The sequence below is a fragment of the Amycolatopsis sp. WAC 04197 genome, from assembly GCF_003947475.1.
Lineage (GTDB): Bacteria > Actinomycetota > Actinomycetes > Mycobacteriales > Pseudonocardiaceae > Amycolatopsis > Amycolatopsis japonica.
In genome coordinates this window covers 1-111,337 of sequence record NZ_QHJK01000016.1, presented here as the reverse complement: position 1 = coordinate 111,337, position 111,337 = coordinate 1, and the positions used below count along the sequence as shown (strand labels likewise).

General features: G+C 69.6%; 112 protein-coding genes and 1 tRNA gene (1 of these 113 cut by a window edge). 74 read left to right on the top strand and 39 right to left on the bottom strand.

All coding sequences use genetic code 11. The features are described from left to right. From crtI to DMC64_RS40585, 3 genes are all read right to left on the bottom strand, one after another. A protein-coding gene (gene crtI / locus DMC64_RS40595; protein ID WP_125737843.1) for a phytoene desaturase family protein crosses the window boundary here: on the bottom strand, positions 1–164 show its beginning. 1,312 nt of this gene lie to the left of the window's left edge; only the first 164 of its 1,476 coding nucleotides appear in the window; it begins with the start codon at positions 162–164; its stop codon lies off the left edge, out of view. Beyond that, positions 164–1,255 carry a polyprenyl synthetase family protein gene (locus DMC64_RS40590; RefSeq protein WP_016332689.1) on the bottom strand — a complete coding sequence of 364 codons (1,092 nt, stop codon included), beginning with the start codon at positions 1,253–1,255 and terminating at the stop codon, positions 164–166. Before DMC64_RS40590 ends, crtI begins: the two co-directional genes overlap by 1 nt. Positions 1,256–1,377: 122 nt before the next feature. Then, the gene (locus DMC64_RS40585) at positions 1,378–1,926 is read right to left on the bottom strand and encodes a CGNR zinc finger domain-containing protein (protein WP_125737842.1); all 549 of its coding nucleotides are present in this window, start codon (positions 1,924–1,926) and stop codon (positions 1,378–1,380) included. Positions 1,927–1,973: 47 nt separating this feature from the next. On the opposite strand from DMC64_RS40585, the gene DMC64_RS40580 reads away from it, so the two are divergent. Together DMC64_RS40580 and DMC64_RS40575 are read left to right on the top strand one after the other, a co-directional pair. Further along, complete coding sequence (locus DMC64_RS40580) at positions 1,974–2,642, top strand: AzlC family ABC transporter permease (RefSeq protein ID WP_125737841.1); 669 nt, start codon at positions 1,974–1,976, stop codon at positions 2,640–2,642. After that, positions 2,639–2,944 (top strand): AzlD domain-containing protein, encoded by a 306-nt coding sequence (locus DMC64_RS40575; RefSeq protein ID WP_037343224.1) that lies wholly within the window; start codon positions 2,639–2,641, stop codon positions 2,942–2,944. The genes DMC64_RS40580 and DMC64_RS40575 overlap by 4 nt, the downstream gene beginning before the upstream one ends. Here the strand turns inward: DMC64_RS40575 and merB are convergent. Continuing rightward, on the bottom strand, positions 2,941–3,618 hold the full coding sequence (merB, locus tag DMC64_RS40570; RefSeq protein WP_125737840.1) for an organomercurial lyase: 678 nt from the start codon (positions 3,616–3,618) through the stop codon (positions 2,941–2,943). The genes DMC64_RS40575 and merB overlap by 4 nt on opposite strands. Before the next feature lie 120 nt (positions 3,619–3,738). Here merB and DMC64_RS40565 point away from each other — a divergent pair, with 120 nt between their 5' ends. From DMC64_RS40565 to DMC64_RS40555, 3 genes are all read left to right on the top strand, one after another. After that, positions 3,739–4,623, top strand: coding sequence for a methylenetetrahydrofolate reductase (locus DMC64_RS40565; RefSeq protein WP_037343226.1), 885 nt, complete (start codon positions 3,739–3,741; stop codon positions 4,621–4,623). Between the two features lie 42 nt (positions 4,624–4,665). Further along, entirely contained in the window at positions 4,666–6,351 is a 1,686-nt protein-coding gene (locus tag DMC64_RS40560; protein ID WP_199755258.1) for a DUF885 domain-containing protein, read from the top strand. 295 nt (positions 6,352–6,646) lie between these two features. Continuing rightward, a complete protein-coding gene (locus DMC64_RS40555) occupies positions 6,647–7,528 on the top strand; it encodes a DMT family transporter (protein WP_125737838.1) in 882 nt (293 codons plus the stop codon). Here DMC64_RS40555 and DMC64_RS40550 read toward each other — a convergent pair. Together DMC64_RS40550 and DMC64_RS40545 are read right to left on the bottom strand one after the other, a co-directional pair. Next, entirely contained in the window at positions 7,525–8,088 is a 564-nt protein-coding gene (locus DMC64_RS40550; RefSeq protein ID WP_016332697.1) for an N-acetyltransferase, read from the bottom strand. The two genes, DMC64_RS40555 and DMC64_RS40550, sit on opposite strands and share 4 nt — an antisense overlap. Then, the gene (locus DMC64_RS40545) at positions 8,085–8,606 is read right to left on the bottom strand and encodes a YbaK/EbsC family protein (protein WP_125737837.1); all 522 of its coding nucleotides are present in this window, start codon (positions 8,604–8,606) and stop codon (positions 8,085–8,087) included. The genes DMC64_RS40550 and DMC64_RS40545 overlap by 4 nt, the downstream gene beginning before the upstream one ends. A gap of 221 nt (positions 8,607–8,827) precedes the next feature. Here DMC64_RS40545 and DMC64_RS40540 point away from each other — a divergent pair, with 221 nt between their 5' ends. The 4 genes from DMC64_RS40540 to DMC64_RS40525 all read left to right on the top strand — a co-directional run bounded on the left by DMC64_RS40540 (position 8,828) and on the right by DMC64_RS40525 (position 12,025). Beyond that, entirely contained in the window at positions 8,828–9,310 is a 483-nt protein-coding gene (locus DMC64_RS40540) for an SAV_6107 family HEPN domain-containing protein (RefSeq protein ID WP_125737836.1), read from the top strand. Positions 9,311–9,334: 24 nt separating this feature from the next. Continuing rightward, on the top strand, positions 9,335–10,099 hold the full coding sequence (locus tag DMC64_RS40535; RefSeq protein WP_125737835.1) for a maleylpyruvate isomerase family mycothiol-dependent enzyme: 765 nt from the start codon (positions 9,335–9,337) through the stop codon (positions 10,097–10,099). 61 nt (positions 10,100–10,160) lie between these two features. After that, positions 10,161–10,844, top strand: a complete 684-nt coding sequence (locus DMC64_RS40530; RefSeq protein ID WP_125737834.1) for a VOC family protein — start codon at positions 10,161–10,163, stop codon at positions 10,842–10,844. 95 nt (positions 10,845–10,939) lie between these two features. Further along, the gene (locus DMC64_RS40525) at positions 10,940–12,025 is read left to right on the top strand and encodes a GNAT family N-acetyltransferase (protein WP_125737833.1); all 1,086 of its coding nucleotides are present in this window, start codon (positions 10,940–10,942) and stop codon (positions 12,023–12,025) included. A gap of 64 nt (positions 12,026–12,089) precedes the next feature. Here the strand turns inward: DMC64_RS40525 and def are convergent, their stop codons facing one another. Next, positions 12,090–12,590, bottom strand: coding sequence for a peptide deformylase (gene def / locus DMC64_RS40520; protein ID WP_037343240.1), 501 nt, complete (start codon positions 12,588–12,590; stop codon positions 12,090–12,092). Positions 12,591–12,627: 37 nt separating this feature from the next. After that, positions 12,628–17,250 (bottom strand): ATP-dependent helicase, encoded by a 4,623-nt coding sequence (locus tag DMC64_RS40515; protein ID WP_199755262.1) that lies wholly within the window; start codon positions 17,248–17,250, stop codon positions 12,628–12,630. A gap of 173 nt (positions 17,251–17,423) precedes the next feature. Between DMC64_RS40515 and DMC64_RS40510 the strand changes: the two genes are divergently transcribed. The 7 genes from DMC64_RS40510 (at position 17,424) to DMC64_RS40480 (ending at position 23,505) form a co-directional block, all read left to right on the top strand. Then, a complete protein-coding gene (locus tag DMC64_RS40510) occupies positions 17,424–19,334 on the top strand; it encodes an Hsp70 family protein (protein WP_125737832.1) in 1,911 nt (636 codons plus the stop codon). Positions 19,335–19,430: 96 nt separating this feature from the next. After that, positions 19,431–19,625: a DUF3046 domain-containing protein gene (locus DMC64_RS40505; protein ID WP_016332706.1), complete on the top strand. Its 195-nt coding sequence runs from the start codon at positions 19,431–19,433 to the stop codon at positions 19,623–19,625. A gap of 207 nt (positions 19,626–19,832) precedes the next feature. Continuing rightward, positions 19,833–20,873, top strand: a complete 1,041-nt coding sequence (gene recA, locus DMC64_RS40500) for a recombinase RecA (RefSeq protein ID WP_005164741.1) — start codon at positions 19,833–19,835, stop codon at positions 20,871–20,873. Between the two features lie 79 nt (positions 20,874–20,952). Beyond that, positions 20,953–21,480, top strand: coding sequence for a regulatory protein RecX (locus DMC64_RS40495; RefSeq protein WP_125737904.1), 528 nt, complete (start codon positions 20,953–20,955; stop codon positions 21,478–21,480). Between the two features lie 382 nt (positions 21,481–21,862). After that, the gene (locus DMC64_RS40490) at positions 21,863–22,486 is read left to right on the top strand and encodes a glyoxalase (protein ID WP_125737831.1); all 624 of its coding nucleotides are present in this window, start codon (positions 21,863–21,865) and stop codon (positions 22,484–22,486) included. 50 nt (positions 22,487–22,536) lie between these two features. Continuing rightward, positions 22,537–22,977, top strand: a complete 441-nt coding sequence (locus tag DMC64_RS40485) for an iron chaperone (protein WP_125737830.1) — start codon at positions 22,537–22,539, stop codon at positions 22,975–22,977. Between the two features lie 90 nt (positions 22,978–23,067). Then, complete coding sequence (locus tag DMC64_RS40480) at positions 23,068–23,505, top strand: GNAT family N-acetyltransferase (RefSeq protein WP_125737829.1); 438 nt, start codon at positions 23,068–23,070, stop codon at positions 23,503–23,505. Positions 23,506–23,550: 45 nt separating this feature from the next. Here DMC64_RS40480 and eda read toward each other — a convergent pair whose 3' ends face one another. Continuing rightward, positions 23,551–24,171, bottom strand: a complete 621-nt coding sequence (gene eda, locus DMC64_RS40475) for a bifunctional 4-hydroxy-2-oxoglutarate aldolase/2-dehydro-3-deoxy-phosphogluconate aldolase (protein WP_016332712.1) — start codon at positions 24,169–24,171, stop codon at positions 23,551–23,553. After that, a complete protein-coding gene (gene edd, locus DMC64_RS40470; protein ID WP_125737828.1) occupies positions 24,168–26,057 on the bottom strand; it encodes a phosphogluconate dehydratase in 1,890 nt (629 codons plus the stop codon). Before edd ends, eda begins: the two co-directional genes overlap by 4 nt. 264 nt (positions 26,058–26,321) lie before the next feature. On the opposite strand from edd, the gene DMC64_RS40465 reads away from it, so the two are divergent. The 5 genes from DMC64_RS40465 (at position 26,322) to DMC64_RS40445 (ending at position 30,552) form a co-directional block, all read left to right on the top strand. Beyond that, complete coding sequence (locus tag DMC64_RS40465) at positions 26,322–26,609, top strand: hypothetical protein (RefSeq protein ID WP_005164726.1); 288 nt, start codon at positions 26,322–26,324, stop codon at positions 26,607–26,609. Then, positions 26,606–27,436 carry a hypothetical protein gene (locus tag DMC64_RS40460; protein ID WP_125688312.1) on the top strand — a complete coding sequence of 277 codons (831 nt, stop codon included), beginning with the start codon at positions 26,606–26,608 and terminating at the stop codon, positions 27,434–27,436. The genes DMC64_RS40465 and DMC64_RS40460 overlap by 4 nt, the downstream gene beginning before the upstream one ends. Before the next feature lie 51 nt (positions 27,437–27,487). Further along, positions 27,488–29,404, top strand: coding sequence for a fumarate reductase/succinate dehydrogenase flavoprotein subunit (locus DMC64_RS40455; RefSeq protein ID WP_037343482.1), 1,917 nt, complete (start codon positions 27,488–27,490; stop codon positions 29,402–29,404). Next, on the top strand, positions 29,401–30,153 hold the full coding sequence (locus DMC64_RS40450; RefSeq protein ID WP_005164720.1) for a succinate dehydrogenase/fumarate reductase iron-sulfur subunit: 753 nt from the start codon (positions 29,401–29,403) through the stop codon (positions 30,151–30,153). The genes DMC64_RS40455 and DMC64_RS40450 overlap by 4 nt, the downstream gene beginning before the upstream one ends. Positions 30,154–30,480: 327 nt before the next feature. Further along, positions 30,481–30,552 (top strand) — tRNA-Glu (locus DMC64_RS40445). Positions 30,553–30,699: 147 nt separating this feature from the next. Here DMC64_RS40445 and DMC64_RS40440 read toward each other — a convergent pair. Further along, complete coding sequence (locus DMC64_RS40440) at positions 30,700–31,143, bottom strand: class I SAM-dependent methyltransferase (protein WP_125737827.1); 444 nt, start codon at positions 31,141–31,143, stop codon at positions 30,700–30,702. A gap of 776 nt (positions 31,144–31,919) precedes the next feature. Here DMC64_RS40440 and DMC64_RS40435 point away from each other — a divergent pair. Next, positions 31,920–32,246, top strand: coding sequence for a hypothetical protein (locus tag DMC64_RS40435; RefSeq protein WP_125737826.1), 327 nt, complete (start codon positions 31,920–31,922; stop codon positions 32,244–32,246). A gap of 106 nt (positions 32,247–32,352) precedes the next feature. Here the strand turns inward: DMC64_RS40435 and DMC64_RS40430 are convergent, their stop codons facing one another. The 4 genes from DMC64_RS40430 to DMC64_RS40415 all read right to left on the bottom strand — a co-directional run bounded on the left by DMC64_RS40430 (position 32,353) and on the right by DMC64_RS40415 (position 35,653). Then, positions 32,353–33,222, bottom strand: coding sequence for an amino acid ABC transporter permease (locus DMC64_RS40430; protein ID WP_125737825.1), 870 nt, complete (start codon positions 33,220–33,222; stop codon positions 32,353–32,355). Beyond that, positions 33,219–33,866 carry an amino acid ABC transporter permease gene (locus DMC64_RS40425; RefSeq protein ID WP_037343260.1) on the bottom strand — a complete coding sequence of 216 codons (648 nt, stop codon included), beginning with the start codon at positions 33,864–33,866 and terminating at the stop codon, positions 33,219–33,221. Before DMC64_RS40425 ends, DMC64_RS40430 begins: the two co-directional genes overlap by 4 nt. A gap of 84 nt (positions 33,867–33,950) precedes the next feature. Further along, entirely contained in the window at positions 33,951–34,868 is a 918-nt protein-coding gene (locus tag DMC64_RS40420) for a glutamate ABC transporter substrate-binding protein (RefSeq protein WP_037343263.1), read from the bottom strand. Between the two features lie 56 nt (positions 34,869–34,924). Continuing rightward, positions 34,925–35,653, bottom strand: a complete 729-nt coding sequence (locus tag DMC64_RS40415) for an amino acid ABC transporter ATP-binding protein (RefSeq protein ID WP_007029281.1) — start codon at positions 35,651–35,653, stop codon at positions 34,925–34,927. Positions 35,654–36,047: 394 nt separating this feature from the next. Between DMC64_RS40415 and DMC64_RS40410 the strand changes: the two genes are divergently transcribed. Both DMC64_RS40410 and DMC64_RS40405 read left to right on the top strand, forming a co-directional pair. Continuing rightward, a complete protein-coding gene (locus DMC64_RS40410) occupies positions 36,048–36,737 on the top strand; it encodes a response regulator transcription factor (RefSeq protein ID WP_038516335.1) in 690 nt (229 codons plus the stop codon). Positions 36,738–36,741: 4 nt separating this feature from the next. After that, a complete protein-coding gene (locus DMC64_RS40405) occupies positions 36,742–38,142 on the top strand; it encodes a HAMP domain-containing sensor histidine kinase (RefSeq protein ID WP_125737823.1) in 1,401 nt (466 codons plus the stop codon). Here DMC64_RS40405 and DMC64_RS40400 read toward each other — a convergent pair. After that, positions 38,128–39,042, bottom strand: a complete 915-nt coding sequence (locus DMC64_RS40400; RefSeq protein ID WP_125737822.1) for a TAXI family TRAP transporter solute-binding subunit — start codon at positions 39,040–39,042, stop codon at positions 38,128–38,130. The two genes, DMC64_RS40405 and DMC64_RS40400, sit on opposite strands and share 15 nt — an antisense overlap. Positions 39,043–39,058: 16 nt before the next feature. On the opposite strand from DMC64_RS40400, the gene miaB reads away from it, so the two are divergent. Then, positions 39,059–40,573: a tRNA (N6-isopentenyl adenosine(37)-C2)-methylthiotransferase MiaB gene (gene miaB, locus DMC64_RS40395; RefSeq protein ID WP_199755261.1), complete on the top strand. Its 1,515-nt coding sequence runs from the start codon at positions 39,059–39,061 to the stop codon at positions 40,571–40,573. Then, complete coding sequence (locus DMC64_RS40390; RefSeq protein WP_125737820.1) at positions 40,570–41,031, top strand: hypothetical protein; 462 nt, start codon at positions 40,570–40,572, stop codon at positions 41,029–41,031. Before miaB ends, DMC64_RS40390 begins: the two co-directional genes overlap by 4 nt. On the opposite strand, the gene DMC64_RS40385 is transcribed toward DMC64_RS40390, so the two are convergent. Both DMC64_RS40385 and DMC64_RS40380 read right to left on the bottom strand, forming a co-directional pair. After that, complete coding sequence (locus DMC64_RS40385; RefSeq protein ID WP_125737819.1) at positions 41,028–41,474, bottom strand: hypothetical protein; 447 nt, start codon at positions 41,472–41,474, stop codon at positions 41,028–41,030. The genes DMC64_RS40390 and DMC64_RS40385 overlap by 4 nt on opposite strands. A 168-nt stretch (positions 41,475–41,642) precedes the next feature. Then, entirely contained in the window at positions 41,643–42,956 is a 1,314-nt protein-coding gene (locus tag DMC64_RS40380) for a DUF349 domain-containing protein (RefSeq protein WP_037343278.1), read from the bottom strand. 235 nt (positions 42,957–43,191) lie between these two features. Here DMC64_RS40380 and DMC64_RS40375 point away from each other — a divergent pair, with 235 nt between their 5' ends. Genes DMC64_RS40375 through dapF form a run of 3 tightly spaced genes read left to right on the top strand, consistent with a single transcriptional unit; the run spans position 43,192 to position 45,612 of the window. Beyond that, a complete protein-coding gene (locus tag DMC64_RS40375) occupies positions 43,192–43,878 on the top strand; it encodes a class III extradiol dioxygenase subunit B-like domain-containing protein (protein WP_125737818.1) in 687 nt (228 codons plus the stop codon). Then, positions 43,875–44,777, top strand: a complete 903-nt coding sequence (gene miaA, locus DMC64_RS40370) for a tRNA (adenosine(37)-N6)-dimethylallyltransferase MiaA (RefSeq protein ID WP_199755257.1) — start codon at positions 43,875–43,877, stop codon at positions 44,775–44,777. Before DMC64_RS40375 ends, miaA begins: the two co-directional genes overlap by 4 nt. Positions 44,778–44,787: 10 nt before the next feature. Continuing rightward, entirely contained in the window at positions 44,788–45,612 is an 825-nt protein-coding gene (gene dapF, locus DMC64_RS40365) for a diaminopimelate epimerase (protein ID WP_125737817.1), read from the top strand. Here dapF and DMC64_RS40360 read toward each other — a convergent pair. Continuing rightward, on the bottom strand, positions 45,609–46,853 hold the full coding sequence (locus DMC64_RS40360; protein WP_125737816.1) for an MFS transporter: 1,245 nt from the start codon (positions 46,851–46,853) through the stop codon (positions 45,609–45,611). The genes dapF and DMC64_RS40360 overlap by 4 nt on opposite strands. 61 nt (positions 46,854–46,914) lie before the next feature. Between DMC64_RS40360 and DMC64_RS40355 the strand changes: the two genes are divergently transcribed. The 3 genes from DMC64_RS40355 to DMC64_RS40345 all read left to right on the top strand — a co-directional run bounded on the left by DMC64_RS40355 (position 46,915) and on the right by DMC64_RS40345 (position 50,091). Then, positions 46,915–47,412, top strand: a complete 498-nt coding sequence (locus tag DMC64_RS40355; protein WP_037343284.1) for a transcriptional regulator — start codon at positions 46,915–46,917, stop codon at positions 47,410–47,412. Positions 47,413–47,455: 43 nt separating this feature from the next. After that, positions 47,456–48,889, top strand: coding sequence for a GTPase HflX (gene hflX, locus DMC64_RS40350; protein ID WP_125737815.1), 1,434 nt, complete (start codon positions 47,456–47,458; stop codon positions 48,887–48,889). A gap of 188 nt (positions 48,890–49,077) precedes the next feature. Then, positions 49,078–50,091: a hypothetical protein gene (locus tag DMC64_RS40345; protein WP_125737814.1), complete on the top strand. Its 1,014-nt coding sequence runs from the start codon at positions 49,078–49,080 to the stop codon at positions 50,089–50,091. Positions 50,092–50,174: 83 nt separating this feature from the next. On the opposite strand, the gene lexA is transcribed toward DMC64_RS40345, so the two are convergent. After that, entirely contained in the window at positions 50,175–50,891 is a 717-nt protein-coding gene (lexA, locus tag DMC64_RS40340) for a transcriptional repressor LexA (protein WP_037343289.1), read from the bottom strand. A 318-nt stretch (positions 50,892–51,209) separates the two neighbouring features. On the opposite strand from lexA, the gene DMC64_RS43455 reads away from it, so the two are divergent. From DMC64_RS43455 to DMC64_RS40320, 4 genes are all read left to right on the top strand, one after another. Continuing rightward, the gene (locus DMC64_RS43455; RefSeq protein WP_233629995.1) at positions 51,210–51,704 is read left to right on the top strand and encodes a LysM peptidoglycan-binding domain-containing protein; all 495 of its coding nucleotides are present in this window, start codon (positions 51,210–51,212) and stop codon (positions 51,702–51,704) included. Between the two features lie 301 nt (positions 51,705–52,005). After that, positions 52,006–52,494, top strand: coding sequence for a transcriptional regulator NrdR (gene nrdR, locus DMC64_RS40330; protein WP_034311932.1), 489 nt, complete (start codon positions 52,006–52,008; stop codon positions 52,492–52,494). Between the two features lie 34 nt (positions 52,495–52,528). After that, positions 52,529–55,345 (top strand): vitamin B12-dependent ribonucleotide reductase, encoded by a 2,817-nt coding sequence (locus tag DMC64_RS40325; RefSeq protein ID WP_037343291.1) that lies wholly within the window; start codon positions 52,529–52,531, stop codon positions 55,343–55,345. 80 nt (positions 55,346–55,425) lie between these two features. Then, the gene (locus tag DMC64_RS40320; protein WP_125737813.1) at positions 55,426–56,076 is read left to right on the top strand and encodes a hypothetical protein; all 651 of its coding nucleotides are present in this window, start codon (positions 55,426–55,428) and stop codon (positions 56,074–56,076) included. On the opposite strand, the gene DMC64_RS40315 is transcribed toward DMC64_RS40320, so the two are convergent. The 3 genes from DMC64_RS40315 to DMC64_RS40305 are packed head-to-tail and all read right to left on the bottom strand — an operon-like array spanning position 56,064 to position 58,127. Next, positions 56,064–56,420 carry a DoxX family protein gene (locus DMC64_RS40315; RefSeq protein WP_125737812.1) on the bottom strand — a complete coding sequence of 119 codons (357 nt, stop codon included), beginning with the start codon at positions 56,418–56,420 and terminating at the stop codon, positions 56,064–56,066. The genes DMC64_RS40320 and DMC64_RS40315 overlap by 13 nt on opposite strands. Before the next feature lie 39 nt (positions 56,421–56,459). After that, complete coding sequence (locus DMC64_RS40310) at positions 56,460–57,509, bottom strand: DUF2293 domain-containing protein (RefSeq protein ID WP_125737811.1); 1,050 nt, start codon at positions 57,507–57,509, stop codon at positions 56,460–56,462. Positions 57,510–57,527: 18 nt separating this feature from the next. Continuing rightward, positions 57,528–58,127, bottom strand: a complete 600-nt coding sequence (locus DMC64_RS40305) for an ABATE domain-containing protein (RefSeq protein ID WP_073846776.1) — start codon at positions 58,125–58,127, stop codon at positions 57,528–57,530. A gap of 55 nt (positions 58,128–58,182) precedes the next feature. Here DMC64_RS40305 and DMC64_RS40300 point away from each other — a divergent pair, with 55 nt between their 5' ends. Continuing rightward, positions 58,183–58,581 carry an SRPBCC domain-containing protein gene (locus DMC64_RS40300; protein ID WP_037343302.1) on the top strand — a complete coding sequence of 133 codons (399 nt, stop codon included), beginning with the start codon at positions 58,183–58,185 and terminating at the stop codon, positions 58,579–58,581. Here DMC64_RS40300 and DMC64_RS40295 read toward each other — a convergent pair whose 3' ends face one another. Next, complete coding sequence (locus tag DMC64_RS40295; RefSeq protein WP_125737810.1) at positions 58,582–59,166, bottom strand: TetR/AcrR family transcriptional regulator; 585 nt, start codon at positions 59,164–59,166, stop codon at positions 58,582–58,584. It lies immediately after the preceding gene. Positions 59,167–59,260: 94 nt separating this feature from the next. Here DMC64_RS40295 and DMC64_RS40290 point away from each other — a divergent pair, with 94 nt between their 5' ends. Together DMC64_RS40290 and DMC64_RS40285 are read left to right on the top strand one after the other, a co-directional pair. Further along, the gene (locus tag DMC64_RS40290) at positions 59,261–59,908 is read left to right on the top strand and encodes an FMN-dependent NADH-azoreductase (RefSeq protein WP_125737809.1); all 648 of its coding nucleotides are present in this window, start codon (positions 59,261–59,263) and stop codon (positions 59,906–59,908) included. Beyond that, complete coding sequence (locus tag DMC64_RS40285; RefSeq protein WP_037343307.1) at positions 59,908–60,222, top strand: multidrug efflux SMR transporter; 315 nt, start codon at positions 59,908–59,910, stop codon at positions 60,220–60,222. The genes DMC64_RS40290 and DMC64_RS40285 overlap by 1 nt, the downstream gene beginning before the upstream one ends. Positions 60,223–60,287: 65 nt before the next feature. Here the strand turns inward: DMC64_RS40285 and DMC64_RS40280 are convergent, their stop codons facing one another. Then, on the bottom strand, positions 60,288–62,294 hold the full coding sequence (locus tag DMC64_RS40280; protein ID WP_125737808.1) for a prolyl oligopeptidase family protein: 2,007 nt from the start codon (positions 62,292–62,294) through the stop codon (positions 60,288–60,290). Positions 62,295–62,379: 85 nt separating this feature from the next. Between DMC64_RS40280 and DMC64_RS40275 the strand changes: the two genes are divergently transcribed. Genes DMC64_RS40275 through DMC64_RS40265 form a run of 3 tightly spaced genes read left to right on the top strand, consistent with a single transcriptional unit; the run spans position 62,380 to position 64,258 of the window. Then, positions 62,380–63,300: a neutral zinc metallopeptidase gene (locus DMC64_RS40275; RefSeq protein ID WP_125737807.1), complete on the top strand. Its 921-nt coding sequence runs from the start codon at positions 62,380–62,382 to the stop codon at positions 63,298–63,300. Continuing rightward, positions 63,297–63,779, top strand: coding sequence for a hypothetical protein (locus tag DMC64_RS40270; RefSeq protein WP_125737806.1), 483 nt, complete (start codon positions 63,297–63,299; stop codon positions 63,777–63,779). The genes DMC64_RS40275 and DMC64_RS40270 overlap by 4 nt, the downstream gene beginning before the upstream one ends. 47 nt (positions 63,780–63,826) lie before the next feature. Further along, entirely contained in the window at positions 63,827–64,258 is a 432-nt protein-coding gene (locus DMC64_RS40265; protein WP_037343317.1) for a CBS domain-containing protein, read from the top strand. A gap of 79 nt (positions 64,259–64,337) precedes the next feature. Here the strand turns inward: DMC64_RS40265 and DMC64_RS40260 are convergent, their stop codons facing one another. Beyond that, entirely contained in the window at positions 64,338–65,903 is a 1,566-nt protein-coding gene (locus DMC64_RS40260) for a DUF4139 domain-containing protein (protein ID WP_125737805.1), read from the bottom strand. An 83-nt stretch (positions 65,904–65,986) separates the two neighbouring features. On the opposite strand from DMC64_RS40260, the gene DMC64_RS40255 reads away from it, so the two are divergent. From DMC64_RS40255 to DMC64_RS40245, 3 genes are all read left to right on the top strand, one after another. Beyond that, complete coding sequence (locus DMC64_RS40255) at positions 65,987–67,798, top strand: Xaa-Pro dipeptidyl-peptidase (protein ID WP_125737804.1); 1,812 nt, start codon at positions 65,987–65,989, stop codon at positions 67,796–67,798. A gap of 157 nt (positions 67,799–67,955) precedes the next feature. Further along, positions 67,956–68,810 carry a M23 family metallopeptidase gene (locus DMC64_RS40250; protein ID WP_125737803.1) on the top strand — a complete coding sequence of 285 codons (855 nt, stop codon included), beginning with the start codon at positions 67,956–67,958 and terminating at the stop codon, positions 68,808–68,810. 149 nt (positions 68,811–68,959) lie between these two features. Beyond that, positions 68,960–70,024, top strand: coding sequence for a DUF4192 domain-containing protein (locus DMC64_RS40245; RefSeq protein ID WP_125737802.1), 1,065 nt, complete (start codon positions 68,960–68,962; stop codon positions 70,022–70,024). Here DMC64_RS40245 and galE read toward each other — a convergent pair. The 3 genes from galE to DMC64_RS40230 form a co-directional block, all read right to left on the bottom strand. Continuing rightward, complete coding sequence (galE, locus tag DMC64_RS40240; protein ID WP_125737901.1) at positions 69,999–70,952, bottom strand: UDP-glucose 4-epimerase GalE; 954 nt, start codon at positions 70,950–70,952, stop codon at positions 69,999–70,001. The two genes, DMC64_RS40245 and galE, sit on opposite strands and share 26 nt — an antisense overlap. A gap of 117 nt (positions 70,953–71,069) precedes the next feature. Next, a complete protein-coding gene (gene galK, locus DMC64_RS40235) occupies positions 71,070–72,251 on the bottom strand; it encodes a galactokinase (protein ID WP_125737801.1) in 1,182 nt (393 codons plus the stop codon). After that, positions 72,248–72,967, bottom strand: coding sequence for a metal-dependent transcriptional regulator (locus tag DMC64_RS40230; protein WP_016332755.1), 720 nt, complete (start codon positions 72,965–72,967; stop codon positions 72,248–72,250). The genes galK and DMC64_RS40230 overlap by 4 nt, the downstream gene beginning before the upstream one ends. A 108-nt stretch (positions 72,968–73,075) precedes the next feature. On the opposite strand from DMC64_RS40230, the gene DMC64_RS40225 reads away from it, so the two are divergent. The 3 genes from DMC64_RS40225 to DMC64_RS40215 are packed head-to-tail and all read left to right on the top strand — an operon-like array spanning position 73,076 to position 77,840. Further along, positions 73,076–73,924, top strand: a complete 849-nt coding sequence (locus DMC64_RS40225; RefSeq protein WP_125737800.1) for a sulfurtransferase — start codon at positions 73,076–73,078, stop codon at positions 73,922–73,924. Between the two features lie 47 nt (positions 73,925–73,971). Continuing rightward, positions 73,972–75,144 (top strand): acetoin utilization protein AcuC, encoded by a 1,173-nt coding sequence (locus DMC64_RS40220; RefSeq protein WP_125737799.1) that lies wholly within the window; start codon positions 73,972–73,974, stop codon positions 75,142–75,144. Positions 75,145–75,146: 2 nt separating this feature from the next. Continuing rightward, a complete protein-coding gene (locus tag DMC64_RS40215; RefSeq protein ID WP_125737798.1) occupies positions 75,147–77,840 on the top strand; it encodes a bifunctional GNAT family N-acetyltransferase/acetate--CoA ligase family protein in 2,694 nt (897 codons plus the stop codon). Here the strand turns inward: DMC64_RS40215 and DMC64_RS40210 are convergent. Beyond that, positions 77,824–78,261, bottom strand: a complete 438-nt coding sequence (locus tag DMC64_RS40210) for an SgcJ/EcaC family oxidoreductase (protein WP_125737797.1) — start codon at positions 78,259–78,261, stop codon at positions 77,824–77,826. The two genes, DMC64_RS40215 and DMC64_RS40210, sit on opposite strands and share 17 nt — an antisense overlap. A 63-nt stretch (positions 78,262–78,324) precedes the next feature. On the opposite strand from DMC64_RS40210, the gene DMC64_RS40205 reads away from it, so the two are divergent. Further along, a complete protein-coding gene (locus tag DMC64_RS40205) occupies positions 78,325–78,930 on the top strand; it encodes a TetR/AcrR family transcriptional regulator (protein ID WP_125737796.1) in 606 nt (201 codons plus the stop codon). On the opposite strand, the gene DMC64_RS40200 is transcribed toward DMC64_RS40205, so the two are convergent. The 4 genes from DMC64_RS40200 to DMC64_RS40185 form a co-directional block, all read right to left on the bottom strand. Continuing rightward, the gene (locus DMC64_RS40200) at positions 78,882–79,979 is read right to left on the bottom strand and encodes an alpha/beta hydrolase (protein ID WP_125737795.1); all 1,098 of its coding nucleotides are present in this window, start codon (positions 79,977–79,979) and stop codon (positions 78,882–78,884) included. The two genes, DMC64_RS40205 and DMC64_RS40200, sit on opposite strands and share 49 nt — an antisense overlap. A gap of 127 nt (positions 79,980–80,106) precedes the next feature. Further along, positions 80,107–81,618 (bottom strand): long-chain-fatty-acid--CoA ligase, encoded by a 1,512-nt coding sequence (locus DMC64_RS40195; RefSeq protein WP_125737794.1) that lies wholly within the window; start codon positions 81,616–81,618, stop codon positions 80,107–80,109. After that, positions 81,615–82,688 (bottom strand): acyl-CoA dehydrogenase family protein, encoded by a 1,074-nt coding sequence (locus DMC64_RS40190; protein WP_125737793.1) that lies wholly within the window; start codon positions 82,686–82,688, stop codon positions 81,615–81,617. Before DMC64_RS40190 ends, DMC64_RS40195 begins: the two co-directional genes overlap by 4 nt. Positions 82,689–82,697: 9 nt before the next feature. Further along, entirely contained in the window at positions 82,698–83,879 is a 1,182-nt protein-coding gene (locus tag DMC64_RS40185) for an acyl-CoA dehydrogenase family protein (RefSeq protein WP_125737792.1), read from the bottom strand. A gap of 103 nt (positions 83,880–83,982) precedes the next feature. Here DMC64_RS40185 and DMC64_RS40180 point away from each other — a divergent pair, with 103 nt between their 5' ends. From DMC64_RS40180 to DMC64_RS40120, 13 genes are all read left to right on the top strand, one after another. Further along, entirely contained in the window at positions 83,983–84,174 is a 192-nt protein-coding gene (locus tag DMC64_RS40180; RefSeq protein ID WP_125737791.1) for a ferredoxin, read from the top strand. Between the two features lie 71 nt (positions 84,175–84,245). Further along, the gene (locus DMC64_RS40175) at positions 84,246–85,130 is read left to right on the top strand and encodes a 3-oxoacyl-ACP reductase (protein WP_125737790.1); all 885 of its coding nucleotides are present in this window, start codon (positions 84,246–84,248) and stop codon (positions 85,128–85,130) included. A gap of 16 nt (positions 85,131–85,146) precedes the next feature. Then, the gene (locus tag DMC64_RS40170) at positions 85,147–85,908 is read left to right on the top strand and encodes a glucose 1-dehydrogenase (protein ID WP_125737789.1); all 762 of its coding nucleotides are present in this window, start codon (positions 85,147–85,149) and stop codon (positions 85,906–85,908) included. A 91-nt stretch (positions 85,909–85,999) separates the two neighbouring features. Further along, positions 86,000–86,785, top strand: coding sequence for an ABC transporter permease (locus DMC64_RS40165; protein WP_125675589.1), 786 nt, complete (start codon positions 86,000–86,002; stop codon positions 86,783–86,785). 1 nt (position 86,786) lies between these two features. Next, positions 86,787–87,635, top strand: coding sequence for an ABC transporter permease (locus DMC64_RS40160; protein WP_016332769.1), 849 nt, complete (start codon positions 86,787–86,789; stop codon positions 87,633–87,635). Between the two features lie 8 nt (positions 87,636–87,643). Next, complete coding sequence (locus DMC64_RS40155; RefSeq protein WP_125737900.1) at positions 87,644–88,966, top strand: MCE family protein; 1,323 nt, start codon at positions 87,644–87,646, stop codon at positions 88,964–88,966. Positions 88,967–89,204: 238 nt separating this feature from the next. Further along, entirely contained in the window at positions 89,205–90,242 is a 1,038-nt protein-coding gene (locus DMC64_RS40150; RefSeq protein ID WP_125737788.1) for an MCE family protein, read from the top strand. Beyond that, positions 90,239–91,270, top strand: coding sequence for an MCE family protein (locus tag DMC64_RS40145; protein ID WP_037343494.1), 1,032 nt, complete (start codon positions 90,239–90,241; stop codon positions 91,268–91,270). Before DMC64_RS40150 ends, DMC64_RS40145 begins: the two co-directional genes overlap by 4 nt. Next, positions 91,267–92,448: an MCE family protein gene (locus DMC64_RS40140; RefSeq protein WP_125737786.1), complete on the top strand. Its 1,182-nt coding sequence runs from the start codon at positions 91,267–91,269 to the stop codon at positions 92,446–92,448. The genes DMC64_RS40145 and DMC64_RS40140 overlap by 4 nt, the downstream gene beginning before the upstream one ends. After that, positions 92,445–93,647, top strand: coding sequence for an MCE family protein (locus tag DMC64_RS40135; RefSeq protein ID WP_073846792.1), 1,203 nt, complete (start codon positions 92,445–92,447; stop codon positions 93,645–93,647). Before DMC64_RS40140 ends, DMC64_RS40135 begins: the two co-directional genes overlap by 4 nt. Then, positions 93,644–94,879 carry an MCE family protein gene (locus DMC64_RS40130; RefSeq protein ID WP_199755255.1) on the top strand — a complete coding sequence of 412 codons (1,236 nt, stop codon included), beginning with the start codon at positions 93,644–93,646 and terminating at the stop codon, positions 94,877–94,879. The genes DMC64_RS40135 and DMC64_RS40130 overlap by 4 nt, the downstream gene beginning before the upstream one ends. Continuing rightward, the gene (locus DMC64_RS40125; RefSeq protein WP_125737785.1) at positions 94,879–95,367 is read left to right on the top strand and encodes a hypothetical protein; all 489 of its coding nucleotides are present in this window, start codon (positions 94,879–94,881) and stop codon (positions 95,365–95,367) included. The genes DMC64_RS40130 and DMC64_RS40125 overlap by 1 nt, the downstream gene beginning before the upstream one ends. After that, entirely contained in the window at positions 95,364–95,858 is a 495-nt protein-coding gene (locus DMC64_RS40120) for a hypothetical protein (RefSeq protein ID WP_125737784.1), read from the top strand. The genes DMC64_RS40125 and DMC64_RS40120 overlap by 4 nt, the downstream gene beginning before the upstream one ends. Here the strand turns inward: DMC64_RS40120 and DMC64_RS40115 are convergent, their stop codons facing one another. After that, complete coding sequence (locus DMC64_RS40115) at positions 95,859–96,362, bottom strand: hypothetical protein (protein WP_125737783.1); 504 nt, start codon at positions 96,360–96,362, stop codon at positions 95,859–95,861. Positions 96,363–96,537: 175 nt separating this feature from the next. Here DMC64_RS40115 and DMC64_RS40110 point away from each other — a divergent pair, with 175 nt between their 5' ends. From DMC64_RS40110 to DMC64_RS40100, 3 genes are all read left to right on the top strand, one after another. Continuing rightward, complete coding sequence (locus DMC64_RS40110; RefSeq protein WP_125737782.1) at positions 96,538–97,782, top strand: aminotransferase class I/II-fold pyridoxal phosphate-dependent enzyme; 1,245 nt, start codon at positions 96,538–96,540, stop codon at positions 97,780–97,782. Between the two features lie 87 nt (positions 97,783–97,869). Then, positions 97,870–98,817, top strand: a complete 948-nt coding sequence (locus DMC64_RS40105; RefSeq protein WP_125737781.1) for a ferritin-like domain-containing protein — start codon at positions 97,870–97,872, stop codon at positions 98,815–98,817. Between the two features lie 65 nt (positions 98,818–98,882). Then, on the top strand, positions 98,883–99,980 hold the full coding sequence (locus tag DMC64_RS40100; RefSeq protein ID WP_125737780.1) for an NAD(P)/FAD-dependent oxidoreductase: 1,098 nt from the start codon (positions 98,883–98,885) through the stop codon (positions 99,978–99,980). An 85-nt stretch (positions 99,981–100,065) separates the two neighbouring features. Here DMC64_RS40100 and DMC64_RS40095 read toward each other — a convergent pair whose 3' ends face one another. Further along, positions 100,066–101,856 carry a long-chain fatty acid--CoA ligase gene (locus DMC64_RS40095; protein WP_125737779.1) on the bottom strand — a complete coding sequence of 597 codons (1,791 nt, stop codon included), beginning with the start codon at positions 101,854–101,856 and terminating at the stop codon, positions 100,066–100,068. Between the two features lie 125 nt (positions 101,857–101,981). On the opposite strand from DMC64_RS40095, the gene DMC64_RS40090 reads away from it, so the two are divergent. The 7 genes from DMC64_RS40090 to DMC64_RS40060 are packed head-to-tail and all read left to right on the top strand — an operon-like array spanning position 101,982 to position 107,082. Beyond that, complete coding sequence (locus DMC64_RS40090; RefSeq protein WP_037343371.1) at positions 101,982–102,392, top strand: hypothetical protein; 411 nt, start codon at positions 101,982–101,984, stop codon at positions 102,390–102,392. A gap of 8 nt (positions 102,393–102,400) precedes the next feature. Then, the gene (locus DMC64_RS40085) at positions 102,401–103,189 is read left to right on the top strand and encodes a metallophosphoesterase (RefSeq protein WP_125737778.1); all 789 of its coding nucleotides are present in this window, start codon (positions 102,401–102,403) and stop codon (positions 103,187–103,189) included. 26 nt (positions 103,190–103,215) lie between these two features. Next, entirely contained in the window at positions 103,216–103,656 is a 441-nt protein-coding gene (locus tag DMC64_RS40080) for an SRPBCC family protein (protein WP_037343373.1), read from the top strand. 14 nt (positions 103,657–103,670) lie between these two features. Then, the gene (locus DMC64_RS40075) at positions 103,671–104,813 is read left to right on the top strand and encodes an ArsA family ATPase (RefSeq protein WP_125737777.1); all 1,143 of its coding nucleotides are present in this window, start codon (positions 103,671–103,673) and stop codon (positions 104,811–104,813) included. Then, entirely contained in the window at positions 104,810–105,229 is a 420-nt protein-coding gene (locus tag DMC64_RS40070; RefSeq protein WP_125737776.1) for a hypothetical protein, read from the top strand. Before DMC64_RS40075 ends, DMC64_RS40070 begins: the two co-directional genes overlap by 4 nt. A gap of 16 nt (positions 105,230–105,245) precedes the next feature. Beyond that, positions 105,246–106,205 (top strand): ROK family protein, encoded by a 960-nt coding sequence (locus DMC64_RS40065; protein WP_037343376.1) that lies wholly within the window; start codon positions 105,246–105,248, stop codon positions 106,203–106,205. Between the two features lie 4 nt (positions 106,206–106,209). Beyond that, on the top strand, positions 106,210–107,082 hold the full coding sequence (locus DMC64_RS40060) for an NUDIX domain-containing protein (RefSeq protein WP_125737775.1): 873 nt from the start codon (positions 106,210–106,212) through the stop codon (positions 107,080–107,082). A 20-nt stretch (positions 107,083–107,102) separates the two neighbouring features. Here the strand turns inward: DMC64_RS40060 and DMC64_RS40055 are convergent, their stop codons facing one another. The 3 genes from DMC64_RS40055 to DMC64_RS40045 are packed head-to-tail and all read right to left on the bottom strand — an operon-like array spanning position 107,103 to position 109,524. Further along, positions 107,103–108,245: a glutamate--cysteine ligase gene (locus tag DMC64_RS40055; protein ID WP_125737774.1), complete on the bottom strand. Its 1,143-nt coding sequence runs from the start codon at positions 108,243–108,245 to the stop codon at positions 107,103–107,105. Positions 108,246–108,265: 20 nt separating this feature from the next. After that, entirely contained in the window at positions 108,266–108,757 is a 492-nt protein-coding gene (locus DMC64_RS40050; RefSeq protein ID WP_125737773.1) for a hypothetical protein, read from the bottom strand. Next, the gene (locus DMC64_RS40045; RefSeq protein WP_037343382.1) at positions 108,754–109,524 is read right to left on the bottom strand and encodes a carboxylesterase; all 771 of its coding nucleotides are present in this window, start codon (positions 109,522–109,524) and stop codon (positions 108,754–108,756) included. Before DMC64_RS40045 ends, DMC64_RS40050 begins: the two co-directional genes overlap by 4 nt. Before the next feature lie 214 nt (positions 109,525–109,738). Between DMC64_RS40045 and DMC64_RS40040 the strand changes: the two genes are divergently transcribed. Together DMC64_RS40040 and DMC64_RS40035 are read left to right on the top strand one after the other, a co-directional pair. After that, entirely contained in the window at positions 109,739–110,500 is a 762-nt protein-coding gene (locus DMC64_RS40040) for a 1-acyl-sn-glycerol-3-phosphate acyltransferase (protein WP_016332794.1), read from the top strand. A 20-nt stretch (positions 110,501–110,520) separates the two neighbouring features. Then, a complete protein-coding gene (locus tag DMC64_RS40035) occupies positions 110,521–111,006 on the top strand; it encodes a polyadenylate-specific 3'-exoribonuclease AS (RefSeq protein WP_038516163.1) in 486 nt (161 codons plus the stop codon). Positions 111,007–111,337: the final 331 nt, after the last annotated feature.

Below are 111,337 nucleotides of genomic sequence, written 5' to 3'. Positions count from 1 at the left end.
TTGCCGCCGAGATCCGCCTGCCCGGCCCGCCCTCCGGGAGTCTTGTCCTGCTCCAGCAGGGTCACCCGGCGTCCGGCGCCGAGCAGGTGCAGCGTCGCCGACAGCCCGGCGAGCCCGCCACCGATCACCACCACGTGGTCGCTCGGACCGGTGACCGTGCGCATCAGTAGGTCCGCTGGGTCGCCTTGACGACCAGCCCGGTCAGCGCGGCGGGGGCGGGTTCGGCCAGGTGGGCGCGGTCCAGCGCGGCCATCGCGGAGTCGGTGAGCTCGTCGATACGGCGTTCCACCGCGTCGACGGCGCCGACGTCCTGCAATGCCTCGCGCACGGTCTCGACGGCGTCTTCGGACAGGTGCGCGTCGCCGATGGCGTCGGAGATGACCTTCGCCGCCGCGTCCTTGCCCTGTTCGGCCGCACGCTGGAGACCCAGCGCGACCAGCAGCGTTCGCTTGCCCTCACGCAGGTCGTCACCCGCGGGCTTGCCGGTGACCGACGGGTCGCCGAATACGCCGAGCAGGTCGTCCCGCAGCTGGAACGCCACGCCGACCTCGTCGCCGAACTCGCGCAGCGTCGCGATCAGGGCGTCGTCGGCACCGCCGAGCGCGGCACCGAGGTGCAGCGGGCGCTGGACGGTGTACGCGGCTGTCTTGAGCTTGCAGATGTGCAGCGCCGCCTCGGGGGAGGCGTCGCCGGTGGCCTGGGTGCGGACGTCGAGGTACTGCCCGGCGAGCACCTCGGTGCGCATCGCGCGCCACGCCGGCCGCGCCGCCGCGAGGGCCGCGGGCGGGAGCGGGGCCTCGCCGAACATGTCGTCGGCCCAGGCCAGCGCGAGGTCGCCGACCAGGACGGCGGTCGCGAGCCCGAACGTGCTCGGCGAACCCAGCCAGCCGCTGTCGGCGTGCAGTTTGGCGCCCGCGATGTGCACCGTCGGCGAACCGCGGCGCGAATCGGAGGAGTCGATGAGGTCGTCGTGGATCAGCGCGCACGCCTGGATCAGCTCCAGGCTCGCCACCGCCTGCAGGACACCTTCGACGTCCGGCCCGCCCGGGTCGCCGCCCGCGCCGCGCCAGCCCCACCAGGCGAACGTCGGGCGCAGGCGTTTGCCGCCGCCCAGCACGAATCCGGCCAGCGCGTCGATCCCGGCCCCGACCGTCGGCTCGGTGCGGCGGATCTCGGCACCGGCGCGCTCGAGGAATCCGGCCAGCGCCCGCTCGACGTGGGCGGGCAGATCGGCGTCGTAGGCGGACGTGTCCATGAGCACATCCTCCGGGAAGGACGTCGTCGTGACCCAGTCGGGTGCCTTCGAATGTGGCGGAACTCGCCGCATTTAGTCCTCTGAATGCGATAGTTGCCCGCGCAAGGACCGCATCCAGAGGACTAAACGCGGGTCTTGTCGTAGTGCCGCTTCGCCCGCGCCCGGTTGCCGCAGTCCGACGAACTGCACCAGCGCCGCGACCGGTTGCGCGTGTGGTCGGTGAAGATCCAGCCGCAGCCGGGGCCCTCGCACTCCCGGATCCGTTCCAGCTCCCCGGACCGGAGCAGGCCCTCGGCCGCCAGCGCGAGGAAATGCGGCAACGCGGTGTCGTCCACCAGCGGCACCTGCCACCGCAGCGGCAGGGACGGCGTGAGTTCGGCGTGCCGGTACGCCGCCAGCAGCGGTTCGCGCAACGCCGTGACGTCCGGCGGATCCGACGTCAGCACGCGATACAGCGTCTCGCGGAAGTCCTTCACCGCCTCCAGGACGGCTTCGGAGATCTCCAGCCGTTCGGTGCCCGCGCCGACCAGGACGACCCACTCGGACAGCCGTTCCGGAGCCGAAAGCCGGTCTTCCCGCCGGGCCGGATCGCGCCGCCAGGAAACGGTGTTGACCAGGTCCAACGGCACGCTCCCGCCGATGCTGTCGTACCCGTCCCAATGGCCGTCCACGCATCCTCCTAATGGTCAAAATGAGTTTAGCTTGTTAGGGTCGAACCATGACAACGCTCCGGCACAACTATCTGGCCGGCGCCCGTGTCGGGCTCGGACTGGGTGTCGCGACCTTCGTCCTCGGTGTCACCTTCGGCGCGTACAGCCAGACACTCGGCTGGGGGATCGCCGCCCCCATCGTCGCCTCGATCGTGGTGTTCTCCGGTTCGGCCCAGTTCGCGATGGCCACCGCGCTCGCGGGCGGCGGCAACCTCGCGGTCGCGGTCGGCGCGGCGGCCCTGATCAACGCCCGGTTCCTGCCGATGGGCGCCGCCGTCGCCGCCGACCTGCGTGGCGGCCGCCTGCGCCGCGCGTGGGAAGGCCAGGCCGTCGTCGACGGTTCATGGGTCGCCGCCCACCTCGGCGAAGGACGCTTCGACCGCGAGAAGCTCATCGGCTGCACGCTCGTCCAGCTGCCCGCGTGGGTGCTGGGGACGGTGCTCGGGGTGCTGGCCGCGCCGCCACCGGACGTCGTCTCCCGGTTCGGGCTCGACGTCGTGTTCCCCGGCTTCTTCCTGGTCCTGCTCATCGACGAACTACGCCGGTCACGCCAGGCGGTGCTTACCGCGGCGCTCGCCGCCTGCCTCGCCGGGATCCTGGTGCTGTTCGTCCCGGTCGGGCTCGCGCTGATCGGCGCTTCGGCCGCCGCGCTGCTCGGGCTGGGGGTGCGGCGATGACGCTCTGGCTCGCGATCGTCCTGGTGGCGCTGGTCAGTATCGGGTTCAAGGCGGCGGGACCGGTCCTGCTCGGCGACCGGACGCTGCCGCCGCGGCTCGCGGGGGTGATCGCGTTGCTCGCGCCCGCGCTGCTGGCCGGGCTCGTGCTCACGGACGTGACCGGTCCGGCCTGGTCCGGGCTCGACTGGACGCTTTGCGCAGGCCTGGCCGCGATCGCGGTGACGTACGTGCTGCGCGTGCCGGTGCTCGCCGCGATCCTCTGCGGCGTGGTCGTCACAGCAGTGCTGCGGTTCCTCGTCTAACGCCAGAACGGTCCGCTCAGCCCGGCCTGCTCGAAGTACGCGGCCGCCGCGGCCGGTTCCCGGCGGGTGTAGCCGTGGTCGAGCCTGCCGTCGTACCAGCCGGCCGCGAGCCGCCACAGCGTCACCAGATCCATGACGTAACCCTTGTCCTGCCCCGTTTCCGCCAGCCATTCGTCCACACAGGACTCGCCGCAGAACAGGCGCTGGTTGGCACAGGTGTGCACGACGTCGTCCCACATCCGCGCCACCGGGACGAGGAAATGCGCGACCAGATCACCCTTCGGCGGGGTCCGGTCGTTCACCATCAGCGCCTGGGGTTCGCCGCAGCCGCGGCAGCGGGTGGACACCAGCACCTCGGGCTCGCCCTTGACCAGATGCGGGATCGCGAACGCGTCCCACGCGCAGCCACCCCACCACAACGTGCGCTCGCCCATCACGGAGAACCCGAGCGGGATCGCCGCGAACGGATGCGCCAGCACGACGTGCTCGCATTCGTCGAGGACGAGATGCCGCCGCTCCGCGAGCCGGTGCAGTGCCTGTTTCGCCACCGCGAGCGATCCGTGGGCGGCGTCGGCCAGTTCCGGGGCCGTCGGCGGCCTCCCGTGCTCGGCGAACGCGCGGTAGACCGCCACGCGGACGTCCTCATCCCAGCTGGTGTCGGTTTCGGCGCTCATGGCGGCTCCCTGTGCTCCTCACCGAGTCTCCCCAGGCGGGCCCCGCTCGGCAACCGCTCGTACGCCCATAGCCTGAGAGGGGGCTCCCAGCCAGCGGACATTCCCCCTTAACATGGCCGTATGACGTCGGTGGTCGAGCGGTTGCAGGGTGATGGACCCGTGTTCTCCATCGAGTTCTTCCCGCCCCGGGACGCGGCCGACGAGGCCGTGCTGTGGAAGTCGATCCGGGAACTCGAGCCGCTGGACCCGGCGTACATGTCGATCACCTACGGCGCGGGCGGCTCCAGCCGGGACGGCACGATCCGCAGCATCGCCCGCGTCGCGACCGAAACCACGCTGGTGCCGATGGCGCACCTGACCGCCGTGAACCACTCGGTCGCGGAACTGCGCAATGTCATCGGCTGGTACGCCGCCGTCGGCGTGCGGAACATCCTCGCGCTGCGGGGCGACCCGCCGGGCGACGTCTACGGCGACTGGGTCCCGCATCCGGACGGGCTGAACTACGCCGAGGAACTCGTCGAACTGGTGCGTTCGCTCGGCGACTTCTGCGTCGGCGTCTCGGCCTTCCCGTACGGCCACCCTCGCTCGGCCAACCTCGAAGCCGACACCGAATACCTCGTGCGCAAACTGCGCGCGGGCGCGGATTTCGCGATCGCGCAGCTGTTCTTCGAACCGGAGGACTTCCTCCGTCTGCGTGACCGGGTGGCGGCCACCGGCTGCGAGGCACTGGTCATCCCCGGCATCATGCCGCTGACCACGCCGCGGACGCTGCACACGTCCATCAAGCTGTCCGGCGCGCCCGCGCCGCGGCGGCTGCTGGACCGGCTGGAGCCGCTGGCCGACGATCCGAAGGCCTTCCGCGCCGCGGGTATCGACGCGGTGACCGAACTGGGCGAGCGGCTCATCGCCGAAGGCGTCCCCGACCTGCACTTCTACACGTTCAACCGGTCCAAGGCCACGCGTGAGGTGGTCAGCAGGCTCGGGCTGGTCCCCGCCCGGGCGTAACTCCGTACCGAAGTCGCCCGCGATCCCGGTAGCGTGCCGGTCATGGCTTCAACCGCGCGAAGTGTGCACGAGATCTGTGACCGGTACGTCGACGAGTACGCCGCGGCCGACCCGGTCGCCGCGACGACGTTCGGTATCTCCGGATACGACGACCAGCTGACCGACTATTCGCCCGCCGGGCACGCGGCCAGGGCCGCGATCGCCGCGCGCGCACTGGCCGACATCGCCGCGGCCGAACCGGTCGACGACGGTGAACGCGCGGCCAAGGCCGTGTTCAGCGAGCGGATCGCGCTGAACCTCGAAATCCACGAAGCCGGCCTCGACATCGCGGCGCTGAACGTGATCGAAAGCCCAGTGCAGGAACTGCGCATGGTCTTCGACTTCATGCCCACCGAGACCGCGGAGGACTGGGCGACGATCGCCGCCCGGATGGCGCGGGTGCCCGAAGCGCTCGACGGTCTCCGCACCTCGCTGCTCGCGTCCGCCGACGCGGGCCGGGTGGCGGCGTTGCGGCAGGTCGGCAAGGTCGCCGAACAGGCCGAAACCTGGGCCGGGCTGAAGGACGAGACCGGTTTCTTCGAGACGCTCGCCTCGGGCGCGAAAGACGTCGACGAGAAGCTCCGCGCCGAACTCGGCCAGGCCGCTCACGCCGCCCAGGAGGCGTACGCGGAGTTCGCCGGTTTCCTCCGCGCCGAACTCGCCCCGCTGGCACCGGTCAAGGACGCCGTCGGCGCCGAGGTCTACCAGCTGTGGTCCCGCGTGTTCACCGGCGCCACCCTCGACCTGGACGAGGCCTACGCCTGGGGCTGGGCCGAGTTCACCCGCCTCGAAACGGAGATGCGCGAGGTCGCCGGCCGGATCAAGCCCGGCGCCACCCTCGCCGAGGCGGCCGCCGCCCTCGACGCAGACCCCGCGTACACCGTGCGTGGCCGGGCGGAATTCCAGGCCTGGATGCAGAACCTGTCCGACAACGCGCTGAAGTCGTTGCGCGGCAAGCACTTCGACATCTCCGACCGGGTGATGGCGCTGGAGTGCAAGATCGCCCCGCCCGGTGGCACCGTCGGCGCGTACTACACCGGCCCGAGCGAGGACTTCTCCCGCCCCGGCCGCATGTGGTGGTCGCTGCCGCAGGGCCGGGACGAGTTCACCACCTGGCGCGAGGTCAGCACCGTCTACCACGAGGGCGCGCCGGGTCACCACCTGCAGATCGCGACCGCGGTCGACCAGTCGGAGTCGCTGAACAAGTACCAGCGGCTGCTCGCGTTCACCTCCGGGCACGCCGAGGGCTGGGCGCTGTACTCCGAGCGGCTCATGGAGGACCTCGGGTTCCTCGCCGACGACGGCGAACTGTTCGGCATGCTGTCCGAGCAGCTGTTCCGCGCCGCGCGGGTGATCGTGGACATCGGCATGCACCTGGAACTGGAGATCCCGGCGGGCACCGGTTTCCACGAGGGCGAGCGGTGGACGCCCGAGCTGGGCCTGGAGTTCATGCTCACCCGGACCGTCACCGACCCGGCCCACGTGCACGACGAGATCGACCGCTACCTGGGCTGGCCGGGGCAGGCGCCGTCGTACAAGCTCGGCGAACGGCTCTGGCTCACCGCCCGCGAGGAGGCCCGCGCGCGGCAGGGCGACGCGTTCGACATCAAGCAGTTCCACACGCGGGCGCTGGCGCTCGGCGGGATGGGGCTGGACACGCTGCGGGAGATGCTGGCCGCTCTCGACTGACCCGCCGCCCTTCCCCGAATGTCATGAAAGGGTCGTTCCTGACGAAAAATGTCAGGAACGACCCTTTCCTGACATCTCGCCCTCCGCGTGCCGCAATTCACGTGCCCCCGCTACCGCGGCCTTGATACGTTCCCTCTCGTGCACCGGATCTTTCTCGTCACCCCACCCCCCGCCTCCTGAGCGGGGTGTCTCCGGCCGCGCGGCGTTCCAGCCGCCCGGCCGATCCGTGCTGCACTGAAGCACCCCGCGTCGTCGACGTCCTTTCCGACAGACACAGACGCAGGAGCGTTTCCCCATGTCCGTTGCCGTACCCACGCGCGCCCGATCGTCGGCCGCGCTCGTCCTCGCCGGGGTCCTCTGGGGGACCGGCGGCCTCGCCGGTTCCCTGCTCGCCTCCCGCGCGGGGCTCCATCCGCTGAGCGTCGCCGCGTACCGGCTGCTCATCGGCGGCGTGATCGCCACCGGCTACCTCTGGCTCACCGGAGGCCTTCGCGGCCTTCCCCGCACACCACAGGCCCGTCGTCGCCTCCTGGCGGTCGGCGGGTTGTTCGCGCTCTTCCAGACCAGCTACTTCGCCTCGGTCTCGCTGAGTTCCGTGAGCGTCGCGACGATGACCACCATCGGCAGCGCGCCGGTGCTGCTCGCCGTCGCGACGGTCGTCAAGACCCGCCGCCTGCCCGGAGCGTGGACGGCGGTGTCCCTGGCCGGGTCGCTAGCCGGGCTCGCGCTGCTGCAATGGACGCCAGGGCAGGAAGCCGACGTCGCCGGAGTGCTGTTCGCCCTGCTCGCCGCGGCCGGGTTCGCCGCGCTGACACTCGTGACCGCGACCCGCGTCGAGGGACTGGAGCCCTTGCCCACCACGGCTTTCGGCTGCCTGATCGGCGGCGCCGCGCTCACTCCCGCCGCGTTGTGGTTCGGCATGGCCGTGCCGTTTCAGGCCGATGTGCTCGCGCTCGTCGTCTACTTCGGTGTGGTGCCCACGGCGCTGGCGTACGCCGCGTACTTCCGCGGTCTCGAAAGCGCGCATCCGGTGCTGGCCGCGCTGTCCGCGCTGCTCGAACCGCTGACCGCCGCGCTCCTGTCCATGGCCGTGCTCGGGGAACGGCTCGGTGCCGTGGGCTGGTGCGGCGCGGTGGTGCTCATCGCCGCGCTCGCCGTGGCGTATTCCAGGCCCTAGAGCGGCAGCGTCCGGCCGAGGATCGCGAAGGGCCGCGGATCCCCGGCGAAGTGGTAGTCCCGCAGCACATCGACGAATCCGACGCGCCGGTACAGGTTCCATGCCCGGCTGGTGCCTTCCGGCGTGGAAAGGAGGACGTGGGCGCTGGGCACGCCGTCGAGCAGCCGTCGCAGGAGGTCTTCGCCGATCCGTTTCCCCTGGCTTTCGGGGCTGACGTGGATCTCGGTGAGCTCGAAGTAGTCGGACATCCAGTGCTCGGCGGCGGCCTGGCCCTCGCGACGGGTCAGGCCGTGGCGGACCTGTTCGTGCCACCACTGGCCGCCGCGGCCCTTGTAGCCGTAGGCGAGCCCGAGCAGGACACCGTCCGCGTCGAGCGCGGCCATGCAGCGCCAGCCTTCGCGCAGCGCGTGCGTGAGCCACATCGGCGCGCGTTGCTCCGCCGTGCCTTCGGGGTAGCGCATGGCGTTGACGTAGATGGTCAGCGCCTCGGGGAGCCGGGCGCGGAACTCGTCCGCGGACAGCTGGACGTAGCGGGTGCATTCCGAGGACATCGCGGTCACGGGCGCCCATCCTGCCTGTCGCCCGCGACGTCCGCGGGAGTGCCCCCGGTCAGTGCCACGAGGCCGTCGAACGTCGTGGGGTACACCGACTTCGGATGCCCGGCGGCCGCCCAGACGACTTCGTGGGCGCGTAACGCGGTGTCGACGAGGGTGGTCAACGCCTTCGGGTGACCGACGGGGGCGACGCCGCCGATCGGCTGTCCGGTGTGCGCGCGGACGAAATCCGCGTCCGCCTTGCCGATCTCGTCGGCGCCGGTCAGCGAAGCGAGGAGACCCGTGTCGGCGCGGTGCGCGCCGGAGGTCAAGGCGAGCAGGGCCGTTTCGGTGTCGCCGGTGCGGCTGCGGAAGACGAGGCTGTTCGCGATCGCGCCGACCTCGACACCGAGCGCTTCGGCGGCCTGGGCGGCCGTGCGGACTTCGGCGGGGAGGATCCGGATCCCGTCCGCGGCGGCCTGCTGGCCCGCCTCGGCGAGCGCGGCCGCGACCTTGGCCACCGAGGGATGGTCGATGGTGCTCATACGCCTATGAGATCACGTGGCCGATGCCGTGTCCCGCACCACATGCGGCGACCACCCGGCTACGGGGTTGAAGAAGTGGGCACTTCGGGGTTACATTGGAGTTGTTCGAACAGACGTTCGACATTCGGTGAGCGCGCACCGGTAGGTGCCCGGCGCGGGGGCGGGGGAAGCGCCTCGGCGCCGGGCACCGGCCGGCGCTCACGTACAGGAGGAGGGTCGTCATGTCCGTTTCGGTCGTGTCCCCTGACGAAGCCGAGAGGCCGGAGGGCACCGCGCAGCCCGCCCTGCCCATGTCGTTGCGCCCGCCGGCACCACCCGCGGCGGTCTCCTTGTACGCGCAGGCGAGGCGGGGGCTCGCCGAAGCAGAGCGGGAAAACGATCCCGCGGAGCGGTTCATCGGCGCCTATCTCGCCGCGCTGCGGGGCGCCGCGGCGGTACTGGAGGCCCGCGGCCGCCCGCACCGGGGCCGTGCCCGTCCGGCGAGCGGCTGGGTGCTGCTCGACTCCGTCGCGCCCGAGCTGAAGGAATGGGCCGCGTTCTTCGCGGCCAACTCGGCGACGCGGGCCGCCGCGCAGGCGGGTATCACCGGCAAGGTCACCGTCGAGCTGGCGGACGAGCTGACGCGGGCCGCGACGGTGTTCCTGGAACTGGTGCGACGGGTGGTGCACGGGCTGCCTATGGGTGACTCGGCGCATGTGGCTTAGCGCGCAGGGGAGAGGGGGTGCCCGATGGCCGGGCAGGCCATGATCGACCAGGGCAGGTTCCTGGAGGTGATCGGCGCCGAAACCGAGCTGATGGCTCAAGTGGCGCACACCGCGTCCGCCGACGCGCCGGTCCCCACCTGCCCCGGCTGGACTCTCGGTGAGGTCCTCCGGCACGTGGGCAGCGTGTACCGGGTCACCCGCCGCTGGATCGCCGACGGGCGGCGTCCCGAGCACTGGCAGCGCAAACCGGGGCCGGGGCAGACCCTGGAGGAGTACTTCCGCGAGGGCCGGGACGAGCTCGTCGCCGAGCTGTCCGCGCACGATCCGGACGAATTGGCGCCGACCTGGTGGCCCGCGGACCGCAGTTACGGGTTCTGGCGGCGCCGGATGGCGCACGAGACGACGATCCACCGGATCGACGCGGAGAGCGCGGCCGGCCGGGAGGTGTCGGAGATCCCCGAAGACGTGGCGGTCGACGGGATCGACGAGGCCCTGGTGCTCTGGTTCGGGCAGCGGCTGCCGTTGCTCGGGCTGTCCGGCACCAAGACCGGATCCGTCGGCGTCCGCACCGCGGGCCACACCTGGATCGCCAGGGCCGGCCCCACGGAGACGGTCGCCTGGCGGTGCTCGGCCGAGGAGGCCCAGCGCGCGGACGATCTGATCACCGGGAAGCCGGACGAGATCTACCGCTGGCTCTGGGGCCGGGCGGGTCCGACGGCGGTGACGGTCAGCGGAGACCAGGACATGGCGGGACAACTCTGGGCCCTTCTGCGGCTCGCGACCCGATGACCGGTCGGTGGGGAAGCCAAACCGGTCAAGAAATGTCGGTGGTGCCGTCTAGGTTCACGGTGTGGTGGCACATCTGGTGAACCTGGTCTTCGACTCGGCCCTTCCCAGGGATCTGGCGGGTTTCTGGGAAGGGCTGTTCAGCTGGGACGCGCCGTTCGAGCCGGCGTTCCGTTCCGAAACGCGGCCCAAAGGCCGCAAGAACCGGCTGCATCTGGATCTGGCGAGCCGTTCGCCCGGGCACCAGGCCGAGCTGGTGGACCGTGCGCTGTCCCTCGGCGCACAGCACATCGACATCGGCCAAGGCCCGCCGGAGGAGAAACGGGTGCCGTGGGTGGTGCTCGCGGATCCGGAGGGCAACGAGTTCTGCGTCCTCGAGCCGCGAGAGCAGTACGAGGGCACCGGCGCGATCGCGGCGGTCGTCGTCGACGCCCTCGACCCGGAGCGGCTCGCGCGGTTCTGGGCGGCCGCGCTGGGCTGGGAGATCGGCGTCCGGGAGGAGGCGATCGTGGGCCTGCGGCCGCCGGACGGTCGCGGCCCCTGGGTCGAGTTCCTCGCCACGAAAGAGGACAAGGTGGAGCGGAACCGGCTGCGCTTCGAGATCGCGCCACGGCCGGGCGGGAGCCGCGCGGCCGAAGTCCGGCGCCTGCTGGGGCTGGGCGCGCTAGGGCGCGGTACGGCGAGACAAGGCGCCGTGTCCCTGGTGGATCCGGAGGGCAACGAGTTCAGCGTGCTCACGCCCCGCTGAGTGTTTCGCCCCGGTTGCGCGGCGGCGTCGAACGCTGACCTGAGCGAAACACCCGCGCCGTGGGCAGGCAACAACCGGCCGGGACCGTTGAGGCCATGGAGACCTATCGAGTCCGGCCCACCCTGGTCCATCCCGGCGACGAGACCGCGGCCGCTTCGGCCTGGCGTGTCCGGATCCGCGTCGACGACCGGCCCGGCACGCTGGCCAGGATCGCGATCCGGCTGGCCGACCTCGAGTGCAACATTCTCGGGTTGTCGGTGCTGCCGGTGCCCGGCGGCGTGCTCGACGAGATCGTCCTGCGGCCGGCCACCGGGCTGCCACGGCAACTGCTCATCGACGCGATCCGCGACGAAGGATGCGAATGCTCCGCCGTCGTCGACGCCGATCTGGCGGAACTGGTCGATCCGGCCACCGCGACCCTCACCGCGGCCAAACGTGCCGTCGAAGAACCCAACGGCCTCGCGGAGGTGCTCCGCGGCGTCCTGGCGGCCGACGTCGTCACGAAGGTCCCGTCGATCGAGTCGAACCCGGCCCGCACGGAAGGCGGGCACCGGGCGGTGTTCCCCGCGGGGGACGGCGCCGCGTTCGTCGCCCGCCGCCGGTGGTCGCCGTTCGTCGAGCTGGAATTGAGCCGCGCCGTCGCGCTGACCGGCCTGATCGCCGCCGTCCGCGACAACGTGACCGGCCCGATCGTGCTCGACCGGCCCGACGGCGCCGCGGTCGTCCTGCGCAAGGGCGTCCCGGGTGACGCGGAAGCGGTGTCCGCGCTGCATCAGAGATGCTCGATGACGACGCTCTTCCACCGCTATCACACCGGAATGCGTGCCGTACCGCGTCGCTGGCTGCACCGGCTCCTGATGCCGCCGCGCGGGATCAGCCTGCTCGCGGTCTGCGGCCGCGACGTGATCGGCCTCGGTCAGCTGATCCCGTCGGCCGACGGCGGCGCGGCCGAAGTCTCGCTCCTGGTCGAGGATTCGTGGCAGCGCCAAGGCATCGGCACGGCTTTGCTGGCCCGGCTCGCCACGCTCGCCCTGGCCAAGGGGGAGCGCGAGCTCACCGCCGTCTGCCTGCCCGGCGACGATTCCCTGTACCGCACCGCCGTCCGCGTGGGGCTCCGCCCCGAACGCGTCGCCGGCGACTCCGGCACCCTGCGCTTCCCGCTCCCCGACCCCCGCGTTTAGTCCTCTGAATGCGGTAGTTCGCGTTACCAACCACCGCATTCAGAGGACGAAATGCGGGATGAGGTCAGCGGTTCCAGAACCAGTCTTTGCCCCGCGCCTCGCCGAGTGCGCGCTTCTTGCGCTCTGGAGTGAGCCGCTCCAGGTACAGCTTGCCGTCGAGGTGATCGGTCTCGTGCTGCAGGCACTGGGCGAGCACGTCGACCCCTTCGACCTCGACGGGCTCGTTGCGCAGGTCGACACCGCGCACCACGGCGTGCTTCGCGCGCACCACCGGGAACCACAGCTCCGGCACCGACAGACAGCCCTCGCCGATCTCGTGCGTCTCCTCGGACAGTTCGACGATCTCGGGGTTGATCACGTATCCGCTCAGCCCGCCGACGTCGTAGCTGAACACCCGCAGCCCGACCCCGATCTGCGGCGCCGCCAGCCCCGCACGCCCGGCCGGTTTCACCCCGTCCATCAGATCGGTCACCAGCGACTCGATCTTCTTGTCGAATGTCGTGACCGGGTCGCATACGGTCTTGAGCACGGGATCCCCGAAATAGCGCAGGTCGCGCATCACCATGTTCGAACGTCCTTTTCCGCAGGCCTGAGCGGTGATTCTAGGCCCGCAGGCGCAGTCCCTTGGGAGTCGCCCGGAAACCGGCCTCCTGGAGGACGGTCGAAAGCTCCGACGTGAGCGCCACCTCGCCGTCGGCCTTCTGCACCGCGAGCTGCCCGAGCCAGCCCTCCCGCACGGCCGTGGACAGCGCCCGCGCGGCCGACCGCAACGTCTCCTGATCCTCGGTGAAGCTCAGCAGCGACCGGCCGCCCCGCTCGACGTACATCGCCGGGACACCGTCCACGAGCACCGCCAGCGCGCCCGCTTTCCTTGCCGGGCGGTGCTTCGTGTCGCCGGTAGCGGCGGGCCACGGCAACGCGGCACCGTAGGGCTGGGCCGGATCCGCGGCGGCGAGCACGACGGCGCCTTCGGTGGTCGTGCGCTGATTCCCGGATTGCGCGCGCAGCCTGTCGACGGCGCCCTTCGCCGCGAACTGCGCCGCACCGAGCCCTTCGACCACGTACCCCCGGACGACCTGACCCGAATCCTCCATCCCGCGCAAAACCTTGTAGATCCCGGAAAAACCGCCCGTCACGCGCTCGGTGTCGAGAGCTCCGCGGGTGAGGACGCCGTGCCGCTCCAGGAATGCCTCGGTCCGCGCGTGCGCGCGCCTGGTCGGATCCGGTTCGCGATCGGGGGTCAGGGCCCAGCGTCCGGCGACCGTCGGCGGCCCGGTGCGCGAAGGCATCGCCGGACGCCCGGCCCGAAGCCGCGCGTACCGGCCGCGAGGAGCCTGGCGCCGTGGTTTGTGCGCCGCACCGGAGCCGGAGACCTGCGCCCGCAGCGGGCCCAGCGTGTCCCCGGTGACCAGCCCGGCCCACACGAGATCCCACAGTGCCGCCACGACTTCGCCGTCGTTGGGCGGGGTCTCGACCAACGGCGACGCGCGATCCACCAGCTGGCGGAAGAACTGCGCCCCACCCTCCAAAGTGGACAGAATGGCTTCGTGGAGCGGACCGGACGGCAGGTCGTCGTCGAGATCCGGCAACAGCAGATCGGCGACGTCCGTGGGCGCGAGCGCCAGCCAGCCGTCCCCACCGGACAGGGAACCGCAGCCGCACCAGGTGACCTCGCCCGCCGTGGTGAGCTCGTCCAGCAATGAAGGGGTGTAGCCGGGCAGCCTGCTCGGCAGGATCAGGGACTCGACCGCGCTCGCCGGCAGCGGGGCCCCGGCCAGTTGCTCGACCACGGACAGCACGTCGTCCGCCGTCGGAGCCGACCGCACCCGCGCGCCGATACCGTGCCACGACGGCAGGAACCGGCCCAACGCCGCCGGTTCGACCGGCTCGACCTCCGCCCGCAGCCGGGCCAGCGACGCCCGCCGGAGCCTGCGCAGCACCGACGCGTCGCAGAACTCGATGCCGACGCCGTGGGTTTCCGGATGCCCGACGGGGCTCAGCTCGCCCCGGACCAGCCTGCCCTGCGCGGTCAGCCTGTCCAGCACGCCGGTGACCACGGCCGTCCCGAGCCCGAACCGCTCGGCGGCTTGGCGGGCGCTGAACGGGCCACGGCTTCGCGAATAGCGGGAAAGCAGGTCGCCGACCGGATCCTCGACCGGTTCGGTGAACGCCTCCGGCACACCGACCGGCAGCGCGGTGCCCAGCGCGTCCCGCACCCGGCCCGCGTCCTCGATGGCGATGAACCGCTCGCCGCCGCCGATACGCACCCGGATCACCCGTCGCGCGGCTTCCAGCTCTTCCAACCATTCCCGATGGATCCCGCGCGCGGCGGCCTCCTCGATCGAGAGATCACCGAGGAACCGCAACAGATCCGCGGCGTCTTCGGCGTTGCGGGCGTGCCTGTCCGGGTCGAGCCGCTGCAGGGAGCGCTCCACTTCGGCGACGACCTCGGCGTCCAGCAGTTCCCGGATCGCCTCGGTGCCGAGCAGCTCGGCCAGTAGCGTCGAATCCAGCGCCAGCGCCGCCGCGCGCCGTTCCGCGAGCGGGGCGTCCGTCTCGTACAGGAACATCCCGACGTAGCCGAAGAGCAGGCTGCGCGCGAACGGGGACGCGGACGGCGTCTCGACCTCGACCAGCTTGACCTTCCGGGACCGGACGTCGGCCATCAGTTCGCGCAGCCCGCCGACGTCGTACACGTCCTGCAGGACTTCCCGCATCGCTTCCAGCACCACGGGGAACCGCTCGTACTTGGCCGCGACCGAAAGCAGCTGGGACGCGCGCTGCCGTTGCTGCCACAGCGGGGTGCGGCGGCGCGGATCCCGGCGGGGGAGCAGCAGCGACCGCGCCGCGCATTCCCGGAACCGGGCGGCGAACAGCGCGGAGCCGCCGACCTCGGCGACGATGAGCTGCTCGACCTCTTCCGGATCGAGCAAGACGTCTTCGACCCCGATGGTGACCTCGGCGCCGTCCATGTCCAGCGCCTCGGGCAGCCGCAGCACGATGCCGTCGTCGGAATGCGCCACCTGGGCGTCGACCCCGCGGTTCTCCCGCAGCCGGGCCGCGATCGCGAGCGCCCACGGCGCGTTGACCTGCGCGCCGAACGGCGAGTGCAGGATGACGCGCCAGTCGCCCAGCTCGTCGCGGAACCGTTCCAGGAGCACGGTTTTGTCGTTCGGCACATGCCGGGTGGCCGACTTCTGCTCTTCCAGGTACGCCAGCAGGTTGTCGCAGGCGTACTCGTCCAGCCCGGCGACGGCGGCGCGTTCCCTGGCCGCCGAGGGCTCCGAAGTGGACAGTTCGCGGACGAACGCGCCCAGCGCCCGCCCCAGTTCCAGCGGACGGCCCGGGGCATCGCCCTTCCAGAACGGCATCCGGGCGGGCTCACCCGGCGCGGGGACCACGATCACCCGGTCGTGGGTGATGTCGGTGACCCGCCAGGAGGAGGTGCCGAGCAGGATCGTGTCGCCGACGCGGGACTCGTAGACCATCTCCTCGTCGAGCTCGCCCACCCGCGACCCGGGTTTGTCGTCGCCGCCCGGCGTCATCACGGTGAACAGCCCGCGGTCGGGGATCGTGCCGCCCGAGGTCACCGCCAGCCGCTGCGAACCCGGGCGACCGTGGAGTTCGCCGCTGACCCTGTCCCAGGTGATGCGGGCGCGCAGTTCACCGAACTCCTCGCTGGGGTACCGGCCGGCGAGCATGTCGAGCACGGCCAGCAACGCGTCGTCCGGCAGGGAGGCGAACGGCGCCGCGCGGCGGGCCAATGCGGCGAGTTCGTCGACCGTCCACGATTCGAGCGCCACCATCGCCACGATCTGCTGCGCGAGCACGTCCAGCGGATTCCGCGGATACCGCACCGCCTCGATCGCCCCGGACGCCATCCGTTCCGCCACCACCGCGCAGGAGACGAGGTCGCCACGGAACTTCGGGAACATCACCCCGCTCGACACCGCGCCGACCTGGTGCCCGGCCCGGCCGACCCGCTGCAGACCCGAAGCGACCGTCGGCGGCGCCTCGATCTGCACGACGAGATCGACCGCGCCCATGTCGATGCCCAGTTCCAAAGAGGACGTCGCCACGACACACGCCAGCCGCCCGGACTTGAGCTCCTCTTCCACATGCGTGCGCTGCTCACGCGACATCGAGCCGTGGTGCGCCCGCGCGATCACCGGCGCCGCGCCGGTGGTGAGCCCGGACTGGCCGATCGCCTCGGCCGGATACCGCTGATCCGGCTCCAGCTCGCTCTGTTCCGCCACGAGTTCGTTGAGCCGGGCCGTCATCCGCTCGGTGAGCCGCCGCGAGTTGGCGAACACGATGGTCGACCGGTGCGCCTGGATGAGTTCGAGGACCCGCTCCTCCACCGCGGGCCAGATCGACGGCCGCCGCGGTGCGCCGTCGATGTCCTCCAGCGAGCCGGGTAGACGTGCTAGGCCCGCGTCGAGGTCTTCGTTCTGCTTCGGCCCCTGAGGACCGTCGAGATTGGACATGTCCTCGACCGGGACCTCGACACGGACCTCGATCGTCTTCGCGAGCTTCGGCTGGACGATGGTGACCGGCCTGCCACCGGCCAGGAACGAGGCGACCTCGTCGATCGGCCGGACCGTCGCCGACAGCCCGATCCGCTGGGCGGGCTTCTCCAACAACGCGTCGAGCCGCTCCAGGGACAAGGCCAGATGCGCGCCGCGTTTGCCGCCCGCGACCGCGTGGACCTCGTCGATGATCACCGTCTCCACGCCGCGCAGCGAATCGCGGGCGGAGGAGGTGAGGATGAGGAACAGCGACTCCGGTGTGGTGACCAGCACGTCCGGCGGGGTCTTGCCGAACGAGCGCCGCTCGGCGGCCGTGGTGTCACCCGTGCGCATGCCGACGCCGATGTCCGGCACCGGCAACCCCAGCCGTCGCGAAGCCTGCGAGATGCCCGCCAGCGGTGCCCTCAGGTTGCGCTGGACGTCGACCGCCAGCGCCTTCAGCGGCGAGACGTAGAGGACGCGGCAGCGTTTCCGCGGCTCGGACGGCGGCGGCTCGACCGACAGCCGGTCCAGAGCCCAGAGGAAGGCCGACAGCGTTTTACCGGAGCCTGTCGGGGCCACGACCAGCGCGTGTTCCTTCGCGTGCGCGGCACGCCACGCCCCCTCCTGCGCGCGGGTGGGCGCGGCGAAGGCCCCGGTGAACCAGTCCCTGGTCGCGGGGGAGAAGAGGTCGAGTACGTCTGCCACGCCCTCCATAGTGCGCCGGACCACCGACAGTTTCGCTCCGAGGGCTGTGACGAGGCACCCGGTCGGGACGAGATCGGCGGGTTCCGCACGTGCGGTGACCTCGCTCATGGGAGCATCACGGCCAGCGCGGCCGGATCGGTACTTGGGGCGGTCGCCGTTCGTCTGTTGAAGGGGTATGAGCTGTGCGGATCCTGTCGGTGGACCTCGGGACGTCCAACACCGTGGCCGTCCTATCGGCGCACGGGAGGCCGCCGCGGGTGGTCGAGGTCGACGGTTCGGCCAACATGCCGTCCGCGGTGTTCGCCACCGAGGACGGCACGATCATGGTCGGCCGCGACGCCGAACGCCGTGCGCGGCTCGACCCGACCCGCTTCGAGCCCAACCCCAAACGCCGGATCGACGAGCAGACGCTCCTGCTGGGCACGGACGTCATCCCGGTCACCGAGGTGCTGGCCGCGATCCTGCGCCGCGTCCTCGACGAGACCACCCGCCAGCTCGGCGGCGAACTGCCCGACGAGGTCCGGCTCACCCACCCCGCGCAGTGGGGACAGACCCGCCGCAACGTGCTGCTGTCCGCCGCCCGGCTCGCCGGGATGGGCGGCAACATCGTGCTCGTCCCCGAGCCGGTCGCCGCGGCCGCGCATTTCGCGTCGTTCCCCGGCAAGACGCTCGCGCCGGGGCAGGCGCTCGCCGTGTACGACCTCGGTGCCGGCACCTTCGACGTCGCGATCGTCGGCGCGACCCCGAACGGCGGCTTCACCGTCGTCGCCGAAGACGGCCTTCCCGACCTCGGTGGTCTCGACGTCGACCAGGCGCTGCTGGTGCACGTCGGCCGCGAGGTCTCGCACAGGGACCCCCAGCGCTGGCAGCGGGTTTTGCGGCCCGAGTCCACTCCGGACCGTCGTACGCGGCGCGCGCTGCAGGAGGACGTGAAGGCGGCGAAGGAAGCCCTTTCGCGGCACCCGCAGACCGAGGTCCCGATGCCGGAGCCGTTCGAGGACGTCCTCGTCACGCGAGGCGAACTCGAAGCGCTGGTGCGGCCGTCGATGCTGCGCAGTGTCGAGCTGATGTCGCGGGTGGTCCGCTCGGCGGGCATGACCCCCGACCGGCTCGCCGGTATCTACCTCGTCGGCGGTTCGAGCCGTCTCCCGCTGGTCGGCAGCCTGATCGCGGAGAAGCTCGGCGTCGTCCCCGGCAGCCTCGACCAGCCCGAGACCGCGGTGGCGCTCGGCGCCCAGCACGTCGCTTCCGACGGCATCAGCTCGCGGACGCAGGGCGTCGAAGGGCAGGTCGCGGCGGGAACCGGGGCGCATCAGGTCGGCCCCGGCGCGTCGGGACCGTACGCGCCGCCGCAGCAGGTCGCGTCGATCCCCGGCTACTCGGGCGGAGGCCCCGGCCAGTCCGGCGGATTCCCCCAGTCGGGTTATCCGAACAGCGGTCCGCAGCAGGCGCAGCAGCCCGCGCCGACGAATTTCCCGACGTACTCCCTCGCCGGGCAGACCACCGCCGAGAAGGCGCCCGCGAGCAAGAAGAAGCCGCTCGTCATCGGCGCCATCGTGGCCGTCGTCGTGCTGCTCGCCGCCGGGCTCACGTTCTTCCTGACGTCCTCTTCGGCGACGACCTACACGGCCGACGAGTGCAAGGTGCCCGGCGCGGCCGACGACAAGGGCCTCACCGGATGCCTGCGCCAGCTCGCGGGGAAGATCGCCGACACCGGGGACTGCAAACCCGGCATGGGCAACGGGCCGGCGAAACCGGCGGAAGACCTCGGCGTGACGTCGACCTGCTCCGCCCCGGGCCGTGCCGGGACCCAGGTGACGTATCTGCAGAGCGACTCGGCGGAGAAGCTCAAGGCCTACACCGACGGGCTGCTCAAGTCGGCGGGCGGGGACCGCACCGAGGCGAAGTGGGCCGGCAACGCGCTGGAAGGCCAGTACTCCTCGGCTGCCGGGCGGAACGCCGCCGTGCTGGTGTTCACCGTGACCGACCGGCCGCTGGTCGGCTTCATCTACCAGGTGCCTGCCGAAGGACAGACCCCGACGCCGGGTGAGCTGGCCGACTACTTCGAGAAGAGCGTCCAGCCGGGCGAATAGCCCTCTTCGCGCGTGAAGGCCCCCTTCCCTCGGCTCAGCCGCGTGAAGGGGGCCTTCACGCGTTTCCCGCCTAGTGTCCGGGCTAGACTCCGCTTGATGCGTATCACGGTCTTCCGGCGGCTGATGGCCGACGAATTCGGTCCAGGACGTGCGGAAACCCTCTCCAGGGATCACGTCTTCGGCGAACTCGGGGGCCGGACCGTCGAACAGGCCCTCGACGCGGGAACCTCGGCCAAGGACGTCTGGCGGGCGGTCTGCGACGCCTTCGAGATCCCGCCCGAGCGGCGCTGACCTCGAAGAACGGGCAAGAACCCTAGCGCAACGGCGTGTCGGCGACGGCCTCGAACACACGTTCGTCTATGGTGTTGTCCACAACGGGGTCAGCGATCCACAGCTTGGGCGCGAGGCCTGGAATTGTCGGTGGTCGCCCGTAGCGTCGGACCCGACAGCTCAGAACTGAATCAAGCCCTACCCGGCTCAACCAACGAGGTGGACTCCATGGCACCAGCAGCACCCGACAAGGACAAGGCGCTCGAACTGGCCCTCGCCCAGATCGACAAGCAGTACGGCAAGGGCTCGGTCATGCGCCTCGGTGAAGAGGGCCGCGCGCCGATCGAGGTCATCCCCACCGGTGCCATCGCACTCGACGTCGCGCTCGGGATCGGCGGCCTGCCCCGCGGCCGCGTCATCGAGATCTACGGTCCGGAGTCCTCCGGTAAGACCACCGTCGCCCTGCACGCGGTCGCCAACGCGCAGAAGAACGGCGGCATCGCCGCGTTCATCGACGCGGAGCACGCGCTGGACCCGGAGTACGCCAAGAAGCTCGGCGTCGACACCGACGCGCTGCTGGTCTCCCAGCCGGACACCGGTGAGCAGGCGCTCGAGATCGCGGACATGCTGATCCGTTCCGGCGCGCTCGACATCCTGGTCATCGACTCGGTCGCCGCGCTCGTGCCGCGCGCCGAGATCGAGGGCGAGATGGGTGACAACCACGTCGGTCTGCAGGCCCGGCTGATGAGCCAGGCGCTGCGGAAGATGACCGGTGCGATGAACAACTCCGGCACCACCGCGATCTTCATCAACCAGCTGCGCGAGAAGATCGGCGTCATGTTCGGCTCCCCGGAGACCACGACCGGTGGTAAGGCGCTGAAGTTCTACGCGTCGGTCCGCCTGGACGTCCGCCGGATCGAGACGCTGAAGGACGGCGGCGAGCCCGTCGGCAACCGCACCCGCGTCAAGGTCGTGAAGAACAAGGTCGCGCCGCCCTTCAAGCAGGCCGAGTTCGACATCCTCTACGGCAAGGGTGTCTCCCGCGAGGGTTCGTTGATCGACATGGGTGTCGACCAGGGCATCCTGCGCAAGTCCGGCGCCTGGTACACCTACGAGGGCGACCAGCTGGGCCAGGGCAAGGAGAACGCCCGCAAGTTCCTGCTGGACAACCCGGACATCGCCAACGAGATCGAGAAGCGCATCAAGGAGAAGCTCGGCATCGGTGCCGCCGTCGACGCCGAAGCCGCCCCCGCGCCGGTCGACTTCTGAGTTCCGGAGCCCCGCAACCGGGGTGAAGTCGCCGATCGACCGTTTCGACTGGAGTGAGAGCTGAATGCGTGCGCCCAAAGTGGATCCGGCGGAGCTGCCGCCGGACGAGCGGAGGAAGAAGGCCAAGGAGATCTGCTTCGATCTCCTGGCCGCGCGCCCGCGTTCCACGGAGGAACTGCGTCAGGCCCTCAAGCGCAAGGGCTTCGACGAGGAGACGACGGAGACCCTGCTCGGTAAGCTGGACCAGGCAGGGCTCATCAACGACGCCGAGTTCGCCGAGATGTGGGTGCGTTCCCGCCATGCCAACATGGGCCTGGCACGGACCGCCCTCGTAGCCGAACTCAAACGCAAAGGAATCGATGGGGATATCGCCGTCCAGGCCGCCGAAGAGGTGGACCGAGAGGCAGAGGAGCAGCGCGCCCGAGAGCTGGTACGGAAGCGCATGCGCTCCTTGGGCAACGTCGACGAGCAGACGGCGATCCGCCGCCTGCTGGGCTTCCTCGCCCGCAAGGGCTATCCTCAAGGGCTGGCCTACACCGTGATCCGCGACGAACTCCGCGAGTTCGGCGCCGAATCGGCACTGCTGGACGACGCCACCCTCGACTGAGCTTCCGCACCACAGCCACTCACCGGCCGTACGGGCGCGCTTGCCCGCGCGGCCGGTGTTTTGCGTTCCCGGCGGTTTCGCGCGTGTCGTCCGTCCAATCACGTGTGTCGTCCGCGTGATCACACGCGCCGTCCGTTCAATCACGCGAAAGCGCACGGTGGTCGTGACTCGCGTGATTGGGTGCCGCACTCGGTGTTCCGCCTTTGATCACGCGAGTTCCGGCCTCAATCACGCGAGGGCGGCGCCGCGTCACGAACGCGCTCGAAGCACCACCGTCGAACTTCAACCCAGATCACCCTCCGCCAGGCCCCTGAACAGCGCCGATACGACCGATCAGGAATCGAGAAGCGCCGGAAGCCCGCTGCGAAATAGCGTTACCGGCATGAACTTCATCGACGCCATCACCCTCGAAGTGGCCGACACCGAGGCCGCCGAACGCTTCTACACCACCGCCTTCGGGCTCGGCTCCGAGCTTCGCTTCCGGGCGTCGCAGGAGCCGTCCACCGGCTTCCGCGGCTACACCCTTTCCCTCACGGTTTCCCAGCCCGCCAACGCGGACGCGCTCATCGACGCCGCCGTCGCCGCCGGGGCGACCGTGATCAAGCCCGCCGCGAAGTCGATGTGGGGCTACGGCGGAACCGTCCAGGCGCCGGACGGCGCGATCTGGAAGATCGCCACCTCGGCGAAGAAGAACACCGCGCCGGCCAGCCGCGACATCGACGCCATCGTGCTCCTGCTGGGCGTCGCCGACGTGGCCGCGAGCAAGAAGTTCTACGTCGAGCACGGCCTCACCGTCGGGAAGAGCTTCGGCCGCGTGTACGTCGAGTTCGAAGCCGGCTCGAGCCCCGTGAAGCTGGCACTGTACAAGCGCAAGGCGCTGGCCAAGGACGCCGGCGTCGCCCCGGAGGGCACCGGCTCGCACCGGATCGCGATCTGCGGCGCCGCCCCGTTCACCGACCCGGACGGGTTCGCCTGGGAGACCTCGGCGCTCGCCGCCCAGTCCTGATGTGCCACTTCCGGATGCCCCCGCTCGCCGCCTACCTTGGAGAAAACGCCATGACCACGACCTACGAAGGATTCTCGGCCGAAGAGAAGGCCGCGATGAAGGAACACGCCCAGGACATGAAGAAGGCGGCGCGTCGCAGCTCGGCCGCCGACAAAGCGGCGGCCGCGGAGCAGGACGTGATCGCGAAGATCGCCGAGATGTCCGATGAGGACCGGGCGCTGGCCGAGCTGGTCCACACCGTCGTGAAGGCGAACGCCCCGATGCTCGCGCCGAAGCTCTGGTACGGCCAGCCCGCCTACGCGCTGGACGGCAAGCTCGTCTGTTTCTTCCAGCCCGCGGCCAAGTTCAAGACCCGCTACGCGACGCTCGGTTTCAACGACGCGGCTCAGCTGGACGACGGCGCGATGTGGGCGACCGCCTTCGCGCTGACGGGAGTCACGCCCGACGTGGAGCAGCGCATCGCCGGCCTGGTGAAGCAAGCCGTCAGCTGACGGGAGTGGCAACCCGCTTTACCGCGTGAGTGGCCACACGCGGGACGGCGGGGAAACCCCTAGGCTCGGGTGATCACTGGGAGGACGAACATGATCACCATCGAGCCCTTGAAGCCTGACGACCGCGAAGCCTGGGAAGGCCTGTTCCGCGCGTACACCGCCTTCTACGAACGTGTTGCGCCGCAAGAGGTCTACGACCGGGCTTGGCGCGAGTTCCGATCGGGGGAGCGGATGCACGCGCTCGGTGCCCACGTGGGCGGCGAGCTCGCCGGGATCGTGCATTTCCTGGTGCACCCCAGCACTTCCGCGCTCACCGACGTCTGCTACCTGCAGGATCTGTTCACCGCGCCGGAAGCCCGCGGCAAGGGGGTCGCGCGGGCGCTGATCGAGGCCGTCGCGGACTGGGCCCGCACCCGCGAGTGCGGCAGGGTCTACTGGCACACCAAGGAATCCAACGCGACGGCGCGCCGCCTGTACGACCGGGTCGCGGTCAACCGGGGCTTCATCCAGTACCAGCTCCCGCTCTGAAAGCAGTGAAGGCCACCTTCGCGAAGGTGGCCTTCACAACACGGATCAGAGCTTCGAAGCCTCCGCCGCGAACGCCTCGATCTTCCCGAAGTCCTTGGCGGCCAAGGCATCCTTCGGCGTCAGCCAGGAACCGCCGATGCAGCCCACATTGGACAGCGCGAGATAGTCCGGTGCGGTCTTCACGGTGATCCCGCCGGTCGGGCAGAACTTCAGCCCGGGCAGCGGCCCGCCGATCGACTTCAGGTACGCCACGCCGCCGCTGGCCTCGGCGGGGAAGAACTTCAGCGCGGTCAGCCCGCGTTCGGCCAGCCGCATCGCCTCGGAAACCGTGCTCGCGCCCGGCAGGAACGGCAGGCCGGTGTCGAACGCGGCGTCCAGCACGGCGTCCGTGCAGCCGGGGGTCACCAGGAACTTCGCGCCGGCGTCGGCCGCCTGCTTGGCGTGTTCGGGCGCCGTGACGGTCCCGGCGCCGATGACGATCTCCGGGACCTCCGCGGCGATCCGCTCGATGGAGGCGAGTGCCGCCGGGGTGCGCAGGGTCAGCTCGATCACGCCGATCCCGCCCGCGAGCAGGGCCCGCGCGGTGGGCACGGCGTCGGCGGCGTCGTCGAGCACGACGACGGGCATCACGGGGGACAGGCCGAGCAGGTCGGCGCCGGTGGTCACTGGGTTACCTCCACAGGGGTCAACGTGTGCGCCGGAGCGCCGAAGTGTTCCGGCGTGAGCGGTCCGAACACGCTCGCGCCCTGATCGGCGGGGCCGACCGCGCGGCGCAGCGCCGCGAACAGCTCCCGGCCGGTGCCGGTCCAGGATGCCTCCGAAGGCGGGGAGTCCACCAGTTCACGGCGGGCGAGTTCTTCGTCACCCACGAGGATGTCGAGCGTCCCGGCCTTGGCGTCGAGGCGGACGACGTCGCCGTCGGCGATCCGCGCGATCGGGCCGCCCGCGGCGGCTTCCGGGGTCACCTGGATCGCCGCGGGGATCTTGCCGGACGCGCCCGACATCCGGCCGTCGGTGAGCAACGCCACCTGGTGCCCGCGGTCCATCAGCACCCCCAGCGCCGGGGTGAGCCCGTGCAGTTCCGGCATGCCGTTGGCCTGAGGGCCCTGCTGGCGGATGACCACGACGACGTCACGGTCCAGCTCGTCGGCCTCGAAAGCGTCCTTGAAGGACTTCTGGTCGGTGAAGACCCGCGCCGGGGCCTGCACGATCCGGTGTTCCGGTGCCACCGCGGACACCTTGATCACCGCGCGGCCGAGGTTGCCCGCGACCATCCGCAGCCCGCCGTCGGCGGCGAACGGCCGCCACGCGGGGCGCAGGACGTCTTCGTCGAGGCTGCGCGTCGGGACGTCGCGCCAGACCAGCTCGCCTTCGGAGAGGATCGGCTCCTGCCGGTAGCGGTGCAGGCCCGGTCCGGCGACGGTCTGGACGTCCTCGTGCAGCAGGCCCGCGTCGAGCAGCGTGCCGACCAGGAACTGGATACCCCCGGCGGCGTGGAAGTGGTTGATGTCCGCGCTGCCGTTCGGGTACACGCGGGCCAGCAGCGGGATCACCGACGACAGATCGGAGAAGTCGTCCCAGGTCAGCTGGATGCCCGCGGCGGCGGCGATCGCGACGAGGTGCATCGTGTGGTTGGTCGAACCGCCGGTGGCGAGCAGCGCGATGACGCCGTTGACGACGGCCTTCTCGTCGATCACGCGCGAGACCGGCGTGTACTTCTCGCCGCGCGAGAGCTTCACCACGCGACGCCCGGCCTCTTCGGTGAGCACCCGCCGCAGCGGCGAGTTCGGTTGCACGAAGCTGGCGCCCGGCAGGTGCAGGCCCATCACCTCGACGACCATCTGGTTCGAGTTGGCGGTGCCGTAGAAGGTGCACGTGCCCGCCGAGTGGTACGAAGCCGCTTCGGCGTCCAGGAGGTCTTCGCGGGTCGCCTTGCCCTCGGCGTAGAGCTGACGCACGCGCGCCTTCTCCTTGTTCGGCAGGCCGGAGTTCATCGGCCCGGCGGGCACCAGGATCGCCGGGAGGTGCCCGAAGGACAGTGCCCCGATCAGCAGGCCGGGCACGATCTTGTCGCAGACGCCGAGCAGCAGCGCCGCGTCGAACATGTCGTGGGACAGCGCGATCGCGGTCGACATCGCGATCACCTCGCGGCTGAACAGCGACAGCTCCATCCCCGGGCGGCCCTGGGTGACGCCGTCGCACATCGCGGGCACGCCGCCGGCGAACTGGGCGACGCCGCCCGCCTGGCGGACCGAGCCCTTCAGCAGCGCGGGGTACTCCTGCATCGGCTGGTGCGCCGAAAGCATGTCGTTGTAGGACGAGACGATCGCGACGCCCGGCGCCCGCGCGGCGCGCAGTGCCGCTTTGTCGACACCCTCCATCGCGGCGAAGCCGTGGGCGAGGTTGCTGCAGTCGAGGCCGCGCCGCACCGGCCCTTCCTCATGGGCGGCGGCGACGCGCTCGAGATACGCGGCGCGGGTTTCGGCACTGCGGGCGGCGATGCGCTCGGTGACTTCGGCGATGATGGGGTGGACGTTCGGGGCGGTGCTCATTGTCCGGCTCCGGATCACTGGTCGTGGTGGTCCGCGGGACGGCAACGCTGACGTCGCTGGGTCGTGACAGTGGCCACAGTAGCTCAGGGGAAAGCCCGAATCAAAATCGATACAGAAGATCGACTCGCGTGACCTCCGTCACGTCACTAGGTTCCACTGTGCTACTTGTCACATTGCACAACGCGCGGCAGAGTCGAGACGGCGAGGAATCGCTGGCCTTCGAAGGCTCAAGCGGCCAACCGAACCGACCATCGGGAGGTACCGATGTCCACCACAGAGATCGCCGAGCTTCGGCGAGCCATCGGTCAGCTGAGGCAGTGCGTCGGCGCGCTGCGATCCCGATACGGCGACGCCTCGGCGGTACGGCGCCTGGCGAACGACGTCGAGCGGCTCGACATCGACGCGACGGACCTCGACACGACCCCGAACGCGGTGCCCGCGCAGGCGAAGGCCGCGGATCGGGTCCAAGTTCCCGATACGCCCTACGACCCGGCGCTGTGGCACGGCGCCGATGACGAAGGCGTCGGCGGCTACAAGCGCGACCAGCGGTGAGCGCCCCCGCCGGCAAAGAGGCCGGACGGGGTACGGGGGTCCGCGCGCCGTCGCGGGCCCTCATCGTCGAGAAAACGCTGCGCACCGACCGGTGGTGGCTGTCCCCGCTGCTGACCGTCCTCGGCCTCTCCGCCTTCATCATCTACGCGACGATCAGGTCCTTCGTGCGCACCGCGTACTGGGTGCCCGAGTACCACTACCTGACGCCGTTCTATTCGCCGTGCGTCTCGGAGTCCTGCGTCGAAGGCTCCCGGCATTTCGGGGCCTGGTTCGGCGAACTGCCGGGCTTCATCCCGCTCGGCTTCCTGGTCCTGCCGTTCCTGCTGGGCTTCCGGCTGACCTGCTACTACTACCGCAAGGCCTACTACCGGGCCGTCTGGTTCTCGCCGCCCGCCTGCGCGGTCGCCGAACCGCACGCGAAGTACACCGGGGAGACCCGGCTGCCGCTGATCATCCAGAACGCCCACCGCTACTTCTTCTACGTGGCCGTGGTCGTCTCGCTGGTCAACACCTACGACGCGATCACCGCGTTCCACGGCAAGACCGGCGGATTCGGTTTCGGGCTCGGCAACATCGTGCTGCTCGGCAACGTGATCCTGTTGTGGGCGTACACGTTGTCGTGCCACTCGTGCCGACACGTGACCGGTGGCAGGCTCAAGCACTTCTCCAAACATCCGGTGCGCTACTGGATCTGGACCCAGGTGACGAAACTCAACACCCGCCACATGGCGCTGGCGTGGACGACACTCGGCACCCTCGTGCTGACCGACCTCTACGTGATGCTCGTGGCGAGCGGTGCGATTTCGGATCTGCGGTTCATCAACTAGCGGCGCGGGAATCTCCCGTCCCCGGCGACAAGCTTCGAGGTGGCTCTTTTCATGACCGAGGTCGAACGGCTCAGCTACGACGTGGTGGTGATCGGTGCCGGCGGTGCCGGCCTCCGCGCGGTCATCGAAGCCCGTGAACGCGGCTTCAGCGTCGCGGTGGTGTGCAAATCGCTTTTCGGCAAGGCGCATACCGTGATGGCCGAAGGCGGCTGCGCGGCGTCGATGGGCAACGCGAACTCGAACGACAACTGGCAGGTGCACTTCCGCGACACCATGCGTGGCGGGAAGTTCCTCAACAACTGGCGGATGGCCGAACTCCACGCCAAGGAGGCGCCGGACCGGGTCTGGGAACTGGAGACCTACGGCGCGCTGTTCGACCGCACCGCCGACGGCCGGATCAGCCAGCGCAACTTCGGCGGGCACACGTACCCGCGGCTGGCGCACGTCGGCGACCGTACCGGGCTCGAACTGATCCGCACGATGCAGCAGAAAATCGTTTCGCTGCAACAAGAGGACTTCAAGGAGACCGGTGACTACGAGGCGAGGATCAAGGTCTTCGCCGAATGCACGATCACCGAGCTGCTGACCGAAGACGGCCGGATCTCCGGCGCCTTCGGGTACTGGCGCGAGAGCGGCCGGTTCATCCTGTTCGAGGCGCCGGCGGTGGTGCTGGCGACCGGCGGCATCGGGAAATCCTTCAAGGTCACCTCGAACTCGTGGGAGTACACCGGCGACGGGCACGCGCTGGCGCTGCGGGCCGGGGCGACGCTCATCAACATGGAGTTCGTCCAGTTCCACCCGACGGGCATGGTCTGGCCGCCGAGTGTGAAGGGGATCCTGGTCACCGAAGGCGTCCGAGGTGACGGCGGGGTCCTCAAGAACACCGAGGACAAACGGTTCATGTTCGAGTACGTCCCCGACGTGTTCAAGGGGCAGTACGCGGACAGCGAAGAGGAAGCCGACCGCTGGTACACCGACCAGGAGAAGAACCGCCGCACGCCGGATCTGCTGCCGCGCGACGAGGTGGCGCGCGCGATCAACTCGGAGGTCAAGGCGGGCCGGGGATCGCCGCACGGCGGGGTCTTCCTCGACATCGCCAGCAGGCTGCCCGCGGAGGAGATCCGCAAACGGCTGCCGTCGATGTACCACCAGTTCAAGGAACTCGCCGACGTCGACATCACGAAGGAACCGATGGAGGTCGGCCCCACCTGTCACTACGTGATGGGCGGGATCGAGGTCGACCCGGACACCGCGTCGTCGAGCGTGCCGGGGCTGTTCGCCGCCGGCGAGTGCTCGGGCGGGATGCACGGCTCGAACCGGCTCGGCGGCAACTCGCTTTCGGATCTGCTCGTCTTCGGCCGTCGTGCGGGCCTCGGCGCCGCGTCCTACGTCGCGGACCTGAAGGACCGTCCGAAGGTCAGTCAGTCCGATGTGGACGCCGCCGCGGCGATGGCGCTCGCGCCGTTCGACCCGCCGGGTGACGGTGTCGAGGAGAACCCGTACAGCCTGCACACCGAACTGCAGCAGTCGATGAACGACCTGGTCGGCATCATCCGCAAGGCGGAGGAGATCGAGCGGGCGCTGGAGAAGCTCGGGGAACTGCGCGAGCGGATCAAGCGGGTCACCGTCGAAGGGCACCGGCAGTTCAACCCCGGCTGGCATCTAGCCGTCGACCTGCGGAACATGCTGATGGTCAGCGAATGCGTCGCCAGGGCCGCGCTCACCAGGACCGAGAGCCGGGGCGGGCACACGCGGGACGACCATCCGGGCATGGACGCCCAGTGGCGCAACAAACTCCTGGTCTGCTCGGCGACTCCGGGCGACAACCCGGTGGTGCCGGACATCGGCGTCGAGGTCAAGGCCCAGGTCCCGTTGCGGCAGGACCTGCTGGAGCTGTTCGAACTGTCCGAGCTGGGGAAGTACTACACCGACGAAGAACTGACTTCGCACCCCGGGAGTCCGGCATGAGCTACAAGGCGAGTTTCCGGGTCTGGCGCGGCGACGCCGATTCGGGTGAACTGCAGGACTACAGCGTCGAGGTCAACGAGGGCGAGGTCGTCCTCGACATCATCCACCGGTTGCAGGCCACCCAGGCCTCGGATCTGGCGGTGCGGTGGAACTGCAAGGCGGGCAAATGCGGTTCGTGCTCGGCGGAGATCAACGGCAAGCCGCGGTTGCTGTGCATGACGCGGATGTCGACCTTCACCGAGGACGAGGTCATCACCGTGACACCGATGCGGACGTTCCCGGTGATCCGCGACCTGGTGACCGACGTGTCGTTCAACTACACCAAGGCCCGCGAGATCCCGTCGTTCACGCCGCCCCCGGAACTGAAGCCGGGGGAGTACCGGATGCAGCAGGTGGACGTCGAGCGCTCGCAGGAGTTCCGCAAGTGCATCGAATGCTTCCTGTGCCAGAACACCTGCCACGTGGTGCGTGACCACGAGGAGAACAAGGAGGCCTTCGCCGGGCCCCGGTACCTGATGCGGATCGCCGAACTCGAAATGCACCCCCTCGACGTCGCCGACCGGCGCGACGAGGCGCAGGAGGAGCACGGGCTCGGGTACTGCAACATCACCAAGTGCTGCTCGGACGTGTGCCCGGAGGGCATCCACATCACCGACAACGCGCTGATCCCGATGAAGGAACGCGTCGCGGACCGGAAGTACGACCCCATCGTGTGGCTGGGGAACAAACTGTTCCGGCGGGACAAGTAGTCACGAGGAAGTCCGTGAAGGCCTCCTTCCCTACCCTGAGAGTAGGGAAGGATGCCTTCACGGCTTTTAATCGGTTGCCCCCACTCACTCGCCTGTCGCACACTTACCGCACACCGACCAAGGAGGACACATGACGCGACGTTGTTACGCCATGTTCCTTGGCATGGAAGAGAAACACGGCTCCACGCCGCCGTCCTAGCCGGACGACGCGCACGTGGAGCCGCCCTTCGGGAAACCGAACCGGGCGGCTTTTTCTTTGCGGTGACCCTGTTTTCTGGAACGAAGCAGTCCGGTGCGCGACGCGTGCCGGACTGTGTTCCAGGCCAAGGCGCGTTGGTCCAGCGGAATGGATACCGGGTTTTCACCCCGGTGACGTGGGTTCGACTCCCACACGCGCTACGCCCCGGCACGGCGGGGAAACCTGTTCCGTCGTACCGGTGCGGCGGTGTGGGGTCCGTGTGTCCCATACCGCCAGACGCGCACGGTCCGGCGACCGGCCGGGATTCATAGCCCCGGCCAGCCTGGCTCGACACCAGGGTGCGCGACTCAGCCCGTCTTGCGGGCGCTGTGCACGTCGCCGCTTTCGTGGCGGCGCAGGACGAGATCCTGGAAACCGTTGTCGCGCAGGCCTTCTTCCAGGTTGAGCCCGTTCGTGGCGACGACCACCAGCAGCCCGCCCGTCACCAGGCTCGCGGCGACGCGATCGAGATGGGCCGGCGAGTCCAGGAAAGCGACGACGACGTCGAAGGCCCCCATCACCGGCAGCCGGGCGAGCTGGTGGACCTCGTACGAGATCCCGACGGGGTCGCGTTCCTCTTCGCGTTGCGCGGCCGCTATCGAGGCCTGATCCGCGTCGACACCGACCACGCGGCGCGCACCCTCTCGCCGGAACAGGCGCGGATAGCGGCCATCGCCGCACCCGACGACCAGGACCGCCCTGCCCGCCAGGTCCGGCAGCGCTTCGAGCAGCGTCGCGGCCTGGTCCGCCATACGGCCGACGCTAGCCGAGCGACTGCTGTCCCGACAGGACCAAGAGGCATATCTCGCGTCGAGGTCCTGCCGGACAGAATCGGACGGGCCGCTGCTGCGGTCTACTTGAACTTGTACTGGGGCTCGGGAGTGGCTTGGACCACCGAGGTGCCAACCGGGCAAACCGCATTGGAGTAGTAGCTGGAGGAGTATGTCTCGTAGTTCCCGAAAACTACCGCCCCGTTGCTGCACTTCGCTTGGGTTATGTAACCGGCGCTGTCGCTCGGCCCGGAGTCGCATTTGAAGCTGGCGACCCGCGGATAACTGTGGTCGTAGCAAACCTGGCCCTTGTATACGAATTCCACGGTTGCGGGGCTAGGATTTTCCGAGGCCAAGGCCGACCCGGTGGCGACCGTTGCGCTTGTTGTGAGGGCAAGCATTGTCGCGGCTACGAGAATCCTGCGTGTCGAGGTCATGGTCTCCCCTTATGGCATCTAGATGGAGCGACGCGAGTGCGCATGTATATGTGATGTGCGACAATCGCATGAATGGTCGAGCGACCCCTTTGTGCAATTTCGTATTTCGCTCGATGGATCAACGCTAGCTCTAACTTGTCGCGCTGCCAAGATGATCGTCCTGGTTCACGCGTGTGGAGTAAGCGGGTGGATCTGGTGGCTTTCCCTGCAGGTGGAGGCGTTGATGGAGTGATCATCCGGATGGAGGTATGGGTGGATCCGTGGGGTGCGGTACTAGTTGAACTGCTTCCGTAATTCGGGCACTGAGGGGAGAGTCTTGTGATGTCCAAATCGTTCGGCACTGCATTGGCGACAATGGCGATGATCGCGGCCAGTGTTATTTCGGCGCCGACGGCAGATGCTTCTGCGGAAACGTTGCTCTGGTCCTGCGGTTCGTCGTGGAATCCGTATGACCCGGAGCAAGGTAGTGGTGCGGCCTGGTCGTCGTGTTCGTCGGATGCGCCCGCGTCGCTGAGGCATCGCGTAGGTATCTGGTGCAACGGTAGTGGTCCCTGGTGGGGCGGATGGACCACCAAAGATCGCCTTTCGACGACTTATTGTTCCGGCGGAGAGCGTGCGACGAATTCCGCGGTGGATTTCTATTACTGATCCGAATCCGGTGATGCGGTCTGCCGCATCCTCGGCAAAGCGCGAGCACAGCAAGAGGCCCCGTCGCGCGCTGCGCGGCGGGGCCTCTTCCGGACTTCTGGACGGATCAGGTGGAGGCGGCGGCTCCCAGTCCGGTCTCCTCGGCCTTCTTCTCGTCCAGGTCGATGTGCTTCTTGCTGCGCCGGTTGCGCTTCTCCAGATACGTCGCCAGCGCCGTCAGCAGCAGGCACAGGCAGATGTAGATACCGGTCGCGACCAGCGTCGACGGCACGATCGGCCGGCCGAACTCGCCCTGCGTGCCGATGTAGCGCGCGTAGTACAGCAGTTCCTGGAAGGTGATGATGAAGCCGAGCGCGGTGTCCTTCAGCAGCACCACCATCTGGCTGATGATCGTCGGCAGCATCGCCCGGATCGCCTGTGGCAGCAGGACGGTGAACATCACCTGGGTTTTGCGCATGCCGAGTGCGTACGCGGCTTCGGCCTGGCCCTTCGGCAGGGCCTGGATGCCGGCGCGGAAGACCTCCGCGAGCACCGAGCCGTTGTACAGCGTGAGACCGAAGACCACGCCGAGGAACGGCGTCATCGGGACGCCAACGGCCGGGAGGCCGAAGTAGAACAGGAACATCAGGATCAGCGCGGGGATGGCGCGGAAGAACTCCACGATCACACCGGAGATGCGCCGGATCCAGGCGTGGTCGGAGAGCCGTCCGGCCGCGAAGACCGCACCGAAGATCAGCGCGAGGACCGCCGCCGCCGCGAACGCCCGGAGCGTCTCCAGTACCGCGTTCAGCAGGTCGATCTGAACCTGCTGGTACTGGAGCCATTCCCATTTGCGCGCGGTGAACTGGCCGGTGTCGTAGAACCGGTAGACGACGAAGGCGATGAACGCGGCGATGGCGAGGACGCCGATGACCGCGTAGATGCGGTGGCGCATCCGCGCCTTGGGGCCGGGGACGTCGAACAGGACACTGCTCATCGGGCCACGCTCCAGCGCTTCTCCAGGCTCCGCTGGATGAGAGAAAGTACGGCGACGAGGATGATGAAGCCCAGGGCGACCCACAGCAGGCCGATCAACTGGTTGTCACCTCGTTCCGAGAGGTACGACCGGATCGCGCCGGCCTCGGCGACCGAGAAGCCCGCGGCGATCGTGGTGTTCTTCAGCAACGCGATCAGAGTGCTGATCAGCGGCGGCGCCACGGAGCGCAGCGCCTGCGGCAGGACGATCTGGCCGAGGATCTGGCCGAACGTCAGCCCCAGCGCGCGCCCGGCTTCGGCCTGGCCGACCGGGACGGTGTTGATGCCCGACCGGACGACTTCGCAGATGAACGCCGAGGTGTACACGATCAGCGCGACGACCGCGGCGGTGAAGAAGTTGAGCTTGACGATTTCGAGCAGGGGGTACGCGAACACGAAGAACGCGAACACCAGCGTCAGCGGGGTGTTGCGGATGAGGGTCACATAGGTCGTTCCCGCCGCGCGGAACGCCAGGACCGGACTCACCCGCAGCATCGCCAGGATCGTGCCGAGGATCAGGCTGCCGACCGCCGACCAGAGGAACAGTTCGATCGTGGTGAGGAAGAACGGACCGTAGAGATCCAGGTTGTCGAGCAGGACGTTCATGGAGCCTTTCCCCGCTGCCGTCGACTGGAGGTGGGTGTGGAGCGGCCGGTGAACCCGTCACGGGTCCACCGGCCGCTGGTTACATCAGTACTTCTGCAGGGTGGGCTTCTGCGCCGCCGAACCCGACTTGCCGAGGGTGGCGTCGTAGATCTTCTGCCAGGTGCCGTCGTCCAGCGCCTTCTGCAGGGTGTCGTTGATCTTGTCGCGAAGGACCTTGTCGTCCTTCTTCAGGCCGATGCCGTACGGCTCCTTCGAGAAGGTCTTGCCGACGACCTTGAAGCTGTCGGAGTCCTCCGAAGCGAAGCCCTTCAGGATCGCGTCGTCGGTGGTGACCGCGTCGACCTCCTTGGTGCTGAGCTTCTCGACGCACTGCGAGTACTTCTGGAACTCGACGATGTTGCCGGGCTCGGTCAGGTTCTGCTCGCGGACGCGCTGGATCGGGGTCGAGCCGGTGACCGAGCAGACCTTCTTGCCCTTCAAGGTCTCCGGGCCGGTGATCGTCGTCTCGTCCTTGCGCACCAGCAGGTCCTGGCCGGCCTCGAAGTACGGGCCGGCGAAGGAGATCTGCGCCTTGCGCTTGTCGTTGATCGTGTAGGTGCCGACGTAGTAGTCGACGTCGCCGTTCACGATGGCCTGCTCGCGGGCACCCGAGTCGACCGTCTTGAAGGTGATCTTGTCTTCGCCGAAGCCGAGGCTCGCGGCGACGAGCTTCGCGATTTCGATGTCGAAACCGGCGAACTTGCCGCTCGTCGGGTCCTTCTTGCCGAGACCGGGCTGGTCGTCCTTGGCGCCCAGGGTCAGCTTGCCCGCTGCCTTGATCTTCGCGAAGACCGGGGAGCCCGCGAGGTCGACGTTCGACGCCACCGTGTACTGGGGCAGCTGTGCGCCCGCGTTCGCGCCTTCGGAGCTGCCGCCCGGCGAGCTCGGCGTGCCTTCCTTGCCACAAGCGGTCAGTGCGAGACTGCCGACGAGCAGACCCACCGCAAGGGTGCGGATCCTCATGTGAACCTCTCCTGTTTCTTCCGTCGATGCGGCACGAGCCCGCGCCGCGGAAACGCTTAGTGGGTCAGGATCTTGCCGAGGAAGTCCTTGGCGCGATCCGTCTTCGGCTTGGTGAAGAAGTCGTCCGGGGTGGAGTCCTCGACGATCTCGCCGTCGGACATGAACACCACCCGGTTCGCCGCGCGCCGCGCGAAGCCCATCTCGTGGGTGACGACGAGCATCGTCATCCCGTCCTTGGCGAGCGTGGTCATCACGTCGAGGACCTCCTGGACCATCTCCGGGTCCAGCGCCGAGGTCGGCTCGTCGAACAGCATCACCTTGGGGCGCATGGCCAGCGCGCGGGCGATCGCCACCCGCTGCTGCTGCCCGCCGGAGAGCTGGGCGGGGTACTTGTCGGCCTGGTTGGCGATGCCGACACGTTCGAGCAGGTCCATCGCGGTCTTGCGGGCCTCGGCCGAGTTGACCTTGCGGACCTTCATCGGCGCGAGCATGACGTTCTCGACGATCGTCTTGTGCGCGAACAGGTTGAACGACTGGAACACCATGCCGACGTCGGCGCGCAGCGCGGCCAGCGCCTTCCCTTCGGCGGGCAGCGGAACGCCGTCCACCGCGATCTCGCCGGAGTTGATGGGTTCCAGCCGGTTGATCGCCCGGCACAGCGTCGACTTGCCAGACCCGGACGGCCCGAGCACGACCACGACCTGCCCACGCGGCACCTCGAGGTTGATCTCCTTGAGCACGTGCAGGTCGCCGAAGTACTTGTTCACGGCGGCCGCCTTGATCATCGGCGCCGCCACCTCCGCGGTCATCTGGCCTCCAGGAGCGTTCGTTTGCAGGGGACTGCGGGGTCAGGCACCACGCGATGGCGGAAACCTACTCCCGTCGGACCGCTTGTAAAGGCGGCTTGACCAATACTTAGGGTTTCAAGTCCGTATCGTTCTCAAGCCACCGGACGGCCCGATCCGCCGCCGTCCGGCGCTGATCAGCCTAGACAAAGCGGGGGTGCCTCGTAACCGGGGTCACACAAGATCTGTGACGCATCGTGACCATTACCGCGTGCAGCGGGTCCCTCACAGGGCCATCCGGCCCAGCGGTACGGGCAGCGCGAGTGGTGACTCACCCCATAGAGTCGTTCCTCAAGTCGTCGCGGTGCGGGGACGGCGTGAAAGGGAAACACGGGTGCGGGTACTGCTGGTGGAGGACGACGACCGGGTCGCGGGTGCCTTGACGCCCGCGCTGACCCGGCGCGGCCTGACGATCAAACGCCTGGCCTCCGGCGCCGGGGTGCTCGATCTGGTGCACGAGGTCGACGTCGTACTGCTCGACCTGGGGCTCCCCGATATCGACGGGATCGTGCTGTGCCGCCGGATCCGCGCGGTCAGCGACGTCGCGGTGATCGTCGTTTCGGCGCGGGGCGAGGTCGACGACCGGATCCAGGGATTGCGGTCCGGCGCCGACGACTATCTGGTGAAGCCCTACGACGTCGACGAACTGGTCGCCCGCGTCGAGGCCGTGCGCCGTCGCCGAGGGGAGCGGCCCGCCGCGCCCGAACCGGCGGGCGTCATCCGGGCGGGTGATGTGTCCGTCGATATCGGGCGCCATGAGGTGCAGGTCGACGGGCAGCCGGTTTCGTTGTCCCGCAAGGAATTCCAGGTGCTCGCGCTGGTGGTCACCGCCCGCGGCGCGGTCTGCGCCCGCGACCACGTGCTGAACGAGGTCTGGGGGCATCGCGGCCCCGCGGAGAGCCGGTCGCTCGACGTCCACGTCGCCACCCTGCGGACCAAACTCGGCAGGCCCGCGCTGATCGAGACCGTCCGCGGTGTCGGGTACCGCCTCGGCGGCGCCTACGGCCCGGCCGAGGAGGGCTGAGCCGGTGCGCGTCCGGCTCCAGGCGATCGTGCTGACGCTGGTCGCGGCGCTCGTGTTCGGCCTCGGCATCCCGCTCTCCCTCAGCGTGGCGGCCAGTGCGCAGCTCGACCTCTTCCTCGACCGGCTCACCGACACCTCCCGGTTCGCGTCGCTGGCCCAGCGCCCGCTGGTGGAGAACCGGCCGGATCTGATCGAGGACGAGCTCCGCCGCTACACCGAGGTCTACGAGGTGCCGGTGGCGATCGTCGACCAGGACGGCGAATCCGTCGCCGGAGGGCCGGGCGAGACGGCCGGGATCGATCTCAAGGACCCCGTCATCGCCTCACATCTGCAGCAGGCGCTGGCCGGGCGGCGTTCGGAACCCGGTCCGCTGCTGCTGCCGTGGTCCACCGAGCCGCTTGTGCTGGCCGAGCCGATCCTGATCGACGGCGAGGTACGGGGCGCGGTGATCACCGTCTCCTCGACGGACAAGGCCCGCACCGCGCTGCTGTGGTGGTGGCTGCTCATCGCGGCGGGCGCGGTGCTGGCGTTCGGGCTCGCGTTGCTGGTCGCGGTGCCGGTGGTGCGCTGGATACTGCGCCCGGTCCGGCGGCTGGACGACGCCACCGGCGAACTGGTCGCCTCCGTGGTCAGCGGCCGCGAGGTCAAACGGGTGGGGGAGACGGGCGGCCCGCCGGAACTGCGGCAGCTCGAACGCTCCTTCGACCGGATGGCCGCCAGCGTCGACGAGGCACTGTCGGCGCAGCGCGCGTTCGTCGCCGACGCCTCCCACCAGCTGCGGAACCCGTTGACCGCGTTGAAGATCCGGCTCGGCAACCTCGACGGGCACGTCGACGACGACCTGGCCGCGGCCGATCTCGAAGCCGCCCTCGTCGACGCGCGACGGCTCAACCAGATCCTCGACGAGCTCCTTTCGCTGGCCAGGGCCGAATCCTCGGGCGGCGAACTGGTGCCGGTCGGCCTCGACGAGACGGTGGGCGCCCGGGTCGCCGACTGGACCGTCGTCGGCGCGGCACGCGACATCACCCTGGTCGCGTCCGGGCTGGGCGGCGGGCTGAGGGTGCTCACGCCCGCGCGCGGCCTCGAAGTGGTCCTCGACGCGCTGCTGGACAACGCGCTCAAGTTCACCGAGCCGGGGACCGAGGTGTGGGTCGACGTCACCACGGCGGACGGGAAGGTGGACATCGCCGTCCGCGACCACGGCCCCGGCCTGCGCGACGACGAACTGGACCGCGCGGCGGACCGGTTCTGGCGCAGCACCGCGCATCAGAACGTGCCCGGCTCCGGCCTCGGCCTGGCGATCGTCACCGAGATCCTGGCCAGATCGGACGGTTCGCTGCGGCTCGGTTCCCCCGAGGGCGGCGGTCTGCAGGTGACGGTGACCCTGCCCTTAATCCTTGAGTGATCTGAAGTAACGCAGAGCGCCCGGGTGCAGCGGCAGGGGAGCGGTCTCGATGGCCGGGTGGACGTCGATCGACAACGCCGCGCCCGCCGCCTTGACCAACTGGTCCCGCGCGTCGAACAGCCCGCGTACCAGCGCCTCGGCGACGTCGTCGCGCATCGACGTGGGCACCACCAGGAAGTTCGGCAGCACGAGCGTGGTCACCGGCGACGGCAGGTTGTAGGCGGTCACCGGGATGGTCGCGGTCCGGTACACCGGGCTGGTGGCCCGCAGCGCGTCCGCGAGGTCGGTGATGTCGAGCAGCCGCAGGCCGACCGTGTGCACCTTCTCGGTGATCGACGGTGTCGGCAGCCCACCCGACCAGATGACGGCGTCGATCTGCCGGTTCTCCAGCGCGGGCAGCGCCTCGGGAAGGCCCAGGTTGCGCCGGTCGATCGCGCCGGTCAGCCCCGACGCCTTCAGCAGCTGCTTCGACAGGAACTCGACCCCCGAGTCCGGCGAGCCGATCGCGACCTTGCGGCCGCGCAACTGCGCGAACGACTTGATCGACGAATCGGCGCGCACGATGACGTGCAGGTAGTCGTCGTGCACGCGGGCCAGCGCGGCCAGGCCGGGGCTCTTGTCGGCGGCGGCGACGTCGGCGGCCACGAACGCGACGTCGGCCTTCCCCGCCCGCACCCGGTCGACGTTGTCCGGGGAGCCGTGCGTCTCCTGGATCTCGGGCCGCTCGGTGTCCAGCTGCGCGGCCCAAGCGTCGGCCAGCGCCTCGGCCAGTTTGTCGTAGACGCCGCCGTTGAGCCCCGCCGCGATCCGCACCTTCGTCCCGGACAGATCGGGTCCGCACCCGGCGACCAGGGCACAGACCACGGCGATCACCACCGCCAGCACCCCTGGTCTCCTCATGAGGGTCGATCGTGCCATGGAACCCCGCCCGCGTACCCTCGAAGGCGAGATGAGCGCGCGCACTTACCAGATCCGCACCTTCGGCTGCCAGATGAACGTGCATGACTCCGAACGTCTTGCCGGGCAGCTCGAGGACGCCGGCTACGTTCCGGGTGACGGCGAGGCCACACCCGACCTGATCGTGTTCAACACCTGCGCGGTGCGGGAGAACGCGGACAACAAGCTGTACGGCACCCTCGGTCATCTGCGCCCGCAGAAGACCGCGAAGCCGGACATGCAGATCGCCGTCGGCGGCTGCCTCGCGCAGAAGGACCGCGGCGAGATCGTCAAGCGCGCGCCCTGGGTGGACGTCGTCTTCGGCACGCACAACATCGGCTCGCTGCCGACGCTGCTGGAGCGCGCGCGGCACAACGCCGAGGCCGAGGTCGAGATCCTCGAATCCCTCGAGACCTTCCCTTCGACGCTCCCGGCGAAGCGCGACTCGGCGTACGCGGGCTGGGTGTCGATTTCGGTCGGCTGCAACAACACCTGCACCTTCTGCATCGTCCCGGCGCTGCGCGGCAAGGAACGCGACCGCCGTCCCGGCGAGATCCTGGCCGAGGTCGAGGCGCTCGTCGCCGAAGGCGTGCTGGAAGTGACCCTGCTCGGCCAGAACGTGAACTCCTACGGCGTCGAATTCGGCGACCGGCTCGCGTTCGGGAAGCTGCTGCGCGCCTGCGGTTCGGTGGACGGGCTGGAGCGCGTCCGGTTCACCTCGCCGCATCCGGCGGCGTTCACCGAGGACGTCATCGACGCGATGGCCGAGACGCCGAACGTGTGCCACCAGCTGCACATGCCGCTGCAGTCCGGTTCGGACCCGGTGCTGCGCGAGATGAAGCGGTCCTACCGTTCGGCGCGGTACCTCAAGCTCCTCGACCGCGTGCGCGAGTCCATGCCCGACGCCGCGATCACGACCGACATCATCGTCGGCTTCCCCGGCGAGACCGAGGAAGACTTCCAGGCGACGCTCGACGTCGTCGCGCAGGCGCGGTTCTCCAGCGCGTTCACCTTCCAGTACTCGATCCGGCCGGGCACGCCCGCCGCCGAGATGGACGGGCAGCTGCCGAAGGAGGTCGTGCAGGAGCGCTACGAGCGGCTCGTGAAACTGCAGAACGACATCTCCTGGGACGAGAACAAGAAGATCGTCGGACGGCGGGTCGAGCTGCTGGTGGCCTCCGGTGAGGGCCGCAAGGACACCGAGACGCAGCGGATGAGCGGCCGTGCCCGTGACGGCAGGCTCGTCCACTTCACGCCGACGGGGCCGCTCGTGGACCGCCTCGTGCGGCCGGGCGACGTCGTCGAGACCGTGGTGACCTACGGCGCGCCGCACCACCTCGTCGCCGACGGTGACCTGCTGTCGCACCGCCGCACCAAGGCGGGGGACAACTCCGAGGCCGGGCTGCGGCCGAAGACCAACGGCGTGACGCTGGGCCTGCCGGGCTTCGGTGCCCCGGCCGTCACGCCGGAACCGGTGAGCGGGTGTGCGCTGTGACCGAACCGAAGATCGACGAACTCGCCGCCGAGATCGACGAGGTCGGTGCGCGCGCGGCCAAGACGATCGAGCTGGGCAGGCGCGGGTTCTCCATCGCCGTGCTGGTGTTCGTGCTGTTGATCGCGCAGCTGCTGCCCTGGGTCGGCGAGCACGCCGGCTGGGAGGTGCTGCTCGGCAGGGGCGGCGGGATCCCGCAGCTGTTCGCCGCGACGTCCACCGGGATCGGGGTCTTCGTCGGCGCCGTCGCGCTGGTGACCCGGCGCTGGTGGCTGGCCTGGGTCTGCGCCGCGGGCGGCTGGTTCGCCTCCGTCGACGGGATGCTCGCGATCTGGTCCCAGCAGTCCTCGCACGCGACCGGCGCGGCCGGTGGCGGTCCGGGCTTCGGGCTGATCGTCGCCTGGATCGCCACCGTCGCGCTGGCCATCTACTGGATGCGTGCGGCCTTCTCCCGCGGCTAGCCGACCCGCAGGGTGAGGTTGCTGGACGTGTACGCGCTCGCGTAGAGCGTCGTTTCCGGGTGGTAGGCCCGCAGCGTGATCACCGCGCTGAAGGAGAAACTCAGCTTCAGGGAGAACGTCGAGTTGGGCCGGCAGGTCGTGTCGGCGATGTTCACCCACACGCTGCCCTGAAGCTGCTGCACGATGATCGCTTCGAGGCTGTCCGTCCCGTCGGCGCCCTCCGCGGCTTGCAGCGTCCCCTTGAGGGTGACCTTTTCGTTGACCTTCGCCTGCTTCTTGCTGAGCGAGGCGTCGAGTTTGACCTTCTTCTTGCCCGCTTCGGCGGAGGCCGGGGCCGGGGCCGCCGTCGCCGACGCGGCCGGGGCGAGCCCGGCCACCAGAGCACAACTGATCGCCAGGGCGGCGAACGCCCGGCGTACTGGGGGAATCAGTGTCTGGTTCATGATCGAAGTCGACCACGGTTGAGCGCGGAGAGCGCCCGAATACGCACGAAGGTGCCAGGCGTCCCTCCACAGTGGAGTGACGCGCGCCCCCGAACGCCATGAAAGGTCCTTTCCTTGCGAAATTTGCAAGGAAAGGACCTTTCATGGCACTACAGAACGCCGAAAGACCTACCGGTCCGCGATGGCCGCTTCCGCCGCCTCGAGCCACTCACGCCACTGCGCGGCCTGCTCGTCCGCCTTCTTCGCGCGCCGCTCGTCGCCCGCCGCACGGGCCTTGGCCGCCTGCGACTCGAACTGCTCGACCCGCTCGCGGAACTGCGCCGCCCTGGCCTGCGCCTCCGGGTCGGTCCGCCGCCACTTGCTGTCCTCGGCCGACTTGATCGCGTCCTGCACGGCCTTCAGGCGCCCATCCAGCTCGCGGATGCGCTCGCGCGGGACCTTGCCGATCTCGTCCCACTGGTCCTGGATGCGGCGCATGTGCTGCTTCGCCGCCTCCAGGTTCGCGGCGGGGTCGATCTTCTCGGCCTCGACGAGGAGTTCTTCCTTCTGCTGCGCGTTGGTCGCGAACTCGGCGTCCCGCTCGGAGAACACCGCGGACCGCCGGGCGAAGAACTTGTCCTGTGCGGCGCGGAACCGCTGCCAGAGCGCCTCGTCGCTGTCCTTGGGGGCGCGGCCGGCGGCCTTCCACTCGGTCATCAGGTCCTTGTAGCGACCCGCCGTCTCGCCCCAGTCCGACGACTCCGAGAGCGATTCGGCCTCGGCGATCAGCTCTTCCTTGCGGTGCTTGGCGCCCGCGCGCTGCTTGTCGAGTTCGGCGAAATGCGAGCCGCGACGGCGGTTGAACGCCTCACGGGCCTTGGAGAACCGCTTCCACAGCTCGTCGTCGGTCTTGCGGTCGACGCCCTTGACGGTCTTCCACTCGTCCAGGATCGCGCGCAGCCGGTCGCCGGCGGCCTTCCACTGGGTCGACTCGGCGGCGAGCTTCTCGGCCTCGTCGGCGAGGGCCTGCTTGCGGACGACGGCGGCCGCGCGGGCCTCCTCGCGCTCCTGCTTGGCCGAGGCCAGCGCCTTCTCGGCGTGGGCGATGACCTGCTCGATGCGGCCGTTCAGCGCGGCGATGTCGCCGACGACGGCGGCTTCGGCGAGGCCGTCACGCAGCTGTGTCGCCGTCGCCAGCGCGTGCTTCGGGTCGCCCGCGCCGGACTCCAGCCGGGTCTCCAGCAGCTCGACCTCGGTGCGCAGGTCGTCGAAGCGGCGCGCGTAGTGGAGCAGACCCTCGTCCGGGCTCCCGGCCTGCCAGACACCGACCGCGCGTTCGCCGTCGGCCGTGGTGACGTAGACCGTTCCTTCTTCGTCGACCCTGCCCCAAGCGGACGGGCTGGGCTCGGCGGGCGGCACGGGGGGTGCGGGATGCCCGCCACCGAGCGCGTGCGGTACCGGGTGCGGTGCCGGGGTACCGGTGGACGTGTTCTCCTGGGCCATCGCAGGCTCCTTATCGCCTGTACGCCCGCTGGCGCGGGCGCCCCGCCTAGCGGCGGGGCCGGGTAATGCGTTGCCGTCTTGCTTCGGGGGCATCAACCCCTTGCGGCATTCAAGCAGCTCAGCGTCCACCGTGGAACCGGATGAACCACCAGAGGGCAGTGATCCTACTTCCGGAGGACCCTCCGTGTCGGTCGGTGGCGGGTGGTAGGTGGCGGGGAAGGTAACGTCGGCGGCCGTGATCCGCCGTGTCGCCGTGCTCCCGCAACCCCCGCTGCTCATCCCCGAACTGGCCGCCGGAGCGGCTGACGAGTGCGCCGAGCTGCGCGAAGCCTGCCTCGCCGCGGTGAGGCGCCTGACCAGTGCTTCGCCGGACTGGGTCGTCATCGGCGCGGCCGCCGGCGCGCCCGAAGTACCGGAACACGCGAGCGGGTCGTTCCGCGGTTTCGGCGTCGACCTCGGCGTCTCACTCAGCCGGGTGACGGCCCCCGAAACCGAGCTGCCGTTGCCCGCGCTCGTCGCCGGCTGGCTTCGTGAACAGGCCGGCGCGTCGTCCGTCCGCGTCCATCTCGTGGATCCCGCCACCCCCTCCGACCAGTGCGAACAGTTCGCCCAAGCGGTGGGCGACCACCCCGCCGTGCTCGTTCTCGGCGACGGTTCGAGCAGGCACGGCCCCCGTTCCCCCGGCGGTGAGGACGCGCGCGCCGAGGGTTTCGACGCCGGGGTCCGCGACGCCCTGGCCAAGGCCGACACGGGAGCACTGGCCGCGCTCGACCCCGCCTTGGCCGCCGAACTCGGCGCCGGTGGCCGCGCGCCCTGGCAGGTCCTCGCCGGTATGGCGAACGGGGACTGGACAGCCGAGGTCCTCTACTCGGCCGCGCCGTTCGGCGTCGGCTATCACGTCGCGGTCTGGGAGCGCGCGTGATCCGGCCGGTCGCGGTCGTCGGGCCCACGGCGACCGGGAAGACCGCGCTGGCGGTCGAACTCGCCCTCACCCTCGGGGGTGAGGTGGTCAACGCGGACGCGTTGCAGCTCTACCGCGGGATGGACATCGGGACGGCCAAGGCGACCGTCGAGGAGCGGCGAGGTGTGCCGCATCACCTGCTCGACGTCCTCGACGTCACCGAGACCGCCTCCGTCGCCGCGTACCAGCGCGATGCGCGTCGGCGCGTCGAGGAACTCCTCGACGCCGGCCGCGTGCCGATCCTCACCGGCGGGTCCGGTCTGTACGTCCAAGCCGTGCTCGACGACCTCAAGTTCCCGGGCACCGATCCCGACGTGCGCGCCCGGCTGACCGCCGAGACCGACGAAATCGGCGTCGCCGCGATGCACGCCCGGCTCACGGAACTGGACCCCGTCGCCGCCACGGCCATCCTGCCGACCAACGGCCGCCGGATCGTGCGCGCGCTGGAGGTCATCGAGATCACCGGAGAACCGTTCTCGGCGAACCTGCCGAAACCGGGGCCCGCGCGCTACGACACCGTTCTGATCGGCATCGACCGCGAACCGGCGGAGCTCGACATCCGCGTCGACCGCCGCGTGGAGCTCATGTTCGAAGCCGGACTCGTCGACGAGGTCCGGACGTTGCTGGGCCAAGGACTCCGTGACGGGCTCACCGCTTCGAGGGCACTGGGCTACCAACAGGTGATCGCCGCGCTCGACGGTGACGGCGACTTCCCGGCGGCGTCGGCGGCCACCGCACAGGCCACCCGGAGGTTCGTGCGGAGACAACGTTCCTGGTTCCGGCGGGACAAGCGCATCCGGTGGTTCGACGGCGGTTCGGAGCGGCTGGCCGAGCGCGTCCTCGAAGCGGTGGCCCAGTAATCTTGGGGCCATGGGCGGCATCGAATTCCTCAAGGGACACGGCACACAGAACGATTTCGTGCTGCTTCCCGACCCCGACGGCCGCCTCGAGCTGACCGAAGCGCGGGTGGCCGCGTTGTGCGACCGTCAGCGTGGTCTCGGCGCCGATGGTGTGCTCCGGATCGTGCGGTCGGCCGCACTGGGTGCCGAGTCCGGCGGCGAATGGTTCATGGACTACCGCAACGCCGACGGCTCCATCGCGGAGATGTGCGGCAACGGCGTCCGGGTCTTCGTCCGGTACCTCGTCGATTCCGGGCTCGTGCCCGAACGCGAATTCGTCATCGGCACTCGCGCCGGTGACCGGCCGGTGCGGATGCACGCCGACGGCACGGTGACCGTGCAGATGGGACCGGCGGCGATCACCGGCACCTCGGTCACCGTGGTCGCGGGCAAGCCGTTCTCCGGGGTCGCGGTCAACGTCGGCAACCCGCACCTGGTGTCGGTCGTCGACGACGACGTCGACGTGCTCGACCTGCGCGACCAGCCCGACTTCGACTCCGACGTGTTCCCCGACGGCGTGAACCTCGAGTTCATCAACCTGCTGGGTGAGAACGCGCTGAAGATGCGCGTCCACGAACGCGGCGTCGGCGAGACGCGGTCCTGCGGCACCGGCACGGTCGCCGCGGTCGCCGCCGCCCTGCACCTCGCGGGTACCGACACCGGCGAAGCTACCGTCGACATCCCCGGCGGCCGCGTGGTGGTCGAGATCCGCCGCGGCGGGTCCACGCTGACCGGGCCGGCGGAGATCGTCGCCCGCGGGGAACTCGACGAGACCTGGTGGGCCGGGCTCGGTTAGCCGACCGCGATCGGCTCCTTGGGAAGGTCGCGAAGCTTCCGGATCGGCGAGAACACCACCCACAGCAGCGCGGCCGTCTCGCCGACCGCGACGAACCACAGCGTCCCCCGGATCCCGATCGCCTCGCCCAGCACACCGCCGATCAGCCCGCCAAGCGGCAGCATCCCCCACACCACGAAGCGCACGCTGGCGTTCATGCGGCCGAGCAGCCGGTCCGGGCAGACGGCCTGCCGGTAGGACACCTGCGCGACGTTGTAGACGATGATCCCGAACCCCGCGATCGCCAGCGCCGCGGGGAACAGCACGATCCGCCAGCCCGGCGCGGCGAGCGGCAGCAGGAGCTGGAACGGCCACGTCAGCAGCGGGACGAACCAGATCGACCGCGCCTGGCCGATCCGCCGGGTGATGCGCCCGGCCAGGATCGCCCCGACGATCCCGCCCACGCCGCCGGTCGCCAGGACGACGCCGACGACCGCCGGTGACAGGCCCAGTTCCCGGTTCAGGAACAGGATCTCCACCGCGGTGAAGGCGCCGTTGAACAGGTTCGCGGTCGCGGTGCAGGCGACGATCGAGCGCAGGGCGGCGTCGGTGAAGACGAACCGCAGTCCCTCGGCGATCTGGGGGAGCAGCTTCGCCTCTTCGTGTTGCTCGGGTACTTCCTCGACGGTGCGGATCCGCAGCAGGCACAGCGCCGAGGTCAGGAAACCCACGCCGGTCATCAGCACGGCGTTGGCCGCGCCCGCCAGCTGTACGAGCCCGCCGCCGATGCCCGGGCCGGTCAGGAACGCGACCGACTGGCTCGCCTGGAGTTTCGCGTTGCCTTCGAGGAGATGCTCGCGGCCGACCAGCGACGGCAGATACGACTGGTAGGCGACGTCGAAGAACACCGTCGCGACGCCGACGAGCGTGGCGACGATGATCAGCTGTGTCAGCGACAGGACTCCCGCCCACCACGCGAGTGGAACGGTGAACAGCAGCGCCGCGCGGACGAAGTCGGCTCGCAGCATCAGGACCCGGCGCCGCATCCGGTCGACCCACACCCCGGCGGGCAGCCCGATGATCAGGAACGCGATGGTCTCGGCCGCGGTCAGCAGTCCCATCTGGAACGGCGTCGCGGCCAGCACGGTGGCCGCGAGCAGGGGAATCACGGTGTGACCGGCGAAAGCACCCACCTGACTGGCCGTGTCACCCGCCCAGAGCCGCCGGAAGTCCGCGTGGAAGAAGAGGGAGTCTCTGCGCACGACGCCACCTTGGCGTCAGTGATTGGAAACTGTCAATCACTAATCGCTCTAGGCTGTCGCGGTGCCCACTCCACGACGCGCCGCCACCGAGGCCGAGATCGCCGCGATGGCCTCCGGAATAAGGCTGCGCATCATCCGGTTGACCTACTCCGAGGCGCTCACCAACAAGGAGCTCGCCGAACGGCTCGATCGCGATCCGGCGACGACGCTGCACCACGTGCGCAAGCTCGTCGACACCGGCTTCCTCGAAGCGCTCCCGCCGCGACGCGGCACGCGCGGTGCGAAAGAAATTCCGTATCGCTCGACCGGGTTGTCATGGCATCTTGATTCCCGCGACAGGGGGATCGATCAGGCGATCTTCGAGGCTTATCTGGCCGAGATCGCCGACGTGGGATTCGACGAGGTGCAGCAGACGCGCCTGGTCGTCCAGGTGCCGGACGAGCAGATCATCGAGTTCGAAACACGGCTGATGGAGCTCGTCGACGACTTCATGTCCCGGCCGGTCGACCCGGAAGCGAAACGCACGGCCATCTACCTGTCGAAGTATCCCAGCAGGTAATGAATTCGGTCCCGCCGCCGAAACGTGGGACCATGGAGGCACGATGACGGAACTGACACACAACGATCTGAACGACATGGACCCTTCGACCGGCGAACTGGAGCTCGAGGACCGCGCCTCGCTCCGCCGGGTAGCGGGCCTGTCCACCGAACTCGCGGATGTCACCGAGGTCGAATACCGGCAGTTGCGCCTGGAGCGCGTCGTTCTGGTCGGTGTGTGGACCGAGGGCAGCGCCCTCCAGTCCGAGGCCTCGCTCGCCGAACTCGCGCGGCTCGCCGAAACGGCGGGCTCCGAGGTGCTGGAGGGCCTGGTGCAGCGGCGGATCCGTCCGGATCCCGCCACCTACATCGGCTCGGGCAAGGTCAAGGAACTGCGGGACATCGTGACGGCCACCGGCGCCGACACGGTGATCTGCGACGGTGAGCTCTCGCCCGGCCAGCTGCGTCAGCTGGAGGAGAAGGTCAAGGTGAAGGTCATCGACCGCACCGCCCTGATCCTCGACATCTTCGCGCAGCACGCCCGCTCAAAGGAGGGCAAGGCGCAGGTCGAGCTGGCCCAGCTGCAGTACCTGATCCCGCGGCTCCGCGGGTGGGGTGCGGCGCTGTCCCGGCAGGCCGGTGGCCGCGCGGGTGGCGCCAACGGTGGTGTGGGTCTGCGTGGTCCCGGTGAGACGAAGCTCGAAACCGACCGCCGCCGGATCAACAAGCGCGTGGCCAAGCTGCGTCGCGAGATCGCCGCGATGGACACCATCCGCGAGACCAAACGCGGTCGCCGGGTGGCCAACGAGGTGCCAAGCGTCGCGATCGTCGGCTACACCAACGCCGGCAAGTCGAGCCTGCTCAACGCGCTGACCGGCGCCGGGGTGCTCGTCGAGGACGCGCTGTTCGCCACGCTGGATCCGACGACCCGGCGGGCGCAGACCCCCGACGGCCGCACCTACACGCTGACCGACACCGTCGGTTTCGTCCGGCACCTGCCGCACCAGCTGGTGGACGCGTTCCGGTCGACGCTGGAGGAGGCGGCGAGCGCCGACCTGCTCGTGCACGTCGTCGACGGCGCCGACCCGACGCCGGAAGAGCAGGTCAACGCGGTGCGCGAAGTGCTCGCCGAGATCACGAAGCGCCGTTCCGAGCCGCTCCCGCCGGAGCTGCTGGTGATCAACAAGGCCGACGCCGCCGACGAGGTGTCGCTGGCCCGGTTGCGGCACCAGCTGGCCGGTTCGGTGCAGGTGTCGGCGCGGACCGGCACCGGGATCACGGAGCTGGCCGAGGTGATCGCGGAGCGGCTGCCGAGGCCGGAGGTCGTGGTCGAGGTGCTGATCCCGTACTCGCGGGGCGAGCTCGTCTCCCGCGCCCACGCTGACGGCGAGGTGCTGGAGGAAGAGCACGTCGAGACCGGTACCCGGCTGGTCGTCCGCGGCAGGCCCGAGCTGGCCGCGGCGCTGAGCGACTTCCAGACGAACGGTTCGGCTCTGTAGGCAAGTACGTGAAGGCCCCCTTCACTGCGTCTCGCGCAGTGAAGGGGGCCTTCACGTCCCTTCGACGCTGGCGCTGAAAGTGGCCTTCGCGACATTCCGCCCCATCTCGGCGTCCGCACCGAACTGCGCACCGTCCCGGACGTCTCCGTAGTGTGGGGCTTCAGGGGTTCCACGGTACGGAGGTGGATGTGCGGGGGATTGTCGCGGCGACGGTCGTGCTGGCGGCGTTCATCGGCGGGACGGCTCCCGCCCTGGCGCAGGAGGTCCCGGCTCCGGAGCCGGTGTGCAAGAACAGCGACTCCCGGCTCAGCGAGCTTTCCGGGCTGGTTTCCGACGGTGAGCACCTGTACGCCCTCAACGACGGCGGCACCAAGACCCAGGTCTTCGTCCTCGGCCGCGACTGCAAGGTCCAAAAGGTCATCTCTGCGCCCACGGACCCGTACGACCCCGAAGACCTCGCCCGTACCGCGGACGGCACCTTCTGGCTTTCCGACACCGGCGACAACCGCAAGCGGCGGGACACGGTCGCGCTGATCTCGCTGACGCCGCAAGGCAAAGCGACGCTGCACCGGCTCACCTACCCCGACGGGCAGCACGACGTCGAGGCGCTGATCATGGACCGCTCCGGCACGCCGTACCTGATCACCAAGGACGTCTTCGGCGACGCGAAGGTGTACCGGCCGACGGGGCCGCTCGCCAGTCCCGGGCCGACCCCGCTGGAGAGCGTGGGGTCACTGCAGATCAAGGAGACCTCGACCCCCGGCGGGCCCGTCGGGGCGATCGGTTCGATGACCGTCACCGGCGCGGCGTCGATGGCCGACGGCTCGGTGGTCGCGTTGCGCACCTACACCGACGCCTACCTCTACGCCGTCACCGACGGGGATCTCAAGAGCGCGCTGCAGCGCGAGCCCGTGCGGGTACCCCTGCCGAACGAGAAGCAGGGGGAGGCGATCGCCTTCGATCCGGACGGGACGCTGCTGTCCGGCGGGGAGGGCGTCGGCGAGCAGATCCGGGCGGTGAAGGGCGCGGCGGCCCTCGCCGTGGACGCGGCGAAATCCGAGGGCAGCACGTCGGGCGGGACCTCCGCGGCCGGTGGCACGGGCCAGGGGTCCGACTTCCCGTACGTGCAGGTCGGTATCGCCGCGGTCGTCGTGATCGGCGGCCTTCTCCTGGTCGGCAGGCTGCGCAAGCGGCGTGCTTGACCGAAAGGCGGAAGGGCTGCCGAAGCTGCCGAGCCTGACCCGGGTCGGCTTGACCCGGGATCCCGGCGTGCTCCGGCTTGGGGCTACAGCCTGCGAAGAACGGCGACGACCTTGCCGAGGATCGTGGCGTCGTCACCCGGGATGGGCTCGTACGCCTCGTTGTGCGGCATCAGCCAGATGTGGCCGTCCTTGCGCTTGAACGTCTTGACCGTCGCTTCGCCGTCGATCATCGCCGCCACGATCTCGCCCGGGTCCGCCGTGGGCTGCTGGCGCACGACGACCCAGTCGCCATCGGTGATGGCGGCGTCGACCATCGAGTCGCCGGTGACGCTGAGCAGGAACAGTTCACCCTCGCCGACGATCTCCCTCGGCAACGGGAAGACGTCTTCGATCGCCTGCTCCGCCAGCACCGGGCCACCGGCCGCGATCCGGCCGACGAGCGGCACGTACGCGGCCTTCGCGGCCGACTGCGGCTGCTCGACGTCGATGCCCATCGGGTTGTCGTCCGTCGTGGCGAGCACACCCACCGCACGCGGGCGGTTCGGGTCGCGTCGCAGATAACCCTTGCGCTGCAGGGCCTGCAACTGGTGCGACACCGACGAAGTGGAGGTCAGCCCGACCGCCTCGCCGATCTCACGCACACTCGGCGGGTAGCCGAACCGGCTCACCCACAGTTTGATCACGTCGAGCACCTGCTGCTGCCGCACGGTCAGGGTCTCGTCCACCTCGTAGACCTCGGGCAAGGCGCGCACCTTGCCCGAGCCCCTAGGCGCGTTCCCCGCCTTGCTCTCCTTAGCCACCGTCTCGCTCCTTCATCTCCTGCGTCGCCTCCCAGTACGTCCGGTCGCCCGGACCGACTTCGCGTGTCTTCGCCGGTGGCGGACGATCTTCCCCGCCCACGGCACCGGCGGCGTCCGCGCAGCAGACGCCCTGGTCAACGACGTTAGCCCGCCGGGACGACGATTTCAAACATCTGTTCGATGGACACGCCGTGTCGCTCGATTTTTGTCGGTGGAAGGTGGTACACATTCGCACGGGCGTTCGATAGAACGCGTGTTCGATCTTGATGCCGGGTCCAGGCCCGGCGGCGAGTGCAGCAGGACTGCGAGGAGGTTCCGATGTCGATTCTGGCCGATCGAGGACTGGTGCGGCCCAGTTCCCCCGGGCCCGTTCCGGCAGGGGCGGCCCGGCCCGTGCGGGTGGTGCGGGGCAGGCGTGCCGAGCCCTTGCGTCCGCCGACCAGGGCGCGGGTCGTGGCGGGCCGCCGCCCCGGCGTCGCCACCGTCGCCCCGGCGTGCCCGGCGCCGCGGCGGCTCCCGCTCAGGTGGCCGTCGCTCGTCGGGATGGCCTTGCTCGTCGCCGGGGTCGTCACCGGATTGGGTCTGTTCTTGGCCGGTGTTCCCGGCGCCGCGGTGCCCGAACGGACCACCACGGTGTCCGTTTCCGCGGGCGAGACGCTGACGGAGATCGCGGCACGATTCGCGCCAGGCAGTGACACCGGCGCGGTCGTCGCCAAGATCAAGGAGCTCAACTCCCTGGAAAACGCCGTCCTCGTACCCGGGCTGCCGCTCACGGTGCCCGTCGCGGCCGAGGTCGCGGAAGGCGGGAGGTGATCCCGAAGGGCGCTCTCACCCGTCGTGGGTGAGCTCCTCTTTCGTGTCTGATCGACCCGGCCGTTGCGCTTGCGTGCGTCCGACCAGCGATCTAGTCTCCACCGCTATATGTAGTAGTTACATGGCTGTAGTTGGTCCATAGCTTGGGGTAGACTCGGTACCAGTTGTCCACAGCTGGCCGGTGTTCACCCACCGGATGTCCACAGATCGATCCACATGTCGATCTTTCCCGTCGTTGCGTGGCGGCGGGGGCGGGCGTCCACTCGGGACCGGCCGGCGCGGAGGGGAAGGTGATCGGCGGATGAGGTGCCCGTTCTGCCGGCATGCGGACTCTCGGGTCGTCGACTCCCGAGAGGTGGATGAGGGTCAGGCGATCCGGCGGAGGCGCTCCTGCGCCGCTTGCGGCCGGCGCTTCACCACTTCGGAGACGATGGTGCTCGCCGTCGTCAAACGATCCGGGGTCACCGAGCAGTTCAGCCGGGACAAGGTGGTCCGGGGGGTGCGCCGCGCCTGCCAGGGCAGGCCGGTCGACGACGACGCGTTGCAGCAGCTCGCGCAGCGGGTCGAGGAATCGATCCGGTCGGCGGGGCTGGCGGAGATCCCGAGTCACGAGGTCGGCCTGGCGATCCTGGGCCCCCTGCGCGAACTCGACGGCGTCGCCTATCTCCGGTTCGCCAGTGTCTACCGCTCCTTCTCCTCGGTCGAGGACTTCGAGAAGGAGATCTCGGACCTCCGCGAGGCCATGGCTGCCACACCGGACGAGAGCGATCAAGACGCGAAAGACGGCTGATGCCGCCTCCCGCGTGGGAGTGAGGGAAAGACCCATGACCGAGACCGTGGGAACAGGCAACCCGGCCACAGCGCGGACGAACGGGAAGAAGAAGCAGGCGGGCGGGCTCACCGTGCGCCGCGTTTTCACCACCGAGGGCGTCCACCCGTACGACCAGGTCACCTGGGAGAACCGGGACGTCGTGATGACGAACTGGCGCGACGGCACGGTCAACTTCGAGCAGCGCGGTGTCGAGTTCCCCGACTTCTGGTCGGTCAACGCGACGAACATCGTCACGAGCAAGTACTTCCGCGGTGCCGTGGGGACGCCTCAGCGCGAGCAGAGCCTGAAGCAGCTGATCGACCGCGTCGTCCACTCCTACGTCAACGCCGGCCGCGAACACGGTTACTTCGCGAGCCCCGCCGACGCCGAGGTCTTCGAGCACGAGCTGACCTGGATGCTGCTGCACCAGGTGTTCAGCTTCAACTCGCCGGTGTGGTTCAACGTCGGCACGACGTCGAAGCAGCAGGTCAGCGCGTGCTTCATACTCGCGGTCGACGACACCATGGAGTCGATCCTCAACTGGTACCGCGAAGAGGGCCTGATCTTCAAGGGCGGTTCCGGCGCCGGCCTGAACCTCTCCCGCATCCGGTCCTCGCGTGAGCTGCTGTCCTCCGGCGGCACCGCGTCCGGTCCGGTCTCCTTCATGCGCGGCGCCGACGCCTCCGCGGGCACCATCAAATCCGGCGGCGCCACCCGGCGCGCGGCGAAGATGGTCGTGCTCGACGTCGACCACCCGGACGTCGAGGAGTTCGTGCAGACCAAGGCCCGCGAAGAGGAGAAGATCAAGGTCCTCCGCGACGCCGGGTTCGACATGGACCTGTCCGGTTCGGACATCGCCTCCGTCCAGTACCAGAACGCGAACAACTCGGTCCGCGTCTCCGACGAGTTCATGCAGGCCGTCGAGACCGAGGGCGACTTCGGCCTGCGATCCCGGACGACCGGCGAGGTCATCGACCGGGTCGACGCGAAGAAGCTGTTCCGCACCATCGCGCAGGCCGCCTGGGAATGCGCCGACCCGGGGCTGCAGTACGACGGCACGATCAACGATTGGCACACCTGCCCCGAATCGGGCCGGATCACCGCGTCCAACCCGTGTTCGGAGTACATGCACCTGGACAACTCCAGCTGCAACCTCGCCTCGCTGAACCTGCTCAAGTTCGCCACCGAGGACGGCGGTTTCGACGCGCCGCTGTTCGCGAAGGCCGTCGAGCTGGTCATCACCGCGATGGACATCTCGATCTGCTTCGCCGACTTCCCGACCGAGGCGATCGGCGACACCACCCGCAAGTTCCGTCAGCTGGGCATCGGCTACGCGAACCTCGGCGCGCTGCTCATGGCGCTCGGCCACGCGTACGACTCCGACGGCGGCCGCGCGCTCGCCGCCGCGATCACGTCGCTGATGACCGGCGTCTCGTACCGGCGTTCCGCGGAACTCGCCGCGGTCGTCGGGCCGTACGAGGGCTACGCGCGCAACGCCGAGGCGCACCAGCGGGTCATGCGCAAGCACGCCGCCGCCAACGAACTCGTGCGGACCTATCACTCGAACGACGCCGCGGTCCGCGCGCTCGCGACCCAGGAATGGAAGCGCGGCATCGAACTGGGCGAGAAGAGCGGCTGGCGCAACGCGCAGGCCTCCGTGCTCGCGCCCACCGGCACCATCGGCTTCATGATGGACTGCGACACGACCGGCATCGAGCCGGACTTCTCGCTTGTCAAGTTCAAGAAGCTGGTCGGCGGCGGCTCGATGCAGATCGTCAACCAGACCATCCCGCGCGCGCTGGCCGCGCTCGGTTACCAGGGCGAGCAGATCGAAGCGATCGTCGAATACATCGCTCAGCACGGCCACGTCGTCGACGCCCCCGGCCTGCGCCAGGAGCACTACGAAGTGTTCGACTGCGCGGTGGGGGAGCGGTCCATCGCGCCGATGGGACACGTCCGGATGATGGCCGCGGTGCAGCCGTTCCTGTCGGGCGCGATCTCCAAGACGGTCAACATGCCGGAGTCGGCGACCGTCGAAGAGGTCGAGGAGATCTACTTCCAGGGCTGGAAGTACGGCCTCAAGGCGCTCGCGATCTACCGCGACAACTGCAAGGTCGGCCAGCCGCTGTCCAGCGGCAAGAAGGAGAAGGCCGAGCCCGAGGCGGAGAAGGTCGTCGAGTACCGGCCGGTCCGCAAGCGCCTGCCGAAGAAGCGCCCGAGCCAGACGGTGTCGTTCACCGTCGGCGGCGCCGAGGGCTACCTGCACGCCGGTTCGTACCCGGACGACGGCCTCGGCGAGATCTTCGTGAAGCTCGGCAAGCAGGGGTCGACCCTTTCGGGCGTGATGGACGCGTTCTCGATGTCGATCTCCGTCGGCCTGCAGCACGGGATCCCGCTGGAGTTCTACGTTTCGAAGTTCTCCAACCTGCGTTTCGAGCCCGCCGGCATGACCGACGACCCGGACATCCGGATCGCCACCAGCGTCATGGACTACCTGTTCCGCAGGCTGGCGTTGGACTACCTGCCGTACGAGAAGCGTTCGCAGCTCGGCATCTTCACCGCCGACGAACGTTCGGCGCAGGTCGAAGCGAGCTACGGCACCGCTCCCGCCGCGGAACCGGAGAACGTCGACATCGACGCCCTCCGGTCCACTGTGGACTCCTCGTCCGCGGAGCCCGCCAAGGTCGCGCACTCGACGGCGGAACTGGTGGAGTTGAACCTGGGCACCGCTTCCGACGCGCCGCTCTGCATGACCTGCGGCACCAAGATGCGGCCCGCCGGTTCGTGCTACGCCTGCGAAGGGTGCGGAGCGACCTCCGGCTGCAGCTAGATCAAAGCGAATGTCATGAAAGGGCCGTTCAGGACGATATATGTCCTGAACGGCCCTTTCATGACACCGGAGGCGCGTGCGTGACCATCGTTGATCCTTTCGGCACACTCAAGCAGGCGCTCTGGATCTGCGGCGGGCAATGGGCGGGGAAGTCCACCGTCTCCCGCCTGCTCGCCCGCCGCCACGGCATCACCGTCTACCACTACGACTTCCACGATGCCCGCGCCCATCAGGACCGCCGCATCGCCCACCGCGTCCGGAACGGTTCGCCTGTCGAGGATCCCGACCCCGAGGCGGTCTGGGTCGAGACGACACCCGAACGGATGGCCGCCGACACGATCGCCGGTTTCCCGACCCGGTTCGCCTGGGCGCTGGACGATCTGCGCGCGCTGGTGTCCGGGCGCCCGATCCTCGCCGAGGGCTGGGGGCTGCGCCCGGAACTGGTCGCGCCACTCCTGGATTCACCCCGGCGGATGATCGTGCTGGTGCCCACGGACGAGTTCCGCGAGCACCAGCTTCGTGTGCTGCCCCGTGCCGGGGCGGTGACACAGCGGGTCAGTGACCCCGAACGGGCGCAGCGCAACCGGATCGCGCGAGACCGGCTCGTCGCCGAGGACGCCGTGCGGAGCGCGGAAAGGTTAGGGATCCGGGTGCTGCGGGTCGACGGCTCGAAAGACGCCGAAGCGATCGCGGACGTCGTCGCCGAGCACTTCGGTCCCTACCTGGCCTGAGCGAGATCCAGGACCAGGACGACCGCGGCCAGCGCGAGGAGTCCGCCGGGGACGATCATGTTGCCGAAGACGCGGGCGCGCACATGCGCGACGACCGCGCCGATGTAGAACAGCACGAGTCCGGTGGCCGCCGCGGCCCCGAGGTAGGGCACCCCGACCAGGCCGAGGGTCAGGCCCGCCGCGCCCGCGGCCTTCGCCAGGCCCAGGGGCACGATCCAGGAACGCGGTACGTCGACGGCGGCGGAATTCTCGAGGACGAACGGGGCATAGACGAAATCGGCGATCGCCGCCCCGGCGTTGAGGACGATCGTCACGATGGCCACGATGAGGTATGCGGTGAACATGCCCCGTGGACGAGGCCCGCGCCCGGAACGTGACAGCGGTCAGGATCGCCAGCGGTCGAGCACCGCGTCGATGGCGGGCCGGATGCGGTCGCGGGCGGCCTGGCGTTCAACTCCTGCCATGAGGAGGTCGTCGTACTCGGTGTCCAGATGCCGGATCGAGGCGACGACGGCGAGGAACACCGCTCGTTCGGCCAGTTCCCGCCCGGCGGCGGACCGGCCCACCCGGCCGCTGCCGCGCAGGCCCGCGTGTTCGGCGATGGCGCGTGCCCGGTCCGGCGGGCAGCCGGGGAACATCTCGGTGATCGCGGTGTGGAACCGGGCGGTGAACTCGACGTCTTCGTGGGCGCGGCGTTCCCGATCGCGGCCGCGGCGCCGTTCCCGGATGTCCTCGTCGGCGAGGCATTGTTCCTCGGCGGCGCGCAGTGCCGCTTCTTCGACCAGGATCCCTTGCCGCTCATGGCGTTTCCGCGACCGGTTGAACTTGGTGACGACGGCGGAAAGCCGGCTCGCCTTCTTCGCCCGGCGGGTCAGGGTGGCGTCTCCGGAGGGCAGGAAGACCAGGTGGCCGAGGTCGGCACAGTCGAGGCAATGCGGCTTTTCGTTCTCCGCGAACCACAGGTCGCCGGTGCCGCCGCAGTCGGCGCACGTCCAATCCCGCAGTGCCACCGACACCATGAGGTCGGGTGCTTTCCGTTGCCTGGCTTCGACTTGCGCGCGTTTGGCTTCGGACAGTCCCGGCATGATCCAGTGCGTCCGGAACAGCGGTTCGAGACCGGCGAGCTCGCCGGAGGTCACCTGGAGGGCCGTCCGGTCCCGGCTCGCGCCGACGTGCTCGATCTCCGACGCTTCGAGGCCCTTGGCCGCGACCCAGCGTTGCAGGGCATCGAGAGCGAAGGTCAGCTTCTCCGGTGCCACCGACAGCGCCCCCGTCAGCACGGGGATCCGGCCGCGCTGCCAGGCGTCGACGACGTTCTCCGAGAGCCAGCCGATGCCGGTGAGGATGCCGAGCGCGGTCACCGACTTCTTTTTGGCCAGCAGCTTTTCCGCCGTGTCGACGACGCGTTGCTCCAGTTTCGCTTCACCCTGCATCGCCGGGAATCCTAGCGATCACGCGGTTTCGGTCCGGGCCCGGTACGCCCGGATCTTGGCGCGGTTGCCGCAGCGCTCCATCGAACACCAGCGGCGGTTGCCCGACCGCGAGGTGTCGAAGAACAGCAGATAGCAGTCGCTCGCGGAACATTCGCGGACGCGGCCGGAGCGTTCGCCCGCGACCAGGCCGATGGCGTCGCGGGCGACGGCGCCGAGGAGTTGCTTCCCGGTGACGGGTGGCGCCCAGGCGAGCCGCCGGGTTTCCGGGTCCACGAGCGGCCTCGGGGTGGCTTCGGTCGCGCTGTTCAGCACGGCGAGGTCGTCGGCCGACGGTGCTTCGCCCCGGGCGAGGGCTGGTGCGACGCGGTAGAGCGTGTCCCGCAGCTCCTTGAGCGCGGTGAGTTCGGCGGGCCGGATCCGGACGTCGGTCAGGGGAGCGGTCAGCGCCAGCCGGGAGCCGGTGAACCAGTCGGCGAGGGCGGACGGCGTATGCGCGATCTCGTAACGCTCGTACGGGCCGGGGCCGCCGGTCAGCATGAGTTCGAGGCTGAGGCTGCCCGGGTCGAACCGGTACCGCTCGCCCTGGGCGTTGACGAGCACTCTTGTTCCCGGAGTCATGTAACCACTATAGTCGGTTTCAGAAACCATGTAAGACGGTTACAGCGGAGGCGTGATGATCGGCAAGACGAAGGACGCGGGCTGGGAGATCGGCGTGTCCAAGACGGTGGCGTATCCGCTGGACGAGGTTTGGGAGTACCTCTCGGGTCCGGGCCTGGCGGCCTGGCTGGGCGAAGTGTCGCTGGAGCCGGAGAAGGGCGCGCCGTACGAGACGGCCGAGGGCACCGTCGGCGAGGTCCGCGGGTACCGCGAACGCGAGAAGATCCGTCTCACCTGGCGGCCGAAGGACTGGGATCACGAGAGCACGGTCCAGGTCGGGCTCCGTCCGGCCGGGCCGGGCAAGACGACCGTGGTCTTCCACCAGGAGCGGCTGACCGGCCCGGAAGAGCGCGCCGCGCAGCGCGAGCACTGGCAGGCCGTGATGAAGCTGGTCGTCGACGGTCTCGCCGGCTGATCAGGAGAGCGTTCGCCGGGCGAGCTCGGCCAGGGTGTCGGTGATCCGTTCGACGCTCAGGCCGAGCTCGCCTGTTTGATGCAGGAACACTTCGACGGCGAGCGGCGCCAGCAGGACGTCGGCGAGCACGTCCGGATCCGGGGCGCCCGCCTGCTCCGCGAGATGGCGGACATGGGTGCGCCACAGCCGGTACGGCCCGGTGGTGAACCGCGAGTGCCCGACCTCGGTGCCGAGGACGAGATGCGCGTGCCGGGCGAGCAGTCCGATCATCGCCGCGTAGAACGCGGCCAGCCGCTCGGCGGGCGGCGCGCCGGGCCCCAGTGGGGGAGGGCCGGTGAGCAGCCGCTCCTGGAGTTCCCGCTCGTGTTCGTCCAGCAGGGCCACGGCGATCGCCGAGCGGTCCGGGTAACGGCGGTACAGCGTCGCGCGGCCGACTCCGGCCGCTTTGGCGATGTCCTCCATGGTGATGTCGGCCGCCGGACGTGCGGCGAAGAGCCCTTCGGCGGCCTCCAGGATCTTCGCGCGGTTACGGGCGGCGTCCGAACGTTCCCGTCCCGGACCGTTCGCGAGCAGATCTTCCGGCATGTTTCGCAGCCTAGGGAATATCCGGACGCGGCGTCCACTTGTACCCGGCGAAGCAAGTGGACGCCGTGTCCACTTCCTGGTCCCGGAGGCCCCGATGAGCCACCTTCTCCACCTCGACTCCAGTGCCCGCAGCGCGTCGTTCTCCCGCGAGCTGAGTGCCCGGTTCGCCGGCGCCTGGCGTGCCGCGAACCCGGGCGCGGCCTACACCTACCGCGACCTGGCCGCCGACCCGGTGCCGCCGATCGGCCAGGCCTGGACCGAGATCTGCGACGCCCTCCTCCAGGCGGGGATCACGGATCCGGACGGCTACGCCTCCGTGGTGAAGACGCCGGAGCAGCGCGAAGCCTGGGCGGTCATCGAGCCGCTGCTGGCCGAACTGCTCGCCGCCGACGTCGTGCTGATCGGCGCGCCGATGTACAACTTCTCGATCCCCGCGACGCTCAAGCTGTGGATCGACCAGGTGACGTTCCCGAAGATGTCCTTGGCTGGCAAGGCTTTCGTGGTCGCGGGAGCGCGCGGCGGGACGTACCTGCCGGGTACGCCGCGCGAGCCGGTCGACCACCACGAGCGCTACCTGCGCGATTTCTTCGCCGGGCACTACGACGTCCGGGACGTCACCTTCCTGCACTCCGAACTGACGAACGCCCTGGTCGACCCGCGGTTGAGCCCGCGTGACGCCGACCGGATCGCGTCGCGGGAGCAGGCGCTCCTCGGCGCCGAAAAGGCTGGGAGGGAAGTCTGATGGGCTGGGGAATCCTGCTGCTGGCGGGAGCCGTCGAGGTCGCCTGGTCGCAGAGCATCAAGCCGACGGAGAACTTCACCCGGTTCTGGCCGACCGTGCTGTGCTTCGTGCTCGGCGTCGCCGCGGTGTACCTGCTGTCGAAGGCGATGGACTCGATCCCGGTGGGGACCGCGTACGCCGTCTTCACCGGGATCGGCGCGGTGGGCGCGATCGTGTTCGGCATCGTGATCCACAAGGACCCGGTCAGCTTCGGCCGGTTCGCGGCGATGGCGCTGATCGTCGGAGGGGTGGTGCTCGCGAAGGTGACCGAGTGAGGTCCCAGTGTCATGAAAGGGCCGTTCAGGACGCAAGATGTCCTGAACGGCCCTTTCATGACATGTCAGACGAGCTTCTCCCACAGGAACTCGAACATCAGCGCCCATTTGAACGCGAGCTGCTCGTTGTCGGCCGCCGCGCCGTGCCCGCCCTCGATGTTCTCGTGGTACCGCACGTCGTGCCCCTGCTCCGCCATCCGCGCCACCATCTTGCGCGCGTGCGCGGGATGCACCCGGTCGTCGCGGGTGGAGGTGACGAACAGGACCGGCGGGTACGCGCGGTCCGCGTGGACGTTCTGGTACGGCGAGTACTTCCCGATGAAGTCCCATTCCGCCGGATCGTCGGGGTCGCCGTACTCGGCCATCCACGACGCTCCCGCGAGGAGCTTGTGGTACCGCTTCATGTCCAGCAGCGGGACCTGGCTCACGATCGCGCCGAACAGGTGCGGGTAGCGCGTCAGCATGACACCCATCAGCAGCCCGCCGTTGCTGCCGCCCTGGATCCCGAGCCGGGACGGCTCGCTGATCCCGCGCTCGACGAGATCGGCGGCGACGGCCGAGAAGTCCTCGTAGACCTTGTACCGCTTGGCTTTGGTCACCGAGGTGTGCCAGTCCGGCCCGTATTCGCCGCCACCGCGGATGTTCGCGACGACGTACGTGCCGCCTCGCGCGAGCCAGCCGCGGCCGATGATGCCGCTGTAGCCGGGGGTCAGTGAGACCTCGAAGCCGCCGTAGCCGGTCAGCAGCGTCGGGCCGCCTTCGGCACCGGAGGGGCGTACGACGAAGTACGGGATCTTCGTGCCGTCTTCGGACGTCGCGAAGTACTGCGAGACCGTCATGCCTTCGCTGTCGAAGAACGACGGAGCGCGCTTGAGGACCTCGACGTCACCGCCGACGTGCCCATAGCTCAGCGTCGACGGCTGGGTGTAACCGCTGGAGTCGAGCAGGTATTCGTCGCTGACGTCGGGGTCCGTGCCGGTGATCTGCGCGGTGCCCAGTTCCGGGGCGCCGGCGAGCGGCCGGGAGGTCCAGCCTTCGGACGGCGTGAGCACGTGCAGTTCCGTCCGGACGTCGGACAGCGTCGAGAGCAGCAGGTGGTTGTGCGTCCACGCCCAGTACTCCAGCGACGTGTGCGCGTCCGGCGTGAACAACGTCGTGAAGGTGCGCTCGCCCGCCATGAACGCGTCGAAGTCGGAGGCGAGCAGGGTGCCGGAGGGGTACGTCGTGCCTTCGACGGTCCAGTCCGAGCGAAGCCGGATCAGCAACCACTCACGGTGCGAGGACGTCTGGGCGTCTTCGGGGACCTCGATGCGGTCGAGACCGGCGGCCGTCCGGACATACCTTTCCGTGCGGTAGAAGTCGACCGACCGGTAGACGAAGTCGCGCTCCCAGCCCTCGGTCGGGTCGTGGTGCGCGGACACCGAGACGTCGTCCGGTTTGCCCTCGAAGACCACCGTCGCCTCTTCGAGCGGCGTGCCGCGACGCCATTCCTTCGCCAGCCTCGGATAGCCCGAACTGGTCAGCGTCCCCGGACCGAAGTCGGTGCCGACGTAGACGCGGTCCTGGTCGATCCAGCCGATCCTGGTCTTGGCCTCGGGGACGAAGAACCCGTCGTCGACGAAACGGCGCTCGTCGAGGTCGTACTCGCGGACCACGGTCGCGTCGGCGCCTCCGCGCGACAGTTCGACCAACGCGCGGTGATACCCCGGACGGAGGACGGCCGCGCCCTGCCACACCCAGTTCTCGCCGTCGGCCTCGGCCAGGGCGTCGACGTCGAGCAGGAGTTCCCACTCCGGGTCGTCGAGCCGGTACTGCTCCAGGGTGGTGCGGCGCCACAGGCCGCGGGGGTTGGCCGAGTCCTGCCAGAAGTTGTACAGATATTCGCCGCGGCGCCGGATGTACGGGATCCGGTCGTCGGCGTCGAGGACCTCGCGGACCTCGTCACGGATCCCGGCGAACCGCTCGCCGGTGGACAGTTCCGCCAGCGCCTCGGCGTTGCGGGCTCGCACCCAGTCCAGCGCCGCTTCGCCGGTCACGTCTTCCAGCCACAGGTACGGGTCCTCGTCACTCATGCCCACAGTCTCGCCGGGTGCTCCGTCCCGGCGCCACCAGGTGTGGCATTCCGTATGCTGTGGGCTCGCACGTTTGGGGGACACCATGACCGGCACCGACGAGGTACCCAGACCGTTCGCGCCCCCGCCGCCTCGCCGGAACCCGGGGGCGGCCGTCGTCGGTCTGCTCATCGTCGCCGCGCTGACGACCACCGGGATGGCGATGGCGGGCGGGCCGCGGAAGATCGACGGCCAAGCCCTCCCGGCGTCCGGTGTGTACACCTCCGAAGGGGCCAAAGCGCCCGCCGGGAACGCGAAACCCGCGCCGAAGGAGGTGCGGGAACTGGAGACGAACCCGCTGCTGGCGGAGGGGATCGCGCTCGGCGCCGTCACCTGCCGGCTGCCCGCGATCAGCCGCGAGCCAGCGAAACTGGAGACGTACTACAAGACCTTCGTGTCCTGTCTCGCCGAATCCTGGAAACCCGCCTTGGACCAGGCGAACGAACCCGCGCTGACGGTGACCGTGCAGGTGACGCTGCCCGAGACCAGCGCGTGCGGAAAGGCGCCGAGCGAGAACGAGGCCGTCGCCTACTACTGCGGCGGCGACACCACGATCTACGCGCCGACCCAGTGGATGCTGGGCGACGCGGGTCTCGAACGGTCCCGTCATCTCGCGACGATGGCCCACGAGTACGGGCACCACATCCAGCGGTCCAGCGGGATCCTGTCGGCGGCCGCGGAGAAGATGTCGTCACCGGGCGAGGACAGCCCGGCCGACAAGGAACTCGTTCGCCGCATCGAACTGCAGGCGAACTGTTTCGGCGCGCTCGCCCTCGCGGCCGCCGCCGGTCGCGGCTCGATCAGCAAGTCGCTGGCGAACGCGGCACTCGACGACTACGGCCGCGCAGACGACAGCGACACCCACGGCAGCCGTCGTAATCAGCTGAAATGGGCGAAGGCCGGGTTCTCCGGGAAGACGACGTCGGCGTGCAACACCTGGGCGGCGCCCGCTTCGGACGTCAAATGACCGACGAGGTGATGGCCGAGATCAATACCGGTCTCCAGGCGCATATCTCCGGTGACCGCGCCGGCGCGCGCGGGAGGTTCGCGGCGTTGTGGGAACGGATCGGCGAGGACGGCGACCCGCTGCACCGGTGCGCGCTCGCGCACTACATGGCCGACGTGTGCGACGACCCGGCCGACGAACTCGCGTGGGATCTCCGCGCGCTCGCGGCGGCCGATTCCCTCACCGACGAACGCGCCAAGGAGTACCACGCGACGCTCGCCGTACGCGGGTTCTATCCCTCGCTGCACCTGAACCTCGCCGAGGACTACCGCAAACTGGGTGATCACGAGTCCGCGAAGAAGCACTGGGCGCTCGGGCGGGAAACACTCGGCGCGCTCGGCGACGACCCTTACGGCCTGGGGATCATCGAGGCCTACGACGCGCTCGCCACCCGGCTCGGTCTCGAACCGGACTCTCCGGACTTTCGCGCACGGCGGTGAGGCCATAACCTGGAGTGACTCAGGTCACCCATCCGGGAGGAGCGCGTATGCGGATTTCCGATCTGTTGCGGAACAAGGGGGCGGCCGTCGCGACCGTCTCGCCGGAGACGAACGTAACCGAACTGCTCGAGAGACTGGCGGAGCACAACGTCGGCGCCTTGGTGGTCGTCGACCCCGAGGGCGGGATCGTCGGGATCGTCTCCGAACGGGACGTGGTGCGGCGGCTCAACGAGCGCGGACCCCAGCTGCTCGACGGATCGGTGTCCGCGATCATGACGAAGATGGTCGCAAGCTGCACCCCCGAGGATTCGGTGGACCAGCTGTCGGTCCTGATGACCGAACGCCGGATCCGGCACGTCCCGGTCGTGGTGGACGGCAGGCTGGCGGGGATCGTGAGCATCGGCGACGTCGTGAAGACCCGGATGGAACAGCTGGAGCAGAGCCAGGAACAGCTGGAGGCGTACATCTCGCAGGGCTGACCGGCCCGCCAAGTGTCATGAAAGGGCCGTTCAGGACGAAAGATGTCCTGAACGGCCCTTTCATGACATCCGGGGGCGGCTACTCGCGCCACCCCGACAGCTCGACCCCCTTCGCGACGTCCACCCGGTACCCGAGCGTCACGACGCCCTTCGCGCCCGAAGCGAGCGTCAGCCGCCACGTGAACTCGCCCAGCTCGGTCCGCTCCACCGGCTCCGGCGTGGTGCGCACGTCCCGCACGGTGATCGCGTCGTCCCGGGAAACCGGTGCCTGGTCCAGCACGGTCACGACGGCTTCGCGCGGGCTGTGGTTGACGATCGTCGTGGTGTACGCGGCTTCCCGTTTGCGGACGCCGGACAGCGTCGCCTTGCTCGCCGTGCGGTGCGTGAGTTCGCGCTCGATCCGGATCCGGTCGTCCACGCCGAGGGCGAGTTCGAGTTCCTCGCCCGGCGCCCAGACGTCCAGCCGCGTGGTGCCGACGAACTCCGTCTCGTGGAACACCGAAGCCTTCCCCGGCCGCAGCGTGTGCTCCGAAGTGTTGACCACGGTCGCCCGAAGGAACGCCTCCGGGGACACCGCCGGAGCGGAGATGTAGCCCAGTTTCGCCGTCAGCTCCAGCTGCGCGAGCGTCGTGCGGTGGCCCTGCGCCCCCGACGGCACCGCCACCGGGCGGCCCGGCCGGTAGGTGACCGCGGTGGTGCCCTGTTCGACGGACGCCGTCAGCGCGGCCATCGGGGGGCCGGCGGGCGCCGGCATGCCCGCCGCCTCCGGCATCCCGCCACCCGCGGGCGACGCGCTGCCGTACGCCGCGCGCGCCATCAACGGCTGGACCGGACGCACGCGGTCGAGGAACCAGGGTTCGAGCTCCGGTACTTCGACGGTGTTCGCCGGCCGCGCGGTCGAGAGGGCCAGGTCGCATTCCGGCCAGTCCTCGCCGGTGTGCTGGGTGATCCGCCCGTACCAGGTCAGCGAGACGTCCTCACCGCGGACACGCACGTCGTAGCCCGGCTCCCAGCTCGCGTTCGCGACCACATAGGACAGTTCGAGGCCGATCTCCGCGCCGTCCTCCCCGGGCTCCAGCTCGACCGTGACCGTCGCGCTGTCCACTTCGGACGCCCCTTGTTTCGCCTCGATCTCGCGGTCCAGAGCCTTGAGGTCGTCACGGAGCCGGGCGAGGCGGATGCCGAGTTCGCGGCGCTTGCCCAGCGCCTCGGCCAGCTGGGTGCCCAGTGCGTCGGTGACTTCGGCGACTCGAGGCGGCTCCGCCGTGCCCGCCGCGAGCGCCTTCGCGAAACTCTTGCCGCTACGGGTCGCCAGGCCGGTCAGCAGTTCGACCTTCGCAGTCTCGGCGGAGACCGCGTCCGCGACCTCGTCGACCACCGCCTGATCGGCCTTTCGCTGTTCGGTCAGCGCGCGCAGTGAAGCGTCCGCGGGCGCGGGATGGCGCTCGACGGCGACGTCGACCCCGGCGATGACCGCCGGACCGGAACCGGTGACGCGGACCGAATCCGTGTCCAGGTTCCACGGCAGGCCCGCGAAGGCGAAACGCGTTTCCCCGTCGAGGGCCGCCGAAGCCCGCCTCGTGATCCGGGCGTGGTGCGGATAGACGGTGACGGCGACGATCGGTGCTTCCAGGGTGCTCGGCATGCCTCCGACGTTAGTCTCTTGACACCCGATCGGGTGGCCGGAAGCCTCAGCTTCGTCTTGCCCACCAGCCTTTTGGGGGTCTTGTGAGAGTCGCCAGGCTCGCCGCCCTGTTCACCGCCGTCCTGGTCCTTCCGGCGACGGCGTTGCCCGCCCAAGCCGACGCGCCGCCAACGCCGGTCTTCAAGGACGGCCAAGCCCAGCCGGTGTTCGACCCGGCGGACGTCATCCGGGAGAACGTCTGGGTCACCGCGCCGGTCGACAGCGACCACGACGGCAAGGACGACCTCGTGCACGCGGAGGTCGTGCGTCCTCGCGCGACACAGCAGGGCATGAAGGTCCCGGTCGTCTACCAGGCCAGCCCGTACTACGCGGGCGGCAACGACGTCGCGAACCACAACGTCGACGTGGAGCTGTACGTGCCCGGCGCGAAGCGCGCCCCGGCGGGCCCGCGGATCGCGACGAAGACCGTCGGCCCCAACGCGGCACCGATCAGCTGGCGCTACCAGGACTACTTCACCGCCCGCGGGTTCGCCGTGGTGTACGGGGAATCGCTCGGCAGCGGTCAGTCCACCGGCTGCCCGAGCACCGGCGACGTCAACGAGACCATCGGCGCGAAGTCCATTGTGGACTGGCTGAACGGCCGCGCGACGGCACGGGACGCGGCGGGCAAGGCCGCGGTCGCCGACTGGAGCACCGGCAAGACCGGTATGACGGGCGTCTCCTACAACGGGACGCTGCCCAACGCGGTGGCCAGCACCGGCGTCGAAGGGCTGGAGACGATCGTGCCGATCGCGGCGATCTCCAGCTGGTACGACTACTACCGCAACGACGGCGCCGTCGTCGCGGCCGGCGGTTTCCAGGGCGAGGACGCGGACGTGCTCGCGGATTACGTCTACACGCGCCAGGATCGCGCCGTCTGCCGTCCGCTGATCGACCAGATCGGCGTGGACCAGGACCGGGTGACCGGCGACTACAGCCGCTTCTGGGACGTGCGGAACTACCGCAACGACGTGAACAAGGTGCGCGCCTCGGTGCTCGTGGTGCACGGTCTCGGCGACTGGAACGTCAAGACCGACCAGGGCACCCGCTGGTACGAAATGCTCAAGGCGCGCGGTGTCGAGCACAAGATCTGGCTGCACCAGGCCGGGCACGCCGATCCGTACAGCCTCCGCCGCGACGTCTGGCTCGCGACGCTGAACAAGTGGATGTCGCACTACCTCTACGGCATCGACAACGGCATCGAGCGCGAGCCGAAGGCCACCATCCAGCGTGAGGACAAGTCGTGGGTGGACGAGCCGGAGTGGCCGCTGCCCGGCACTCAGGACGTCAAGCTCTACCCGTGGCCCGGCGGTTCTTCGAAGGGCAAGCTCGACACGCGGAACCCCGTCCCGGGCAAGGCCGCCGTCGAGACGCTGGCGGACGACGCGGGCAAGACGATCGAACAGCTGGCGGCCGCCACGTCTTCGGGTAACCGTCTGCTGTACTCGACCACCGCGGCGAAGCAGCCCGTGCGGCTTTCCGGAACCGTGAAGACCGACCTGTCCCTGTCCTTCGACAAGCCGGCCGCGAACGTGACCGCGGTGCTCCTCGACCGCGCCCCGGACGGGACGGCGAAGGTGATCACCCGGGGCTGGACCGACCCGCAGAACCGGCGCGACCCCGCCCGCACCGACCCGATCACCCCTGGTGAGAACTACAAGGTCGAGGTGGAACTGGTCGCGAAGGACTACCTGCTCGCGGCCGGGCACAAGATCGAGTTCCTGGTGGCTTCCAGCGACCACGACTACACGCTCCGGCCGAAGCCGGGCGCCGGTGTCTCGGTCGAACTGAACCGCACCACGCTGGTGCTGCCGGTGGCGGGCGGCAAACCCGCGCTGCGTGCCGCCTTCGGCTGATCAGGGCCGCGCTTTCCGGATGCCACGTCCCGCCCGGGACGTGGCATCCGGCGTTTCGGATGGAAAACGCCGACCCGACCTCGGGCTTGTACGGAAAATGTATTTCCCCCGGCTTTGCTCCGTTCCTGTCCGGCTTCCCCACCTGATGGAGGTCTCCATGTCCAGGTTGCGCCGTTTCGCAGTGCTCGCCGCGGCCGCCGTCGTCCCCGCGCTCGGCCTGACCCTCGCCGGCACGACGCAGGCATCGGCCGCCCCGAACTTCCAGGTCCCCTTCAAATGCGGCGTCACGGTCACGGCGGCGACGTTCAGCGGGCACAGCCCGGCGAACTCGGTCGACTTCCAGAAGTCGGGCATCACCGGGATGCCGGTGCTGGCCTCGGCGGGCGGCACCGTCACCCGGGTCGCCAACGAAGGCAGCACGAGCTATGGGCGCTGGGTCGAGATCGACCACGGTGGCGGCTGGCGTACCCGGTACGCCCACCTTTCGACGCAGTCCGTCTCGGTCGGCCAGGCCGTCAGCCTCGGCAAGCAGATCGGCACGGCCGGCGCGACCGGCGGGGTGACCGGTCCGCACCTGCACTTCGAAGAGCGGCTCAACGGCGTGGTGCAGAAGGCGGTGCTGAACGGGGTCGCGGTGCCGTACTACGGCCACACGAACTTCACCAGCAAGAACTCGTGCGGCGGCAACCCGTACGAGGCCACCGAGGTGTGCGGCAGCGGCTTCTCGGTCGTCGACTCGCAGGGGCTCGCGAACGGTTCGGGAACCGCGTACCTGCTGTACAACGCCTCGACCGGGGCCAACTGCGTCACCACGCTGAAGGCCGTTTCGCTCGGCACCGCTTCGCCGGTTTCGGCGTTCCTCGAGGTGCAGGGTTCGGCTCGTGTGACCGACTCCGGCAGCTTCACCTACTACGCCGGACCGGTGAAGAAGACGGCCGCCTCGACCTGCGTCAAGTGGGGCGGTTCGGTCGGATCGAACGCTTACGAGAGCCCGTTCGAACACTGCGGCTGATCCCTCGGGGCCGGGCACTGTAGATCACCTCACCGACAGGATCGGCGTCCCACGACCGGTCCCGCGGCGGTTGTCCACAACGGTCCCGGCTGTCCACAGATCTGTCATGCCCCCACCCCGCGGCCCCATTCCCGCCGCAGGGTGGGGGCATGACCACTTCCACCCCGACCGGCAGGACCAAGGTCGATCTGACGGATCCGGCGGACCTGCTCGCCGCGATCCCGTACCTCCTCGGATTCCACCCCGAGGACTCCGTCGTCGTCTTCGGCCTGCGCGGCCCGGGACGGATGAAACAGGGCCTCGTCATGCGCGTGGACCTGCCGCCGCCCGGCCTGGAACAAGACCAGGCGCGTGACCTGGCGATCAGGCTCGCCGTGTCCGGCCACACCGGTGCCACCCTCGCGGTGGTCGGCGGTGGCACCGCGAACAAGGCGGGGCGGCCACCGCGGCGCCGGTTCATCCGGCGCCTGGAAGCCTCGCTGGCCGAGTACGAGATCTCGGTGACACATTCGGTGTGGGCGCCCCGGATCGCCGCCGACGTGCGGTGGGGCTGCTACCGGGAGCGGACCTGTGGCGGGATCCTGCCGGATCCGCGGGACTCGGTGGCCGCCGCGGTCGTCACCGGCGCCGGGCACGTCACCCACGCGAGCCGGGACGAGGTCGAGCGGCTCTTCGACCCCGTCGCGCCGGAGACGCTCGCCAGACGTGCCGATCAGCTCACCAGGATGGCCGATCCGCCGTGGCGAGGGGAAGATCCCGTCCCGGCCGGAGTCGCCGAGGTGAACGCCGCCCTCACTCGAGTCGACGGCGGAGACCGGGCGATCAGCGACGACCAAGCCGTCCGGCTGGCCTGGGCGCTTTCCCTCGTCGAGGTTCGCGGCGCCTGTCTGCTCACGGCCGTCCCTGCGGATTCGGCGCTCGCCCGCGTGGCGGAGGACCTCTGGCTCATCCTGGCCCGGGAGCTCCCGGCACCCGAAGCGGCCGAGGCACTCGTCCTGAAGGCGCACGCCGCCTACGTCCGAGGTGACCTGGCGACCGCCGGGATGGCCTTGGCCAGGGCCGCCGAGGCCGACCCCGGGCACCGGCTGGCGGAGCTGCTGACCACGGCCCTCAACGCGATGGTGCCGCCGTCCGATCTGATCGAGGTGGTCCTGCGGCAGCAGGCCGAAGGACCACCGGAAATCAGGCTCAGACGTTCCGGCGGGACTGGGTGAACGCCCAGGCGTCGGCCACGATGCCGTCGAGATCGGTGCGCTCGGGCTTCCAGCCGAGCTCGTCACCGGCTCGCTCGCTGGAGGCCACCAGCACCGACGGGTCGCCCGCGCGGCGCGGCGCGACCGCGGCGGGGATCTCGTGACCGGTGGTGCGGCGGCACGCCTCGATCACCTCGAGCACCGAGAAACCGGTGCCGCTGCCGAGGTTGTAGATGCGGTGTTCGCCGTCGGCGGCGTGCCGCAGGGCCAGCAGGTGCGCGTCGGCGAGGTCGACCACGTGGATGTAGTCGCGGATGGCGGTGCCGTCCGAAGTCGGGTAGTCGTCACCGAAGATCTGGATCCGCTCGCGGTCCCCGGTGGCGACCTGGAGCACGAGGGGGATCAGGTGGGTTTCGGTGGTGTGCCGCTCGCCGAAAGAGCCGTAGGCGCCGGCGACGTTGAAATAGCGCAGGCTGACCGCGGCGATGCCGTGGGCGCGCGAAAACGACGTGATCGCGTGGTCGATGGCCAGCTTCGTCGCGCCGTAGGTGTTGGTCGGCTGGGTCGGCGCCGTCTCCGGGATGGGGGAGGACTCGGGCTCGCCGTAGGTGGCCGCGGTGGAGGAGAACACCAGCCGCTTCGTGCCGTGGTCGCGCATCGCCTCGAGCAGGCGGAGCGAGGTGAGGACGTTGCCTTCCCAGTACTTCGCCGGATCCGTCATCGATTCGCCGACCAGCGACTTGGCGGCGAAGTGGAGGACACCGTCGAAGCCGTCGCCGAGCAGACGCTGGGCGACCTCGGCGGCGTCGCCCTCGACGAAGGTCGCGTCCGGGTGCACCGCGTCGGCGTGCCCGGTGGAGAGGTCGTCGACCACGGTGACGTCGTGCCCGGCCTCGATGAGGCGGGCCGCGCAGACGCTGCCCACATAACCGGCTCCGCCCGTCACCATCAGCTTCAGGGTCTTGGTCGGTTCGTCGGTCACGTTCGCGCCTTTCTGCTGCGGATGCGGTCGCGGCCCAGTGTCCTCGCCCCCGGGCACGGTGCGCGCCCGGGGGTGGTGCGGCCGCTAGAGCTCGTCGCGGCCCGCGCCACGCGACGGCACGGCGGTGAACAGCCTGGGGTGGCGCAGCTCCGCCGCTTCGTACGCGGCCTTCACCGCCCGGCCCACGGTGTCCACATCGGACTCGCGGACCAGGGCGATCGCCGACCCGCCGAAGCCGCCGCCGGTCATCCGCGCGCCGAGCGCCCCGGCCTCGCGGGCCGAATCGACGGCGAGGTCGAGTTCACGGGTGGAGATCCGGTAGTCGTCGCGCATGCTCACGTGCGAGGCGTCGAGCTGAGGGCCGATCTCGGTGATCCGGCCCGCCCGCAACAGGTCCACGGTGTCGAGGACGCGCTGGTTCTCCGTCACCACATGGCGCACCAGCGGCACGAGCTCGTCCGGCAGCTTCGCGAGAGCGGTGTCCAGCCCGTCGACGCCGATGTCCCGCAGCGCCTTCACTTCGAGCAGCTCCGCGGCGCGCTCGCAGCCCCGGCGGCGTTCGCCGTAGCCGCCCTCGGCGTGCGAATGCTTCGTGCGGCTGTCCATGATCATGATCCGGACGCCGGATTCCTCCAGCGGGAACGGCACCTGCTCCAGCTCGCCGGAACGGACGTCGAGGAACAGCACGTTCGATTCCGTGCAGCACAGGGAAGCGGTCTGGTCGAGCAGGCCGGTCGGCGCCCCGACGAAGTCGTTCTCCGAACGCTGCACCCAGCGGGCCACCTCGTGCAGGGTCGGCGCACCCGCGCCGGTCCCCGGGGTGATGCCCGCCAGCCCCAGGAGGGCGAGCGCGACGGCGCATTCGAGCGCGTGGGAGGAGGAAAGACCAGCCCCCGAGGGCACGTTCCCCGCGATCGCCACGTCCGCGCCACCGGTGAGGCCCTGGTCCCGCAGGACCCACGCGACCCCGGCCGGGTACGCGGCCCACCCCTCCACCGAGCCGGGCCGCAGATCGGCGATGGTGAGCGGGCCGGATTCCTGGACCCGCCCGTCCGAGCCGAGGGTGGCCACGGTCAGCACACCGTCCTCGCGCGGCGACGCCGCGGCGGCGAGCCGGTGCGGGAGGGCGAACGGCAGCACGAAACCGTCGTTGTAGTCGGTGTGCTCACCGATCAGGTTCACCCGGCCCGGTGCGGACCAGACGCCGGCCGGAGCCCGGCCGTGGAGGTCCTGGAAGGTCTCCGCGGCGTCGGACGCGGCGCTCACCTGGCCTGCGCCAGCACGGCGTGCAACGCCGAGACGGGCACCTGCGCGGTGCTGCTCCCGCCGGTGACCTCGATGGTGCCGCCGGGCGCCGTCTTGCCGACCTTGACCCGGCTGCCGGGCACGATGCCGACCGACTTGAGCTCCGTCATCAGCGTCTCGTCCAGCTGCACGTGCTCGGCGATGCGGCGGATCTCGACCTCGCCGCCGCCCATGCGGGCGAACTCGTCGAGCCGCACGAGGTCGGCTTCGGCGGGCGGGGCGGGATCACCGTCGCCGAGCTTGTCCAGCCCCGGGATCGGGTTGCCGTAGGGCGACGTGGTCGGGTGGTCGAGCAGCTTCACCAGCTTGCGCTCGACGGCCTCGCTCATCACGTGTTCCCAGCGGCAGGCCTCGTTGTGGACGTGCTCCCATTCCAGGCCGATGACATCGACCAGGAGGCGCTCGGCCAGCCGGTGCTTGCGCATGACCGCGATGGCGAGCTCGCGACCGTGCTCGGTCAGCTGCAGGTGCCTGTCGTCCGCGACCACGACCAGTCCGTCGCGTTCCATCCTGGCGACGGTCTGGCTCACGGTCGGGCCGCTCTGCTGCAGCCGCTCCGCGATCCGGGCCCGCAGCGGGACGACACCTTCTTCTTCGAGCTCGTAGATGGTACGCAAGTACATCTCTGTGGTGTCGATGAGATCGTTCACGCTGTCCCCTTCGTCCGCGTTGCTCATCGTAGTCGCTGGCACCGACAGCGACGCAGGCGTGGGGAGAACAAGCACCGAGGCGGGAAAAGTCCCCCAAGCTGGGCATGGAGACGTGGGGCACGGGAAGATGGGCCCATGCGCCCCATGATCACCACCAGCGAACTCGCCGAGCGGCTCTCCGGGCCGGAATCCGCACGCTCCGTAGTCCTCGACGTCCGCTGGCGGCTCGCCGGGCCGCCCGGCGCCGATTCCTACCGTGAGGCGCATCTCCCGGGCGCGGTGTACGTCGACCTCGACACGGCGCTCGCCGGGGAGCCGGGGGAGGGCGGCCGTCACCCGCTGCCCGAGCCGGAGACGTTGCAGCGGCACCTGCGGGCGGCCGGGGTCCGCGCCGGTCACCCGGTGGTGGTCTACGACGACTCCGACGGTTCGGTCGCGGCCCGGGCGTGGTGGCTGCTGCGCTGGGCCGGGCACGCCGAGGTCGCCGTGCTGGACGGCGGGTTCGCCGCGTGGGCGGAGGAAGAGCGTCCGCTCACCGACGAGATCCCGTCACCGGCGGAGGGCGACATCGTCGTCGAGCCGGGCGGCATGCCGGTGCTCGACGCGGCCGAGGCCGCCACTCTCGCCAGGGACGGGCTGCTCTTCGACGCGCGGGCGCGGCCGAGGTACGCGGGCGAGACCGAGCCGATCGACCCGCGCGCCGGGCACATCCCCGGCGCGGTCAACGCGCCCTTCTCCGGGCACGTCGGGGAGGACGGCCGCTGGCGCGACGCCTCGGAGCTGGCCGAGCGGTTCGAAGGGCTCGGCGTGGCCCCGGAGACACCGGTCGGTGTCTACTGTGGATCCGGCGTCACCGCCTCGTCCGTCGTGCTCGCGCTCGAGGTCGCCGGCCACCCGGAGCCCGCGGCGCTGTACACGGGTTCGTGGTCGCACTGGTCCCGTGATCCGGAGCGCCCGGTGGCCACGGGGGATCTGCCCGGCTGACCCGCGGAACGGCGCACGAGCCGCGTCCGGGCACTAGAGTTCCGACCATGCGAGCACCGGCCGTCGTATGGGACTCCTCGCTGCTGGGTTACGACCTCGGCGGCGAGCATCCGTTCAATCCGGTGCGGCTCGAGCTGACCATCCGGCTCGCCACCGAACTCGGCGTGCTCGACGGGGTCGAACTGCTGATCCCCGGCCCGGCGGGCGAGGACGAGCTGCGCCGCGTGCACCTCGGCGAGTACATCGAGGCCGTCCGGCAGGCGCCGATGACCGGTGCCGACTTCGCGCACGGGCTCGGCACGGAGGACAACCCGGTGTTCACCGGCATGCACGAGGCCTCCGCGCTGGTCGTCGGCTCGACCCTGCTGGCCGCGCGGAAGATCGCCGAGGGCGAGGCGACCAGGGCGGTGAACATCGCCGGCGGCCTGCATCACGCGATGCCGGGCAAGGCGTCGGGCTTCTGCGTCTACAACGACTGCTCGGTCGCGATCTCGTGGTTGCTGGACCACGGCTTCGATCGCGTCGCGTACGTCGACACCGACGTCCACCACGGCGACGGCGTGCAGACGGCGTTCTACGACGACCCGCGGGTGCTGACCGTTTCCCTGCACCAGCACCCGTTCACGTTGTGGCCGGGCACGGGCTACTCGGCCGAGATCGGCAAGGGCGGGGCCGAGGGCACCTCGGTCAACCTGCCGCTGCCGCCCGGCACCCGTGACGGCGGCTGGCTGCGGGCGTTCGAGGCGGTGGTGCCGTCGCTGCTGGAGCAGTTCCGGCCGCAGATCCTCGTCACCCAATGCGGCGTCGACTCACACGAGGAAGACCCGCTGGCGGACCTCTCGCTCTCCGTGGACGGCCATCGCGCCATCTACCGGCGGCTGCGCGAACTGGCCGAGACGCACACCGGTGGCCGCTGGCTGGCCGTGGGCGGCGGTGGCTACCAGCTGATCCGGGTGGTACCCCGATCCTGGACCCATCTGCTCGCCACCGTGCTCGACCGCGACGTCGACCCGGCGACATCGCTGCCGCCGAACTGGGTCGCGTCGATCACCAGGGCGGCGCCGAAGGCCGAGATCCCGCCCGGCATGTCCGACGACCGCGACACCGCCTTCGTCCCGTGGGGAGACGGCGAGGACGAGCCGGTCGACATCGCCATCCGCGACACCCGCCGCGCGATCTTCCCCCTGCACGGCCTCGATCCGGACGATCCGAGGGACTGAACATGGTAAGTGAGGACACCAAACGCGACCCCTACGACTACCCGCGCGAGTGGGAGGCCGACGTCCTGCTCTCCGACGGCGGCACGGTGCACCTGCGCCCGGTGATCCCGAGCGACGCCGACGGCCTCGTCGCCTTCCACGGCCGGTTGTCCGAACGCACCCGGTACTTCCGGTACTTCGGCGCCTATCCGCGGATCCCGCAGCGCGATCTCGAACGGTTCTCCGTCGTCGACCACCACGACCGGGTCGCGTTCGTCGCGTTGCTGGGCGACGACATCGTCGCGGTCGGCCGGTACGAACGGCTCGACCAGGGACCGTCGGCCGAGGTCGCGTTCGTCGTCGACGACGCCCACCAGGGCCGCGGGCTCGGGTCGATCCTCCTGGAGCATCTGGCCGCGGCCGCCTCGGAATCCGGGCTGCGCCGCTTCGTCGCCGAGGTGCTCGCCGAGAACGCGGGCATGGTCCGGGTGTTCCGTGACGCGGGCTACCAGGTCAGCCGCGAGATCGAAGAAGGCGTGCTGCACCTGGAGTTCGACATCGACCCGACCGAGGAGTCGCTCGCGGTCGCCCGCTCCCGGGAGCAGGCCGCGGAGGCCCGCAGCGTGCACAACCTGCTGCATCCGAAGTCGGTCGCGGTGATCGGCGCGTCCACCGATCCGACGAAGATCGGCTACGTCGCCCTCACCAACCTGCTCAGCGCCGATTTCGCCGGAACGGTCTACCCGGTCAACCCGGAGCACAAATCCGTCCGCGGCGTCCGTGCCTATCCGTCCGTCGTGGACATCCCCGAGGACGTCGACCTCGCGCTGGTCGCCGTGCCCGCCGAGGCCGTCGAGTCCGTTTTGGACGGTGCGCTGGCCAAAGGGGTCAAGACCCTCCTGATCGTCTCCGGTGGGTTCGCCGAGGCCGGGCCGCACGGGCTGCACGCCGAACTGAGACTGGTCGGGGAGGCCAGGGCGCACGGTATGCGCGTCGTCGGCCCGAACGCGCTGGGCGTGCTCAACACCGACGCCTCGGTCCGGCTCAACGCCACCCTCGCGCCCCGCCTGCCCGCGCGCGGCCGCACCGGGTTCTTCTGCCAGTCCGGCGCGCTGGGCACCGCGATCCTGGCCGACGCCGAAGCACGCGGCCTCGGGCTTTCGACGTTCGTCTCGGCGGGGAACCGGGCCGACGTCTCGGGCAACGACCTGCTCCAGTACTGGGAGACCGATCCGGCGACCGATCTCGTCCTGCTGTACCTGGAATCGTTCGGCAACCCGCGCAAGTTCGCGCGGCTCGCGCGGCGGCTGGCGCGGACGAAGCCGGTGGTGGCGGTGAAATCCGGCAGGCACGCCGTCCGCCCGCAGCTCGCCGCGACCTCGGCGGAGGTCGACGAATCCAGCGTCCAGGCCCTGTTCGAGCAGGCGGGTGTCGTCCGTGTCGACACGCTCGCGCAGCTCTTCGACACCGCGCTGGTCTTCGCCCATCAGCCGCTGCCCGCCGGGCCGCGGATCGCCATCGTGGGCAACTCCAGCGCCATCGGGTTGCTCGCCGCCGACACGGCGCGGGCGCACGGCCTCCGGCTGACCGCCGACCCGGTCGACGTCGGGCCGCAGGCGAGCCCGGAGGAATTCGCCGCCGCCGTGCGCGAGGCGCTCAACTCCCCGGACACCGACGCGCTCGTCGTGGTCTTCGTGCCACCGCTCGCGATCCCGGGGACCGCGTACGCCCGCGCGTTGCGGGAGGCCGTCGTCGAGATGGACAAGAACAAGCCGATCGTGTCGACCTTCCTCGCCGTCGAGGGCGTGCCGGACGAGCTGGCCGTGCTGTCGGAGGACGGCGTGCCGACGCGGGGTTCGGTCCCGTCGTACCCGAGCCCGGAACGCGCGGTGAACGCGCTCGCGCGGGTCGTGCGATACGCCGCCTGGCGGCAGCGGCCGCAGGGCAACCTGGTGCGTCCCGCCGGCCTGCACGCCGAGCAGGCGCAGGTGATCGTCGCCGAACTGCTGGCGGCCGAGGACGGCAAGACCACGCTGCTCTCCGACGACGACGTGGTCCGGCTCCTGGGCTGCTACGGCATCGACGTCGTCCCGTTCCGGGTCGTGACCTCCGCGGACGAAGCGGTGAAAGCGGCCGAGGACCTGGGCTTCCCGGTCACGCTCAAGGCCATCGACGAACGGCTGCGCGGCAGGCCGGACCTCGCCGGGGTGCGGCTCGATCTGTCCTCTGTGGACGGAGTGCGCCGGGCATACCTCGATCTGCGGGAGATCTCCGGCGACGACGAGGTCTACGTCCAGCGGATGGCGCCCAAGGGCCTGTCCTGCGTGATCGGGCTGCAGGACGACCCGTCGTTCGGCACGCTCGTGTCGTTCGGGCTCTCCGGTCTGGTCAGCACGCTGCTGGGGGACCGGGCCTACCGTGCCGTCCCGCTGACCGACGTCGACGCCGCCACCCTGCTCCGCGAACCGCGGACGTCGCCGCTGCTCACCGGCTACCGCGGCGACGAACCGGCGGATCTGGCCGCGCTCCAGGACATCGTGCTGCGCGTCGCGGCGCTCGCCGAGGACAACCCCGAGGTCCGGTCGATGACGCTCGACCCGATCCTGGCCTCGCCGGACGGCGCTTTCGTGGCCAACGCCCGGATCGTGCTGGGCCCGCCACCGTCCCGTCCCGACACGGGGCCGCGACGGTTGCGGCCGATCAACGCCCCTGCTTGAGCTCCCACTCTTGGGGCGAGCGGGCCGCGAGGTCCTCGTCGTGCCGGGTGAACGTCGCGATATCGCCGCGGATCGTGTTGTGGAACGCGACGATCAGCCCGTCACGGACGAGTTTCGTCTGCACCGCCCGTGCTTCCCCGGCCAGTGGCCCGGCGGGGATGGTCAGCACGGTCGCGGTGTGCACGAGGTCGAACCCGCCGCCGAGCGGGCGGCTCGACACCTGGCGGATCCTCAGCGTGCTTCCCCGGTAGATGGTGTCGAAGATGTTCTGGCTCTCGCGCGCGATCGTCGCGCGGCCGCGCTGGATCCGGCCGACGACGTCGACGAAGTCCGCGTCCTCGGCGAAGTTCGCCGCCCACGCCTCGCCGTCGCCCGCGTTCCAGGCACGTTCCAGCGCGGTGATGATCTCCTCGGTGGTCATCGCTATCCTCCTGTAACAACGATCCATTAGTTAGAACAACGTTCCAACTTTCGAGGAGCATACATGTCGGCGGACCTTCCCGGCATCGTCCGGTTGCGCGATCGCCGTGAGGCGCTGACGCTGCGCACGATCCTGACGGCGGCCCGCGGCCTGTTCGCAGAGCGCGGGTACGCGCGGACGCCGATCCGCGTCATCGCCCAGGAAGCGGGGGTCTCGCCGCAGACCATCTACGCGCACTTCGGGTCGAAGGCCGGTGTCCTCGGCGGTCTCGTCGACCTCCTCGACGACGAGGCCGGGATCCCCGACCTCGTCGCCGAGGCACAGCGGACCGACGATCCGGTCGCGCTGCTCGGCCTGCTCGCCACGGTCGCCCGCCAAGTCCGGGAACGCTGCGGGGACATCGTCGCGATGCTGAGCTCCGGCGCGGCCGTCGATCCGGATATCGCCGCGACCCAGGCGGAGGGCGCGCGGCGCAACCGGCTCGGCGTCGAGATGGTCATGGACCGCGTCCGGAAGAGCGGCCGCGCCCTGGTGCCCAGGGCCACGGACATCGCCGTGGCCCTGATGAGCGCCGACGTCCACACCAGCCTCGTAGCCGAGGCCGGGTGGAGTCACGACGACTACGAAGCCTGGCTCAAGGACACCTTGGTCGCATCGCTGCTTCGGTGACGCAGGTGCTCGGCGAAGAACGCCGAGAGCCGGGTGCGCTGGACGGCGACGCTTCGTGCGGGATCGATGGTGCCGACGAACGCGGCCGGCGCGTTCCCCAGTTGCGGCAGCAGGGTCTGATAGTCGGTGAAGCTGAAGTGCTCACCGTCCGGCAGCCGCGTTTCCCCGGTCCAGCCGCGCTGATTGCGCTGGAACTCCTGCCAGGACGCGTCCGACGCCGCGCTGTGGTCACCGGCGCTCATCAGCAGGAACGGCCGGTCCAGTCCTTCGTCGGCGACGCGGCCGAAGATCCGCTGAGACTGCGAGTGGGCCATGCTGCCGTCCAGATTCGCCCCGGCGACGACGCGCCGGTCGCTCACCATCGTCTCGCCCGCGGTGAACCCGCCGGCGGAATGGCCGAACATGCCGACCCGGGTCAGGCCTAGCGAGTCGAGGACGAAACGTGTGTCCCGCAGGCGGGTCTCGATCACGCGTTTCGACACCTCGATGCTCGACGGCGGCAAGGCCTTCTTCTCGACGCGGCCGCCGGGGAACTCCACCGCTTCCGCTTCGTGGGTGTGGTCGACGGCCACCACGACGTAGCCCTCGCTCGCGAGCTGTTCCTGCTGCGTGGTGCCGTGCGAACGCGACAACGTGCCCCCGGGTGAATACAGCACGACCGGCCGTTCGCCGCCGATCGCGGGTGCGCCGATCCGGGAGTGGGTGGGGAAGCGGTAGTCGAGCCGGTCCGACGGCATGCCGAGTTTGGCGGCGTCGCCTTCGGCCACCACCTTCGCGACACCCGGCGCCATGTACGGCGCCTTTGGCTTTCCGCTCGGCAATGCCGGGTACCGGACGGTGACCATCAGTTCCCTTGGGGTGCCGGGAACCCACGGGTCCTGGCGGGAGCGGTCGATCAGGTGGAGGTCGGTGGTACCGACCGCGAACGGGCCGGTCGGCGCGGGCAGGCTCAAGCGGACGGGGGCCGCCGACGCGGACGGCGCGAGGAGGACGGCGGGAAGGGCGAGTGCGGTGGTGAGTACGCCGATCCGGCGCGTTGTTCGTTTCATGGCACCGAACGTAGGGAGCGCGCCCGGCCGCGGACATCGGGAAGATCACCGGTCCCGACCCTGGGATCGGCCCCCGGGTCCCCTTCCGCATTTAGTCCTCTGAATGCGAACTATCGCATTCAGAGGACTAAACGCGGGGGTAGCGGAGCTCCAGGGCATCGTGTGTCCCGTCCGCGGCCAGTTCCCGTTTGAGCACCTTGTGCGTGGCCGTCCGGGGCAGCGCGTCGAGCACGCGGACGAACCGGGGCCACTGTTTCGGACCCAGATCGCCTTGTGCGGCAACGAAAGCGGCGAACTCGTCCACGTCGATCGGCGCCCGGCAGACCAGGGCGGCCAGCACCTGGTCCCCGACGCGCGGATCCGGGACGCCGTACACGGCCGCCTCGCTGACGGCGGGATGCCGCAGGAGCGCGCGTTCGATCGGTGCGGTGCCGAGGTTCTCACCGTCGACGCGCAGCCAATCGCCGAGCCTGCCCGCGAAATAGCAATAACCGTCCGTGTCGAGGTACGCCAGGTCGCCGGTGTGGTACATCCCGCCGCGCATCCGTTCGGCCTCGGCCTCGGGATCGCCGTAGTACCCGGCGAAGAAGCCGGGACCGCCGGTGTTGACCAGTTCGCCGACCGCTTCGGCGGCGTTGAGCAGCTTCCCGCCTTCGCCGAATTCCGCGGGGGGACAGGGTTTCCCGGTCTCCGGATGGAGAACGGCGACGCCGTCGAGGAGGCGGCCGAGCGAACCGGGCGGGGTGGTGGCGTCCCTGCCGAAGTTCACGCCGCCCTCGGTCGAACCGAACGCGTCGACCACGTGGCAGCCGAATCGCGCGCCGAACGCGGCGAGATCGGCCTCCGCGCCTTCGTTGCCATAGACCAGTTTCAGCGGATTGTCGGCGTCGTCGTCCCGGGCGGGAGTGGTGAGCACATAGGACAGTGGCTTGCCGACGTAGTTGGCGTAAGTCGCCCCGAACATCCGGACGTCCGGCAGGAAACCGGAGGCCGAGAACCGCCGCCGTAGCGCGATCCCCGCGCCCGCCGCGAGCCCGACCGACCAGCCCGCCATGATGGCGTTGGAGTGGAACATCGGCATCGACACGTAGACGGTGTCCTCTGTGGACAGACCGAACCGCGTCGCCAGCATCTCGCCGGGGTAGGCGATCTTGCCGTGCGTGCACCGGACGGCCTTCGGGTCTCCGCTGGTGCCGGAGGTGAAGATCAGCATGAGCAGGTCTTCGGGCTTCGCGGCCACCGGCACGACGGCTTCCCGGGCCGGTTCGAGCTCGCCCAGCGGCAGCACCGGCACGCCCGCCTCGGACAGCAAGGGGAGGTACTTCTCCTCGGCGAACACCAGCTCGCAGTCGGCCAGCGCGATGTCCCGCGCGAGCGCCGCGCCCCGCCGCGTCGGGTTCAGACCGGCCAGCACGTGCCCCGAGAGCGCCGCCCCGCCGAGCAGGAACGAGAACTCGGGGACGTTGTCCGCCAGCAAGCCGAAATGCCCGCCGGGACACAGGATCCCGGTGAGCGCGGCGGCGTAGCCGGCGCAGGCCCGGACGTGCTCGGCCCAGGTCCAGCGCCGGTCCTCGAACAGCAACCCGGTCGAGCGGTCCTCCGCCCGCGCGAGCAGGAGTTCCGTGACCGTGGAGGTCATGCCGGAGCCGCGGCCAGGAGGTCGCCGAGCCCGCCCAGCTGCGCGGTCGCCCCGCCGAAGGTGAACTCGAGCCGTTTCGCCGCGACGAAGTAGCGATGCAGGGTGTGGTCGACGTCGATGCCGACCCCGCCATGGATGTGCACGGCGGTATGCGCGACACGGTGCCCGGCCTCGGCCGCCCAGAACTTCGCCGTCGCGACCTCTTCGGCCGCCGGAAGCCCTTCGCTCAGCCGCCAGGCGGCCTGCCACAACGTCAGACGGACGGCTTCGACGTCCACGTAGGCGTCGGCGAGCCGCTGCCGCACCGCCTGGAAACTCCCGATCAGGTGCCCGAACTGCTTGCGCTCCCGCGCGTACGCCGCGGTCAGCTCCAAAGCCCGTTCGACGACGCCGAGCTGCTGCGCGCAGACACCGATCGTGCCTCGCAGCCGCAGCCATTCGCCGATGTCGCCCAGCGAGGCCGTAGCCTTCGCGCCGGACAGCTCGACCAGCGCCGCGTCCGCGTGGTCGACGGTCCGCTGCGGCGAAACCGTCACCGCGTCCCGGTCGAGCAGGAACACCTGACGACCGCCGTCGATGGCGGCTTCGACGAGGAACCCGTGCGCGAACGCGCCCGACGGCACCGCGGTCTGCGCGCCGGTCAGCCGCCAGCCGTCGCCGTCGGCCTCGGCCGTGAACCCGCACGGCACGCCGTAGTCCGGCAACGCCACCGCGAGGACGTGGTCACCGCGCAGGACCGGGACGATCCAGCGTTCGGCGAGCCTTCCGTCCCCGAAGGAGGCCACCGCCGCCGCGCCCATGACCACCGACGTCAGATAGGGCACGGGCGCGACCGCGCGGCCGATTTCGGCCAGTACCGAACACTGCTCCAGCAGCCCGAACCCGCCACCGCCGACCGACTGCGGCAGCGCCGCGTCGAGTACGCCCGCCTGGGCCAGTGAAGTCCACAGTGGAGCGTCGAAGCCGCCGGAACCGTGCGGCCCCAGCACCTCGGGGGTGACCTTGTCCGTGAGGATCCGGCGCGTGAGCGACGCGAGGTCTCGCTGCGCTTCGGTGAGCGTGAAGTCCATCGATATCTCCTAGCGCGTGACGGGCAGGCCGAGGGCGGTCGCGGCGATCATGTCCCGCTGGATCTCGTTGGCGCCGCCGCCGAAGGTGAGGATGAGCGACGAGCGGTGCAGCCGTTCGATCCGGCCGCGCAGCTGGGCGCCGGGGGAGCCCTCGCGGACCACCGCGCCCGCGCCGAGGATCTCCATCATCAGCCGGTAGGCCTCGGTCGCGAACTCCGTGCCGAACACCTTGGTCGCCGACGCCTCCTCGGGGCCGAGCTCGCTGCTCGCGGCGGCCCAGGCGATCCGCCAGTTCCGCAGTTTCAGGTACTCGGCGTGGGTGTGGATCCGCGCCAGGTGCAGCCGCACCCACGGCTGGTCGGCGACGCGCGTGCCGTCGGGCAGTTTCGTGGTCTGCGCCCAGGCGCGCACGTCGCGCAGCGACGTCTGGATCGGCGCGGCCGAGGTCAGCGCGACCCGCTCGTGGTTGAGCTGGTTCGTGATGAGCGGCCAGCCCTCGTTCTCGCCCGCGACCCGGGAGGTCACCGGGACGCGGACGTCGTCGTAGTAGGTCGCGCTCGTGCCCGGCCCGGCGACCGTGTGCACCTTCGTCCAGGAGAAACCGGGGGCCGACGTCGGCACGATCAGCATGCTCAGGCCCTTGTGCCGATGCGCCTCGGGGTCGGTGCGGGCGGCCAGCCAGATGTAGTCGGCGTACTCGATCAGGCTCGTCCACATCTTCTGGCCGTTGATGACGTAGTCGTCGCCGTCGCGGATCGCGCGCGTGCGCAGCGCCGCCAGGTCGGTGCCCGCGCCCGGCTCGGAGTAGCCGATCGCGAAGTGCAGCTCGCCCGCGGCGATCTTCGGCAGGTAGAACGCCTTCTGTTCTTCGGTGCCGTACCGCATGATCGTCGGGCCGACGGTGTTCACCGTCAGGAACGGGACGGGCACCCCCGCCGCGGCCGCCTCGTCGGTGAAGATGAGCTGGTCGAGCATCGGCCGGTCCTGCCCGCCGTACTCGCGGGGCCAGCCGATCGCGAGCCAGCCCGCACTGCCGAGGTCGCGAACGATTTCCTTGTACACCAGGCCGTTGCCGTACTCGCCGCCGTCGCCGGCCAGGGCTTCGCGGCGCTCCGGGGTCATCAGCCCGGCGAAGTACTCCCGGAGTTCGCCCGCCAGTGCCCGCTGCTCCGGCGTGTAGTCGATCCGCATCCGTCACCTCTGCCGTCGGTGCTCGTTACTGGTGCCATGGCCGCTCGCGGCGGTAGGGTAGAACCTGTTCTAGTTGTACCAGGTGTGACGGCGAGGAGGGAATATGGAGATCGACGTCGATCGCTCACTCTGCGAGGCGAACGCGATCTGTGTCGGCTTCGCGCCGGAGGTCTTCGATCTCGATGACGACGAGGAGCTTGTCCTCGCGACGGGCGAAGTTCCACAGAGTCAAGTAGAACGTGTTACTCAAGCCGTGGCGAGCTGCCCGAAAAACGCGCTGCTCATACGTGGTTAGCACCGTTTATTTGCTGCTTGCATCGAGCAAGAACAGATTCTAGTGTGTGCGGAGAGGCAAGGAGGCCCGGAGTGAGTTTGGACGGCAAGACGGCCATCGTGACCGGCGCCGGCGCGGGACTCGGCCGGGCCGAGGCGCTGGCGCTGGCCGCCGCGGGAGCGTCGGTCGTGGTCAACGACGTGTCCGCCGCCGCGCAGGCGGTGGCCGACGAGATCGAGGCCGAGGGCGGCAAGGCCATCGCGGTCACCGGCGACGTGTCGGAGTCCGCGACCGCCGACGCGCTGCTCACCGCCGCCGTCGACCACTTCGGCGGGCTGCACGTCCTGGTCAACAACGCGGGTGTGCTGCGCGACCGGATGCTCTTCTCGATGACCGACGACGAATGGGACACGGTGCTCCGCGTCCACCTGCGCGGGCACTTCCTGCTTTCGCGCAACGCCGGGGCGTACTGGCGCGACAAGTCCAAAGTGGACGGCGCGCCGGTGTACGGCCGGGTGGTCAACACCGCGTCGGAGTCGTTCCTGCTCGGCGCCCCCGGCCAGCCGAACTACGGCGCGGCCAAGGCGGGCATCGCCGCGCTGACCGTCTCCACCGCGCGCGGTCTCTCCCGTTACGGCGTCCGCGCCAACGCGATCTGCCCGCGCGCCCGCACGGCGATGACCGAAGCCGTCTTCGGTGCCGACGCGCCGGAGGGGATCGACCCGCTTTCGGTCGACCATGTCGCGCCGTTCGTGTCGTTCCTCTGCTCGCCGGACGCGGATCGCGTCAACGGCCAGGTGTTCCTCGTCTACGGCGGGATGGTCGCGCTGATGCGGCCGCCGTCGGTGGAACAGCGGTTCGACACCGCCAACGGCACCTGGACCCCCGAAGAACTCGCCACCAGCGTGGGCGGCTACTTCGCCGACCGCGACCCGGAGCGGATGTTCTCCGCGTCCGAGATCATGTCGCTGCCGTGAACCGGAGGAGATGACGATGGGCAGGCTCGACGGCAAGGTAGCGCTGATCACCGGCGGTGCCCGCGGGCAGGGCGAGGCGGCCGCGCGGCTGTTCGTCGCCGAGGGCGCGCGCGTGGTGATCGCCGACATCAACGACCTCGACGGCAAGAAACTCGCCGCCGATCTCGGCGAAGCGGCCGTCTACCAGCATCTCGACGTCGGCGACGAGGCCGAATGGGACGCGGCGATCGAGCGCACCCGGGCGGAGTTCGGCCCGCCGACGGTGCTGGTCAACAACGCGGGCATCCTGCACTTCTCGGAACTCGGCAAGACCACGCTCGCCGACTACGAACGCGTCGTCCGGGTCAACCAGATCGGGGCGTTTCTCGGGATGCGCTCGGTCGTTGAACCGATGACCGGGGCCGGAGGCGGCTCCATCGTCAACGTGTCCTCAGTGGAGGGGCTCGCCGGGATGCCGTTCCTCGTCGCCTACACCGCGAGCAAGTTCGCGATCCGCGGGATGACCAAGGTCGCCGCGCTCGAACTCGGCGCGAAGAACATCCGGGTCAATTCGGTCCACCCCGGCGCGATCGACACCCCGATGGTCGCCGCCGCCGCGGGCGGGCAGAAGGTCGACATGTCGTGGGTGGGCAAGAAGGTCGCCCTCGGCCGCGTCGGACAGCCGGAGGACATCGCGAAACTCGTGTTGTTCCTGGCCAGTGACGAAAGTTCGTACAGCACCGGCGCGGAGTTCGTCGCCGACGGCGGCGCGACCGCGACGCACGCTCTCAAGTTCTGACGCGGAGGTGCCGAGAGCAAAGTGAACACCGCTAACGCAATGGGGCGTTGACAGGTGGAGTAAGACTCGGGGCAGGCGACTGGGAGGTTCTGTGGGAGCGACGGTGTCCGTCCCCGGTACGGGTGCGCTCACACAGGTCGGCAGGCTCGCGACGCTGTCGTGGGAAGTCCTGCGCGCGATCTTCAAACGACCGTTCCAGTTCCGCGAATGGATCCAGCAGTGCTGGTTCTTCGCCAGTGTCACCATCCTGCCCACGGCGCTCGTGGCGATCCCGTTCGGCGCGGTCATCGCACTGCAGCTGGGATCGCTGACGCAGCAGATCGGCGCGCAGTCGTTCACCGGCGCGGCGAGCGCGCTCGCGATCGTGCAGCAGGCGAGCCCGCTGATCACCGCGCTGCTGGTGGCGGGCGCGGGCGGCAGCGCGGTCTGCGCCGACATCGGCGCCCGCAAGATCCGCGAAGAGATCGACGCGATGGAGGTGCTCGGGGTCAACCCGATCCAGCGCCTGATCGTGCCCCGCGTGCTCGCCGCGATCGTGGTTTCGGTACTGCTGAACGGTTTGGTCAGCGTCGTCGGCGTGCTCGGCGGCTACTTCTTCAACGTCGTCATGCAGGGCGGCACGCCGGGCGCGTACCTTGCCAGCTTCAACGCCCTCGCGCAGGTGCCGGACCTTTGGATCAGCGAGATCAAGGCGCTCCTCTACGGTTTCGTCGCCGGGGTGGTCGCGGCGTTCCGCGGGCTGAACCCGGCGGGCGGGCCGAAGGGCGTCGGCGACGCGGTGAACCAGGCCGTGGTCATCACGTTCCTGCTGCTGTTCCTGATCAACGTCGTGCTGACCGCGATCTACCTGCGGATCGTGCCGCCGAAGGCGATGTGACATGGCAGGCGAACCCGCTGTCTCCGACCGGACGCTCGAGATCATCGCGCGTCCCGGTGCGATGCTGGAAGGCTTCGGCGGCCAGCTGTCGTTCTACTTCCGCGCGCTGGCCTGGACCCCGCGCACGATCCGGCGGTACGGCCGCGAGATCTTCCGCCTGCTGACCGAAGTCAGCTTCGGCACGGGCGCGCTCGCGGTGATCGGCGGGACGCTCGGCGTGATGATCGGGATGACCCTGTTCACCGGTCTCATTGTCGGCCTGCAGGGCTATTCGGCGCTGAACCAGCTCGGCACGGCCGCGCTGACCGGGTTCATCTCGGCCTACTTCAACACCCGCGAGGTCGCGCCGCTTTCGGCCGGGCTCGCGCTTTCGGCCACCGTCGGCTGCGGGTTCACCGCGCAACTGGGCGCGATGAAGATCTCCGAGGAGATCGACGCGCTCGAAGTGATGGGTGTGCCGAGCATGCCGTATCTGGTGACAACGCGGGTGATCGCTGGCGTCACCGCAGTCATCCCGCTGTACGCCGTCGGGCTGCTTTCGTCCTATCTCGCGTCGCGGCAGATCACCATCTGGCTCTACGGCCAGTCCGCGGGCACCTACGACCATTACTTCACGCTGTTCCTGCCGCCCGAGGACGTGCTCTGGTCGTTCCTCAAGGTGATCATCTTCAGCGTGCTCGTCATCCTGTCCCATTGCTACTACGGCTATACCGCCAGTGGCGGGCCCGCCGGGGTCGGCGTCGCGGTCGGCCGCGCGGTGCGGACGTCGATCGTGCTGATCTCGGTGCTCGACTTCTTCCTGAGCCTGGCGATCTGGGGCGCCACCACGACAGTGAGGATTTCCGGGTGAACAGGAGGATGCTGCTGCAGCGGCTCCGGCACCAGGTGCTGGGGCTGATCTTCCTCGTGGTGGTCGTGCTGTTCTTCGTCACCACCATCGCCTTCTACCAGAAGGCGTTCACTTCGGTGACCCTGGTGAAACTGGAGACCGACCGCATCGGCAACCAGATGCGCGAGGGCGCGGACGTCAAGGTGCGGGGAATGGTCGTCGGCGAGGTCCGCGCGATCCAGGCCCACGGTGACCGCGCGACGATGGATCTGGCGCTGCAGCCGGACAAGACGTCGGTCATCCCGTCCAACGTGTCCGCGCGGCTGCTGCCGAAGACGTTGTTCGGCGAGCGGTATGTCGCCTTGCAGATACCCGAGAAGCCGGAACGGCACATCGCCGAGGGCGACGTCATCCCGCAGGACCGCAGCAGCAGCGCGATCGAGCTGGAAACCGTGCTCGGCAACGTGATGCCGTTGCTGCAGGCCGTCCAGCCGGAGAAGATGGCCAGCACGCTCAACGCCGTCGCGTCCGCTTTGGACGGTCAGGGCAAGCAGCTCGGCGCGACGATGGCGGGACTTTCGGAGTACCTCGGCAAAGTGAACCCGTCGCTGCCCGACCTCAAGGCCGACATCACCGGAGTCGCCGACGCCGCCGCGATCTACGACAAGGCCGCGCCGGATCTGCTGGCCGCGCTTTCGGATCTGACCACCACGAGCAAGACCCTGGTCGAGAGCCAGCGCGGGCTCGCCGACGTCTACTCGACGGTGACCGCGGCCTCGATCGATCTGACGAGTTTCCTGAAAGTCAACCAGGACAACCTGATCCGCCTCACCACCAATCTGCAGCCCACTCTGGACGTCCTCGCGAAATACGCGCCGGAATACCCGTGCCTGCTCAAACAGCTCGCCGGATCGGTGCCCCGCGCGGAACTCGCGTTCGGCAAGGGCACCGCGCATCCCGAGGTCAGCCGGGTGACGATCGAGTTCACGCCGAGCCGGGGCAAGTACCTGCCCGGCGTCGACGAGCCGAAGTACAACGACAAACGCGGGCCCCGGTGCTACCCGGAGGTCCCGCCGCCGGGCCGCTGGCCGCAGTACCCGCCGGACGGCGCCATCGACGACGGATCGTCGAAACCCGCGCCGCCGCGCGATCCCGACGGCACCCTGCCCTCGAACGGGACCATTCCCGCGGGCGGGAACGCGGGAGGTTCGATGGTGAACTCGCCGGACGAGCGGCGGCTGATCGACCTGCTCGTGTCGCCGGCGATGGGCACGACGCCGGACCAGGTGCCGAACTGGGGCAGCCTGCTGGTGGGGCCGCTGTACCGCGGGGCGGAGGTGGAACTGCGATGAGGACTGTGCCGAACGTGGGGTCCGGGTCCGTGAAGGCATCCTTCCCTACTCTCAAGGTAGGGAAGGATGCCTTCACGGACCGCTGCTCCGGGTTCGGGCGCGTTTTGGCCTCGCCGGGCGCCGCCGACACGCTTGTGGTGGCTACGACCCCCTGGAGCAAAGCCGGGCCGAAGGGTCCCTTCACCGCATGTGACGCGGCGAAAGCGTCCTTCAGCACAGGGGACGGGAGGGGCGCCCGATGAGGTCCTTCGTCCCGGATCTGATCAAGATCCTCGTCTTCGCGGTGGTGACCGTGCTCCTCACCGCGATCCTCGGCGCCACCATCGCGAACACCAACTTCGGCGAGACTTCGGGCTACACGGCCAAGTTCACCGACGCGTCCGGTCTCAAGGAGGGCGACGACGTCCGCATCGTCGGCGTGAAGGTCGGCCAGGTCGGCAAGATCGAGGTCGAGGAGGGCGAACGGAACCTCGCCCAGGTCCACTTCGACGTCCAGACCTCGCACCGGCTGCCTGCCTCGGTGACCGCGACCATCAAGTACCGCAACCTCGTCGGGCAGCGGTATCTCTCGCTCGGCACGGATATCGGGGACGAGAAGTCGTTGCCGCGCGGCGGGGTCATCCCGCCCGAGCGCACGAAACCGGCCCTGAACCTGACCGTGCTCTTCAACGGGTTCAAACCGCTCTTCCGCGCGCTGAACCCCGAGGACGTCAACAAACTTTCCTACGAGATCATCCAGGTCTTCCAGGGCGAGGGCGGCACGATCACCAGCCTGCTCGCGCACACCGCGTCGGTCACGTCGGCGATCGCGGGCAAGGACAAGATCATCGGCGAGGTCATCGCGAACCTCAACACCGTGCTCGGCACGGTCGAGCAGCGCTCGCCGCAGCTGGGCGAGCTGATCGACCAGACGCAGCGGTTGGTCACCGGGCTTTCCGAACAGCGCCAGCCGATCGGGGACGCGGTCAAGGCGCTGGGCGACCTCACCGTCGCCACGACCGGCCTGCTCGCCGACGCGCGGCCCGCGCTCAAGGACGACGTCGCGCAGCTCGGCGCGCTGTCACAGAACCTCGGCGATTCCGAACAGCTGCTCGACCATCTCCTCGGGGTGCTGCCGGGCAACCTGCAGAAGTTCACCAGGACGCTGAGCTACGGCAGCTGGTTCAACTACTACCTGTGCGGGATCTCCGGCAGCATCGGCATCAAATCGCTCAACATCGAACTGCCGATCACGCCGCTGCCCGGCACGCAGCGACCGGAGAGGTGCGGGCCGTGAAGCCGCTCAAGGAACGCAATCAGGCCGTGGTCGGCGGTGTGACGCTGATCCTGATCGTGCTGATCACGGCGACGACGTACTTCTCCGACCGGATCCCGTTGTTCGGCAGCGGGACGACGTACTCCGCGTACTTCGGCGAGTCGGCCGGGCTGGCGCCGGACAACGAGGTCCAGGTCGCCGGGGTCAAGGTCGGGCAGGTCAGCTCGGTGGAGCTGGCGGGCAAGAAGGTGCTGGTGAAGTTCCGGGTCAAGGATGTACGGGTCGGCGACGCGACCGCGGCGTCGATCGAGATCAAGACGCTGCTGGGCGAGAAGTTCCTCGCGCTCACGCCGAAGGGCAAGGCGAACCAGGACCCGAACACCACCATCGGGCTCGACCGCACGCGGACGCCGTTCGAACTGCAGGACGCGTTCCAGGAGCTTTCGGGCACGGTCGGCGAGATCGACACCGCGCAGCTGGCGACGAGTTTCACCGTCCTGTCCGACGCGCTCAAGGACAGCCCGCAGTACCTCAAGGACGCGCTCGGCGGGCTTTCCTCGTTGTCCAAGACGGTGTCCTCACGCGACAGTGACCTGAAGGCGTTGCTGGCCAACACGAGCAAGGTGTCCAAGACGCTGTCCGATCGCAACGCGCAGCTGAAGCGGATCCTCGACGACGGCAATCTCCTGCTCGCCGAACTGCAGAACCGGAAGGACGCGATCAGCACCTTGCTCAAGGGCACGCAACAGGTTTCCGCGCAGTTGTCCGGTCTCGTCGCCGACAACCGGCAACAGCTGAAGCCGACGCTGGAGAAACTCGGCAAGGTCACCGACATCCTGCAGCGCAACCAGGACAACCTCAGCCGCAGCCTCGCGCTGATGGCGCCGTTCGCCCGCGTCGGCGCCAACGCCACCGGCAACGGACGCTGGTTCGAGGGTTACCTGTGCGGTCTGCTGCCGCCGACGATCATCGCGGGCGCGTTCCAGGTGAACCCGGAGGGCTGCACCCCGCCGATCGCGGCGCCGAACCAGGGGGTGGGCGGACGATGAGCACCCGGACCCGCACGTTGTACAACTGGGTCGCGTTCGCCTGCGTCCTCGTGCTCCTCCTGACCGCCGGGCTGTGGCTGGTGTTCAAGGAACCGGGCGGGACCCGGATCAGCGCCTACTTCGGCAAGACCGTCGGGCTCTACGCGGGTTCGTCGGTCCGGGTGCTCGGGGTGAAGGTCGGGGAGATCACCGGCGTGACCCCGCAGGGCGAGGCGGTCCGGGTCGACATGCGGATCGACGGCGACACACCGATCCCGGCCGACGCGGGCGCCGTCGTCGTCGCGCCGAGCCTGGTCAGCGACCGCTACGTCCAGCTGACCCCGGCCTACGAGAGCGGCCCCCAAATGGCGACGGACACGGTGATCGCCAAGGAGAAGACGGCGACGCCCGCCGAACTCGACGACCTCTACACGAGTCTCGACAAGCTCTCGACCAGCCTCGGACCCAACGGGGCCAACAAGAACGGCGCGCTGTCCGACGTGCTCGACACCGCGGCGGCGAACCTCGCCGGCAACGGGAAGAACCTCAACACCACGGTGACTCGGTTGTCCGAACTGGCCAAGACCTTGGACAGCTCCAAAGGCGACCTGTTCACCACCGTGCGGAACCTGAACTCCTTCACCGGCGCGCTGGCCGAAAGCGACAAGCAGCTCAACGAGTTCTATCGCCGGGCGGCGGACGTGAGCGGGTTCCTGGCCGCGGACTCCGCCGACGTCGGCTCCGCGCTGAGCTCCCTGGCGACGGCGATGGGCGACGTCGAGAAGTTCGTCGCGGAGAACAAGGATCTGCTCTCGTCCAATGTGGACAAGCTGGCCGGGCTGACGAAGGTGCTCGTGGACCAGCGTGCCTCGCTCGCCGAGGTGATCGACATCGCGCCGACCGGGGCGACCAACTTCATCAACTCCTACGACGCCGCGTCCGGCACGATCGCGGTGCGCGACAACCTCAACGAACTGACCCACCCGCCGATCCTGACCGTGTGCCGCCTGATCAGCGCTAGCACGCCGAAACCGATCCCGGACGCGCTGGGCAACATCTGCAAACAGCTCGCGCCCGTCCTCGACGGCACGCTGAAACTCCCGTCGGTCCCGCAGGTGCTGGCTTCGCTGCAGAGCGGCGAACTGCCGCCGTTGCCGCTCCCACTGGTGGACGTGATGACCAAAGGACTCCCGAAATGAGGCGGCAGCGGCAGAAGATCGCCGGGGTGATGGCGGGCGTCCTCGTGCTCGCCGGATGCAGTGACGGCGGGTTTTCGGGGCTGTACAACACCCCCTTGCCGGGCGGCGCGGATCTCGGCGACCATCCGTACCGGCTCACCGCGCAGTTCTCCGACGTCCTGGATCTCGTGCCGCAGGCGAGTGTGAAGGTCAACGACGTCCCGGTGGGCCGCGTCGAGAAGATCGACCTCGCGCCGGACACGCGTTCGGCGTGGGTGAGCATGGTGGTCAACGGCGATATCGCGCTGCCCGCGAACGCGCGTGCCGAGCTGCGGCAGTCGAGCCTGCTGGGGGAGAAGTTCGTCGATCTGCACGCTCCCGAAAAGCCCGAGGGAACGCTCGCCGAGGGCGCGAAGATCCCACTGGACCGCACGAACCGCAACCCCGAGGTCGAAGAGGTCCTCGGCGCGCTTTCCCTGCTGCTCAACGGCGGCGGGGTCGAACAGATCCAGAAGATCAGCCACGAACTCAACGAAGCGCTCACCGGCAACGAGGCCGAGGTCCGCTCCCTGCTGTCCAGGGTGGACAAACTGGCCACCGAACTCGACGGGCACAAGGGCGAGATCCTGCGCGCCATCGACGGTCTCGACAAACTGTCCAAGACCCTCGTCGGCCAGACGCAGAACCTCACGAACGCGCTCGACAACCTTTCGCCTGGGCTCAAGGTCGTGACCGAGCAACGGGATCAGCTCGTCGGCATGCTGCAGTCGCTCAACACCCTTTCCGGGGTCGCCACCGAGACGATCAAGGCGAGCAAGGACACGCTGGTCGCGAACCTGCGCGCGCTGCAGCCCACGCTGAAGAAGCTGACCGAGGCCGGCCAGGACCTGCCGACGGCGCTGCGGATCCTGCTCACGTATCCGTTCCCGGACTACGCGGGCAACGTGATCAAGGGCGACTACGCGAACGTCGAGGCCAAGATCGACCTGAACCTCGACACCTTCCTGGAGAACATGAACAACTCGTCGCAGCCGATCATCCAGCTGCCGGGCACCCAGGGCACCGGCACACCCGGCGCGATCCCGTTCAACAACGGTGCCGCCCCGCCGGTGTTGCCGTTGCCCGGTGATCTCCCGCAAGCGCCTCCGGCCGCGCAAGGGGACGCGCTGGGCGGCGTGCTCGGTGGGATCCTCGGGCCGCTGCTGGGAGGTGGCCGGTGATCACGCGCAAGATCAGGATCCAGCTGGCGGTGTTCGTCGTCATCGCGGTGGTTTCGGTCGTCTACGCGGGCGGCAACTACGCCGGGCTCGACCGGCTTTTCGGCACCCGCGGCTACCTCGTCACCGCGCAGCTCGTGGACTCCGGCGGGATCTTCGTCAACGCCGAGGTGTCCTACCGCGGCGTCGCGGTCGGCAAGGTCGCGTCGATGACGCTCACCGAACACGGCATCGACCTCGGCCTCGACATCGATTCGGGCGCGCCGAAGATCCCCGCGGACACCAAGGCCGCGGTCGCGAACCGGTCGGCGGTGGGGGAGCAGTACGTCGATCTCCTGCCCATGCACGAAAACGGGCCGTACCTCGCCGAGGGTTCGGTCATCAAACGCGACAAGACCTCGATCCCGCTCGCACCGGACACCGTACTGTCCAATTTGGACAAACTGGTGTCGAGTGTGAAGCCGGAATCGTTGCGGACCGTCGTCGACGAGACCTACGAGGCGTTCGCGAACACCGGCCCGGATCTGCGGCAGCTGCTGAACAGCACCGGTTCGCTCACCGCGACCGCGACCCAGTACCTGCCCGACACGCAGGGCCTGCTCGCCAACTCGCGGACCGTGCTGGACACCCAGCGGCGGCAGGCGGACAACATCACGCAGTTCTCCAGCGGGCTCAAGACGATCGCCGCGCAGTTGAAGACGTCCGACCCGGATCTGCGGCGCGTGATCGACGAGGCGCCGAAGCTGAGCCGCCAGATCAGCGACGTGCTCGCGGTGTCCGGGACCGACCTCGGGGTGCTGTTCGCGAACACGCTCACCACGGCCCAGATCACCTCCGCCCGTACCGACGCCATCGAGGAACTCCTGGTCGCGTACCCGATCATCTCGGCGTTCTCGCGTTCGACGTCGCCGGACGGCACCGGCCACCTCGGCGTCGTGTTCAACTTCTTCGACCCGGTCTCGTGCACGAAGGGCTACGAGGGCACGAAACAGCGTCCCGCCAACGACACCACCGAAGCGCCGGTGAACACCCAGGCGTACTGCGCCGAGCCGCCAGGAAGCCCCACCGGCGTGCGAGGCTCGCAGAACGCCCCGTACGCCGGGAAGCCGCCGGCGGTTCCGGAGCGGCCGAAGCAGACCCCGCAGGCGGCGGAATCCGCCCAGCTGCCGGGTGTGCTGAGCCTGCTCACCGGATCCGCGCCCGGCGGGCTCGGCGCGTTGCTGGGCGGGAAGTGATGCTCACCCGCGCCCTCACCGTCGTGGCCGCGCTGGCGGTCCTCGCGGCCGCCTGGTTCGGCTGGTCGTGGTGGAGCGCCGCGGGCGACGACGGCCTGGCCAGGGGCCGCGAGCGCGAGGCCGTCCTGGCCGCCGCGTCCGGCCAGCTGGAGGTGCTCAACACGATCGACTACCGCAGCGGGGCGAAGGACGTCGACCGCTGGCTCGGCGTCACCACCGGGCGGCTCGGCAAGGACCTCACCGGCGACCGTCAGATCCAGATCGACCGGGCGACCGCGAGCAAGACCGTCGCCACCGCCAAGCTCAAGCAGGCCGCGGTCACCGAACTCGACGCCGCCGCCGGGACGGCGCGCCTGATGGCCGTGCTGGACGTGCGGGTCAGCACCGGCGGTGGGTCGGCCGTGCCGAAGGTGAGCAGGCTGACCGTGGACTACCAGCGCGTCGAGGACGGCTGGAAGGTCAGCGCGGTCCAGGCGGCGGGCTCATGACCGGGCGTGTCCCGCGGCTCCTGATCGCGGTCATCGTGCTGGCCGGCGGCTGTGCGGTGTGGTTCGGCCTCCAGGCGGCCTCGCTGGGTTCGGACGGCAACGCGGCGCTGGTGGACCAGGCCGCCACGGCCGAGGTCGCGGACCAGGTCGGTGCCGGGGTGAAGGCCGTGTTCTCCTACGACTACAGCAACCTCGCGCGCACCGAACGGGCCGCCGCCGACGTGCTGACCGGGGAGGCGACCGGCCAGTACCGGGACCAGTTCGCCTCGGCACGGAAGCGTGCCGAGGAAGGGAAGCTGGTGCGCACGACGACGGTACGGTCGCTCGGCGTCCGGTCCCTGCGCGGCGACCAGGCCGAGGTGCTGCTGTTCCTCGACCAGCAGACGATGACCGCCGGTGGCGGGGCGCCGCAGTCGACGGTGTCCCAGCTTTCGGTCACCGCGCAGCGCGTCGACGGACGATGGAAGATCTCTCAGCTCGTCCCGCTGTGATCAGGAGAGGCGTTTCATGTTCGCGGCGGTGATCACGCCGCCGGAAACGGTGTAAGAACCGGAAAAAGTGCGGAGCGAACCATCGGTCTGCCGGGCCGAAAGGTCGACGTACACGGTGTTCCCGCTCACGCTCCGCACGGTGACCGCAGCCCACGAAGTCGTCGCGTATCCGCTGGACCAGGAAGCGAAAGTGCCGCCTTTCGCCAGCCGTTGCCCACCGAGATTCCACGCGGTGGGGAAATCACGCCGGTTGATCGCGTCGTAGAAGGCGATCACCGTTTGCGCCACGGGAACCGACGGTGCGGGATAGACGGTCTGCGTCGCGGGTGGTGCGACGTAAACCGTTTGCGGCGGGGCCGCGACGGCGGGCGGCTGGATCACGATCGTGTTGGGCGGAGCGGCCACCGCGACGGCGGGCATCGCCGTTCCCTGATTCGGTACCGCGCACGCGGCCAGCGTTCCCGCCGCCGTCAACGTCACCATCGCCCACTTCTTCGCACCCATTTTCTCCCCTTTTCCTCGTGCTACCGAGAATGCGGGAACGGTGGCGGCATCAATAGGGGATTTGGCCTCGTTACGATTGCTGAAAAACGCGCCGGAACCGTTATCGGATCTTGTGCGCGCGGGCCTAGGGCCACCCTCGTCTCACGCCGGACCGCCGCCGGGTTTAGCGTTAGGCATGACCACTGCACCTGTCGATGTCGAGAGCGCCCGCCGCGACTACGCGGCCCTCGTCGACCGTGGCCTCTCCCTGGACATCACCCGCGGCAAGCCGTCCCCTCGCCAGCTGGACCTCGCCGACGGGCTGCTCGCCCTCCCCGGAGACGTGCGCAAGGCCGAGGACGGCACGGACGTCCGCAACTATGGTGGCCTCAAGGGCCTGCCCGAGCTCCGCCGCATCTTCGCCGGGCCGCTGCAGGTCCCGGCCGAGCAGCTGCTGGCCGCGGGCAACTCCAGCCTGGAGCTCATGCACGACTCGATCGTGCAGGCCTTCCTCAGCAAGCTGCCGGGTGCCGAGCGCCGCTGGGCCGACGAGCCGAGCGTCAAGTTCCTCTGCCCCGTGCCGGGCTACGACCGCCACTTCGCGCTGGCCGAGCGCTTCGGGATCGAGCTGATCCAGGTGCCGCTCACCGAGACCGGCCCGGACATGGCGGTCGTCGAGCGGCTCGTCGCCGAGGACCCCGCGGTCAAGGGCATCTGGTGCGTGCCGAAGTACAGCAACCCGACCGGGGTCACCTACAGCGACGACACCGTGCGCCGCCTGGCGACGATGACCACGGCCGCCCCGGACTTCCGGATCTTCTGGGACAACGCCTACGCCGTGCACCACCTCACCGAGGACGAGGCGCCGCTGGCCGACCTGCTCGCGCTGGCCACCGAGGCGGGCAACGCCGACCGCGTGTTCGTCTTCGGCTCCACCTCGAAGGTCACCTACGCGGGTGGCGGCGTCGGCTTCTTCGGCGCGTCCGAGGCGAACCTGGCCTGGTGGACCGGTCTCATCGGCAAGCGGACCATCGGCCCGGACAAGGTCAACCAGCTCCGCCACGCGCAGTTCCTGCGCGACGAGGACGGCGTCCGCGAGCACATGCGCAAGCACGCCGAGCTCATCGGGCCGAAGTTCGCGGCCGTCGACGAGATCCTCACCAAGGAACTGGGCGAATCGGGCCTCGCGTCCTGGACCAAGCCGACCGGCGGGTACTTCATCTCGCTGACCGTGCCGTCCGGGACCGCCAAGGAGGTCGTGCGGCTGGCCAAGGAGGCGGGTATCGCTCTGACCCCGGCCGGTGCGACCCACCCGTACGGCGACGACCCCGAGGACGCCGTCATCCGCATCGCGCCGACGTACCCCGAGCTGGCCGAGGTGGAAGAGGCCATCCGCGGTCTCGCCGTCTGCGTCCGCCTTGCCGCGGCGACGAAGAACTAAGTTCGAGATCTTCTCCAATCCGGGTCACGGGTGGTTCCGAACGTCCGAGTGGGTGGGTGTGCACCGCAAAGACGAGAGGAACCACTCGTGTTCGGAAAGCCCTTCGTTCGTACCCTGATCTCCCGCAGCGCGGAGAACCGCACGGATCGCCGCCGGTTCCTGAAGGCCGCGGGCGCGGCGGGGCTCGGTGTCGTCGGCGCGACCTACCTCGGGGTCCAGGCCACTTCGTCGGCTTCGGCTACGGGTGACGCCGCTGCCGCCGCGGGTGCTCCCAGCGACGCCGCCGTCCTCAACTTCGCGCTCAACCTGGAGTACCTCGAAGCCGAGTTCTACTCCTTCGCCGTCCACGGCCGCGGGCTGCCGGACGACCTCACCGGTGGCGTCGGCACCCAGGGCGGCGTCTCCGGCGGCAAGAAGGTGATGTTCCACGACAAGGCGCTGCACCAGTTCGCGAAGGAGATCGCGGGCGACGAGGTCGCGCACGTCAAATTCCTGCGCGGCGCGCTGGGCGAGGCCGCGGTGTCGCGGCCCGAGATCGACCTCAAGGACAGCTTCACCGCCGCGGCCAAGGCGGCCGGGCTGATCAGCGGCTACCAGCAGTTCGACCCGTTCGCCAACGAGAAGAACTTCCTGCTCGCGGCGTTCCTGTTCGAGGACGTCGGCGTGACGGCCTACAAGGGCGCCGCGCCGCTGATCACCAACAAGACGTTCCTCGACGCGGCCGCCGGCATCCTGGCCGCCGAGGCCTACCACGCCGCCACCATCCGGACCGCGCTGTTCGACCGGGAACTCGGTGACGCGGCCGCCAAGATTTCCAACGCGCGCGACGCCCTCGACGGTCCCGGCGACGACGACCAGGGTGTCCTGCTCGGCAACCAGGCCAACATCGTGCCGACCGACCACAACGGCATCTGCTTCGGCCGCGGCGCCGACCGGGTGCTGAACGTCGTCTACCTGAACCCGGGCGCGGTGAAGGAGGGCGGGTTCTTCCCCAAGGGCGTCAACGGCGACATCGTCGCCAGCGGCGGCGCGTGATCCCCTCTGTCTGTCGCCGTTTCCCGGTACCGTCGGGGGGCGGCGACACGAGGAGGGGGTTCGCGGTGAAGGCAGTGATCATCGGCGGCGGCGTCTCCGGCACGGTGACCGCGATGGCGTTGCGCCGGGCCGGGATCGAAGCGAGCGTCCACGAGGCGCACCCGTCCGGCGGCGAGGACGCGGGCGCGTTCCTGACGATCATGCACAACGGCATGGACGCCCTGCGCGCGATCGGCGCCGAGGCGCCGGTGATCGACATTTCGTTCGGTGCGGTGGGTCTGGAGCTCGTGACGCCCGACGGGCGGACCGTCGAACGACGTTCCTTCGACATCGAAGGCCTCGCCGGTCCGCGCACCATGACGCGGGCGTCGCTTTACCGTGCGCTGCAGGACGAGGCGATCTCGCGCGGGATCACCGTCGAGCGCGGGAAACGGCTGGTTTCCGCCTCACCGGGGATCGCGCGGTTCGAGGACGGTTCCGTGGCCGAAGGCGACATCCTGATCGGCGCCGACGGCCTGCGTTCGGTCGTCCGGACGATCATCGACCCGGACTGCCCGCCGCCGCGTTCGACGGGCCTCGACGTCGTCTACGGCTACACGACCGACACGAACATCCCGCAGGCGCCTTCCCTCTATCGGATGATTCAGAGCCTGCACGCCTTCTTCGGCTACACGAGTACTCCCGACGGCTCGACGTACTGGTTCGCGCGGCTTCCCACGGCCGAAGGAGTGCGCTCCGGCCTGACACCGGCCGAATGGCGTGCGGCCGCTTTCGCCGCTTTCGACGGGGAACCGTTGCCCGCCGCGGAAATCATCCGGTCGACGGGCGACGACGTGTTCGGCGGTCACTCCTACGACGTGCCTTCGACACCGGTGTGGTTCAACTCGACGATGGTGCTCGTCGGCGACGCGGCGCACGCGGCCTCGCCCGCCGCCGGGCAGGGCGCGTCGATGGCGTTGGAGGACAGCGTCGTGCTGGCGCAGTGCTTGCGGGATCTTCCCGATGCGCCAACGGCTTTCGCCGCCTATGAGCGGCTTCGGCGGGCGCGGGTGGAGGAGCTGGTGGCGGGCAGCGCGGCGATGTCCTCGGGGACGACGTCCGACCGGGACCGGAATTGGCTTTACCGGCACCACATCGACTGGGACGAGACCATTCGCGTTTAGCCGACTAATTGCGAGGCTCGCCAAGCGCGTGAAGGCCTCCTTCCCTCGGCTCAGCCGAGGGAAGGAGGCCTTCACGCGCGGAACGCTACTTCTTGTACAGGGCCTCGATGTCGTTCGCGTAGTTCTTGTTCACGATGTTGCGCTTCAGCTTCAGGCTCGGCGTGATCTCCCCGCCCGCCTCGGTGAAGTCCTTCGAGAGGATCGTGAACTTCTTGATCGCCTCGGCCTGCGACACCGCGCTGTTGGCCTGATCGACGGCCGTCTGGATCTCGGCGCGCAATTCGGCGTCGTCGGCCAGATCGGACACCGACGCGTCGGAAGGCTTGCCGTGCTGCGACTTCCACGACGGGAAGTACTCCTCGTCGATGGTGATCAGCGCGCCGATGAACGGTCGCTGGTCGCCGACGACCATCGCCTGGCTGACCAGCGGGCTGGCCTTGATGGTGTCCTCGAGCCCGGACGGGGCGACGTTCTTGCCGCCCGCCGTGACGATGATCTCCTTCTTGCGCCCGGTGATCTTCAGGAAGCCGTCGTTGTCCAGTTCGCCGAGGTCGCCGGTGTGGAACCAGCCGTCTTCCAGCGCTTCGGCGGTCGCTTCGGGGTTGTTGAAGTAGCCGCCGAACACGACGTCGCCCTTCAGCAGGATCTCGCCGTCGTCGGCGATCCGGACCGAGGTGCCGGCGACCGGGCGGCCCACGGTGCCGACGCGGAACCCGTCCTGCGTGCCGACACAGGCCGCCGCGGAGGTCTCGGTCAGGCCGTAGCCCTCGAACACCGGGACGCCGATGCCGCGGAAGAAGTGCGCCAGCCGCACGCCGAGCGGGGCACCGCCGGAAACCGCGGCGACGCACCGGCCGCCGAGCGCCGCGCGGAGCTTGCTGAACACCAGCTTGTCGAACAGCGCGTGCTTGACCTTGAGACCCAGTCCGGCGCCGCCGGTGTCCTGAGCCTGGCTGTACGCGACCGCGGTGGCTTCGGCGGCGTCGAAGATCTTGCCCTTGCCGTCGCCGTGCGCCTTCTGCTTCGCGCTGTTGTAGACCTTCTCGAACACGCGCGGCACGGCGACGACGAACGTCGGCCGGAAGGTGCCGAGGTCGGCGACGAGGTTCTTGACGTCCGAAGTGTGGCCGAGGGTCACTCGCGCGCTCAGCGCGGTCACCGCGATGGCGCGGGCGAGGACGTGCGCGAGCGGCAGGAACACCAGCAGCGAGTTGCCCTGCTCCATCAGCTGCGGGAAGGCGGCGATGTCGGCGCGGATCTCGGCGAGGAGGTTCCGGTGGGTCAGCTCGACGCCCTTGGGGCGGCCGGTCGTGCCCGAGGTGTACACGATCGTGGCCAGATCGCCCGCCTTCACCGTGCGGCGGCGCTCGTGCAGGTCGTCGTCGCTCAGCTCGGCGCCCTGCTCGGTGAGGTGGTCGACGGCGCCCGCGTCGATCTGCCAGGTGTGCTCGAGCCCGTCGAGGCGGCCCTTCACGGACTCCAGCGTCGCGAGGTGCTCGTCGGTCTCGACGAACACGGCCTTCGCGGCCGAGTCGGAGAGGATCCAGTGGACCTGCTCGGCCGACGAGGTGTCGTAGATCGGGACGGTGACCGCGCCGGCGGCCCAGATCGCGAAGTCGATCAGCGTCCATTCGTAGCGGGTCTTGGACATGAGCCCGACCCGGTCGCCCGGTGCGATGCCCGCCTGGGCCATTCCCTTGGCCACGGCCAGAACCTGGGCGGCGAAGTCTTTGGCGGTGACGTCCAACCAGGTACCGTCGACCTGGCGGCGGAAACTCACGACATCGGAGAACCGCTCCGCGTTCGCCCAGACGACGTCGGCGAGATTCTCGTCGTCTGTCACCGGATTGGCGGCGGGGGCGCTGTATTCGCGCACGAGGAACCTCCGTGTTCGCGTGCAAGTGGTGTGACCGGTGTTACCCGCCAGTCAACTTAGCGTGCCGTGCACCTTAAGACCATGCTGACGAATCGGCCATACCCAGGGCATGACATTCTGCCGCTGTGAACCAGGCGCCGCCAGCTCTCGACATCGTCGACGAGACCTTCCTCGTGGTCCCGCCCTCCACCGTGGCCGCCGCTTTCGCCGATCCGCGATCTTGGTCACGTTACTGGCCGGACCTCGTCCTGGAGGTCTACACCGACCGCGGGGACCAGGGATTGCGCTGGACCGTGCGCGGTGCCTTGATCGGTACCATGGAGGTCTGGCTCGAGCCGGTGCTCGACGGAACCTTGCTGCACTACTTCCTGCGCGCCACCCCCGCCGGTCCCGACGGGGAGCCGATCGGCCTGGCGCCGCGGGAACTGCGCCGCGAGTTCGACCGCCGTGCCCGTGCCGCCAAGGCGATCGCGCTCGGGCTCAAGGAGGTCCTGGAGGACGGGCGGGAGCCGGGGGTCGGTCCCCGGGTCGAGTAGGGGAGAGCATGCGGGTTCACGTGGTGTCGGACGTGCACGGCAACGCCGACGCGCTCAAACGCGCGGGTGACGGCGCCGACGCGCTGATCGTCCTCGGCGACCTGCTGGACTTCGTCGACTACCGCGAGCACGACAAGGGCATCATGGGCGCGCTGTTCGGCGCCGAGAAGGTCGGCGAGTTCGCGCGCCTGCGGCGTGAGGGCACTCGTGACGAGACCGTTGCCTTCTCGCGATCGTTGTGGGCCACTTTGGCCGATCCCGCGGCCGCCGTCGGCGAGGCGATCCACGACCAGTACGGCGTCCTGTTCGGCGCGCTGACCGCGCCGACGTTCGCGACCCCCGGCAACGTCGACGACCCCTCGCTGTGGCCCGAGTTCGCCGGCGACGGCATCACCGTCCTCGACGGCGAGGTCGCCGAGTTCGGCGGCCTGCGCTTCGGGTTCATCGGCGGCGCGCTCCTCCCGCCGAACGTGGTCCCGCGCCGCAACGGCTTCTGGCGGCCGTACCTGCGCACCCGCGAGGAGTACGACGCCGCGGTCGCCGGGCTGGAGAACGTCGACGTCCTGTGCACCCACATCCCGCCCGCCGTCCCGGAACTGACCTACGACGTGATCGCGCGGCGGTCCGAGATCGGCTCGGCCGCGCTGGTGGACCTCATCCGCGAGCAGCGGCCGCGCTGGTCGGTGTTCGGGCACGTCCACCAGCCGCTGACCCCGCGGACGCGGCTCGGCAGGACCGAATGCCGTAACGTCGGTCACTTCAAAGAGACGGCACAGCCGTACGTGCTTCGCTGGTGACCCTGGGCTGCGGCTAGGCTGCGTTCATGGCCGAGCAGTCCACGCAATCCATCGAGGTCGACGCCGAGCCCGAGCGGGTCATGGCCGTCATCGCCGACTTTCCCGCGTACCCGGAATGGGCCAAGGCCGTCCGGGAGACCGAGGTGCTCGGCGAGGACGCCGACGGCCGCGCCAAGCAGGTGAAACTCACCCTCGACGCCGGCCCCATCAAGGACGTGTACACCCTCGAGTACGACTGGGACGCCGACGGCAACGGAGTCAGCTGGCACCTGGTCAAGGGGCAGATGCAGAAGGCCCAGAACGGCCGTTACGCCCTCGAAGCGCTGGGCGCCGGACGCACCAAGGTGACGTATACGCTGTCCGTCGAGCTGGCGCTGCCGATGATCGGGCTGCTGCGCCGCAAGGCCGAGAAGATGGTCATGGACACCGCGCTCAAGGAGCTCAAGAAGCGCGCTGAAGCATCCTGAGTCGAAGGGTAGGCATGCGGATCCTGCTGTTCACCGGCAAGGGGGGTGTCGGCAAGACCACGCTGGCCGCGGCGACGGCGGCGGCACTGGCCGGGCGGGGCAGGAAGACGCTCGTGGTCTCGACCGACCCGGCGCATTCCCTCGGTGACGCCTTCGGCCGCCCGCTCGGCGGCGAACCGTCCGAAGTGGACACGCTGCTGCACGCCGCCCAGATCGACACCCGCGGCCTCGTCGACAGCACCTGGCGCGAACTCCGGCGTGAACTGCAGACCGCGCTCGCGGGGGTGGGCCTCGACTCGCTCGACGCCGAAGAACTCACCGTGGTGCCCGGCGTCGACGAACTCCTCGCCCTCACCGAGGTCCAGCGCCTCGCCGAGCACGGTCCCTGGGAGACGGTCGTCGTCGACTGCGGGCCCACCGCGGAAACCCTGCGGCTGCTGGCTTTGCCCGAAGCGGTCTCCGGCTATCTGTCGCGGATGTTCAAACCGGGCGCGCGGCGCACGGCCGCCGCGGTGCGGCGGCTCGGCGCGCATCTGGAGTCGCTGCGCACGCTGCTGACCGATCCGGCCACCACCACCGTGCGGCTCGTGCTGACGCCGGAACGCGTCGTCGTCGCCGAAGCCCGCCGCACGCTCAGTTCCCTTGCCCTGCGCGGAATCTCGGTCGACGGCCTGATCGTCAACCGGCTCATGCCCGCGCCCGGGTTCTGGCGCGGTGCCGCGGCCACGTGGATGCGGACCCGGCGCACGCAGCAGAACGCCGTCCTCGCCGAACTCGCCGAAGCGGGTTTCGGGCCGGGGCAGGTGAAGCCCGTCGAGCATCGCGCAGTCGAGCCGGTGGGGCTCGAGGCGTTGCAGGAAATCGCGTACGAGCTCTATCAAGGGCTGGACCCCTTGACGGGGAACGAAAAAGGTGTGACCCCACTGCTGCGGGTGTCCGAATCGGACGACGGCTACGAGCTGCGTATCGCGGTGCCCCTGCACCTCGATTCCGAAGTGGACCTGGCCAGAGTGGACGATGATCTCGCCGTCACCGTGGACGGTTTCCGGCGGCTGATCGCGCTGCCGGAGATGTTGCGCCCGTGCCGGATCACCGGTGCGGAATCCGACGCGCACGGCCTGGTCGTGAGCCTGGCCGGGAACCGGGGACCCGGGTGAGCGAGAACAACGAGTACACCGGATCGAAGCCGCTCGAACTGGCCGAAGAGATCCGGCTCCTGGTCGAACTGGTCGTCGAGCACGCCGCGCCGTGGCTGGAGGGCCTGATCTCCGCCGGGCACGGCTGCACCGACCACGACACCGACGGGTGGTGCCCGCTCTGCGCCGTCGTCGGGGTCTTCCGAGGGGAACGGCCCGAGTTCGTGGCCCGCCTGATGGAGCAGGCCGCGCAGCTCGTCGCGTTGCTGCGGGCGGTGCTCGCCGACCGATGGGAACCGGAGGCCGGCGTGCACATGCCGGGGTTCCAGCCTGCGCGGAAGGAGCCCGAGGCCGAAGATGTGCCGATGGGAGCTTCGCGGGTCCAGCACATCACGGTGACCAGGCGCGACGCTTGGCAGCCGGACCGGGAGAACTGAGTTGCTGACGGTAGGGGTGGACGTCGGGGGCACGAGTGTGCGCGCCGGCGTGGTGGACGAGCACGGCTCGCTGATGGACACCGCCAGGGTCGGGACGCCCAGTGGGGAGGACGCGCTCGAAGACGCCATCGCCGGCGTCGTCGAAGACCTCCGCAACCGGCACGACGTGTCCGGGGTCGGGCTCGCGGTCGCCGGGTTCGTCGCGAACGACCGGCGCACGGTGATGTTCGCGCCGCATCTGTCCTGGCGTGCCGCGCCGGTCGCCGAGCGCATCGAGAAACGGGTCGGCCTGCCGGTGACCCTGGAGCACGACGTGAACGCCGCCGCGGTCGGCGAATACCGCTTCGGAGCCGCCCGCGGCGCTCATGTCGCCGCGCTGATCGCCCTCGGTACCGGGATCGGCGCGGGACTGCTGCTCGACGGCAAGATCTACCGGGGCGCGTACGGCGTCGCCCCGGAACTCGGGCATCTGACCGTCGTCCCCGGCGGCAGGCCCTGCCCGTGCGGGAAGTACGGCTGCTGGGAGCGCTACTGCAGCGGGACGGCGCTGGCGGCGACGGCGGTGGAACTGCTCGCGCGGCATCCCGGTCGCTCGACCGTGCTGGCGCGCGAGACGAGAGGAGACCCCGGTTCGGTCACCGGCCGCCGCGTCGCCGGGGCCGCCCGCGACGGCGACCCGATCGCCCAGCGCGCGATGACCGAGCTGGCGAAATGGCTGGCCGAGGGGCTGGCGCTGGTCGCCGACGTCTTCGATCCCGAGCTCATCGTGATCGGCGGCGGCGTGTCCGAATCGGCCCCGCTGTTCCTGGACGAGGCCCGCGAGCACTACGCGGACAAGATCACCGGCGCCGGGCACCGGCCGCTGGCGCGGATCCGGGCCGCGCACCACGGCGACGATTCGGCGATCGTCGGTGCCGCCGCCCTCGCCGTCGACGCGGCGAAGGCTCCCGGTGCCGAGATCGGTGTGACACGCTGAGGCGGTGACCCGGCAGGACGGCAACGGCTTCGTGAAGTGCGACTTCGGGCATCTTCACTGGGGTTTGAACGGCGCGGCCGGGTTGCTGCTGTCCGATCCCGCGCGCGGTGTCCTGCTGCAGCGGCGGGCCTGGTGGGTCCACCATGGACGCACCTGGGCGCTGCCCGGCGGCGCCGTCGAGGCGGGGGAGAGCCCGCGTGAGGCCGCCACCCGCGAGGCGCACGAGGAGGCCGACATCCCGCCCGCGCGGGTCCGTCCACTGGCCGCGTCGCACGTCGACCACGGGAACTGGCGCTACACCACGGTCCTCGCCGCGCCGATCGGCCCGCTTTCGGCCAGGGTGAAGAGCGCGGAGAGCGCGGAACTGCGATGGGTCCACGCGGGCGAGGTCGCCGATTTCCGGCTGCATCGCGACTTCGCGGCGGCGTGGCCGGGATTGAGGGAGCACTTGGATCGCGGGCTGGTACTGGTGGTCGACGGCGCGAACGTCGTCGGATCGCGGCCGGACGGCTGGTGGCGTGACCGGCGCGGCGCCGCGGAACGGTTGCGGGACAAGCTCGCGACCCTGGCCGGGACCGGGCTCACCGATCCGGCGTTGCCCGGGGGCGGCGGATGGTCGTGGTGGCCGAAGGTCGTGCTGGTCGTCGAGGGCAAGGCGCGGGGCGTCGCGGCGGTGCCGGGGGTCGAGGTCGTCGAGGCCGACGGCGAAGGCGACGACACGATCGTCGCCGTCGCGCGTGAAGCCCGTGCCGCGGGCCCGGACGACCACGTCGTCGTGGTGACCGCCGACCGGGAGCTGCGTTCCCGCGTCGAGGCCCTGGGCGCTTCGACCTTCGGCCCCGGCACCCTCCTGGGGCACCTCGACTCCCGCATTTAGTCCTCTGAATGCGGTCCTGGTCAGGGGCGCGCGATCTTCCCGTCCCGCATCTCCGCGATGAGCGAAGCGACGACGGCGCGCAGGCTGCCGTTGTACTGCTTCGCGACCGCGCGCTGACGCAGGTAGCTGGGCCCGTACGCCAGGATGGTCTCCACCGAGCGCAGCTCGTCGGCGCAGTCCAGGCGCCGGGCCACCGGTTCGAGCCGGTTCAGCAGGTCGTAGGTGTCGTCGGTGACGAGCCGCTCGTTGCCCGCCGCGTCGAGGATGACGATCGCGTCGACGCCGTACCGCGCCGCGCGCCACTTGTTCTCCTGGACGTGCCACGGCGGCAGCGTCGGCAGGATCTCGCCGTCGTCGAGGCGCGCGCTGAAGTCGTCGACCAGGCATTGGGTCAGTGCGGAGATCGCGCCGACCTCCTCCAGCGTCGGCAGCCCGTCGCACACCCGCATCTCGACCGTCCCGAAATGCGGGGCGGGCCGGATGTCCCAGCGGATCTCGGAGAAATGGTCGATCACGCCCGTGGTGAACATGTCGTCGACGTAGCTCTCCAGCTCGGTCCACTTCCGGAACTGGAACGGCAGCCCGGCCGTCGGCAGCTGCTGGAACATCAGCGCCCGGTTCGACGCGTACCCGGTGTCCTCCGCGCCCCAGTACGGCGAAGACGCCGAAAGCGCTTGCAGATGCGGCGCGTACTTGAGCAGGGCGTCGAGGATCGGCAGGGCCTTGTCCCGGTGGTCGACGCCGACGTGCACGTGGACGCCGTAGATCAGCATCTGCCGTCCCCACCACTGGGTCCGGTCGATGAGCTTGGCGTAGCGCTCCTTGTCCGTGACCTTCTGCTGGTACCAGGTCGAGAACGGATGCGACCCGGCGGAGAACAGCTCGACGCCCAGCGGGTCCAGCACCGAGTGCACGACGTCCAGCGAGTCGTTCAGATCGGCCTTGACCTCGGCGATCGTGTCGCAGATCCCGCTGATCACCTCGATGGTGTTGAGCAGCAGTTCCTGCTTGATCTTCGGATGCTCCTCCTCGCCGTCGGGCCGGACGGCGTCGAGCACCTGTTCCGCGACCGACGAGAGCTCACCGGTCCGCCGGTCGACGAGGGCGAGTTCCCATTCCGCGCCGACCGTCGACCGGCGCGAGGGAGTGAAGTCGATCTTCATCTTCCGAATTGTCCGGCAGATCAGACCTGGGCGCCGTTGTTCGGATCCGCGCCGGGTGGCGGCCCCTGACGCACCCGCAGCAGGAGCAGGGCGATCGCGGTCGCGAGGGCGAGGATCCCGAGCGGCGTGCCGAGGCGGGTGCCCATGCCGATCAGGGTGGGCGCGATCAGCAGCAGCAGACCGAGCAGGAAGAACAGCAGGACGACGAACGCGCCCTTGCGCGGACGCGGCAGGGGAGGCGGCTCGGGCGGCACGAAATGGCCTTCGTCGTCGCTCGACCCGGCCGGGTCGTCCTCGAAAAGGGTCTTGTCCCAGCTGGTGCCGCCGCCGCGCCAGCCCGGTTCGGGTTCGGCGTCCGACGGCTCGGGCCGGGGTGCCTTCTCGGCGGGTTTCTCCGGCGTTTTCTCCAGGTCGTCTTCCGGGAACAGGCCGACACCCTCCGCACGGAGGTCGGCCACGATCTCGGCGAACGTCGCGTCGACGTCCTCCGGCCCGTCCTTGCCTCTGCTCATCCGGCGTCCACCTGTCCCGCCCGGCGCACGGACCGGGCGAAGTCCACCGTACGCGTGAAGATCAGGCCCGCGTCGTGGTCTTGGGTGGCGACGTGGAAGCTGTTCTCCAGCACCACCTCGGTCACGTCGTCGCTGCCGATCCCGTCGAGGATCACCCGCGAGTTGACCGGCTCGACGATGTGGTCGACGGCCGAGTGGAGCAGGAGCACCGGCTGGGTCACCTTGCGCAGATCCGCGCGGGTGAGTTTCCACAGCTTCGCCAGGCTCGCCGCGGCGCGTACCGGCGTCCGCGAGTAGGCCAGCTCGGTCACGCCCGGCTTCGCGATGTCGTTGGCCACGCCCGGAACCGAGGGCAGGATCCGCGACAGGACGGGCAGCAGCTTGGCGTCCCAGCGCAGCGTCATGACCGACGGGTTCACCAGCACGATGCCGGCGATCCGGTCGCCGAACTCCTCGGCCAGCCGCAGCGTCAGCGTCCCGCCCATCGACATCCCGGCGACGAACACCGTCTCGCAGGTCGAGAAGAGCGCCAGCAGCTCTTCGCGGACCGCGCCGTACCAGTCCTCCCAGCCTGTCCGGTTCATGTCCTGCCACCGGGTCCCGTGGCCGGGGAGCAACGGGCAGCGCACCGTGTAACCGGCTTCGGCCAGATGGTCGCCCCACGGCCGCATACTCGCGGGAGTGCCGGTGAATCCGTGGCACAGCAGGAACCCTGCTTCGGTCGAACCGGTGTGAGCGAACGGTTCCGCGCCGGCGAGGACGGCCATGCGATCGCCTTCCGTGAGAGCTGGGTAGGTCTACCATGTTCGCACGACCGGAGCGGCTTGTGGGGCCCCGGCCACTGCCGGAATCGGGCCGGATCGGGTGTGAGATCCGTCGCTGGGTGCGGGTAACCGGGTGGACTTCGTTGTGCCGGGGGTGCGCGATTCGTAGTCTTGACCATCGGGCGCAGGGGTTGAGCTGCTAGGAGGAGTTTTCGCAGTGCTGTACTGGCTCATGAAACACGTGTTTATCGGGCCACTGCTCAAGGCGCTGTGGCCCACCAAAGTCGTCGGCGCGGAGAACATCCCCGACGACGGTGGCGCGATCCTGGCGGGCAACCACCTCGCGGTGGCCGACTCCTTCTTCATGCCGCTGCGCGTCAAGCGCAAGGTGACCTTCCCGGCCAAATCGGAGTATTTCACCGAAAAGGGCTTCAAGGGGCTGCTGAAGAAGTGGTTCTTCACCGGCGTCGGCCAGTTCCCGATCGACCGCTCCGGCGGCAACGCCGCGCAGGCCGCGCTCGACACCGCGACCCGACTGGTCCGCGAAGGGCACCTCCTCGGCATCTACCCCGAAGGCACCCGTTCCCCGGACGGCCGCCTGTACAAGGGCAAGACCGGCGTCGCGCGGATCGCGCTCGAATCCGGCGGCGTCGTGGTCCCGGTCGCCATGATCGGCACCGACAAGGTCAACCCGATCGGCTCGAAAATGTGGTGGCCGCGCCGCCTCGAGATCCGCTTCGGCAAGCCGCTCGACTTCTCACGCTACGAGGGCCTCGCCGGCGACCGCTTCATCGAGCGGTCCATCACCGACGAGATCATGTACGCGCTCATGGAGCTCTCCGGCCAGGAGTACGTGGACATCTACGCCGCCAAGGCGAAGGAACTGCTCGCCGCCGAGGAGGCGGGAGTCCGCCCCAAGGTGCCCGCGCAGCCCTCCGCCCAGGACGTCGCCCGTATCCCGGACACCAAGGTCGGCTGAGGCCCCACTAGGGTTCTCCGGTGCGCTTTTTCTACGACACCGAATTCATTGAGGACGGCGTGACCATCGATCTGGTGTCGATCGGTGTCGTGGACGAAAGAGGCCGCGAGTTCTACGCGGTCTCGACCGATTTCGACCCCGGCAAGGCCGGCCCCTGGGTCCGCGACAACGTGCTCCCGAAACTCCCGTCGCCCGCCGATCCGGCGTGGCGCAGCCGCGAGAAGATCCGCACGGATCTGCTCGAGTTCTTCGGCAAACCGCCCGGCGGGATCGAACTGTGGGCCTGGTTCGCCGCCTACGACCACGTCGCGCTGGCGCAGCTGTGGGGGCCGATGCCCGCGCTGCCGCGTCAGCTGCCACGCTTCACCCGTGACCTGCGGCAACGCTGGGAGGACGCGGGCAAGCCGAAGCTGCCGTCGGCCCCGGACGACCAGCACGACGCGCTGGCGGACGCGCGGCACAACTTCCAGCGGTGGCAGATCATCGAGTCCTACTGGCACCGGTAGGCCGTCCGGTCCGGATGTCAGGAAAGGGTCGTTCAGGACGTTTCGTGTCCTGAACGACCCTTTCATGACACTCGCGCTGGTGCCGGGCCTTCGGGGAGGCGGCCTGCCACGCGCGGTCGTTGTGGCTGTTGGGACTGCTGAGGCTGGAGTTGCCGGTTCCGGCCGGGTGAGGGAACTTTGAGGGACTCTGGGTCCCTCAAGGAGTCTTGGAGTCATGGGGTTGTTGCAACACCGTCTGTGGGAAGGGGCGGGTTGTGCGGGTGTTTCGGTGGTTGCCGCGGTCGGTGCGGGTGGGGTTTTGGGATCAGGTTCGGGCGGGGGTGGCGGCGAA

What these genes read in the sequence shown, in the direction of transcription:
- DMC64_RS40590 (WP_016332689.1), bottom strand. Translation starts at nt 1,255, where the DNA reads ATGGACACGTCCGCCTACGACGCCGATCTGCCCGCCCACGTCGAGCGG.
- DMC64_RS40580 (WP_125737841.1), top strand. Translation starts at nt 1,974, where the DNA reads ATGACAACGCTCCGGCACAACTATCTGGCCGGCGCCCGTGTCGGGCTC.
- DMC64_RS40575 (WP_037343224.1), top strand. Translation starts at nt 2,639, where the DNA reads ATGACGCTCTGGCTCGCGATCGTCCTGGTGGCGCTGGTCAGTATCGGG.
- merB (WP_125737840.1), bottom strand. Translation starts at nt 3,618, where the DNA reads ATGAGCGCCGAAACCGACACCAGCTGGGATGAGGACGTCCGCGTGGCG.
- DMC64_RS40565 (WP_037343226.1), top strand. Translation starts at nt 3,739, where the DNA reads ATGACGTCGGTGGTCGAGCGGTTGCAGGGTGATGGACCCGTGTTCTCC.
- DMC64_RS40560 (WP_199755258.1), top strand. Translation starts at nt 4,666, where the DNA reads ATGGCTTCAACCGCGCGAAGTGTGCACGAGATCTGTGACCGGTACGTC.
- DMC64_RS40555 (WP_125737838.1), top strand. Translation starts at nt 6,647, where the DNA reads ATGTCCGTTGCCGTACCCACGCGCGCCCGATCGTCGGCCGCGCTCGTC.
- DMC64_RS40545 (WP_125737837.1), bottom strand. Translation starts at nt 8,606, where the DNA reads ATGAGCACCATCGACCATCCCTCGGTGGCCAAGGTCGCGGCCGCGCTC.
- DMC64_RS40540 (WP_125737836.1), top strand. Translation starts at nt 8,828, where the DNA reads ATGTCCGTTTCGGTCGTGTCCCCTGACGAAGCCGAGAGGCCGGAGGGC.
- DMC64_RS40535 (WP_125737835.1), top strand. Translation starts at nt 9,335, where the DNA reads ATGGCCGGGCAGGCCATGATCGACCAGGGCAGGTTCCTGGAGGTGATC.
- DMC64_RS40525 (WP_125737833.1), top strand. Translation starts at nt 10,940, where the DNA reads ATGGAGACCTATCGAGTCCGGCCCACCCTGGTCCATCCCGGCGACGAG.
- def (WP_037343240.1), bottom strand. Translation starts at nt 12,590, where the DNA reads ATGGTGATGCGCGACCTGCGCTATTTCGGGGATCCCGTGCTCAAGACC.
- DMC64_RS40515 (WP_199755262.1), bottom strand. Translation starts at nt 17,250, where the DNA reads ATGGAGGGCGTGGCAGACGTACTCGACCTCTTCTCCCCCGCGACCAGG.
- DMC64_RS40505 (WP_016332706.1), top strand. Translation starts at nt 19,431, where the DNA reads ATGCGTATCACGGTCTTCCGGCGGCTGATGGCCGACGAATTCGGTCCA.
- recA (WP_005164741.1), top strand. Translation starts at nt 19,833, where the DNA reads ATGGCACCAGCAGCACCCGACAAGGACAAGGCGCTCGAACTGGCCCTC.
- DMC64_RS40490 (WP_125737831.1), top strand. Translation starts at nt 21,863, where the DNA reads ATGAACTTCATCGACGCCATCACCCTCGAAGTGGCCGACACCGAGGCC.
- DMC64_RS40485 (WP_125737830.1), top strand. Translation starts at nt 22,537, where the DNA reads ATGACCACGACCTACGAAGGATTCTCGGCCGAAGAGAAGGCCGCGATG.
- DMC64_RS40480 (WP_125737829.1), top strand. Translation starts at nt 23,068, where the DNA reads ATGATCACCATCGAGCCCTTGAAGCCTGACGACCGCGAAGCCTGGGAA.
- edd (WP_125737828.1), bottom strand. Translation starts at nt 26,057, where the DNA reads ATGAGCACCGCCCCGAACGTCCACCCCATCATCGCCGAAGTCACCGAG.
- DMC64_RS40465 (WP_005164726.1), top strand. Translation starts at nt 26,322, where the DNA reads ATGTCCACCACAGAGATCGCCGAGCTTCGGCGAGCCATCGGTCAGCTG.
- DMC64_RS40455 (WP_037343482.1), top strand. Translation starts at nt 27,488, where the DNA reads ATGACCGAGGTCGAACGGCTCAGCTACGACGTGGTGGTGATCGGTGCC.
- DMC64_RS40450 (WP_005164720.1), top strand. Translation starts at nt 29,401, where the DNA reads ATGAGCTACAAGGCGAGTTTCCGGGTCTGGCGCGGCGACGCCGATTCG.
- DMC64_RS40440 (WP_125737827.1), bottom strand. Translation starts at nt 31,143, where the DNA reads ATGGCGGACCAGGCCGCGACGCTGCTCGAAGCGCTGCCGGACCTGGCG.
- DMC64_RS40435 (WP_125737826.1), top strand. Translation starts at nt 31,920, where the DNA reads ATGTCCAAATCGTTCGGCACTGCATTGGCGACAATGGCGATGATCGCG.
- DMC64_RS40430 (WP_125737825.1), bottom strand. Translation starts at nt 33,222, where the DNA reads ATGAGCAGTGTCCTGTTCGACGTCCCCGGCCCCAAGGCGCGGATGCGC.
- DMC64_RS40425 (WP_037343260.1), bottom strand. Translation starts at nt 33,866, where the DNA reads ATGAACGTCCTGCTCGACAACCTGGATCTCTACGGTCCGTTCTTCCTC.
- DMC64_RS40420 (WP_037343263.1), bottom strand. Translation starts at nt 34,868, where the DNA reads ATGAGGATCCGCACCCTTGCGGTGGGTCTGCTCGTCGGCAGTCTCGCA.
- DMC64_RS40415 (WP_007029281.1), bottom strand. Translation starts at nt 35,653, where the DNA reads ATGATCAAGGCGGCCGCCGTGAACAAGTACTTCGGCGACCTGCACGTG.
- DMC64_RS40400 (WP_125737822.1), bottom strand. Translation starts at nt 39,042, where the DNA reads ATGAGGAGACCAGGGGTGCTGGCGGTGGTGATCGCCGTGGTCTGTGCC.
- miaB (WP_199755261.1), top strand. Translation starts at nt 39,059, where the DNA reads ATGGAACCCCGCCCGCGTACCCTCGAAGGCGAGATGAGCGCGCGCACT.
- DMC64_RS40385 (WP_125737819.1), bottom strand. Translation starts at nt 41,474, where the DNA reads ATGAACCAGACACTGATTCCCCCAGTACGCCGGGCGTTCGCCGCCCTG.
- DMC64_RS40380 (WP_037343278.1), bottom strand. Translation starts at nt 42,956, where the DNA reads ATGGCCCAGGAGAACACGTCCACCGGTACCCCGGCACCGCACCCGGTA.
- dapF (WP_125737817.1), top strand. Translation starts at nt 44,788, where the DNA reads ATGGGCGGCATCGAATTCCTCAAGGGACACGGCACACAGAACGATTTC.
- hflX (WP_125737815.1), top strand. Translation starts at nt 47,456, where the DNA reads ATGACGGAACTGACACACAACGATCTGAACGACATGGACCCTTCGACC.
- DMC64_RS43455 (WP_233629995.1), top strand. Translation starts at nt 51,210, where the DNA reads ATGTCGATTCTGGCCGATCGAGGACTGGTGCGGCCCAGTTCCCCCGGG.
- nrdR (WP_034311932.1), top strand. Translation starts at nt 52,006, where the DNA reads ATGAGGTGCCCGTTCTGCCGGCATGCGGACTCTCGGGTCGTCGACTCC.
- DMC64_RS40325 (WP_037343291.1), top strand. Translation starts at nt 52,529, where the DNA reads ATGACCGAGACCGTGGGAACAGGCAACCCGGCCACAGCGCGGACGAAC.
- DMC64_RS40315 (WP_125737812.1), bottom strand. Translation starts at nt 56,420, where the DNA reads ATGTTCACCGCATACCTCATCGTGGCCATCGTGACGATCGTCCTCAAC.
- DMC64_RS40310 (WP_125737811.1), bottom strand. Translation starts at nt 57,509, where the DNA reads ATGCAGGGTGAAGCGAAACTGGAGCAACGCGTCGTCGACACGGCGGAA.
- DMC64_RS40305 (WP_073846776.1), bottom strand. Translation starts at nt 58,127, where the DNA reads ATGACTCCGGGAACAAGAGTGCTCGTCAACGCCCAGGGCGAGCGGTAC.
- DMC64_RS40300 (WP_037343302.1), top strand. Translation starts at nt 58,183, where the DNA reads ATGATCGGCAAGACGAAGGACGCGGGCTGGGAGATCGGCGTGTCCAAG.
- DMC64_RS40295 (WP_125737810.1), bottom strand. Translation starts at nt 59,166, where the DNA reads ATGCCGGAAGATCTGCTCGCGAACGGTCCGGGACGGGAACGTTCGGAC.
- DMC64_RS40290 (WP_125737809.1), top strand. Translation starts at nt 59,261, where the DNA reads ATGAGCCACCTTCTCCACCTCGACTCCAGTGCCCGCAGCGCGTCGTTC.
- DMC64_RS40285 (WP_037343307.1), top strand. Translation starts at nt 59,908, where the DNA reads ATGGGCTGGGGAATCCTGCTGCTGGCGGGAGCCGTCGAGGTCGCCTGG.
- DMC64_RS40280 (WP_125737808.1), bottom strand. Translation starts at nt 62,294, where the DNA reads ATGAGTGACGAGGACCCGTACCTGTGGCTGGAAGACGTGACCGGCGAA.
- DMC64_RS40275 (WP_125737807.1), top strand. Translation starts at nt 62,380, where the DNA reads ATGACCGGCACCGACGAGGTACCCAGACCGTTCGCGCCCCCGCCGCCT.
- DMC64_RS40270 (WP_125737806.1), top strand. Translation starts at nt 63,297, where the DNA reads ATGACCGACGAGGTGATGGCCGAGATCAATACCGGTCTCCAGGCGCAT.
- DMC64_RS40265 (WP_037343317.1), top strand. Translation starts at nt 63,827, where the DNA reads ATGCGGATTTCCGATCTGTTGCGGAACAAGGGGGCGGCCGTCGCGACC.
- DMC64_RS40260 (WP_125737805.1), bottom strand. Translation starts at nt 65,903, where the DNA reads ATGCCGAGCACCCTGGAAGCACCGATCGTCGCCGTCACCGTCTATCCG.
- DMC64_RS40250 (WP_125737803.1), top strand. Translation starts at nt 67,956, where the DNA reads ATGTCCAGGTTGCGCCGTTTCGCAGTGCTCGCCGCGGCCGCCGTCGTC.
- DMC64_RS40245 (WP_125737802.1), top strand. Translation starts at nt 68,960, where the DNA reads ATGACCACTTCCACCCCGACCGGCAGGACCAAGGTCGATCTGACGGAT.
- galE (WP_125737901.1), bottom strand. Translation starts at nt 70,952, where the DNA reads ATGGTGACGGGCGGAGCCGGTTATGTGGGCAGCGTCTGCGCGGCCCGC.
- DMC64_RS40230 (WP_016332755.1), bottom strand. Translation starts at nt 72,967, where the DNA reads ATGAGCAACGCGGACGAAGGGGACAGCGTGAACGATCTCATCGACACC.
- DMC64_RS40225 (WP_125737800.1), top strand. Translation starts at nt 73,076, where the DNA reads ATGCGCCCCATGATCACCACCAGCGAACTCGCCGAGCGGCTCTCCGGG.
- DMC64_RS40220 (WP_125737799.1), top strand. Translation starts at nt 73,972, where the DNA reads ATGCGAGCACCGGCCGTCGTATGGGACTCCTCGCTGCTGGGTTACGAC.
- DMC64_RS40215 (WP_125737798.1), top strand. Translation starts at nt 75,147, where the DNA reads ATGGTAAGTGAGGACACCAAACGCGACCCCTACGACTACCCGCGCGAG.
- DMC64_RS40210 (WP_125737797.1), bottom strand. Translation starts at nt 78,261, where the DNA reads ATGACCACCGAGGAGATCATCACCGCGCTGGAACGTGCCTGGAACGCG.
- DMC64_RS40205 (WP_125737796.1), top strand. Translation starts at nt 78,325, where the DNA reads ATGTCGGCGGACCTTCCCGGCATCGTCCGGTTGCGCGATCGCCGTGAG.
- DMC64_RS40200 (WP_125737795.1), bottom strand. Translation starts at nt 79,979, where the DNA reads ATGAAACGAACAACGCGCCGGATCGGCGTACTCACCACCGCACTCGCC.
- DMC64_RS40195 (WP_125737794.1), bottom strand. Translation starts at nt 81,618, where the DNA reads ATGACCTCCACGGTCACGGAACTCCTGCTCGCGCGGGCGGAGGACCGC.
- DMC64_RS40190 (WP_125737793.1), bottom strand. Translation starts at nt 82,688, where the DNA reads ATGGACTTCACGCTCACCGAAGCGCAGCGAGACCTCGCGTCGCTCACG.
- DMC64_RS40185 (WP_125737792.1), bottom strand. Translation starts at nt 83,879, where the DNA reads ATGCGGATCGACTACACGCCGGAGCAGCGGGCACTGGCGGGCGAACTC.
- DMC64_RS40180 (WP_125737791.1), top strand. Translation starts at nt 83,983, where the DNA reads ATGGAGATCGACGTCGATCGCTCACTCTGCGAGGCGAACGCGATCTGT.
- DMC64_RS40170 (WP_125737789.1), top strand. Translation starts at nt 85,147, where the DNA reads ATGGGCAGGCTCGACGGCAAGGTAGCGCTGATCACCGGCGGTGCCCGC.
- DMC64_RS40160 (WP_016332769.1), top strand. Translation starts at nt 86,787, where the DNA reads ATGGCAGGCGAACCCGCTGTCTCCGACCGGACGCTCGAGATCATCGCG.
- DMC64_RS40155 (WP_125737900.1), top strand. Translation starts at nt 87,644, where the DNA reads ATGCTGCTGCAGCGGCTCCGGCACCAGGTGCTGGGGCTGATCTTCCTC.
- DMC64_RS40150 (WP_125737788.1), top strand. Translation starts at nt 89,205, where the DNA reads ATGAGGTCCTTCGTCCCGGATCTGATCAAGATCCTCGTCTTCGCGGTG.
- DMC64_RS40140 (WP_125737786.1), top strand. Translation starts at nt 91,267, where the DNA reads ATGAGCACCCGGACCCGCACGTTGTACAACTGGGTCGCGTTCGCCTGC.
- DMC64_RS40135 (WP_073846792.1), top strand. Translation starts at nt 92,445, where the DNA reads ATGAGGCGGCAGCGGCAGAAGATCGCCGGGGTGATGGCGGGCGTCCTC.
- DMC64_RS40125 (WP_125737785.1), top strand. Translation starts at nt 94,879, where the DNA reads ATGCTCACCCGCGCCCTCACCGTCGTGGCCGCGCTGGCGGTCCTCGCG.
- DMC64_RS40120 (WP_125737784.1), top strand. Translation starts at nt 95,364, where the DNA reads ATGACCGGGCGTGTCCCGCGGCTCCTGATCGCGGTCATCGTGCTGGCC.
- DMC64_RS40115 (WP_125737783.1), bottom strand. Translation starts at nt 96,362, where the DNA reads ATGGGTGCGAAGAAGTGGGCGATGGTGACGTTGACGGCGGCGGGAACG.
- DMC64_RS40110 (WP_125737782.1), top strand. Translation starts at nt 96,538, where the DNA reads ATGACCACTGCACCTGTCGATGTCGAGAGCGCCCGCCGCGACTACGCG.
- DMC64_RS40085 (WP_125737778.1), top strand. Translation starts at nt 102,401, where the DNA reads ATGCGGGTTCACGTGGTGTCGGACGTGCACGGCAACGCCGACGCGCTC.
- DMC64_RS40080 (WP_037343373.1), top strand. Translation starts at nt 103,216, where the DNA reads ATGGCCGAGCAGTCCACGCAATCCATCGAGGTCGACGCCGAGCCCGAG.
- DMC64_RS40075 (WP_125737777.1), top strand. Translation starts at nt 103,671, where the DNA reads ATGCGGATCCTGCTGTTCACCGGCAAGGGGGGTGTCGGCAAGACCACG.
- DMC64_RS40055 (WP_125737774.1), bottom strand. Translation starts at nt 108,245, where the DNA reads ATGAAGATCGACTTCACTCCCTCGCGCCGGTCGACGGTCGGCGCGGAA.
- DMC64_RS40050 (WP_125737773.1), bottom strand. Translation starts at nt 108,757, where the DNA reads ATGAGCAGAGGCAAGGACGGGCCGGAGGACGTCGACGCGACGTTCGCC.
- DMC64_RS40045 (WP_037343382.1), bottom strand. Translation starts at nt 109,524, where the DNA reads ATGGCCGTCCTCGCCGGCGCGGAACCGTTCGCTCACACCGGTTCGACC.